A 115,343-nucleotide genomic window follows, 5' to 3' on the forward strand; every position below is an offset into this window, starting at 1 on the left:
GCCGTTTACTATGTGGCTGTTATCGGTTGGTCGATTTCTTACTTTGGGTTGTCGTTCACTCAAGGTTGGGGAACCGATACCAACGCATTTTTCTTTAATGAATACCTAAAGCTAGGTGACAACTCACCAACAGACTTAGGCAGTATTCAATGGAAGATTGCTTTATCCATGGTGATTGCTTGGGCAATTACTTACACCGCTATTGCCAAAGGCGTGAAATCAGGAATTGAACGAGCATCTAAAATTATGATGCCAATCCTATTCTTGATGGTGATTTTCTTAATCGGACGTATGATTTTCTTGCCAGGAGCTCTAGATGGCGTGAACTACATGTTCGAACCCGATTTCAGCAAAATTTGGGATGTGAAAGTATGGGCAGCGGCATATGGTCAGATCTTCTTTACGCTAAGTATCGGCTTCGCCATCATGCTAGCTTACTCTAGCTACCTACCAGAAAAGTCAGACATAACGAATAACGCGTTTATGACCGTGTTGATCAACTGTGGCTTCTCGATCCTAGCCGGCATCATGATCTTCTCAGTATTGGGTTACATGGCTCAAGAGCAAGGTAAGCCGTTAACAGAGGTGGTATCTGCAGGCGTTGGCTTGGCTTTTGTTACTTTACCTGCGGCAATTAACCTACTACCTGCCCCATATATTCTTGGTCCACTGTTCTTCTTTGCACTGGTGGTTGCTGGTCTAAGTTCGCATATTTCAATTATGGAAGCCGTAACTTCAGCCATTATCGACAAGCTGAAGTGGAGCCGTAAAAAAGCTGCAAATGTTGTGATTGGTATTGGCTTCGTTGTCTCTATGGCGTTTGCTACCAATGGCGGTCTGCTGCTACTCGATCTAGTAGACCACTTTGCAAACAACGTTGGCATCATGGTTGGTGGTCTGGTTGAGATTGTCTTGATGGCGTGGCTATTGAAGCGCGTGCCAGAAGTACGTAATTACGTTAACGAGCGCTCTGATTTCTCTGTTGGTCAATGGTTCGAGATCTGCTTACGCTTCGTTACACCAATCATGCTCGCCATTATCTTAGCGACCAAGCTATACGCCCTAATTACTGAAGGCTACGGTGGCTATGATCTAACTTTAGGCTGGGCACTTATCGCCGCACTCTTTATCTTTGGTCTAGTGATCAACGCAGTGAACCGCAAGGAGACAGCAAAATGACAATCAGCGCAATTATTATGATGGTTATTGGTTTAGGTATCACTTGGGGCGGCGCTGCCGTTTGCATCAAGCGAGCCATGGATAAACAATAGAACGTTAAGTTCCACATAAAAAACGCCGGTAGTTACCGGCGTTTTTTTATACATACATTAGTTCAATTCTAGAAACTGTACTTGATGCCAACGGCGCCGCCAAGTAGCAAGTCAGCACCTTTGTAAAGATCTAGCTCTGGGTGTATTTGACCATAAAGGTCCCAGCCGCGTGATAAATCCCAGTTCACACCAAGTGGTACTCTCACACCAAACTCGTCATCCCATTCATACCAGCCACCAACGCCGACATACCAAGTCACAGGCATGTTTTGATCGAATGTTCCACGCTTAGCGATGTAATCAAACGCCATACCATCGTTTCCGATAATGCCACGATATTTGTTATCTAACTCTACAACAACACTTAATTGTTGATCGACAGCCATACCAACTGATAGATCCGTTGGTTCGCTTGCCGCCATTGCCGTACTAGAAACTAGTCCCAAAACTAAAATGAATTTGTTCTTCATACACGTTATCAATTATTCAAAAAAACATTATTCGCTATTCAAACATAATGGCATATCAATATGTCAACGATGGGTAAGCTCGATGTATGAAAAAGCTGACAAAAGTAAAGATGAGTTTAGGATCACACTAAAAAGGAACTGTCAGTTAATAAAATAGGAACTAAAAAAGGAGGCCGAAGCCTCCTTTTATGCATTACTATGAATGACTGCGATTAACCGTGGTTACGAATCCACTCATCCATTTCAGTTTTTAGGTTATCTGACTTAGTACCGAAGATAGCCTGTACACCACCAGCTACAACTACAACACCAGCAGCGCCTAGTTGTTTTAGCTTGTCTTGGTCAACAGCTGCTGTATCTGCAACTGCTACACGTAGACGTGTGATACATGCATCTAGACCAGTAATGTTAGCTTTACCGCCAAACGCTGCAACCAGTTCACCGCCCATATCAGAGCCAGAAGCTACAGCTGCACTTTCCGTTTCATCTTCACGGCCAGGTGTTTTTAGGTCAAGCGCTGTGATTACACCACGGAACACTACGTAGTAAATTACTGCGTAAACTAGACCAACGGCAATCATTAGCACCATCTTCTGAGCGTTACCAGATAGAACTAGGAAGTCGATCAGACCGTGAGAGAAAGAAGTACCGTGTACAAAGCCTAGAGTGTTCGAAACGATGTATGCAGAACCAGCTAGTAGAGCGTGGATACCGTATAGTAGTGGAGCAACGAATAGGAATGAGAATTCGATTGGCTCAGTAATACCAGTTAGGAATGAAGTCAGTGCAGCTGACGCCATGATACCCATTACTTTTGCACGGTTTTCTGGTTTAGCACAATGAGCAATTGCGATTGCTGCAGCTGGTAGACCGAACATCTTGAACATGTAACCACCCGCTAGCTGACCGAAGCCATTACCAGCAGCACGAGATGCTTCATCAGCAACTAGGTAACAAGTTAGTACACCATTTTGAGCTTCACCGGCAGCGTTAACACAAGAACCTGCTTCGAAGAAGAACGGTACGTTCCATACGTGGTGTAGACCGAATGGGATTAGAGAACGCTCAACAACACCGTAGATACCGAATGCTAGCTGTGGGTTTTGGTGTGCAGCCCAATCAGAGAATGCAGAAATTGCACCGCCAATTGGTGGCCAGATAACAGAAAGGATAACACCTAGGATGATCGCAGCAAAACCAGTGATGATTGGCACTGCGCGCTTACCAGCGAAGAAGCCAAGGTACTCTGGAAGTTGGATTTTGAAGAAACGGTTGAATGCCCAAGCAGCCACACCACCGACAAGGATACCACCTAGTACACCTGTATCGATTTTCTCAACACCCATAACGCCCGCCATTACACCTAGCGTTGCCGTCATGATGCCGTAACCAACGATAGCTGCAAGACCTGCAACACCGTCGTTGTTAGTGAAGCCTAGAGCTACACCTACTGCAAATAGAAGTGCCATTTGGCCGAATACTGAACCACCAGCTTGTTCCATAAGATTAGAAACGATCTCTGGAATAAAGCTTAGATGGGCAGCACCCACACCTAATAAAATACCTGCAACTGGTAAAACTGATACTGGAAGCATCAGAGCCTTACCAACTTTTTGCAGGTTAGCAAAAAGGTTCTTAAACATGTTTATGCTCCTGATAAATTTATAAGTATTATTTGGGCACTAACGGCACACCCCCGTAGCCTAAAGGTTAGCACCCAATGAAAATGTAACCACAACTGCATTATATTTTCCGGCTCTAAATATATATTGATGACCCTCAAACTTTCCACACAGTTACGAAATTTAGTTTCAAAACAAGTCTTGGATCACACCCAAAAACAGCCGATGAAAAGGTTTGCATTGCACTTATATTACTGTTTTATAAAGAATTAATTATTTATATAATTAATTTTAAGGCGTAAATAAAATACGCCCCAATGTTATTTTTAGTAACAAAATTACATTTGTGATTTTTGAATGTTATTAAATCAACATTTTTAGTAAACATTAAACTCGTGAGCGTATCTGTTGTTTTTATCAACAAAAAAGGAGCCTAAGCTCCTTTTTTATGCTCTTATTATTTTTTCATCGCAAAAAAAGATTTCGGAAGTTTTCGGTGGTTTTTTGTGCCACTTCAGAAAGAGAGCACGATTTGAGTTGCGCAATATAAGAAGCGACTTCGACAACGTAAGCGGGTTGATTCTCTTTGCCACGATGAGGGACAGGAGCCAAGTAAGGAGAATCTGTCTCAATAAGAAGCTTCTCTAAAGGTAGAGTCTTCACCACTTCTTTTAGCTCTGTAGCTTGACGGAAAGTAACAATCCCCGAGATAGAAATATAAAACCCCAGCTCCAGTGCAGCTTCAGCAAATGGAAGATCTTCTGTAAAACAGTGGATAACACCACCACATTTCTCTGCCCCACCCTTACGCAAAATATCTAGAGTATCCGCACGTGCGTTTCTGGTATGGATAATTAAAGGTTTGTTGAGCTCCACTGCAAGATCAACGTGTTGCTCAAAGCGCTCTTTCTGTAACGCGGCCGTTTCGGGCTTGTAATGATAATCTAAACCCGTTTCGCCAATAGCGACGACTTTTGCATTCGACGCATGGTGGCGCAATACGTCCATCGAAAAGTCGCTTTCAACATCAAGTGGGTGCACACCGCACGAAGCATAAACATTGTCATAAGGCTCGATCATTTCCATCATTTTCGGGAAAGAATCCAGCGTTACTCCAACAGAAAGTAGTTCAGTTACGTTTGCTTGTTTAGCTTTGTTAATAACGTCTTCCACATTGATGTGGAGATCGTCGTAATTCAATTTGTCTAAATGACAATGAGAATCTACGAACATAATGCCTCTCGTGATTCAATTAACCAATTCATTGATAGTAGCTCAAGGTTCAGGCCAGGAAAGGCTTGCACCTGAGCTTTCAGGTTCATCAGCGCCTTCGCTGATGAGTACAAACCGTTATAGTTGTCCGATTGAAACTTTGTCGCGCCCGGAAGCATTTGAGCTTCTGATACACCAAACTGCGCTTTCTGAGCATCTGTCAGTAAATACCATGCCCAGTCTAGTGATTGCTCTGAGTGTTTAGCGATTAAAGAAGCACACTCAGAAACGTCTGAAACAGGCGAAGACATTGCCTTAATAAAACTGCGTTCAAAAGCCAAGTAAGCTTCGAGCTCACCATTATTTAACGCATCCAATGTTTTTATTGGAGAGCCCATATTCAGTTTTAAGGCATAAGCAGGAACTTGCTTCGCCCCTTGTTCGTGCATCCATTGCATCGCTTGTTCCGCTGACGGAGGCGCAACAACCCAGTGTTGGCAACGGCTACGAATCGTTGGGAGCAGACGCTCCTGATTGTGGGTAACGAGCAAAAACAAGCACTTTGCCCCAGGCTCTTCTAGCGTCTTTAACAGCGCATTCGATGCCGACTCGTTCATAGAGTCCGCCGGTTCTATTACAAATAGGCGGTAACCATTAAGCTGAGATGATTCCTGAGCAAGACGGTTACAAGCGCGAATTTGGTCCACCGTTATCGCCTTTCCTTCTTTCTCTGGCTTGATCCAGTGTAAATCAGGGTGGTTTTGAGATTGATTTAGCTGGCAGCTATGACAAAAACCGCATGCTTCACTCGCGTAATTTTGGCAAAGAAGTGCTTGGCTAAAAAACTCGATAAGTTTTTCGATGCCCAAGCCCTGCTCGCTTTGTAATAAAAGCGCACCTGGTATTCTGTCCGACTCTAACCCTACTTTGAGGTTATCCCATATTGGCTGTAGCCATGGATAATCATTTAACATGAGTCACCTAAATTTACGTTTCACTTATTGACGAGCTAGCCACTCGTTTAGAGCGTCCCGAATATCACGCGACACGCCTTCAATCGTCTGTTCTGCGTTAATGATAACGATGGAAGGATCGGCATGAGCAATCTCCAAATAACGCTCACGTGTACGCTCGAAGAAACTAATATCCATCTTCTCTATACGATCTAACTCACCACGCCCACGTGCACGCTCAAGCCCAACACGAGGGTCAATATCCATATAGAGAGTGAGAGCAGGTTTAAAATCACCAAGCGTTGTATCCCGGAGATTTTTCATTAACGATGCGTCAATCTGACGGCCACCACCTTGATAAGCTTGCGACGACATATCATGTCGGTCACCAACCACCCACTGACCGTTTTCCAAAGCTGGTTTGATCACGTTCTCAACCAACTGAACACGTGCAGCGTACAGAAGCAGCAACTCCGTCATGTCCTTAAGTTCTTCGCCTTCGTGCTCTTCTTTCACCAGAGCGCGCATTTTTTCTGCTAGCGGTGTGCCTCCTGGCTCACGGGTATTTACGATATCCTCAATACTGGCCGCTTTTAGCGTATCTAAAACGGTTTTAATCGCAGTGCTTTTACCCGCGCCTTCTAGGCCTTCAACGACAATAAAGTTTGCTTTCATCATTTGTTCTTTCTTAGTTCTCTTAAATAGGCACGAACAGCACGGTTGTGCTCAGCAAGGGATTTCGAAAATACATGTCCGCCCTTTCCACTTGCTACAAAATATAAATAGTTGCTGCTTTCTGGGTTCAAAGCCGCTTCAATGGAAGCTTCACCAGCCATCGCAATCGGTGTTGGTGGCAAACCATTGATGGTATAGGTGTTATATGGTGTTGGCGTACGCAAATCTTTCTTACGAATGTTGCCATCGTAGGCATCACCCATACCATAAATAACTGTCGGATCAGTTTGTAACCGCATGCGTTTGTTCAATCGGTTGATAAACACAGAAGCGACGCGCTCACGCTCAGAATCAATAGCCGTCTCTTTCTCGATGATAGACGCGAGAATCAAGGCTTCATATTTGTCCTGTAATGGCAGCTTTTCTTGACGAGCTTCCCAGCTAGCGTCCAGTATTTTATTGAGTTTTCGATGCGCTCGCTTTAATAACTGGCTTTCACTCGCACCCGCTGTGTAATGGTAGGTTTCTGCTAAAAACAACCCTTCTAGCTTTTCTCTCTCAATTCCAAGCTTCGCAGCCATTTCTTTTTCTGACAGTTCGGTTAAATCATGCTTTAAATAAGGAGCACTTTTTAGTTGATCTACCCATTCAGAAAAGCGGCTGCCTTCAACAAAAGTGATCGCAAACTGGTATTCTTTTCCATTATTCAGATGCTCCAATGTTTGCGAAAGCGACATACCAGGCTCAAGTTGGTAAGTACCCGCTCGCACTTGCAACAATTCTGGATATAAGTGAGGAATTAAACGGATGTACTCCGATGTTTCAATCACCTCATCTTCAACTAAGGCGCGCATGACATGATGAAAGCTTGTACCACTTTCTACAGTAAACAGCTGAGGTTGTTCCAATAGAATAGGCTTTTCAACGTATTGTTTAGCCTGTGAAATTATATAAAAAACAGCTGCTGCGCCTATCACTGCGATCAGCACAACAAAAGCCAACAGTTTTTTAATCACGTAGTTAAATTCCCTTGCAGTCGTTGAGTCAATTTTCCTATCGGAAATATAGTCTTAGAGTTCGATGTCACTATGCTGCGAATAGGTGCGACACCTAATATTGAGTTACACATGAAAGCCTCGTCAGCACTCAGCAAATCTGGAAGTATAAAACGCCCCTCGATGACTTCAATATGACTTACTTTAAGTAACTCAAGCACCTTACGACGCATTACGCCCGTAACGCCTGATAAGGTCAGCTCCGGCGTAAATACTTTATTACCTTTAACCCAAAAAAGGTTGGCCATTGTAGTTTCAATGACATGGTTTTGCACATTTAACGTTATTGCATCTGCAAACTCTGTATTGTCGATTTCAGCCTTGGCGAGAATCTGCTCTAAACGGTTGTTGTGCTTATGTCCCGCAAGTAAAGGTTGAATCCCTAGACGAGTATTACAAACGCCCAAGTCCACACCTTGTTCTTGCCAAGATGAATAATGAGAAGGAAACACAAAATTGGAAATCGTCACGATAGGGCTTTCAATCCCATTAGGGCTATACCCTCGCCCGCCAATACCGCGGCTAACGTGAATCTTCACCCCCGCTCGTGCGTCAGATAAAACCGCTTTGCTTGCCCAATCATGCACAACTTTCCAGTCAGGTGAAGAGATCTTCAAAGCGTCAAGGCAAGCACTCATGCGCTCAGTATGTTCCTGCCAGTAAACCAACTCTCCATTTTGGGTCAGGATGGTGGTAAAGCCTCCATCACCGTATTGGAATGAGCGATCACCTAGCTCTACATGCGTTTGCGGAACTCCATTTACCCAAAACATTCACGTACCTTCAAATTAGCAGACAACAAATAAAACAAAACGGCTCAATGCTAAGCATCGAGCCGTTAGAATACAAGTTTCGCTTATCTAAATTAGGTTAGATAGTGTTACTCAGCGAACTTCTTGAAGATCAAAGAACCGTTTGTACCACCAAAGCCAAACGAGTTACAGATAGCGTACTCCATACCTTCAACTTTGCGCGCTGTATGCGGCACAAGGTCGATGTCTAGACCTTCTTCTGGATCATCAAGGTTAATGGTTGGCGGAACAATTTGGTCAACCAAAGACATAACCGTGATAATTGCTTCAACAGAGCCTGCAGCACCTAATAGGTGACCCGTCATAGACTTAGTTGAAGACACAAGAACTTGCTTCGCACCTTCTTCACCAAGAGCACGTTTCACGCCCTTGATTTCTGCAACATCACCAGCAGGAGTAGAAGTACCGTGAGCATTCACATAACCTACTTGAGTACCTGTGATGTTAGCGTCACGCATCGCCGCTTCCATCGCAAGTGCACCACCAGAGCCGTCTTCGCTTGGAGATGTCATGTGGTAAGCATCACCAGACATACCAAAACCAACCAGTTCTGCGTAAATCTTCGCGCCACGTGCTTTTGCGTGTTCGTACTCTTCAAGCACCATCATGCCAGCACCATCACCTAGAACAAAACCATCACGGCCTTTATCCCATGGGCGAGACGCTTTTTGAGGCTCTTCATTACGAGTAGATAGTGCTTTAGCTGCACCGAAGCCAGCCATGCCAAGAGGCGTAGAAGCTTTTTCTGCACCACCAGCAACCATCGCATCTGCATCGCCGTAGGCAATCATACGTGCTGCATGGCCGATATTATGCAGGCCAGTAGTACATGCGGTAGAAATCGCGATATTTGGACCACGAAGACCACGCATGATAGATAGGTTACCTGCAACCATGTTTACAATGGTCGAAGGAACAAAAAATGGGCTAACTTTGCGAGGGCCTTTGTCTACTAATGCAGTATGGCCAGTTTCGATAAGGTCAAGACCGCCAATGCCTGAGCCGATAGCAACACCAACTCGAGCCGCATTTTCTTCGGTAATTTGTAAGCCAGAGTTATCAAGAGCTTGAATACCCGCTGCAATGCCGTACTGGATGAAAAGGTCCATCTTACGAGCATCTTTTTTAGACATGTACTCTGTGCAATCGAAATCTTTAACAAGACCTGCAAAACGAGTTGAGAAGTTCGTAGTATCAAAGTGCTCGATATTTACGATACCACTTTGACCTTCTAGCAGGGCTTTCCAAGATGATTCTACTGTGTTGCCTACCGGTGACAACATACCCATGCCAGTGACAACTACACGACGCTTGGACACGATATAATTCTCCGGGAATTGAATATTTCTATGAGAGGATAGAAGAAGTTAGAAAGAACACAGGCGGTCTAGGAGACCGCCTGGGAAAGCTAATTACTGAGCGCTGTTTACGTAGTCGATTGCAGCTTGAACAGTAGTGATCTTCTCAGCTTCTTCGTCAGGAATCTCAGTGTCGAATTCCTCTTCTAGAGCCATAACTAGTTCTACAGTGTCTAGAGAATCAGCACCTAGATCGTCAACGAAAGAAGCTTCGTTTTTAACTTCTGCTTCGTCTACACCTAGCTGTTCAACAATGATTTTCTTTACGCGTTCTTCGATGTTGCTCATTTTTCTTTTCCTTTACAGATTTCGCCTAATGCGATGATTCCGTAGTTTATTCGAACTATTGAAAGTTGCAAGGGGGTCCTTGCTGGTCAAACCACAAAATTAGCGAATTTAACCGAATTTCAATACATTTTTGACTTAAATCATGCACAAATCTTGCGCATAAGCATGACAAGTTCATGACAGTTAACTGCAACTATAGGCTATTTTTCACAATGTAAAATAGCTTATTTTGCATAAACTGTCGCATTAAACCATGTACATGCCACCATTTACATGCAAAGTTTCACCAGTAATGTACGCTGCTTCAGGAGAAGCAAGGAAAACTACTGCTGATGCAATTTCACGTGGGTCACCTAAACGACCTGCTGGCACGTTCGACAAAGTTGCCGCACGTTGGTCATCATTTAGTGCCTTAGTCATGTCAGTTTCGATGAAACCAGGAGCAACAGTGTTCACTGTTACACCACGAGACGCAACTTCACGAGCCATTGATTTAGTAAAACCAATCACGCCCGCTTTCGCTGCTGCGTAGTTAGTTTGACCTGCGTTACCCATGGTACCAACAACAGAGCCTACGTTGATGATACGACCCGCACGTTTTTTCATCATGCCGCGTAAAACCGCTTTAGACATGCGGTAGATTGGCGTTAGGTTGGTATCGATGATGTCGTTCCACTCATCATCTTTCATGCGCATCAATAGGTTGTCACGAGTAATACCAGCGTTATTCACCAGAATATCGATCACACCAAATTCTTCGTTGATCGTTTTTAATGTCGCTTCGATAGACTCGACATCAGTCACGTTAAGCGCTAAGCCTTTACCGTTATCACCAAGATACTCGCTGATAGCAGCCGCACCACTTTCAGAAGTAGCAGTACCGATAACCGTAGCACCTCGCTCGACAAGAAGTTCCGCGATCGCGCGGCCAATACCACGGCTTGCGCCGGTAACTAGCGCGATCTTACCTTCTAGATTCATCATGTTGTGTTTCCTTTTCTTATCGCAAATTTATCGCTTGATGGATTACTTCGCAGCGTCTAGCGATGCGATATCATTCACTGCTGCTGCAGTTAGCGTTTTCACGATACGTTTTGTTAGACCTGTTAAAACTTTACCAGGACCAAGCTCAAGAAGATTTTCTACGCCTTGTTCGTGCATCAGTTCAACTGTTTCAGTCCAACGAACTGGGCTATGTAGCTGACGAACAAGCGCATCTTTGATTTTTGCAGGATCTGTCTCAGCAACCACATCAACGTTGTTGATAACTGGCAGCTGTGGTGAGTTAAATTCGATAGACTCAAGAGCTACAGCAAGTTTTTCCGCTGCTGGCTTCATAAGTGCACAGTGTGAAGGTACTGAAACAGGAAGAGGAAGCGCACGCTTCGCACCGGCTTCTTTACATAGCGCACCAGCTCGCTCTACTGCGTCTTTGCTACCAGCGATAACGACTTGACCAGGCGAGTTAAAGTTTACTGGAGAGACCACTTCGCCTTGCGCTGCGTCTTCACACGCTTTTGCAATCGCATCATCAGCCAAACCGATAATCGCGTACATTGCGCCAGTACCAGCTGGTACTGCTTCTTGCATAAGTTGACCACGTAATTCAACCAGCTTGATGGCTTCTTTAAAGTCAATAACACCCGCACATACAAGTGCTGAGTACTCACCTAGGCTGTGACCGGCTAGGTTTGCTGGTTGCTCTAAGCCAAGTTCCTGCCATACACGCCAGATTGCAACAGATGAAGCTAGCAAAGCTGGTTGAGTACGGAAAGTCTCGTTTAAATCTTCTGCAGGTCCATTTTGAACAAGCGCCCATAGATCGTAACCTAGTGCGTCAGATGCTTCTGCAAATGTTTGTTTTACTACGTCATATTGTTCGCCTAGTTCTGCAAGCATACCTACAGCTTGAGAACCTTGACCTGGAAATACGATAGCAAACTTGCTCATGTTGTTTTCCTTTAAGCAAAGTAAAAAGAAATAAGATGCACCAAGTGCACCTTAAATTTTGAATTCTTGTGAAACTTAGAACTTCACAAGGGCCGAGCCCCAAGTGAATCCGCCGCCAAACGCTTCAAGAAGCAGAGTTTGACCGCGTTTAATACGACCATCACGTACCGCTTCATCTAGTGCTGTTGGCACAGTTGCAGCTGATGTGTTGCCGTGTTTATCAAGTGTAATCACGACTTGGTCTAGTGACATCGAAAGTTTCTTCGCTGTTGCTGAAATAATGCGGTAGTTCGCTTGGTGCGGCACTAGCCAGTCTAGTTCAGACTTATGCATGTTGTTGGCTTCAAGCGTATCTTTTACTAGTTTCGATAGCTGAGTTACAGCGACTTTGAATACTTCGTTCCCAGCCATATGAAGCCATTTATCCGCATCTTGCCCCCGCACAGGTACAGGTAGGCTTAGAAGCTCTCCGAATTGACCATCCGAGTATATGTGGGTAGAGATAATGCCAGGCTCTTGGCTAGCGCCTACGACAACGGCTCCGGCACCATCACCAAATAGGATGATGGTTGAACGGTCTGTCGGATCACACGTTTTAGACAAAGCATCTGAACCAATCACAAGTACGTTTTTGCACATACCAGATTTGATATGTTGGTCTGCAACAGATAATGCGTACACAAAACCAGAACAAGCAGCGGCTAAGTCAAAAGCTGGACAACCTTTAATGCCAAGCTTTGCCTGCACCTGACACGCAGATGAAGGGAAAGTATGGCTACTGCTCGTTGTGGCTACGATAATCAGGTCGATATCGTTTTTATCAATACCCGCCATATCGATAGCGTTTTCAGCTGCGTAGAATGCCATGTCTGCTACAGTTTCGTTTTCTGCAGCAATTCGACGCTCTTTAATACCCGTGCGAGCAACGATCCACTCATCACTTGTATCTACCATTTTCTCTAGATCTGCGTTTGTACGCACCTGAGATGGCAGGTAGCTGCCAGTACCTAAAATTTTGCTATACATGAAGACTAATAATGCCTCTCGAGTAAAACCGCTTCCAAACGATCGCTAATACGGCTTGGTACTTGTCGTTTGACCTCGTGTACTGCCTCGCCAAGTGCATTGACAATCGCAGATACATCCGCACTTCCATGGCTTTTTATGACAATGCCGCGCAATCCTAGCAAACTTGCGCCGTTATACTGGTCGGGGTTCAGTGTTTTTAGTTCATTAAACAGCCTAGAAAACAACTTTCTAGCTATCCAACCCTTTATCGTTGATGCCATTATGCTGGTTTTAATTTTTTCGATAAAAAGTTGAGCTGTTCCCTCACTGGCTTTTAAGCATACGTTGCCGACAAATCCATCACAAACAATGACGTCAGCAACATCATGCAAAATTTGATTACCTTCAATATAACCGACAAAGTTAATCGCATCGGTCTGAGAAAGCATTTCTGCGCAACGTTTGACTAAATCGTTACCTTTAATCTCTTCTGCGCCAATATTGAGTACAGCAACGCGAGGAGGACGACCCAAGTGTTCTTCAGCTAATGCACTGCCCATTACAGCAAATTGGAACAAGCTATCAGCATCGCACGATACATTCGCCCCCAGATCCAGCATCCAAGTACGCTTTCCGGTAATCGTCGGTAAAGCGGAAACTAAAGCAGGACGTTCAATGCCAGGAAGTAACTTAAGAATGAAACGCGATAGTGCCATTAATGCACCGGTGTTGCCACCACTAACACAAGCATCCGCTTTCTGCTCAGAAACCAAATCGATAGCCATACGCATAGAACTATTTTGGCTATTACGTAACGCCAATGAAGGTTTTTCTGAGTTCGAGATAACTTTCTCGCTGTGAAGAATAGTCAAGCGGGAACTGGTCGAGGTACCGAGTTGAGATAATTGAGACGTGATCAGAGATTGATCACCAATAAGAATCACTTTTAGCTCTGGGAAATGAGACAGTGCCTGCACGGCGGCAGGCACTGTTACGCGTGGACCGAAATCCCCGCCCATTGCATCAAGTGCAACGGTAATACTTTGCAAAGGTTCAACCTTACTTGTTGATAACCTTTTGACCACGGTAGTAACCTTCAGCAGTTACGTTGTGGCGTAGGTGAGTTTCACCAGAAGTCGCGTCTACAGATAGAGCAGCTGTAGTTAGCGCATCGTGTGAACGACGCATACCGCGCTTAGAACGAGTTTTACGGTTTTTCTGTACGGCCATTGACCCTACTCCTATACTATTGGGTTAAAAACCTGAAGAAGAATCGGCTACCACACCTATTACTTTTTCAGACTTTTCAAAACGTCGAATGGATTCGGTTTTTCTTCCTCAATTTCTTCAGGAATCTCACCAAAAACCATGTTATTTGAATCAACGCTACAATCCGCTTCATCGTGCATCGCAATTTGAGGTAATGCTAAGATGAACTCGTCTTCAACAAGTTGTATGAGGTCTAATTCACCATATTCATTTAGATCTACCAAATCATAAATTTCTGGTGCTTCCTGTTCTGTTTTCTCACCGTAGTAAGGAGTAGAAAGGAATTCAACTTCGCACTCATGTGCGAATACCTCATTACAACGCTGACACTCTAAATCGACTTCGATGTTAGCTTTACCAGAGATAACAACGAGTCGCTGTTCATCCATCCCAAATGACAATGAGACTTCTGCGTCGCGTTTTACGCCTTCAGTTGTTTCCACTAAGCGCTTGAAAAGACTAGCTTGGATGATGCCATCGTAATCCAATCGTTTCTGTGCAGCTTTAGCTGGGTCAACCGTTCGCGGTATTTTTACCTTTTGCATAGGGCGCGAATATTATCTTCCAAATCAAAATTAGTCAAAGAAAAAGGCAAAAAAGTTGTACTTTTTTGCGCTTAACATACAGAGCATTAGCCAGAATCATTTTTGATCGATTATCCTATTGGAAATGCTCCCACGAATTGTAATTCAAAATGAAAAATTACCAACTGGTTTTAGCCTCAACTTCCCCTTTTCGTAAACAACTGCTTGAAAAGCTCTCACTACCATTCGTTTGTTTATCACCTGATTGCGATGAAACACCTTTTGACCAAGAAACGCCAACTGAACTTGTGCAGAGACTGGCCCAAGAGAAAGCAATATCTTGCCAGACGGATAAAGCAAGTTTAGTTATCGGCAGTGACCAAGTTTGTGTCATTAATGGTGAAATCGTTGGCAAGCCTTTAAATAGAGATAACGCGATAAATCAACTTTTGGCTCAAAGTGGAAAAGTCATCACTTTCTATACTGGTCTTGCGGTACATAACACCGTCACAAACCATACAGAAGTCGGCTTTGATTCTTTCGAGGTGCACTTTAGAGATTTAACGCTTGAACAAATCAAACGCTACGTCGACAGGGAAGAACCTTTTTACTGCGCAGGCAGCTTTAAAAGCGAAGGCATGGGAATTTGCTTGTTTACGAAATTAGTTGGTAAAGACCCGAACACACTTGTCGGACTACCATTGATTGATTTGATTGATATGTTGCATGTTCAAGGACTCGATGTCCTTTAACCCAAATACGATAAAAGGGAGCCACAGGCTCCCTTTTGCATCCTCGAGGAAAACATGGTTACGCGTTTCTTAAACCCGCCAACACTTTTTCTAGTTTCGGTTCCATCGGTGCGTTGATTTCCATCCACTCATCATTTGATGGGTGTTGGAACTTAATGTTTGCCGCGTGTAGGAACAAACGATCTAAACCAACTTGACCTGTATAAGCATCAAAGCGGCGATCACCGTAGCGATCATCCCAAGCGATTGGGTGACCAGTGTATTGCGTATGAACTCGGATTTGGTGAGTTCGACCAGTAATCGGACTCGCCTGAATCAATGTAGCTTGTTCGAACTTTTCCAAAATCTTAAAACGCGTTTCTGACTGCTTACCATTAGGGTTAACACGAACAATACTGTTCACTTCGTTTTTGAGCAGTGGCGCGTTCACAACCTTACAACTACTTTTCCATTGCCCCATGACAAGAGCTAAGTAAAACTTCTTTACTGTCTTTTCACGAAACTGGGCTTGCAAGTGACGAAGTGCAGAACGCTTCTTAGCAACCAGCAAAATCCCTGAAGTATCACGGTCAATACGATGCACAAGTTCAAGAAAGCGAGCTTGAGGTCGCAGAGCCCTAAGCGCTTCAATCGCACCAAACTTTAAACCACTGCCACCATGCACAGCGGTGCCAGATGGTTTGTTTAGAATCAACATATGATCATCTTCGAAGATAATCATATTTTCCAACTCAGCGACTTTGTTAAGTTTCGTACTTGGTGCGACATCGTCATCTTTTTTCTCGACGGTCACCGGTGGAATACGAACGAGATCGCCTGCTTTTAACTTGTACTCTGCTTTTATACGCTTTTTATTTACGCGCACTTCGCCCTTACGCACAATTCGATAAATCATGCTTTTAGGAATGTCTTTTAATTGGTTGCGCAAAAAATTATCAATGCGCTGACCCGCCATATCTTCGTCGATGTCGACGAACTGGACTTTTGTTCTTATTTCGTTCATGGGCGGTATTGTAAACTCAATTTCGTGCGACTTCACATTATTCTTGTCGTAAAAGAAACTCTCGGTGGCACATACTGGTCTAAATTTCGCCAAGCTTTTGTTTAAATTATTAAAACTCTCAATCAAGTTCTCAATTTGTTTTCTGTCTTGAACAGTTTGCACATCTCAATTGCTTATGAAACAGCCAGTTATAAAATAGAAATTTTGAGTTTAGCGGCAAATTTTCTATCGTTTGCGTGAAAGCAGATTGCTGATAGCCACGCGCACTGCTATAGTTCACAGCTGCTAAGGAAGGTTTGGTTACATTTTATTCATTACCAATCATTTATCCTCAAGCAATGTGAGTAGATCGTTGAAGGTCGAGTGCAGCATTGGCGTGAGACACATCGAATTCAACACTCTTGCCACCCTACTCCTCGCATATTCACGTTGAGTACCTACCGCCCAAATAGCGGGTCACAAGTCTACGTTTCCAACAGAAACCACAAGAGGCTTGTGATGACTGAAGTGCCCGAGAGCATCCCCTTCCAGCCGGGAGGCTGCAAAATACAAGCCATGGGATCAGGCACCGTGAAAGAGCGAAAAAACAGTGGCAAGTCGACAAGAAAGATATAAAAGAAAAGACAACGAGAATTTTCAATGAAAAGAATGTTAATTAACGCAACTCAAAAAGAAGAGTTGCGTGTCGCTCTGGTTGATGGCCAGCGACTTTTCGATCTTGATATCGAGAGTCCAGGTCATGAATCTAAAAAAGCGAATATCTACAAAGGACGTATCACACGTATCGAACCAAGCTTAGAAGCCGCATTTGTTGATTACGGCGCCGAGCGTCACGGTTTCCTCCCTCTCAAAGAAATTGCCCGCGAATATTTCCCTGAAGGTTACACCTACCAAGGTCGTCCAAGCATCAAAGAAGTGCTAACGGAAGGCCAAGAAGTTATCGTTCAAGTGGAAAAAGAAGAACGTGGAAGCAAGGGCGCAGCTCTTACTACTTTCATTTCTCTTGCTGGTAGTTACCTTGTTCTGATGCCTAACAACCCTCGTGCTGGCGGTATTTCTCGTCGAATAGAAGGTGACGAGCGTACTCAACTAAAAGCCGCATTAAGTACTTTGGAACTGCCTCAGGGCATGGGCCTAATCGTACGTACTGCTGGCGTTGGCAAGAGTGCTGAAGAGCTTGAGTGGGATTTGAATGTACTACTTAACCACTGGGGTGCAATCAAAGGTGCAGCGGACTCTAACCCTGCTCCATTCTTAATCCACCAAGAAAGTAACGTTATCGTTCGTGCAATCCGTGACTATTTGCGTCGTGATATTGGCGAAATCTTAATTGATAGCAACACCATCTACGAACGTGCAAAAGAGCACATTCAATTGGTGCGCCCTGATTTCCTTAACCGCGTTAAGAAATATGAAGGCGAAGTTCCACTATTCAGCCACTACCAAATCGAAAGCCAAATTGAATCGGCTTTCCAACGTGAAGTGCGTCTGCCATCTGGTGGTTCTATTGTTATTGACCCGACTGAAGCACTAACGTCTATCGATATCAACTCTGCTCGTGCAACTAAGGGCGGCGATATTGAAGAAACAGCTCTAAACACGAACCTAGAAGCAGCCGACGAAATTGCTCGCCAATTGCGTCTACGTGACTTAGGTGGCTTAGTGGTTATCGACTTTATTGATATGACCCCAGTTCGTCACCAACGAGAAGTAGAAAACCGTCTACGTGAAGCCGTTCGCCTTGACCGCGCTCGTGTACAAATCGGTCGTATTTCTCGCTTTGGTTTGTTGGAGATGTCACGCCAGCGCTTGAGCCCTTCTCTTGCAGAAGCAAGCCATCACATCTGTCCTCGCTGTAGCGGAACTGGTGTCGTTCGCGACAACGAATCTCTAGCACTTTCTGTACTTCGTTTAATTGAAGAGGAAGCGCTAAAAGACAACACAGCACAAGTACTTGCAGTCGTACCTGTGCCAATCGCCTCTTACTTATTGAACGAAAAACGTCGTTCAGTAAACCATATCGAACGCATTCAAGAAGTGAAAATTACGGTTGTTCCTAACTCTGATATGGAAACACCGCACTTTGAAGTTATCCGTGTTCGTGAAGGCGAAGAGTTCGATCTGATTTCTTACTTACTTCCTAAGAAACTGGAAGCAATGAAAGAAGCAGAAGGTAAAGAGCCAGCGGAAGTTGACGTAAAACCAAAACGAATTGAAGAGCCAGTTCTTAAAGGCTTTGCGGCTCCGTCTCAAACCGCACCTGCACCAGCAGCTAAACCAGCTCCTGAGGCGAAGAAGAAAGAACAAAACGTTGAACAAGAAGAGAAACCTGGATTGTTCAGCCGTCTGTTTAAAGCACTTGGTAGCTTCCTATTCGGTGGTTCTGAAGAAACAAAAGAAGAACAGAAACCTCAGGAAGAGAAAAAACCAAATCGCGATAATCGACGTAACAAACGTGATCGTAACGATCGTCGTCGCAATAGCAACCAGCGCGATAATCGTGATAACCGCGACAATCGCGATAACCGACGTCGTCGTAAGCCTCGTGATGAGCAGGCTAATGAGCAAAACGAAGCTCAACAACAAACAAATAAACCGCAAAACCGTAACCAAAAGCGTAAACCTAAAGCTCAACAGGCAGATAAAGCCCAAGAGCAGAAAGCAAACGCAAAAGTAGCGGAAAAAGGTCTGCAGCTAGCAGCGGAAGCTCGTACTGAAACAAAACCAGAAGAGAGCAAACCGAAGCAGCAAAATGCGAAAGCAGAAAAAGTGAAAGAGCGCCGCCAACGTCGCAAATTGAACAAGTCTGTACGCGTTAAGGACCAAGAAGCTATTGAGAAGAAAGCCGCAGAAACAGCGGTTAAGACTCAAGAAACGGTTGAAGCTAAAGTTGAAAAGCCAACAGAAGCAGCGGTAGAGGCACAGCAAGACAACAAGCAAGCAGAGTCTAAGCAACGTCGTAATCGTCGTTCGCCACGTCACCTGCGTGCAAGCGGCCAGCGTCGTCGCCGTGGCCGTGATCGCCGCCCTAACCCGTTCCGCCTACGTAAGGGAGGTGTCGCTTCTCCTGAAATGGCTATGGGTAAAGTAATGCCACGTTACATTCCGAAACCAGCACCTAAGAAGGAAGAGCGAGTTAAGGAAGAAGCTGTAGCAGCAGTACCTACAATCCAAGGTGGCTTTGCGTGTCCAGAAATGGCAATGGGTAAAGTGATTATTCGTCGCGAGCAACCTGTCGTAACAGATGCTCCAGTTGTTGAACACAAGGTTCAAGAAACCGTTGAAGCGAAAGTTGAATCTCCAGCAGTAGAAGCACCTGTTGTGGAAGCAGTAATCGCAGAAAAAACTGAATCGGCAGTAGTAGAAACAGCCTCTGTAGAGCCTATCGTTGAAACTCCTGCAACTGAACATGCTGAACCGGTTGATGCCATTGTAGAAACGGCACCAGCTGAAGAGCCTGTGGTTGAAGCAGCAAAAGAGATTGCAGCCGAAGCGCCAGTAGCTAAACCAGAGCCTAAAGTCGAAGCCATCAAAGTTGCTGCTAAGCTAAACGCTAGCGCACCGATGACAAAAGCACCTGGCCCTCAAGAGCTACGCGAAATCACGGTTGCAGCAGCACCGTTCAAAACCGAACGTTACCAAGCTAAAGGTGCGGGTAGCCAAGTGGCTAAAAACCGCGCATCGGCAGAGATGACAAAGCCTAACTTTAACTAGGCTAAATCATTACGTTCAACTGCTTAACGGCATAAATAAATTAAAGGCTACCATCTGGTAGCCTTTTTTATCTTCATATCTGCCCAATAAATTGTTCATATAAATACCAATTCGCGATCACATTTGTACGCCATTATTCGTATCATTCTTGAACTTAATCACACTTTTCGGTAGCATGCGCCGACTCAAGTTTTCGACACCATTCTGATGCTGCTCTTTTAATACTACGGTTTACACTGCAATGTTTGATTAGAAATCAACCACTCAGTGGCTTGTGCAAATACGAATATGTGTCGGGTTTAACTCATTGCAAAGAGAACTTAAAAACAAACATGTTCGAATTTCCCCAATTTTCTAAGCACTCCGTAAAAAATGATGTGCTATCAGGCTTAACCGTTGCGCTAGCATTGGTTCCTGAAGCTGTCGCATTTGCGTTCGTCGCAGGCGTAGATCCGATGGTCGGTCTTTACGCTGCATTCATCGTTGGTCTTATTACGTCCATTTTCGGTGGTCGTCCCGGCATGATCTCTGGTGCAACAGGTGCCATGGCAGTCGTAATGGTTTCGCTTGTCGCGACTCACGGTGTCCAGTACCTATTCGCAGCCATCATGCTCGCTGGTATTCTTCAAATTGCCGCTGGTATGTTTAAATTGGGTAAGTTCATCCGTATCGTACCTCACCCTGTGATGATCGGTTTTGTGAACGGTCTGGCTATTGTTATCTTCCTAGCTCAGTTGGGTCAGTTTAAAGCGCCTGACATCAACGGCATGCTTACTTGGCTACCACAAGACCAGATGCTGCTAATGCTTGGTTTGGTTGCGCTGACTATGGCAATCATTCACTTTCTACCAAAAATCACAACAGCTGTACCCTCTTCACTTGTTGCGATCGTAACGGTGACGGCTTTAGTGGTTGGCTTGGATCTGGAAACTCGCACTGTTGTTGACTTCCTGCGTACAATGTCTGGAGATGAAGCTGCAACACTCGCAGGTTCACTACCAACCTTCTCTATTCCTGCGGTACCATTTACACTAGAGACACTACAAATCATTCTTCCATACGCGATCATTCTCGCGGCCATTGGTCTAATTGAATCTCTACTAACACTGACAGTTTTAGATGAGATGACGAATACTCGTGGTCAATCTAACCGCGAATGTATCGGTCAAGGTATGGCAAACATGACGTGTTCTGTGTTTGGCGCAATGGGTGGTTGTGCGATGATTGGTCAGTCGATGATCAACGTAAACTCAGGTGGTCGCGGCCGTCTATCTGGTATCGTTGCGGCTATCGCTCTATTGATGTTTATCTTATTCGCTTCTTCGCTAATTGAAATGATCCCACTCGCTGCTCTGGTTGGTGTGATGTTCATGGTTGTCATTGGTACATTCGAATGGGCAACATTTAAGCTAGCACGCCGCGTACCGAAGCAAGACTTCTTCGTTATTGTTCTTGTGACCGTTGTTACTGTTCTTACTGACCTTGCTGTTGCCGTAGCGGTTGGTGTTATCGTTTCTGCATTAATGTTTGCATGGCAACACGCTAAGCACATCTATGCCGACACGTGCTTAAACGAGGAAGGTTCAAAAGAGTACAAGATTCACGGCCCTATTTTCTTTGGCTCTGCGGCTAACTTCCTGGAGTTGTTTAACGCGCCTGAAGATCCAAAAGATGTGATTGTCGATTTTGCAGACTCTCGCGTGACAGATCACTCTGCAATTGAAGCCATTGAAACACTGGCTGAGCGTTACAATGCTCAAGGTAAAACGCTGCACCTTCGTCACCTAAGCCCAGATTGTCGTAAACTTTTGGACAAAGCTGGCAGCTTGGTTGAAATTAACGTGAAGGAAGACCCAAGCTACAAAGTCGCAACCGACATACTAGCGGGTTAACACGAATAAAAAGGGATGAGCTGAGCTCATCCCTTTTTCTATTGTCTTCAAGCCCGGCGATTATAGCTTCTTCAAAATAGCATCTGATGCCTCTTCGATTAAATCAAGCACCAGTTCAAAGCCATCTTCCCCACCATAATATGGGTCCGGGACTTCGTCGTAAACTGACTCAGAATGACTTAAAAATAACGATACTTTGTGTCGATACTTCAACGGACAAATATCCAATAAATCGGCCAAATTTGCTTTATCTGCGGCTAATATAAGGTCAAACTTTTCAAAGTCATCAATGGTGACTTGGCGCGCTTGCATTCCTTTAAAAGAATAGCCTCGCTGCTTTCCTGCTGCCATCGCTCTTGAATCCGGTCGGTTTCCTGCGTGGTAGCCAATTGTACCTGCCGAATCAACCTCTACTTCAACGCCTAGCTTTTGAGCTTTCGCTCTTAACACTGCCTCTCCAGTTGGTGACCGACAAATGTTTCCCATACAAACAACAAGTATTTTCTTCATTTTATTCCCTGAATTATCGGTGGTTTTTCTTCACGATATGTTGGTCTATCATAGCGAGATAAATCAATGAACCCAAATTAGCTTGGGCACAGCACGAAAAGGAATTGAGGAAGTATTATGTCTATCGAAGAAAATAAAGAAGCACGCCATAAAGCTCGCCAACAAAAAGTCAAAGAACAGGTAGACGCAAAAATCGCTGCTGCTCAAGAGGAAAAAGGTCTGCTACTGATCATTACCGGAAATGGTAAAGGTAAATCGACATCAGGATTCGGTACGATCGCACGCGCAGTGGGTCATGGTTTGAATTGTGCTGTCGCGCAGTTTATTAAAGGTACTTGGGACAACGGTGAGCGCAACCTACTTGAGAAACTCGGCGTTGAATTCCAAGTAATGGCAACCGGCTTTACGTGGGAAACTCAAAACAAAGCCGCTGATACCGAAGCGGCGCAAGGCGTATGGCAAGAATGTAAGCGCATGCTGCAAGACGACTCTATCGATGTCATCTTGTTTGACGAGCTAACTTATATGGTGAGCTACGGCTACATCGACTTAGACGAAGTGGTCGAAGCACTGAGCAACAGACCTAAAATGCAGTCGGTTATTATTACTGGGCGTGGCGCACATCGAACCCTGATTGAAATGGCCGATACCGTTTCTGAAGTGAAAAATGTAAAGCACGCATTTGAATCTGGCGTAAAAGCCCTCAAAGGCGTCGATTGGTAACACTCGCAGAGTAATTTAAAAAGGGTTGGCAAAATGCCAACCCTTTTGATTTTCACGCACGGTTAGTTGAAAAGATTCTTCAATAAACCATCGACCGCATCTTTGGTTTTCTCGTCTTTGATTTTGTCCGTTAGCTTCTCTACGCCACGATCGATTTCTTTCTGAGCTTTCTGCTTCAGAACATCATCGAATACGAGCTTGAATTTAGGTTCTGCCCACTTACCAGACACATTGATTGGAATCGTGATGTCTTTCAGCTCATCTATATCTTTACCGCCCTGGCCTTCTAGGCTACCTACAACTGACGTGCTGATAGTAAAGTCGACTGTTTCATTGATGTAGTTTGCGGTACCTTTACCACGAACACGTAACAATGGAGACTGAGCTTGCATATTATCCGTTGATACAACACCTTTGTTGAGTTTCAATGTCGCCGTCATCGCACTGAAGTCTGTTTTCTTAGCTTCATTGGTGCCTTCAACTTTTTGCCCTTTAAATTTCGCATAGTTTTCACGAATCAACTGAGCAACGTTGATGCCATTCACCGCACCGTCAGCAAAATTGATAACAACCGTACCAGATAGATTCTTCTTGATACCGGTAGGCGTGAGACTCTTACCTGTAACATTCACATCAATGTTACCTGTCCCTTCAAGTTTGTCGTTTTCAGCAACGTCTATAAGTAGCGGTTGAACTTTCACGCCTTTGATTGACTTTTTAACACTGTAAGTCGCTGGTGATTGGCGTGCATCTAACTTCGCTGTCGCTGAGATTGAGCCTTGGTACAACTTCGAACTAAAAGATGTAAGCTCAAACACGCCACGATTTACAGTGAAGCTCGTTTTTACCGCTTCCATCTTCGCATTTGCCGCTTTGAATTTGTCGATGGTAATGTCACCCTTTACATCTAACGTTTTCAACGCAGACAAATCAGGCTCAACCTCAGGTCCGGCAGGAGCACTCTCGCCACCAGAAGCAGGCTTATTACCTTCGGCAGCTTGCTTATCTAACCCTAAAAACTCATCAAGATCGATATTGGGGCTATGGAGAGCAAAGCGTACTTTAGGAATATCACCGAGTGTCACATCTGCCTTACCATCTAGGGCGATAGCATTCGCTGTTAACTTCTCTAGAACAAAACTCAGATGGTTTTTCGTTAGGTCGAAAGACAGATCAGACACCATGTCGACTTTCATCGGGGACTGAGGTAAAGCATCACCCTCAAAAGTCGATTTAAGAGTTAACTTATCCAACTGTACTTTGCTGATAGCCTTGTCCACGCTAAGTTGACCAGCACCCTGCATATCTAACTTCATACCACCAGCGACACCCTTAATGGCATAAGTCAGGTTATTTACTTTATCGAATTCAAACGTGTCTAAACCGATCGTTGCCGATTCAATTTTATTGGCAGGGTCAGAGTATGTCGCATCAAAGTTGATGTTCTTTAGCGCGTAGTTTGCCAAACCTTTTTCTAGCTTAAAGTCTGCCTGACCTTTCGCGGTGAACTTTTGGTCGTTCATTTCGCCCTTCACGCCAAAATCAGCCGTTGTCCAGTTGTCAAAAGCGAATTCGGAAAGGTTTAATGAAATATCATAAAGTTTGGTGTAACTACCGGCTTGCTTATCCTGCATTTCTAATGAACCGTTAGAAACCGTAACGCCAGCAAGATTAATACTCCAATCAGAACCAGAAGTTTGCGTTTCACCATTTTGCGTAGGCGCAGCATTGCTCTCTTGTTCTGCTTGTTGTGTTTGGGCTTTCGTCAATGCATCAATATTCTTGCTGCCATCTTTCTTGGTTTCAATGTAGAACTCAGCACCATCAAGCGTGACGTTTCCAATTTCAAGCTGTTGACTAAAAAGTGGCATAACAGAGATGTCTACACCAACGGTATCAACTTTGAATAAATTGGGTTTACTAAAGCCTTGTGGGTTTCGCAATTCTGTATGTCCCAACTCAAAGCCAATTGATGGGAAAAATTGCCAACTGATATCCCCTTCAATCACCAACTCTAATCCCGTTTGCTTTTGCGCTTGCTCAACAATAAGGGGTTTAAACTGATTCGGATTGACGAAGATGGTTAACGCTAAAATTGCGACCAAAATGACCACAATCGGTATTGCTAGAATTAAGAGCAGTTTCTTCATTTGTTTTTCCTTGCTCGAGTGTTTTTACAATTATAAGCGCAGACTCCATTTGCCGCTGACAGTTCCACAAAAGCGTGAAAAGTGTCTGGTTTTAACCTGCAACTGACTAATTTAAAAACAAAAAAAAAGAAGTGGCACTTAAGGTGCCACTTCTTCTCCTAAAAATAAAGCGATATAGCCGTCTATAGGCTTAAGCTTTCAAAAGTCTTGCAATGTGAGCTTTTAATACATCAATTGCGATACGGTTTTTACCACCGCGAGGAACAATAATGTCCGCATATTGCTTAGAAGGTTCGATAAACTGCATGAACATCGGACGTACTGTTTGTTGGTATTGCTTAAGAACAGACTCCATAGTTCGGCCTCGTTCTTCCACATCACGCTTAACACGGCGAAGCAAGCAAATATCTAACGGTGTGTCCATAAATACTGTCGCATGCATCAAATCACGAAGACGAGGGTCTGTAAGAAGAAGGATACCTTCTAGAATGATCACCTTTTTAGGTGTCATTGTGGTGGTGTTAATTGTTCTTGTGTGCTCAGTGTAGCTGTACTCAGGCACTTCTACTGCTTCACCACGTACCAATTTTTCTAGGTGCTCACACAGTAGGTCGTGGTCCAACGCACTCGGGTGATCGTAGTTCGTCTTTACTCGCTCTTCCATGCTTAGGTGGCTTTGGTCGTTGTAGTAGCAATCTTCCGTGATGACACCGATTTGATGATCGCCTACTTTCGCGCGAAGCTCATTATAAATAGTGCTCGCGATCAGACTTTTTCCAGAAGCAGAAGCGCCAGCAATACCTACGATGACGCATTGATTATTATCAGACATTAGTTTGCACCCGATGATGATTTCTAGTCACATAAAAAGATAAACTGCCTGATTATAGGGAGTTCACCCCATAGTTACTAGTTGGAATTAGGGTTTAGTCATAAGTTTCTGCCTGCTCAGAGGATTAACCTCCGAGCAAACGTTAAAATGTGCAATTATCAACCAACAGGCATAGTAAACTTAGTTCATCATTGTAAAGCTAATCGCATCTGGTTTTGCTTTGCCTTGCCAAAACATCGTGCTACATACGCGATCGGCAAGTTGCTTATAATACCCTGCATGCTCACTTTCTGGGCGTCTTGCTACTGTTGGCACGCCAGCGTCAATATCTTCTCGCATAGAGATATGAAGCGGAACTTGTCCTAACAATGCTAAGCCAAATTCTTGCGACATTTTTTCAGCTCCGCCCATACCAAAAATATGCTCTTTCGCGCCACATTGACTACAAATGTGATAACTCATGTTTTCCACAACACCAATAACCGGGACATGGACTTTGTTAAACATTGCCGCTCCCTTCCTTGCATCGGCAAGGGCTAAATCTTGCGGCGTTGTGACTAGCACGCTACCTGTTACCGGAATTTGTTGTGACAGAGTCAATTGAATATCCCCCGTACCTGGCGGCATATCAATCACCAAATAATCCAAATCTGGCCAATCTGTTTCAGTTAATAACTGCGACAATGCTTTTGAAGCCATTGGACCGCGCCATATCGCCGCTTCTGATTTATCCACCAAATAACCGATAGAATGAGTATAGATGCCGTGAGCAAAAATGGGTTCCATCCACTTGCCATCACGAACTTCTGGTTTAGCATCTTCTTGCCCCAACATCATAGGTACAGACGGACCATAGATATCTGCATCCAACAATCCCACTTTCGCCCCAGATTGAGCAATCGCCAACGCTAAGTTAACTGCGGTAGTAGATTTACCAACGCCACCTTTCGCAGAACTGACGGCAATGATGTTCTTAACACCCTTAACCGAGTTAGCCACTTGAGTTTCTAAAGCTTTAACTCCAAGGCGAATATTAAATGGGAATTCAGCCACTTTACCCGAGGCTTGCTGCTGTTTGATCCAGTCATGCAGTACGGTTTGAAGCTCATTACTTGCGAATGGCAACGTTATATCAATAGAACCCTGTGTCGTAATCGAAATTGCGCCATGAATATCTGCCCAGTTTTCCACCAACTGTGGATGTTGGAATTGGTTAAACCAGTGACAAAAATCTTGTTTTGAAGTGAACTGATGCATAAGCCCTCCTTTTAGATGTCATGCTACCACCGTCCAGGCTCAACCAGAACCCCAAAAAAACTAAGGCATTCCGCAGTTTGACACCTTGGAGTTAGTCAGTTCATGGGGTAGTATTATCCATCAAAATTTATTTATACCTATCAAGAAAAGCGAATATTAAGTATGGCAAACGATCCAAAAAACTTTCCGTCAAGGAAAATGCTGGTAACTTGTGCCCTTCCGTACGCTAACGGTTCGATCCACCTTGGTCATATGCTTGAGCATATCCAAGCGGACATTTGGGTTCGTTACCAACGCCTACGCGGCAACACTGTAAACTTCATCTGTGCTGACGATGCTCACGGCACGCCAATCATGCTTAAAGCGCAACAGATGGGTATTACTCCTGAAGAAATGATTGCCGCAGTTAGCGAAGAGCACCAAAAAGACTTCGCTGGATTTGATATCAGCTTTGATAACTACCACAGCACACACTCAGATGAGAACCGTGAGCTAGCGTCACACATTTATCTTGAGTTGAAGAAAAATGGCTTTATCTCTAGCCGCACTATCTCTCAGCTGTTCGATCCAGAAAAAGAGATGTTCTTACCGGACCGTTTCGTAAAAGGTACCTGTCCAAAATGTAAGTCTGAAGACCAGTACGGTGACAACTGTGACAACTGTGGTGAGACTTACAGCCCAACAGAACTGATCAATCCTAAATCTGCGGTTTCTGGTGCGACGCCAGTAATGAAAGATTCAGAGCACTTCTTCTTCGACCTACCTCAGTTTGAAAGCATGCTAAAAGAGTGGACTCGCTCTGGCTCGCTACAAGCTGAAACAGCGAACAAAATGCAAGAATGGTTCGAATCTGGTTTGCAGCAATGGGATATCTCACGTGACGCACCATACTTTGGCTTCGAGATCCCTGGTGAGAAAAACAAATTCTTCTACGTGTGGCTAGACGCGCCTATCGGCTACATGGGCTCTTTCAAAAATCTATGTGACAAGCGCGACGACCTAGATTTCGACGAGTATTGGAAAAAAGACAGCTCAGCAGAGCTGTACCACTTCATCGGTAAAGACATCGTTTACTTCCACAGCCTATTTTGGCCAGCAATGCTAGAAGGTTCTGGCTTCCGCAAACCTAACAACGTATTCGTCCACGGTTACGTAACGGTGAATGGCGCGAAAATGTCGAAGTCTAAAGGTACGTTCGTAAAAGCAAGCACTTACCTAGAGCACCTAGACCCGGAATGCCTACGTTACTACTACGCTGCGAAACTAAACAGCCGTATCGACGACCTAGACCTTAACCTTGAAGACTTCACTCAGCGTGTAAACGCTGACGTAGTAAACAAGATTGTTAACCTAGCTTCGCGTAACGCTGGCTTCATAGCAAAACGCTTTGACGGCAAACTGTCTGACAACTTTGCAGAGCCTGAACTTTACAACGAATTTGTTGCTGCGGCTGACCGTATCGCTGAGCTTTACGAAACGCGTGAGTTTGGTCGTGCAATCCGTGAAATCACGGCATTGGCAGACAAAGCTAACCAATACGTTGATGAAAAAGCACCGTGGGTTGTAGCAAAAGAAGAAGGCAAAGATCAGGAACTACAAGACATCTGTTCTGTCGGTATCAACCTGTTCCGCGTACTGATGACTTACCTGAAACCAGTAATGCCATCGCTAGCTGCGCGTACTGAAGCGTTCCTAAACCAAGAGCTAACTTGGGAAAACATCGCTGCTCCACTAACAGGCCACGAGATCACTAAGTTCAAAGCACTGTTCAACCGTATCGATCCGAAGAATGTTGAAGCGATGATCGAAGCGTCTAAAGAAGATGCGGCGGCAGAAATGGCGGCGAAAGAGAAAGCTGAAGCGGAAAAGAACAAGGCTAGCCAAACCGAGCTAGACAAAGAACCAATCGCTGAAGAGATTGAGTTCGATGCTTTTGCTGCAGTAGATATGCGTATCGCTCGTATCATCTCTTGTGAAGAAGTACCAAAAGCCAACAAACTGCTTAAGTTCCAATTAGACATCGGTGGTGAAACTCGTCAGGTATTCTCTGGCATCAAGTCAGCTTACAAACCTGAAGAGCTAGAAGGCAAGCTAACGGTAATGGTAGCAAACCTAAAACCTCGTAAGATGAAGTTTGGTATGTCTGAAGGTATGATCCTAGCGGCAGGCCCTGGTGGTAGCGACCTGTGGATCCTTGAGCCACACGAAGGCGCTCAACCTGGCATGCGCGTAATGTAAGTTGTAGCTTTACGATCAAATTTAAAAAGTCCTCGCCAGTTCAGCGGGGACTTTTTTTGACTGAATTCACACTTTTGGGGAATTTGTGCACCAAACTTGTACAGCATCTTTCCCGTCACAAGCCTAACTCACTGTTTTAATAGAATTTAATTAGTGGCATCAAAACTGCAATCTTTCTTGTTAGGTCCAAACACTAACAAGGAGTTGGTTATGTTTGTTTTGATTTCCACACTATTGTCCATCGCTATTTTAGCCGGAATATATCACTTATCTTCTAAACGAGAGCAGCAACATGCGCGCAAATATCAGCTGTTAACATTGTTACGAGATGTTGTTCACCTTCTGAGACACCACCGAGCTGCTACTCACTACTCGCTTCAATTCCAACAAAACGATCAACAAAAATTGGACGCTCTTCATGATGCTCTGACTAACAAGCTGCATCTTTTAGTCGAAACATCACGGTTTGAAAACAAACCCATGTATCGCGTATTACAGATTAAAGTAGGGAAACTACTTGAACAATGGAATGACCATAGTGTTGCAAGAAACCAGATGGAGCATGGTAAGTTAATTCGTCATTGCTTGTTTTTGATGGATGAAGTAACCATCGCATGGCTAGCGGTTGAGCAAAGAGATGACTTGCATAATGAGTATCACATGAACTGGCAAAACATTATGGATAGCTTGGAGACCCTGACTCAGTTACGAATCAGCATTCAAGATTTAGGAGAGCAAGGCGGAAATGAGCGTTTCAAAAATTATGCATCGGTCATGATGCGTAAGCTAAACCAACTAGCGGTTATCGCTCCACTTAGCATTACCTCTCCTGCTTCCACGCGCTCAATACAGACGCTAAATGAATACGTGACAGGGAGTCATGTCGACTTAACAGAAGCAGAGCTTTATGGCATCACATCGGACTTGTCATTGACCATCTTCAATACTTACGACCATGTCCTTTCAGATGTCGTAGAGTCATTATATCTACCGTTACCCAGACTCTCACTAGCAGGATAAACGTTCCATACCTTATTATTGGTGCTTGGTTCGTCGCCGACTTATAAATAAAAACAAAAAAACCGCAGGCCTAAGGCACTGCGGTTTTCGTTTATTCAACTTGTCAGCGCTTAGCTGTCGTCTTCCGTGAAGTTCGTTGGTAATTGCTTTTTCATTTCGTTCCAGATCAACGCACTTTCCATACCATAATGACGAATCACTACTGGTAGTTGCTCACGCTGGCCACTTTCACAAGTTTCGAGCAATTGATGGTAAAACTTCAGAGCTAGCTCACGAGAAGCTGGATTTGAGAAGTAGTAGCTACCGACACGATCGTAGAGCTTCTTCAAACCATTAAAGATCAAACCGTAAATTTGATTTCCTGAATGGAATGCTAGGCGCTGGAAAAGCATATAATCGTAAAAGTTGAACGTTTTAGCAATCAAGATTTCTTGACGCTTCGCTTCATCTTTCTCGTTATCTTCTTTCACATTCTGCAGAACTTTTTCAGCATACGGCGAAGAAGCGATGAATTCGTCCCAGGAAGCCGCATTCATTAAAGCTTCACAAGATTCGATTACGTTCTTAATTGTACGCTCAGAGCTCTCTTTGTTCGCTTTAAATGCATAGCGCATAAAGATAGGACTGATGTTGGTACGTGCCGCAAGCAGATCTTCTACAATGTTTGTCGCATTATCAACGTCTAGCGTCATTAAAGTATCCAAAATATGCAGGCCAGAGGTCTCCATAAATTGGTTAACTTTCGTAGGTTTGCCGTGCTGGATAGTCAGCCATCCATCACGGGCTAGTCGTTGAAGAACCTCTCTTAAAGTCGTTCGAGTAACACCAATCAGTTCGGACAGCTCGCGCTCAGCAGGTAAAATTGAGCCTGGAGGAAAACGGCCGTTCCAAATGCTCTCGATAATATATTTTTCTGCGAATCCCGCAGGGCTTTTCGCCTTTATGACCATTCTACTTTTTATCCAATATTGATTTCTGAGGGTCGATACTACTCATCATACCACTACTTAGCGGTTTGAGAAAATTTACGATCAATAGTGGAAATGACTCCATAACATAGAGTTAATACTCTATATGTTGTGTCAATTTAAGAGGCTCTAACATGCGAGCGAAAGCAGTAAAATATGAATTTTCATTTAATTAAACAGCTCACAAATCTCGGAGAAATAAAGACAACCGTGTCACATTTTTATATTCAAAATATGAAAAATTACTTTGTATATCACAGTTAATATTCTTTCTTAATTTGCCTTTTCTCGTCACTGACCGTCATTTAAAATCCAAGAGGATTTTTTTAAGACTTTCATGGTATAGTAACGCCGTTTTGATCGCGTTATTACATTTAAAAAGTCATTTTAGTCGGTAGCATCACGTTTTGTTATTGACTAATAAATGCCTGAGTGTAGAGTTTGCGGTCGAAAGTGAGCGGTGCTTGAGTTCAGGGGAAGTAACTTGGCAAGACTACAATAAACAAAGGATTGTTGTTTTACTAAGTTATTGTTTTTAAAGACTAGTTAATAAGTCTAACAAACAGATACTTAAGCACTATTGTAGTGTCTATTCATAATTTTGTTATAAAGAGAATTATCATGCCGATATCGCTCGGAAACGCTTTTATCAAGAACTTCCTTGGTAAAGCGCCTGATTGGTACAAAGTTGCCATTATAGCCTTCTTAATAATTAACCCGATTGTATTCTTCCTAATAAACCCATTTGTAGCTGGATGGTTGTTGGTCGCTGAATTTATTTTCACGCTAGCAATGGCATTAAAATGCTACCCATTACAACCTGGCGGTTTACTTGCTATTGAAGCCATTGCTATCGGCATGACTAGCCCTGCGCAAGTTAAGCACGAATTAGTAGCAAATATCGAAGTACTGCTACTTCTGGTATTTATGGTTGCGGGCATCTACTTCATGAAGCAGCTATTGCTGTTCATTTTTACCAAAATTTTACTTGGCATTCGCTCTAAAACCCTACTATCACTCGCGTTCTGCTTTGCTGCGGCATTTTTGTCTGCATTTTTGGATGCCTTGACGGTTATCGCCGTTGTTATCAGCGTGGCGATCGGCTTTTACTCTATATATCACAAAGTAGCGTCTGGTAACCCTATCGGTGACCATGACCATACACAAGATGACACGATCACTGAACTAACGCGTGATGACCTAGAAAACTATCGTGCGTTTTTGCGCTCTTTGTTGATGCATGCTGGTGTAGGTACTGCCTTAGGTGGCGTAACCACGATGGTTGGTGAACCTCAAAACTTAATTATTGCAGACCAAGCGGGTTGGTTATTTGGTGAATTCCTAATCCGTATGTCTCCAGTGACACTACCTGTATTTTTCTGTGGTCTCATCACTTGTTCTTTAGTTGAAAAGCTTAAAGTGTTTGGCTACGGCGCGAAGCTTCCTAATAACGTTCGTCAGATCCTCGTCGATTTTGACCGTGAAGAGCGTAAAACGCGAACAAATCAAGATGTCGCAAAACTCTGGGTTCAAGGTCTTATTGCGGTTTGGTTGATCGTTGCACTCGCTTTGCACTTAGCGGCTGTCGGCTTAATTGGCCTTTCTGTGATCATATTAGCGACCGCATTTACTGGTGTCATTGAAGAGCACTCCATGGGGAAAGCGTTTGAAGAGGCCCTGCCCTTCACTGCACTGCTTGCAGTATTTTTCTCGATCGTTGCCGTAATCATTGACCAAGAGCTGTTTAAACCAGTCATCGATGCGGTGCTTGCCGTTGAAGATAAAGGTACTCAGCTAGCTCTGTTCTATGTGGCGAATGGCTTATTATCTATGGTGTCGGATAACGTGTTCGTTGGTACGGTTTACATCAATGAAGTAAAAACTGCACTCATTGAGGGTCTCATTACTCGTGATCAGTTCGACTTACTGGCGGTGGCAATCAATACTGGTACTAACCTGCCTTCTGTTGCAACGCCAAACGGTCAAGCGGCATTCCTATTCTTACTCACATCGGCTCTCGCTCCATTAATTCGTCTGTCTTACGGTCGAATGGTTATCATGGCGCTGCCTTACACCGTCGTTCTTGCGATTGTCGGTCTGATGGGAATCATGTTCTTCCTAGAGCCTGCAACAGCTTCTTTCTACGAAGCTGGTTGGATTTTACCTCATAGTGGTGATCTGACTCCCGTAGTATCCGGTGGTCACTAAAATTTGAGTTGATTAGGAAACTTATCCACGATAAAAAGCTCTGAGTATTCAGAGCTTTTTCTATTTCAGACAGGAACAAAAACGTGACTATTTTAAATTCACTTAACCAGTTTTCAAAGGGACGTTTATCGTGGCTACTGCTTCTGCTATTCGTCGTTTTCTTTGAAGCATGCGCCCTCTATTTTCAGCACGTCATGATGCTTGCACCATGTGTCATGTGTATTTATGAAAGAGTCGCGATGATGGGAGTGGGCGTCGCTGCAATGGTTGGTATATTGGCACCCAAGAACCCAATTTTCCGCTGGCTAGGTTTGATAGGCTGGGGATTAAGTGCTTACAAGGGTTTGTTACTTGCAATGCAGCACGTTGACTACCAGTTTAATCCATCACCATTCGCGACTTGCGATTTATTCGTCACATTCCCCAGCTGGGCTCCGCTCAATCAGTGGGTTCCTTGGATGTTTGAAGCATATGGTGATTGCTCTAAGGTTGTGTGGCAGCTCCTTGATTTATCAATGCCACAATGGTTAGTAGTAATTTTTGCAGGCAATTTAATCGCTTTGGCATTAATTGTAATTGCACAATTCTTCCCTGCAAAACGCGTTAATCCAATTCGTTAATCCTACTGACGCGTAAAAATTAACAAAAAGCCGACCATCTGGTCGGCTTTTTGTTAAGTGGATAGCGCGGCGATTCGCTTTAGCCGCGTGATTGACCACAGCACTGCTTGAATTTTTTTCCGCTCTCACAAGGACAGGGATCATTGCGCCCGATACCTTTGAATGGGTTTAGGCTTTGAGCTTTATTGCCTACCATCAACTCATCCGCGCCCAGCGCGACTTCACCGACCATTAAATCAAGCTGGTCGACTAAATCTGTCAGGGCCGGTGGCGTTTCAATACCTGCGTCACGCATCTGTTGCTGCGTTGCTGGCTCATCGATCGCCAGCATCAAAGTGGTCAGTAATGCTTGCAGCATACGCTGTAATCCATCATTGAGCTCAACGTCTTGCCACTGTTCTTCAATCATTGGCCAAACAGACATAAAGCCTTCGGCAAAATCAGCAAGTTGTTCAGGTTCTTTGCCTGTTAGCTCTAGCACGGAATATTCGTTTCGTTGAATTCGGTTATGCTGCTTGTGAATTTGCTCTTCCACAGCTGGTTGAATCGCTTTGAATCCCTCACCTAATAGCGGCTCTAACCACTTTTCAGGAGCGAGTGGTTTTGTCGTCAGATTCGCAGCTAACACTGCGCCTTCGATAAATAGGCAAGATTCATCGACGTGAACTTCACCTTTTTCAATCAATGTGTATTGCATGACATCTGGTTTCCCATAAATTTGGCGGCATTATACCTCAGAGCTCAAAAGCACGTAACCTAACGTTGTGTGTTTGACTGCATTGGGCGCTTCGACTCTTTTAATGACAAACTTAACTTACATCGCTACAATCGCCCTCCTTTTTACCACCAAACTGTATTAGGCAAGCTATGCGAGTTGTACTAGGCCCAATGGAAGGCGTTTTAGATCATTTGATGCGCCAAATCCTGACCGAGATAAACGACTATGACCTGTGTGTTACGGAGTTTGTTCGCGTAATCGACCAGCTATTACCCGATCATGTATTTCACCGTTTATGCCCGGAGCTGTTGCAAGGTTCTCAGACCGCATCTGGTGTGCCAGTACATGTGCAATTGTTGGGACAAGAACCGAACTGGATGGCTGAGAACGCAATTAAAGCGGCAAACCTTGGCGCCAGAGGTATTGATATAAACTTTGGTTGCCCAGCCAAAATGGTCAACAAAAGTAAAGGTGGAGCAGCGCTACTCCAGCATCCAGAGCTCATTCACCGTGTGGTTAAAGCTTGTCGAGAAGCCGTTCCAGAAGCCATTCCCGTAACTGCAAAAATTCGTCTTGGCTGGGAGAACCCTGAAGATTGCTTTGAAATTGTCGATGCCATTCAGTCTGCTGGCGCAAATGAACTGACCGTACACGCACGTACTAAACAAGGTGGTTATAAAGCTTCTGAGATAAAATGGGATTACATCAACCAAATTCGCGAACGTTTCGATATCCCACTGATAGCGAATGGTGAAATTTGGAATTATGAAGACGGTCAACGTTGCATTGAAACGACTGGCGTTAGCTCTTTAATGGTGTGCCGAGGCGCTTTCAATATCCCTAACTTAGGCAATATGGTAAAACATAACCACCAGCCAATGTCATGGCCCGAGGTGGTTGAGTTGCTCATCTATTACTCCAAGTTCGAGATGAAAGGCGATAAAGGCTTGTATTACCCAAACCGCGTAAAACAATGGTTCTCTTACTTACGTCAAGCTTATCCTGAAGCAAAAGACCTATTTAGAGAAATCAGAACGTTCAACAAAGCCGCACCAATTGTTGAGCATATTCAACGCTACCGCGATGACTTAAACTCTCAGGTTGCATAACTCCCGAACACAAAAAAGGACGAATATCTCGTCCTTTTTTGTATCTAAATCCTAGTAACAGATCTTATTTTTGCCGGTACTTTTGGCTTGATATAACTTTTCATCCGCCGCTTTAAACAATTCATCAAAGTTTTCTACTCGGCTCTCTTTACTAAACACCACACCGCCAGAGATCGTAAAGCCTTCTTTCGTTACGCGTGTCGAGCGCTCATCTATGGCCTTTTTTACTCTGTCTAAAATGAGTTTAATGCCCTCTGAATCTTCGTCATAAATCGCTAAAACGAACTCTTCGCCACCAAACCTTGAGGCAACATCGGTATGGCGAATATTTTCACGTATACATTTTGCAACAAGCTGAATTGCAGAATCACCGACATCATGACCATAGGTGTCGTTGATCTTCTTGAAGTTATCAATATCGAACACTGCTAAAGCAACCTGTTTTTTTGTCATCTTATTACGCCACACGGTTTGCATACCTCGACGATTCAATAAGCTGGTCATTGGGTCTCTTGCTGCCAGTTCTTTAAAGTAGCGTCGCTCGCTATGCATATTCACATAGAACAAGACGACGGTACTCAGCACGTAAATAAATAGTGCGACAATAAGGCTGTATTTTTCAAAAACCGCTAGGTTCTTAGCTTCATCCCAAAGGTTGTACTCGTAGTACATGCTGTGATTCGCACTCAATCGCTCTAATTCGACTGGTTTGATTCGTGTACTGTTTGAAGGAATGGATTGTAAATTGGAAACCAAATGAAACTGACCAACAAGACCTAGCGACGAAGCCATGAGCGTATTGATGTCAAAATCAATAGACAAAACACCTTGGTGTTCTCCTTTCTCATAGACGGGTACCGTCATACTAATGACTTGACCTTCCATCGAGTCCAACACTGGCCCTGGTCCAGCCAAGGTAATATTCACTTTATCTTGCGCGGTTTTTTGCCAAAAAGGTCGGGCTTTTAGCGTTGACAAAAGTTCTCTCGTGAAATTTTTTGCGTAGGTATCGGGTGAGGAGATAACGTAACCGCGCTTGTCAATGTAATGAATTCCAACAATGTGCGATTCAATATCGTGCAGAAATGACAATGACGGCGCAAAACCCGCCTTTTGTTCAGCTAACTGGTTAATCGTTGAACCTTGCTGACATAAGCTTTCGTCCCCTACGATCATATAATCAAGGTCAACCGCAGGTAACCCTTCACTATAAACACTTTCGAGTAATAACACATCTATAGGCCAAAGATAACAAAGCCCTTCTTTGACTAAAGAATTATGTTCTTCAAACAGTGGGTTAGCGTAATTGGTATAGTTGGTGAAGCTGTAATCTAAAGCCGTGAGTACTTTAATACCGCGAGACATTGCACGCTCGATACGCGAATACTCAGAATCGATATAGCGGTTAACCGCATCATAGTAATTTTTCGTTGTCACGAGTAAAACCACTACAAATAACGCCAGAGGAAAAAAGATGACAAATGAGAGGCTAAATCGCCTTTGGTTTACCATTGAGTACCATGCATATGAAAGGTCAATAGTCTCTTATGACTGCTATTAAATTGATACTCGTTATCTGGTGACGCATGCAATGCAGCACCAGATAACAAGAGACCAAACAAATGTGTGCGCGCTGTTTGAGACCGTTTATATATTAAAGGAGTTTAATCAATATAGAGTGTGGTGTCACTTTAGTCGCCATAATTTGCAGCTCTGTGCCGACATATTGACAGAGATATGACCTTTATAATCAACCTGTTCTGTGTCATCTAACAACGATATAACTTGGCTAACCTCCAAGCCCAGTTGCCACATAGGTAAATCGATTGAACATTCATTACCACTGAGATTAATCATAACAACGACTGCTTCACGACCCAGTACACGTGCGTACGCCAACTGGTTGTTAGTGCAATGCAGCCATTGAATACAGCCCGACTGTAAAGGCTTACATTGTTTACGTATCTTGATCCATTGTTGGTAAAGCGATAGCCATTGTGAACTTTCGATTTCATTCCAAGGAAAACAACGACGATTATCCGGGTCTAGCCCTCCTTCTAGACCGACTTCACTCCCGTAGTAAATACAAGGCGTGCCAACGTAAGTCATAAGCATTGCTAGCGCGATGTTCATTTTACGCTTATCACCATCAACCAATGTGATAAACCGAGCAGTATCGTGACTATCGAGTTGATTTAGCTGCGATAGCTGATTAGAAAATGGGATTTTTGCTCTGGCTTCGTCCAACCATGCTTTAAACTCCAAACCATCAATGTTGATTGGATCGTACATAATATCTTGTCGTGCGATAAAAGCTCGGACTGGATGAGCAAAACCGTAGTAGTTCATCGCCCCATCCTCTTGATCACCTTGCAACCACTGCGTTGCTTCAAAAAAGTGCTCACCTAACACATAAGCATTCGGGTTTACTGACTTAGTCGCATTACGAAACGCTGCCACATAATGAGCATTGTTTTTCGCGCCGTCCCCTTCGCCAAGCATATGGATTACATCAAACCGCCAGCCATCAACCAAGTACGGTGGCTTCAGCCAATACTTGATGACAGAATCTTCACTTTGGTAGATGTAGTCGCGCACCTGTTCATTTTCAAAGTTCAGAACCGGTAAGTTACCAATGCCTTTCCAACCAATGTAGTGATTGGTTTCACCTTCGAAAAAGTAGTAATCACGGAACTTTGACTGCGGATTGCCATACGCTCCTTCTCCTTTTTGTTGGATATCAAACCAAGGATGATGCACTGACGTGTGGTTAAACACCGCGTCTAAGACAATCTTCATATTCTTACCACGGATTTTCTCACACAGTTCAGCAAACTGATCGTTGGTGCCGAGCATAGGGTCAACAGTGAAGTAATCGGTGGTGTCGTATTTATGATTACTTGGTGAAGAAAAGATCGGGTTGAAATAAAGCGCAGTAACGCCGAGCTGTTCAAGATAGTCCAACTTTTGTTCTACACCTTTGAGGTCGCCGCCAAAGAATTCACGTGCCCCGGTATTTTGGTGAGAGCCTACCGCGTCTCCCCACGCCTTGACGACCGATGCAGAATCATACTGAGCATAAGCGTGGCGAATATCAGACTCACTTTTACTAGCAGAAAAACGGTCAGGAAAGATTTGATAGAAAACTTGCTCTTGGACCCAGCTTGGTGGTTGATGCTCTACATTCAACTTAAAGTGGAACTCTTTGGGTGGAATACGCTTTTGTACGCCTCGTGCATCGAGCCAGTATTGCTGTCCGTCTTTGAGGAGCTTAAACACATAATGTGTGACATCTCGATCTTGATTTGGTCGAAACGATGCCTCCCATAGTAATAATTCACCAGCCGTTCCTACTTGAGCCATGTCGACCAGATATTCTTCGTTGTCCGGCTCAATACGCACATAGACGGAATCAAAATCCAATGTCTCGGTTTTCAGTCTGACTGTAACTTGCTCGTCATTAAAAGCTAAACCATCAATAGTTTGACTATGAAAAATAAATGGCAGGTTCATTATGGGCACTCCTCGTCATCGGATATGCCACTATGTTATTGAAGAATTAGAGACAAGAAATCCTCCCTGCGAGTTGACATATCAGCCAATTTTCCCAAGGAGGATCACACTTAGTAGGCGTAGTGACTTGTCGGATACCGCTTAGTTCAACAAGAGACTGTCATCTGCAAGCTCTTCACCACGCACTTTAGAGAACATATCCAACAAGTCTGGTACTTGCATGTTAGCGCGCTGCTCTCCAGCCACATCAAGCACAATTTCACCTTGGTGAAGCATTACGGTCCTATCGCCACATGCTAATGCGTCTTTCATCGAATGCGTCACCATCATCACGGTTAAATCGAACTCATCGACAATACGTTTAGTTAAGTCGATAACAAACGCCGCCATACGAGGATCAAGCGCAGCCGTGTGTTCATCAAGCAATAACAGCTTACTCTCCGATAACGTCGCCATCACAAGGCTAACGGCTTGTCGTTGCCCACCAGACAGCAACCCAATGCTATCGCCCAAGCGGTCTTCTAAACCAAGACCGAGGATGCTAATTCGCTCTTGGAACAGCTTGCGACGTTTAGTAGAGAGCGCCAACCCCCAGCTGCGTTTTTTACCACGCATGTGCGCTAGAGCCATGTTCTCTTCTATCGTCAGTTCGCCACAAGTCCCGGCCAATGGATCTTGAAACACTCGGGCACATTGCGTCGCACGTTGGGCTACCGTCTGCTTGGTGACGTCTTTGCCGTCAATGATAACCTGACCACCTATCATCGGCGTCTCACCTGTCACCGCACCAAGCAACGTCGATTTTCCTGCGCCATTAGAACCAATCACGGTAAGAAATTGATGCTCTGGAACCTCTAAAGAGACGCCTTTCAATGCACGATTTTCCAAAATCGTCCCAGGGTTGAACGTGACCTGAATATTATTTAGTTCGATCATAATGCCTCCCCAGAACCATTTTTTGATGCCGCTTGTTTAGCATCAGTAACGCGTTGTTTCGCTCTTATGCTCTGTTTTAGCTTTGGAGCAATAAGCGCCACAGCCACCAATACTGCGGTAACCAGGTTGAGGTCTGAAGCTTGTAAACCAAACATGCCAGAGCTCAAAGCGAAAGCCACTGCAAGGCGATAAAGTACCGAACCGATGATGACCGCAAATACCGCAACCCAAATCTTGCGCCCGGGAATAAGGGTCTGCCCCAAAATCACAGCTGCCAAACCAACGACAATGGTGCCCACGCCAGAGGTCACATCCGCAAAGCTGTTCGTTTGTGCAAACAACGCGCCTGCGAATCCCACAAACCCGTTGGATAAAGCCAAGCCAAAGTAGGTATAAAAGCCAGTGCTCGCCCCTTGCGCAGAAACCATACGCGCATTCACACCCGTGGCTCGTAAACCAAGACCAAAGTCGCTGTTCAGCAGGCGAATGACAAAGAAAGCGGACAGAAGAACTAAGACCCCAACAACCAGAGGGCGAATAAACATCGCATCGCCCAATGCTTCAAACGGAGTGAGAATCGTATCCTCTCCAAGCAACGCCATATTAGGTTTGCCCATAATACGAATATTAATTGAAAATGCAGCGATCATGGTAAGAATGGAAGCTAACAGGTGTAAAATACCACACCGAACAGCCAGAAAAGCGGTTACCCACCCCGTCATACTACCAGCTATCATCGCCATTATTGTCGCAAGCCAAGGATTAATACCTGCGACAATCGCCGTTGCAGCCACCGCCGCTCCCATTGGAAAGCTACCATCCACACTCAAATCGGGGAAATCGAGAACACGGAACGTAAGATACACACCCAGAGCGACTAGGCCATAAATCAAGCCAATTTCGAGTGCACCAAAAAAAGCAAATGCAGACATAACTGCTCCTTTCTGCATGCTCAGGCTGGCTAATACCAACCTGAACTTAAGACTTCTAACGTATACTCCCCTTCTTCTCTAGCAGAATGCTCTACACGAGAAATCCGGCGAGTATCAATTTTGGGGCAAGCGTCTACCAACCAACGTGACAGGCTTAACCCCCAAAAAGCGTTACTTATTGCATGCTTGTCGCACGTTCAACCACAGAATTTGGCAGCTTGATACCGAGCTTAGATGCTGCGCTTTCATTAATTACAAGGTCAGAGCCCGTCGCGACTTTTACATCCAGCTTGCCTGGTTCTTGACCATCAAGAATCGCCGCCACGTAATCCGCGGTTTGTACACCAACCTGGTAGTAGTCAAAACCTAAGCCTGCAATTGCACCTTTTTCGACATACGACGTCGCGCCACCAAATACAGGTTTCTTCGCTTGATTCGCTGCCACAATCATTCCTTCAATCGCACTTGCAACTGTATTGTCTGTTGGGGCGTAAAGAATGTCTGATTTCGCTGCAATCGCTTGAGTCGCAGACTGAACATCAGCACTTTTTAGTGCGGTCGCTTCAACCACTTGTATGCCTTTTGCTTTTGCGCTTTCTTTTAGTAATTCAACTAAAGTCACGGCATTAGCTTCACCGGGATTAAATACAACCCCGATGCTTTTCACCTGAGGAAGAATTTCTTGGATGAGATCGACATGCTGAGCAACGGGTGAAAGATCAGACAGGCCAGTTACGTTTTTGCCTGGTTGTTCCATCGACTTAACCAATTTCGCACCAACCGGATCTGTTACCGCAGTAAAGACAACAGGAATAGAGCGAGTAGCCGACACCAAGGCTTGTGCCGAAGGTGTCGCGATGCCAACTAACACATCAGGATTTTCACCGACGTACTGACGGGCAATTTGCACCGCAATCGCTGGATTACCCTGTGCGGTCTTATAATCAAATTCTAGATTTTTGCCTTCTTCGTAGCCTTTCGCTTTCAAACCATCAAGTAACCCTTGGCGCGTCGCGTCTAACGCCGGGTGTTCGACAATCTGTGAAACTGCGACAGTTGCAGTGGCGGCCAGTACATTGGTAGAAGAGAAAATAGCAGTAGCTGATAGAACGGCAGTGGCTAATAAACGTTTCGTTTTCATCATAACTCCTTGATGTGACTTCGTCCTTGTTTCACGAGCTTTCAATATGTGTATCGACTCGTGAATTCAAATGTTTGAAGGCGGTATTGTTGTGTTCATATAACTGTGCACTTCTTGCGCATCTTGTTTTTATTATTACTACTAAGTCTTAGTAAAGAAAAGAAAGATTTAACACTAAAGTAACATTTGTGATCGGGGGGACTTCTTCATCCGGAAAGAATCTTTGGTAAACAAAGCTTCGCTCGCTTCATCAACGACCGTCAAAGTAGGTAATAGAGGCAGGATCAAAAATGGAGCGGCCAGTGCACACTCCATTTCAAACAATTTAAATTAGAACCAACGCTCTAATGACGATTTATCGAGCTGGCGAAACGCTCGGTTCAGTATTATCGCAAGCTCTTTGTAACGAGGGCGAGCTTTGACAGGCTCTAATGCAAAACCTGTTTCCACAATTTTTTGATGCAACTCCCGATACCAAGAGGCCAAAGAAGGCGGCAATTTCGTGTTGGATCGAGCCCCAAGCCACCAAATGCCTTGAAGTGGCAAGCTAATCGCAAACAAGGCGACAACAATGGATTGAGGTAAAGCGTGGTAATTGTTGAATGCCATTTGAGTGAGTACGCTGATCGCAGCAACAGCTGGCATGACTTTAATGCCAAAGCGAGTCGCCTTAATGATACGCTGTTCCGGAAATATGGCGCTTAGCTCTTTACGAACCGGCCAGATCTCCATGTAATTCTGGCCATCTTTCAGGCTATGGATCAATCCGACTTTATTACTCATACCGTTCTCTCACTAAAAAATAGTTGAACATTTCAACTGAAGGTACAAAAAATTGATGAAAGTTAATATTCTTTCAAATTTTTTTTGTTATCATTGCTTATTATCGCTATCCTTTGCAGACCCTCAATCTCATTGTTGCTGTTATTTACAATTTAAGCAACTCCGAGATATCTATCTGCACGGATCGCATCATAGTGATGGAAGGGTTCATCACTATTTCTTTATATGGAATTAGAACAATTTTTGACCAGGATTAGTACGCAGCCTTCTGGGTATCGGCTATTCTTGTGATTAATTTTTCATTCTTTAACTGATTTTTTATCAGACGAATAACAGGTAGTCATACATGTCTAAGCTAGTTTTAGTTTTAAACTGCGGTAGTTCTTCTCTTAAATTTGCCGTTGTTGATGCCGAGAACGGCGACGAGCACTTGTCAGGTCTTGCTGAGTGTCTTCACCTTCCTGAAGCTCGCATCAAGTGGAAACTTGATGGCAAGCACGAAGCTCAACTAGGCAATGGTGCAGCTCACGAAGAAGCACTAGCGTTTATGGTAGAAACTATTCTTGCTTCTAAGCCAGAGCTTAAAGCTAACCTAGGCGCAATCGGTCACCGTATCGTTCACGGCGGCGAGCAGTTCACTCAATCTGCACTAATTACTGATGAAGTTCTAAAAGGTATTCAAGACGCTGCAACATTTGCACCTCTTCATAACCCTGCTCACATCATCGGTATCGAAGCGGCTAAGAAAAACTTCCCAGAGCTGAAAAACGTTGCTGTATTTGACACTGCGTTCCACCAAACTATGCCTGAAGAGTCTTACCTATACGCTCTTCCATACAACCTATACAAAGAACACGGTATCCGTCGTTACGGCATGCACGGTACTTCTCACTTGTTCATCACTCGTGAAGTTGCAGGCCTACTAAACAAACCAGTTGAAGAAGTAAACATCATCAACTGTCACCTAGGTAACGGCGCATCTGTATGTGCGATCAAGAACGGTCAATCTGTAGACACTTCTATGGGTCTTACTCCACTTGAAGGTCTGGTAATGGGTACTCGCTGTGGCGACATCGACCCTGCTATCGTCTTCCACCTACACGACGCTCTAGGTTACTCTGTTGATCAAATCAACACGATGCTAACTAAAGAGTCTGGTCTTCAAGGTCTAACTGAAGTGACTTCTGACTGTCGTTTCGTTGAAGACAACTACGGTCAAAAAGAAGAAGCAACACGCGCAATGGACGTGTTCTGCCACCGTCTAGCTAAATACGTTGCTGGCTACACTGCTTCAATGGAAGGCCGTCTAGACGCAATCACTTTCACTGGCGGTATCGGCGAGAACTCTGGCCCTATCCGTGAAATGGTTCTAAACCGTCTTGGCATCTTCGGTATCGAAGTAGATAGCGAAGCTAACCTTAAAGCTCGCTTCGGCGGCGAAGGCGTTATCACGACTGAAAACAGCCGTATCCCTGCAATGGTTATCTCTACTAACGAAGAGCTAGTCATCGCTGAAGACACTGCTCGCCTGACAGGTCTTTAATTGAATTCCTGGCTAGCCACTCGGCTAGCCAGATTTTCATTCAAACGAATTTCTTAGGGGCTCAACTCCTATTCTTCGAGCTTCATGGAATAAGAGTTGAGCTTTTATCCCCCAAATAGCTAAAGGTACTCTACGAATGTCTCGTACTATTATGCTTATCCCTACTAGCGCAGGCGTTGGCCTAACAAGCGTTAGCATGGGTGTTCTTCGCGCTATGGAGCGTAAAGGCGTTAAAGTTTCTTTCTACAAGCCAATCTGTCAGCCACGTTCAGGTGGTGATCAGCCAGATCTGACTTCAACTATCGTTGGTCGTAACAGCGATATGAAGATCGGTGAACCAATGGCGATGTCTGTTGCTGAAAGCCTAATCGGTAACGACAACATGGACGAGCTGCTAGAAACCGTTGTTGAACGTTACAACCAAATCAACAAAGACGCAGACGTTACGCTAATCGAAGGTCTTGTACCTACTCGTAAGCACCCATTTGCAAACCAAGTAAACGCGGAAATCGCGGCAACACTTGGTGCAGAAATCGTGCTAGTTGCGACTCCAGGTACAGATAACCCTGCGCAACTGAAAGAGCGTATCGAAGTAGCATGTTCTAACTTCGGCGGCACTAAAAACAAAAACATCTCTGGTGTTATCATCAACAAGCTAAACGCTCCTGTTGACGAAGCTGGCCGTACTCGCCCTGACCTATCTGAAATCTTTGACGATGCAGACAGCGCGAAACAAAACGAATTGAAAGTGATGGAAATTTTCAACACTTCTCCAATTCGTGTACTAGGTTGTGTGCCATGGAGCATTGATCTGATTGCGACTCGTGCAATCGACATGGCTAAACACCTGAAAGCAGATATCATCAACGAAGGTGACATCAACACTCGTCGCATCAAGAGCATCACTTTCTGTGCACGTTCTCTGCCAAACATGATTGAGCACTTCAAACCGGGTTCTCTACTTGTTACTTCTGCAGACCGTCCTGATGTTATCGTTGCTGCTTCTCTTGCTGCAATGAACGGTGTGGATATTGGTGCAGTACTGCTAACTGGCGGTTACGATATCCCTAGCGAAATCGAAGGCCTATGTAAACCAGCATTCGACACTGGTCTACCTATCTTCAAAGCACAAGGTAACACTTGGCAAACGTCTCTAAACCTACAGAGCTTCAGCATCGAAGTACCTGCAGACGATAAAGAGCGTATCGAGTTCATCAACGAACACGTTGCTGGCCACATCGACGGTAACTGGATCGAGTCTATGACTGAAGGCACTCAGAAGTCTCGTCGTCTAAGCCCACCAGCGTTCCGTTACCAGCTAACTGAACTTGCTCGTAAAGCAGGTAAGCGTATCGTTCTTCCAGAAGGTGACGAACCACGCACAGTTAAAGCAGCGGCAATCTGTGCTGAACGCGGCATTGCAGACTGTGTACTTCTAGGTAACCCAGATGAAATCCGTCGCGTAGCGGCTCAACAAGGCGTTGAGCTAGGTACTGGTGTAACCATCATCGATGCAGATGCTGTTCGTGAAAACTACGTTGCTCGCCTAGTTGAGTTGCGCGGTGCGAAAGGCATGACTGAAGTTGTGGCTCGTGAGAAGCTACAAGATTCAGTATTCCTAGGCACAATGATGCTTGAGAACGACGAAGTTGACGGCCTAGTTTCTGGTGCTGTTCACACTACGGCGAACACTATCGTTCCTCCGTTCCAAATCATCAAGACGGCACCAAATGCGTCTATCGTATCTTCAGTATTCTTCATGCTTCTGCCTGATCAAGTACTGGTTTACGGTGACTGTGCAATCAACCCAGATCCAACTGCTGAACAGCTTGCTGAAATCGCTATCCAATCTGCCGACTCTGCAGCAGCATTCGGTATCGAACCACGCGTTGCAATGATCTCTTACTCTACTGGTGAATCTGGTAAGGGTGCAGACGTTGATAAAGTACGTGAAGCAACAAAACTGGCTCAAGAGAAACGTCCTGATCTTATCATTGACGGTCCTCTACAGTACGACGCTGCTATTATGGAAAACGTTGCTGCTTCTAAAGCACCAAACTCTCCAGTTGCAGGTAAAGCGACAGTATTTGTATTCCCAGACCTAAACACGGGTAACACAACTTACAAAGCGGTACAACGTTCAGCTGACCTAGTATCTATCGGTCCAATGCTGCAAGGTATGCGTAAGCCTGTAAACGACTTGTCTCGTGGCGCGCTAGTAGACGACATCGTGTACACCATCGCTCTAACAGCTATCCAAGCAGACCAAGAAGCTAAATAATAGCTTCTTACATCTAGTTGGATATAGATACAAAGCCCTCGATTCGTCGAGGGCTTTTTCTATTGCTGGCCAGAACACTTATTTATTTTTTATACCAATCACTGCACAACCTATAATTACTGGTGCACAAAGCTTTTCTCCCTATCGCCCTCCATACCTAATCGACATTGCTCGTGCTTGTTCTTACACCGATTGACCCACTCCCCAAAATGCATTGGCTCCAAAGCAGCACGGTCCCTGTTCAATTTATCGACATTATTTACGTTTTAGCTAAACTTTTTTGCTAGGAAATACGTAAAAGCTACTGCAATGCACAAACTCATTGACTGCTAAGGAATATATATGAAGGATTTCATCAATACATCACTGATAAAGTTTGGTTTAGCTGCGTTTCTGATTAGTTTTTCTTCATTCAGCTTTTCCGCCCCGAGTATTAAAGGCGTCGATCAAGATATGTCCGGAGGAACGGTGACCGCTGAAATGGCTCATGCTGATGACAATGGGTGGATGGTTGTCCACCGAACAGACGAATCAATGAAGCCTGGTCCTGTTATCGGCTACGCTCCGTTAAAAATGGGAAAGAATGAAAACGTAAATGCAATTTTGATGGAACCAGTAGAATCAGGCGATATGCTGATGTTAATGGTCCACGGAGAGAAAGGTGGCATGAAGACTGGTGTGTTTGAGTATACGCTCGGCGCTAAAGAGGACGGTCCTGTAAAAGTGGACGGAAAGCTAGTGATGGACATCGTACGCGCTAAGTAAGGTGGCGATGAATGAAAAAGTAAACTTCCTACTCCCGGTATTTAGATGACACAAAAGTACTTAACGGCATTGCTAACCGTTAAGTACTTTTTCATTTGCGATGGAAGCAGCAAACTAGCCAATCCTTTCTCTTCCATGAGGAGTATTTAGGTCTAAATCAGGCCCTTTTGGTACAACTTGCGTCGGATTAATCCCAGTGTGGCTGAAGTAGTAGTGGCGTTTAATGTGATAGAAATCCGTCGTGTCTTCAACGCCTTCAACTTGATACAACTCTTTTAAGTAGCCTTGTATATTTTCGTAGTCTGCGATGCGCTGCTTGTTACACTTGAAATGCCCCACATACACCGCATCAAAACGAATAAGAGTCGTAAACAAACGCCAATCAGCCTCAGTAATTGTGTTCCCTGCTAAGTAACGATGCGTCGCTAAGTGAGCATCGATTTTATCTAACGCATTAAACAAAGAATCAAACGCTTCTTCATACGCCTCTTGTGTAGTCGCGAAGCCACAACGATACACTCCGTTGTTGACATTCGGATAAACAAAATCGTTCCACTCATCAATAACGTGTTTTAGATGATCTGGATAGTAGTCGTCGTGATTCCCTGTTAACGCATTGAATTCCGAATTGAACATGCGAATGATCTCTGACGACTCGTTTGACACAATAGTATTGGTCTTTTTATCCCAAAGTACAGGCACGGTTACGCGGCCCGTGTAATCGGGTTTGGCCTGCGTGTAAATTTGATACATGCGCGTGTGACCAAACAATGGCTCAGGAAGCCCCATTTGCCAACCTTGGCTGAGCATATCAGGGCAAACGACCGTGACATCAATATGTGGTTCTAAACCTTTCAGCTTGCGGAAAATGAGGGTTCGATGTGCCCACGGACAAGCAAGAGAGACATACAAATGGTATCGACCGGACTCTGGTGTAAACTCCGCATCAGGGTCGTTTTTAACCCAGTTACGGAATCCGGCATCTTCGCGCACAAATTTGCCACCATTTGATTTTGTGTCATACCAGACATCTTGCCAAACACCTTCAACCAACTTACCCATGATTGCTCTCCTCTCGTTCTGTTTGTGTCTATATTAGCGTTTCCTATCAAACAGAGAATCATCGAACTTAGGACATCATGTTCAAGAAATTCGAATGTATAAATCAGACACATAAAAAAAAGCGCGACCCGATGAAGGTGTCGCGCTTAAGCCCGTCACAGGCTGAATTTATACACTAACGTGTAAACAAGATACCGCGTGAACGTCATTACCTAAAATGGTTGGCTTTGTCTTCGCACACTCTTCGGTTGCTTGTGGGCAACGAGTGCGGAATACACAACCCGACGGTGGGTTGATAGGTGAAGGAAGATCACCCTCTAGCATTTGGATTTTCTTATTGCGCTCAATATCCGGGTCCGGGATCGGAACCGCAGACATCAGCGCACGCGTATATGGGTGCTTAGGATCAGCAAACAGAGCCTCGGCCTCGCCAAGTTCCACGGCATTACCTAAATACATAACTAAAACGCGATCTGAAATGTGTTTAACGACAGACAAGTCATGCGCAATGAATACCAGAGAAAGCCCTAACTCTTTTTGAATCTCTTTAAGTAGGTTAACCACCTGAGCTTGAATAGATACATCAAGCGCCGATACTGGCTCGTCACAAATGATCATCTTAGGCTTAAGGATAAGCGCACGCGCTATCCCGATACGCTGACACTGACCACCCGAGAACTCGTGTGGGTAACGGTTAATCACGTTAGGTAATAGGCCAACTTTCGCCATCATCTCTTTAACGCGATCTTTCACTTCCTGCTTAGACAGTTCTGGATAGAATGTCTCAAGAGGTTCAGCAATGATATCACCAACAGTCATACGCGGATTCAGCGATGCCAATGGGTCTTGGAAAATCATCTGAATTTCTTTACGCGTCTCACGGCGCTGAACGCTTTTCATTTTAGTAAGGTCTTGACCCAACCACACTACTTGGCCGTCAGTAGCTTCAACCAGACCAATGATGGCACGAGCAAACGTCGATTTACCACAACCTGATTCACCTACTACACCAAGCGTTTCCCCTTCGTATAGTCGAACATTCACGCCATCTACCGCTTTCAGGCTCGAAGGCTTTGACCACGGCCATGCCGACTTTGAGGCAATGCTGAAGTGAACTTTCAGCTCAGAAATGTTCAGAATTAGTTTTTTGTCTACTGCGTTCATTTGTTCCAAGCCTCCCATTCAGAAAAACATGCACGCTGACGACCATCACCAAATGGTGTCAGAATTGGCGCCTCGCGCTTACAACGATCCATCACACGGTGACAGCGCTCTTGATAAGGGCAGCCCGGCGGTAGACGAAGCAAGTTTGGTGGATTACCAGGAATGGTCGGCAGAATTTCACCCTCAGTATCGAGGCGAGGAATCGCCTTCAGCAGCCCCTCCGCATAAGGATGGCTTGGATTGTAGAAAATTTCGTTTACGTTACCGTACTCCATAGTACGGCCTGCATACATCACCAGCACCTTGTCACACGAACCTGCAACCACACCAAGGTCGTGCGTGATCATGATGATCGCTGTGTTGAACTCAGATTTCAGCTCATTCAACAAGTCCATGATCTGTGCTTGTACCGTCACATCAAGTGCTGTTGTTGGCTCATCGGCAATAAGCAGTTTAGGACGACATAACAACGCCATCGCGATCATTACACGCTGACGCATACCGCCTGAAAACTCATGCGGGTACATCGTGATACGCTTACGCGCTTCAGGGATTTTTACCGCTTCCAGCATGCGTACTGATTCTTCAAATGCTTCCGCTTTGCCCATGCCTTTGTGCAGCATAAGCACTTCCATCAACTGATCACTCACTTTCATGTAAGGGTTCAGTGATGTCATTGGGTCTTGGAAGATCATTGCGATCTGTTCCGCACGCACTTTGTTCAGTTCTTTTTCTGGTAAGTTTAGGATTTCTTTGCCTTCAAACTTTGCGCTACCAGAAATAATACCGTTCTTAGCCAAAAGGCCCATGATTGCGAATACGGTTTGAGATTTACCTGATCCCGACTCTCCAACGATACCTAAGGTTTCGCCTTGGTTGAGAGAGAAGTTCAAATCGTTTACTGCGGTTACGATACCATCTTGCGTGGTGAATTCGACGCGCAGATCTTTGACATCTAATAAGCTCATCATTGCTTCCTTAATCTTATCTTTTAATTATCTGTCTTTTGGATCCAGCGCATCGCGCAGGCCGTCACCAACGTAGTTGAAGCAGAATAGCGTCACAACCATGAACACTGCTGGGAATGCCAGCTGCCAGATTGCTACTTCCATTGTCTGTGCACCTTCTTGTAGAAGAGCGCCCCAACTTGTCATTGGTTCCTGAACACCAAGACCAAGGAATGATAGGAATGATTCCGTTAGAATCATACTTGGGATAAGCAGCGTAGAGTATACCGCTACAATACCCAGTACGTTAGGTACGATATGACGAGTAATGATTTTCCAGTTGCTTACACCACACACATGTGCCGCTTCGATAAACTCCTTGCTACGTAGACTAAGAGTCTGACCACGTACGATACGCGCCATATCTAGCCATGCGATAGCACCAATCGCAACGAAGATCAGCATGATGTTACGACCGAAGAATGTTACCAGTACAATCACCAGGAACATAAACGGTACCGCGTATAAAATTTCTAGAATACGCATCATTACGCGGTCAACTTTACCGCCGATGAAACCAGATGCTGCGCCGTAGAGCGTACCAATCAGTACCGCTACAAATGCACCCATAACACCTACCATCAACGAAATACGACCTCCAATTAGCGTACGCACGTATAAATCACGGCCTAAGCTGTCAGTACCAAACCAATGGTCAGCATTCGGTGCAACGTGCATCGCGTACCAGTCAGTATCATCAAATGTGTACGGTGCGATCATTGGCAGGATAATAACGGCCAACGTCATTAGAACAAGAAGGAATAAGCTCACCATCGCCGCTTTGTTGCGCATGAAACGGATACGAGCATCTTGCCAAAGACTGCGACCTTCAATCTCCAAGTTTTCGGAGAATTTCTCAATCGCTTCTAGGTTTTCTTTTTTCGTTAACATAACCAAACGTCCCTGTTAGTAGCGAATTTTCGGGTCAATCATTGCAAGTAAAATATCTACAATCGCGTTGAATAGAATGAATAGGAAACCAATCAGAATGGTTACCCCCATTACTAGCGAGTAGTCACGGTTAAACGCAGCGTTAACGAATAGTTTACCAATACCAGGCAGACCAAAAATGGTTTCGATAACAACGGAACCGGTGATGATACCTACGAAAGCTGGACCCATGTAAGAAACAACAGGGAGAAGTGCCGGCTTAAGAGCGTGTTTGATAATGATATAACGGTAACTTAGACCTTTAGCACGTGCCGTACGAATAAAGTTACTGTTTAGGGTTTCGATCATCGAACCACGCGTAATACGAGCAAAGGTAGCAACATACAGTAGCGACATACCAATAACAGGAAGCACTAAATACTGCCAGCTACCATCTTGCCAACCGCCCGCAGGGAAGATATTCCAGTGAAGCGAGAATATGTAGATAAGCGCAGGCGCTAATACGAAGGATGGCATTACGACACCAAGCATCGCAGTCGACATAATGGTGTAATCAATCCAAGTATTTTGCTTGAGCGCAGCAATGGTACCGACGGTAACCCCCATTATCAAAGTAAAGATAAAGGCGATGAAGCCCACTTTAGCCGAAACAGGTAAGGCAACCGCGATCAGCTCGTTTACTGAGTAATCAAGGTATTTAAATGACGGTCCGAAATCGCCTTGGATAACATTGGTCAAATACGTGGTGTATTGTTCAAATACAGGTTTATCCAAGCCATATTTAGCTTCGATATTTGCCATTACTTCGGGTGGCAATGGACGCTCTGTCGAGAAAGGGTTTCCCGGTGCAAAGCGCATAAGAAAGAAAGATACGGTGATCAAAACCAACATTGTTGGGATCGCCTCAAATATCCTTTTTGCGATGAATTTAAGCATAAACTCACTCTTTCAGTCTGTGACAGTTAAATTAAAGAAGTCGTCCAATTCTTTTGGACTAAAGATAGGCGCTACATGCAATTTCTCACATGTAGGGCCTCATTTTTATAGTTCTATCGAGTTACGAATTACTCTGTGATGTAGAGATCTTTAGAGTAAATCTTGTCTTCCGCGTTATTTACTGGGAAGCCACCAACTTTCGGTGATAGTAGACGTGATTTCACGTACTGGTAGATAGGTGCGATTGGCATATCTTTTGCCATCAACTTCTCTGCTTCTAGGTAAAGTGCTTGGCGCTCTTCGTCAGAAGTTGAAGCAAATGCTTTGTTCATGATCGCATCGTACTCTTTGCTGTCGTAGTGAATACCACCAGTAGTGTTATTACTCATCATCAGCGTTAGGAAAGATGAAGCTTCGTTGTAGTCGCCACACCAACCTGCACGAGCAACCTCAAAGTTGCCAGAATCTTTGGTAGATAGGTAAGTTTTCCACTCTTGGTTTTCTAGCGTAACGTCTAGACCAAGTGTCTTCTTCCACATTGAACCCAGTGCAACCGCAAGTTTCTTGTGGTTCTCTGATGTATTGTATAGAAGGTTAAATTCAAGAGGGTTGTCTGCGCCGTAACCCGCTTCTTCCAATAGACGCGCAGCTTCTGCGTTACGCTCTTCTTGCGTCATTTTGCCGTATGCAGGAATTTCTGGGTTGAAACCTGCCGTAATTTCAGGTGTTAGGAAGTAAGCTGGCTTTTGACCTTGACCTAAAATCGCATCGGTCACAATGTTACGGTCAATCGCATAAGAAATCGCTTTACGCACACGAACATCATCAAACGGCTTTTTCTTCGTATTGAAGATGTAGTAGTAAGTACATAAGTTACCGGTTACCGACACTTCTTGTGGGTGCTCTTTCTTCAGACGCTTGAAGTGCTCTGTAGGCAGCTCGTTCGTGAAGTCGATTTCACCCGCTAGGAAGCGGTTCATTTCCGCTACTTGGTTCTCGATTGGTAGGAAAGTAACCTGGTCAAGCGTCGTGTTTTCGTTGTCCCAGTACTGTTCGTTACGTTTTAGAACCAAACGCTCGTTTACAACCCAGTTGTCAACAACATAAGCACCGTTACCTACAAAGTTCTCTGGCTTCGTCCATTGATCGCCGAACTTTTCAACAGTTGCTTGATGAACAGGTTTCACTGTCGTGTGGCCCATCATCATTACAAAATATGGTACTGCAGTATCTAACTCAACCACTAACGTGTGATCGTCAACCGCTTTAACACCTAACTCGCTCTTATCTTTTTTACCCGCAACAATGTCTTTTGCGTTCTTCATCTTGGTGTATTCCATGTACCAAGCATATGGAGAGGCGGTTGCTGGATCGACTGCGCGTTGGAAGCTGTAAACGAAATCACCTGCAGTGACAGGATCACCGTTTGACCATTTTGCGTCTTCACGTAAGTGGAAAGTGTATGTTTTGTTGTCTTCAGTTTCCCAAGATTCTGCAACACCAGGGATAGTGTTACCGTCCGCATCTTGGTTTACAAGGCCTTCAAGAAGATCGCGAATCACGTGGGATTCTGGAACACCTTGAGATTTATGAGGGTCTATTGTCGCAACTTCTGTACCGTTACCACGCACCAATTCTTGAACAGCAGCAAGTTTTGGCTCTTTAGAATCAGATTTAGCTTCAGGGGCTGGAGCCGGAGCAGGCTCAGCAGCTTGTTTCTCCGCAGGCTTTTCACCACAACCAGCTAGAGCGAGAGAAAGACCAGCACCAATAAATAAAGCGCGCGTGATTTTATTCTTATACATGCGTAAAACTCCAAATTTTTTCGTTAGCATCCATGACTTCTTTGTAAGGGCCTGGAACGGTCAGAGTTTTAGATTTTTTTAGTGCACTTTCTGAGCACAAAAGTCTAAAACCTTACAAAGACTGCGGCACACATTAGCAATCATTGAAGTAATTTGCCATAAAAATGTAGCAAAAAAACCAATAATGCTGACTAAACCACACATATCTAGCAGTAAACTCTAACCCCAAAGCATTCACCAGCCAAATAAAGACCAGAAGCGACATTTAACAGGCGAAACTTTCGATTAATCTGAGTTTAAACCATTTACTAGCATCTTATGCTAGATATTTACACATCATTTAACATTTATGACAAATCAAGTCTAACAAATAATTGTTTATATATTGGGCAAAAAACTTTTATTGTGAAGAATATCACCAGACAAAAGATAGGAAATATTGAAACAAAGTGAGCAATACAATGAAGATAAATACAAAAAAAGCTAAGTACCATTAGCACTTAGCTTTTTTCACTAGAATGCGGGTTAGTTCTATTTTTCCCAACGCTGTGCAGCTTGATGATCGGTGTCGCGCGACTCAACCCAACGATCTTCATTCGTCGTACGCTCTTTTTTCCAAAATGGAGCTTGGGTTTTCAGATAATCCATGATGAACTCGCACGCATCAAATGCCGCGCCGCGGTGCGCACTGGAAACGCCCACAAATACAATTTGATCACCGCTATCCATGTCTCCGACGCGATGAATCACGCGTACACCTAATAGTGGCCAGCGAGACTCAGCTTGATCACAAATGTCGCTCAAGCTCTTCTCTGTCATCCCCGGATAGTGCTCTAGATGTAAACCAATGACATTATCCCCAAGGTTCATATCTCGAACTTTACCAACGAATGTAACGACAGCGCCGGCAGCCGTCCCTTCAGATAGACGTTGATATTCTTGCTCAACCGAAAAGTCTTCAATTTGCACAGATACACGAGAATCCATCTTAACCCCCAGTTACCGGCGGGAAAAACGCAACTTCGTCACCTGCTTTTACTTGTGTATCCAAAGGGACGATGGATTGGTTCACTGCAGCAAGTAGCTTTCCTGGCTCGAGCGCTAAATCCCACTTGCCATCTTTCTTAGTGCCTTCTTCCACTAGATGTGCACGAATTGATTCAACCGTTTCAAACGGCCCGTCTAACTCGACACTGTCGATGCCAATCAGCTCGCGAGTTTGAGCAAAGAAAAGTACTTTAATCATGATTCCACCTTAAAGTGACCAGATTTACCACCCGTTTTCTCTAGTAGACGAACTTGACCAATGACCATGTCTTTTTGTACTGCTTTACACATATCGTAAATCGTTAGAGCAGCAACGGAAGCTGCCGTGAGCGCTTCCATTTCCACACCAGTTTTACCCGCAAGTTTACATACTGATTCGATGCGAACTTTGTTTTCTGTTTCGATAGCTTCCAGTTGAACTTCAACTTTAGAGAGTAGTAGCGGATGACAAAGTGGAATCAAATCCCAGGTTTTCTTCGCAGCTTGAATACCAGCAATACGAGCCGTCGCAAATACATCACCTTTATGGTGCTGGCCAGAGACAATCAGTTGAAGTGTTTCTGGGGCCATGTGAACAAATGCTTCAGCACGAGCTTCACGAACCGTCTCCGTTTTTGCTGACACGTCAACCATGTTTGCTTCGCCAGAAGCATTGATATGTGTAAATTGGGTCATTGTTTTTCCTTCGCTTTTAGGAAAGGTTATACAGATAGGTGTGGCATGAAGTTACAAGGGCGATGACTTGCATCCAACTGCTGTTTAATAATTTTTGTCCAGCCTGTGCGGCACGCACCAGTTGAACCTGGCATTGCGAAGATCACGGTGTGGTTAGCAAAACCAGCAATCGCACGAGACTGAATCGTAGACGTACCGATCTCTTCGTACGACACCATACGGAACAACTCACCAAAACCTTCAACTTCTTTATCAAATAGAGGCTTAAGTGCTTCTGGCGTGCTATCACGTGAGGTGAAACCTGTACCGCCAGTAATCATGATCGCTTGTACGCTTTCATCAGCAATCCATTGAGAAACAATCGCGCGGATCTTGTACATGTCATCAATAACAATTTGCTTGTCTACTACGTTGTGACCCGCTTCTTGAGCATGTTCAGCAAGGTAACGACCAGAGGTATCGTTTTCTTCAGTACGAGTGTCAGATACCGTTAGAACGGCAATATTTGCAGGTTGGAATTTGCTTTCAGCGTGACCCATTTGTTCACCTATTCTCTTAATTAGCTTTGATACGCTTGGTATCGATTCGGAAAAAGTTAGAGCCAGCTTATCAGTGAACTCGCTCTAAAAATTGAATGAAGTTAGCCGCCGATAGACGCGAGGTGTGGCGTCATACCAGTATTGCCATCATGCAAGAAATGGCTTACCGACTTGGTTTGTAACTGCGCCTGGATACGTTCAATAAGCTCACTCTCTTGCTCATCACGTTCCAAAAGATCACGCAATTCTACACCGTGGTCTCCAAACAGACATAGGTGCAGCTTACCCATCGCCGAAACGCGCAGTCGGTTGCAGCTTTCACAAAAGTCTTTTTCATAAGGCATGATAAGACCTATTTCACCCTTGTAATCAGGATGAACAAATACTTGCGCAGGACCATCATTATGCGAGCGCACTTTCAGCAACCAACCATTTGCAATTAGCTGGTTACGAATTGCCACTCCGGATACATGGTGCTTATTAAATAGCTCATCCATCTCACCCGTTTGCATCAACTCAATGAAACGCAGTTGGATTGGACGATCTTTTATCCAGTTAAGAAACGCTGGCAGCTCGTGATGGTTCAGATCTTTCATCAACACCACATTAACTTTTACTTGCTCATAACCGACCTCGAACGCACGTTCGATACCATTCATGACTTCAGTAAACTTATTTTCACCTGTGATTTGATGAAACATACGCGGGTCAAGGCTATCCACACTGACATTAATGTGGGTTAAACCCGCTTCACGCCAATCTGCGACTTGTTTTGCCATGCGATAGCCATTGGTTGTCGTTGCAACTTTTTGAATGCCAGGCGTCGCCGCTACTGAATGGATAATGTCGGTAAAATCTTTGCGTAAGCTAGGCTCACCACCAGTGATGCGCACTTTTGACGTGCCACAATCAGCGAATGCTTTTACGACCCGTTTGATTTCAGGGAGAGATAAAAAAGACGAGTTTTTATTGCCCGAAGGCTTATAGCCATCAGGAAGGCAATAGGTACATTTGAAATTACATACGTCGGTCACAGACAGACGCAAGTAATAAAACTTACGATGAAATTTGTCTTCGAATTGTTGCGCCACGGAACACCTTTCCAAACACGGGAGGCATGGCCATTTCCAATCATGCCCTTGTGACAGTATGCCACTGGCTCAAAACGCTTATCCAAGGACTTAGCAATAGTGAGCTCGGAGTTATGGCAACCAGAGATATGAAATCTCTGATAGCTTTGCGGTGTAAAATACTTAATATTTGTAATGGAATCCAGACTTGAGTGATAAAAAACTCTCTAGAGACACAATTTACCGCTAAGTGAGTACCTTTAAGACACTCCTTAAGATAAATTGTAGCCGTTTTTTATTAGATTATTAGAAGAACATAATGAATATCTACACAGATAAAAAAGTGGTCGCTGTTGGCGGTGGTCATGGCTTAGGTCGAATGCTGGCCGCATTACGAGATTTTGGCAGCAATGCAACTGGGATTGTTGCCACGACTGACAATGGTGGTTCAACAGGAAGAATTCGTCACTGCCAAGGAGGAATCGCTTGGGGAGACACACGTAACTGTATTAATCAGCTCATTACAGAGCCTTCGATCAGTTCTATGATGTTTGAATATCGCTTCAAAGGCACTGGCGAACTTGATGGTCATAATCTTGGTAATTTGATGCTTACTGCACTCGATAACTTATCGGTCAGACCTTTAGATGCCATTAATCTGATTCGCAATATGTTAAAAGTCGACGTTAACATCCTTCCTATGTCCGAACACCCTTCGGATCTTTCCGCGTTATCCGTAGATGGGAAGTGGGTTACGGGAGAAACAAATGTCGACGAAATGAAAGCAGACTTGCGACGTTTGGATCTTTCACCAGAAGTGCCTGCTACCAAAGAAGCCATCACAGCTTTGGCGGAAGCGGACGCGATTATTCTTGGCCCTGGCAGTTTTTTAACTAGTATCATGCCTCCTTTATTGCTGCCTGAACTCGGCAAAGCGATTGCAGCAAACACAAAAGCAAAAGTCATTTTTGTTGCTAACCTGAGTCCAGAATACGGCCCAGCGGGACGAATGACGATGGCTCAAAAATTAGAATGGTGTGAACGTGCCTGTCAAGGAAGAAAAATAGACGTGGTTCTAGCAGAGAAAACCGAGCAAGACGTCTTAAGTCAATGGAATGTAGTGACGGAGTCACTCGCCTCCTCTAACCGAGACTGGCGTCACGATAGAAACAAGCTCAAACTAGCGATTGAAAATCAGCTACAACTTTCTATTTAAGAGCACGTTACCTGGCTAGCGCCCTCTTTTAAGGTGTTTATTGATAATGAAAACCCTTCTGTCATCGAAGGGTTTTAGTTCAGGCATCCAGTAAGAACAGATGTTTACTAAGAAAAAATGGTTAATAGGAATAAATAGTTACTGTCGCCAAGAGCGATAAGCATCTCGAGTTTCGTGCAAAAGATCGAACATAACCTCTAACTCCTCAGACTCCGCACTCAACTCACCGGCTTTCGCTTTTTTGTCTATGGACATCGCCAGTTCACAAAGGCGATCTGCCCCAAAGCTCGCAGCACTACTTTTCAACGCGTGGCTGATTTCTTTTGAGTAAGCTAATCGCTCTGCCCCCTGCAGTTGGGATAAGTTCTCGATATAGGTATCCATTTCTCCTAGGAAGATATCGAACAGTACAGGTACGTTGTCACTGCCAATTTCCATCGACAGTTCATCTATTTTTTGCTGATTTAATACATTTACACTCATACTTTTTGCCGCTCTTCCTTGCCGTTCCATGCCTGTAACTTGCGGTAAATCGTCGACGGACTGACATCAAGGTATCCCGCCGCTCGAGGAATATTGCCATCACATGCTTCAATCGCTTGCTCGATTGCCATTTTTTCCGTCATCCATAATGGCATAATCTCAGATGCGGTCATCGCTTTCGGCTCAATTAATTTAGCCACAGACGACGGACGGTCAAGCGGTTGATTCAACGGTGGCGGTAACATGTCCAACGTAATCTCTTTACCGTTGTTTAGAACAACGATATTGCGTAGCACGTTTTGTAACTGACGAACGTTACCCGGCCACTCATAGCTGTTGAATCGCTCGATGACATCAGGCGCAAAACGTATGAAGCTTTTTCCTTCTTCGTGTGACATGTAACCTAGCAGTGAGTATGCAATTTCAATAACATCTTCGCCTCGTTCGCGTAAAGGCGGTAAATGCAAAGGAATGACATACAAACGATAGTACAAATCTTCACGGAATCGACCTTCTTGTACCTCTTTCCAGGGATCACGGTTAGTGGCACAAACAAAGCGCACATCCACGCTCTTCATTTTTGAGGAACCCACTTTTTGGAATGTGCCCGTTTGAATAAATCGTAGCAACTTGGTTTGTAAATCCAAGTCCATCTCACAAAGCTCATCTAGAAAAAGTGTGCCGCCATCCGCTAACTCAGCTGCCCCTTGACGATCATTCGCAGCGCCAGTAAAGGCCCCTTTTACGTGACCAAACAGTTCACTCTCAATCAAATCTTTTGGAATTGCAGCACAGTTAATTGCAATAAAAGGTTTGTCACCACGTTTACTTGCTGCGTGAATAGCCTCGGCACATACCTCTTTACCAGTACCACTTTCACCTGTGATAAAAATACTCGCTTTACTGCTCGCCGCTGAATCTATCGTACGGTAAACCTGCTGCATGGTTTGGCTACTGCCGATAAACCCCTGATAGCTCTGATTGCCTGGATTATCGGCTTCATTTTTTAGCTTGGTCGCTTTACGAATTGCATTGTTAACCGTGACACGTAAACGGTCCGCTTCACACGGTTTAATTAGAAAGTCTTGTGAGCCATGACGCATGGCCTCGACAGCGGTATCGATAGAACCGTGAGCGGTCATAAAAATTATAGGTACGTCGGGATGACTCTTTTTAACGGCATGTAAAACGTCCATCCCCGTCATATCTGGCAGACGGAGATCGAGTAAAATAAGATCTGGAATTCGATGATTTAGGCTCTCAATGGCATCCCTACCTGTGCCGACAATATTGATATCTATGCCAAGCGGTGTCAGGTATGAGCGGTACAGAGCCGCAACAGATGCGGTGTCCTCGACCATTAAAAGGTAACGAGACTTTGGGCCTTCGGGTTTTTGTTGCATAACCTAGCTATTATTTTGTTGTGTTTTAAACAATAATCGCATTACGCTTTGCATTTTGCAAATAACATTAGCTAAATTATGGGCAAAGGAAAAAATTCAAAAATAATATCAATTATTTAAAAAGTGGCACAAACCATGCTGTAACGATAGTGACCCCTCGGGTCACCTAGCCAACTGACGTTGTTAGTGAACGATATGTTCACAAAACAAGCCAATAGACCCGACTGCCTATTGGCTTCTTTTTTTTTACAAGCGACCTAAAATGCTTGGATAGTTAAATCGGTAAGTTTGTTCAACTATTTGCGATGAACTGCGCTCGTAGTTTTTCAATCTCGTCACGCTTTTGTGCCGCTAACTCAAATTCTAAATCTTGCGCATGCTGATACATCGCTGCCTCCAGTCGACTGATTTCTTTTTCTAGCTGCTGAGGGGACAGTGCCTCGTAAGTTTGCGAAGGCTCCGCCACTTTCGATAATGGTACCTGTTTAGTGTTACGCTGGCGTTTAGACTTAGTGATATCGCCAAGTTCCATGATGTCTTTGATATTTCGTTTGAGCGCTTGTGGCGAAATACCCATTTCTTCGTTGTACGCTTCCTGCTTCTCGCGACGACGGTTAGTTTCATCCATCGCCTTTTTCATTGAGTTGGTGATTCGGTCAGCGTATAAAATCGCCTTACCTTCGATGTTTCGTGCAGCACGACCAATGGTCTGAATGAGTGAGCGTTCAGACCGCAAGAAGCCCTCTTTATCCGCATCCAAAATTGCAACTAACGAGACCTCTGGCATATCCAGGCCCTCTCTCAATAAGTTTATTCCCACCAGCACGTCAAATTCCCCAAGACGAAGGTCACGGATAATTTCCACACGCTCAACAGTATCAATGTCTGAGTGTAAATAACGTACCTTAACATCATGTTCGTGAAGGTATTCGGTGAGATCTTCAGCCATTCGTTTGGTCAGTGTTGTAACCAGAACTCGTTCATCTTTAGCAGCGCGAATACGGATCTCAGACAATAGGTCGTCGACTTGGGTCGCTACTGGGCGAACTTCCAACTCAGGGTCAAGCAAGCCTGTAGGACGAACGACTTGATCCGCCACATCACCCGCCGATTTTTCTAGTTCGTAATTTCCGGGCGTAGCAGAGACGAAAATCGTTTGTGGCGCTAGTGCTTCAAACTCCTCAAACTTCAGTGGACGATTATCCAAAGCTGAAGGTAACCGGAAACCAAACTCCACCAGCGTTTCTTTACGCGAACGGTCGCCTTTATACATGGCACCTATCTGCGGTACTGTCACGTGAGATTCATCGATGATCAACAAGCCATCATGAGGTAAGTAGTCAAACAGGGTTGGTGGCGGCTCACCTTCCGAGCGTCCACTGAGATAACGAGAATAGTTTTCGATACCGGAGCAAAAGCCCAACTCATTCATCATTTCGATATCGAATTGAGTGCGCTGGCTAATTCGCTGCTCTTCCAGTAGCTTGTTGTTATCTAGAAGCTGCTTTTTGCGCACTTCTAGTTCGACTTTAATATTTTCAATCGCTTCAAGAATGCGATCTCTTGGCGTGACATAGTGCGTCTTGGGATAGATGGTATAGCGCGGCAAGTCTCGTTGTTTCACCACGCCTGTCAATGGATCGAACACACTGATGCAATCCACCTCATCGTCAAACATCTCAACGCGCACAGCGTCTTGGTCTGATTCGGCTGGGAAGATGTCAATCACTTCACCTCGAACACGGAATTGGCCACGCTCAAATGCAACGTCATTGCGTGAGTATTGCAGCTCTGCAAGACGGCGTAGCATATCGCGCTGGTCAATCACATCACCGCGACGTAGGTGCAGCATCATTTGTAGATACGATTCAGGATCACCCAAGCCATAGATAGCCGATACCGATGCAACAATAATGGCATCTTTACGTTCTAGTAGTGCTTTTGTAGCAGACAAACGCATTTGTTCTATATGCGCGTTAACTGAAGCGTCTTTCTCTATAAAGGTATCCGTGGTCGGAACGTACGCTTCAGGTTGGTAGTAATCGTAGTAAGAAACAAAATACTCAACCGCATTATTAGGAAAGAATGACTTCATCTCACCATATAACTGAGCAGCAAGCGTTTTGTTTGGCGCAAGTAATATTGCAGGTCGTTGGGCTTGAGCAATCACATTCGCTAGTGTGAAGGTTTTACCTGAGCCTGTGACCCCCAACAAGGTTTGATGTGCTAGCCCAGCATCGAGCCCCTCAAGCAACTGATTGATCGCTCCTGGTTGATCGCCCGACGGCTGATAATCGGAGACCAATTCATAGACTTTACTCATACCCTTCCTCAATTTTACTGCGCTTTGGCTGTATATATATACACCTTAGCTAATGAAATCTACGTCTATCGAGAATTTAACCATCATTGTTAATAAATTTTCTTGTTTGTCTAGAATGCTATAGCCATACAAAAGTGACTCTGATATAGTACTTCGCCCTAGTTGAAGAGCTACACACATTCTTCACATTATAGTTTCCACAACTTTTCCCCAAAAATTAGCTTAAAACTTTCTTATCCCCAAAAGATTGATTTTTATCCACTTTGAATACCTTTTGATTAACATCGATAAACCTCTGTTTTATTTGGTTATTTTACGCATAACTCTGACTAAAGATTCATTAAGTAAAAACTTAGTTGCATATCAATTTTCTTTACCCAGATCTCATCAACATACTTATCCACAAATTTAGTGGATAACTAACCTCGAGCCTTTACTGGCAAGCCATACAGAAAAGTAAAGCCCTTAACTCAATATTTTTTTCTAAAAATGTATTTTTTTACTGTTGACAGTAGTTTGAGTGCTCGGTAAGATTCTTCCCGCTTTCAAGCAAAGCAATTCCTCCTTAGCTCAGTTGGTAGAGCGACGGACTGTTAATCCGCAGGTCGCTGGTTCGAGCCCAGCAGGAGGAGCCAGATTATAGAAAAGCCGTGTCGCAAGACACGGCTTTTTTGTATCTTAATCGCCATGAAATCTAAGCCAATCTAGGCGTCATAAAATCACACCGAAATAAGTTCAAATTACAGAACTCATAACATTGTCATAGATAGTGTTCTCACAGTACCACACATTTAATTCTGTCTCTTTTCTAGCAAAAAACAATCATAACCAATTGAATCTATTATTAATGCAATTTAATCATTGAAAAAATGAAAAGCATTCATTTTACTCATACCAAATAAATCCATACGATTAAAAGGGTTAAGAATGGTTCCGTCCTACTCGTCGCCTCCATTCTAATTATCAATAACTTAGGGATTTACTTATGACTATTCCGACAACTGACATGCTAGATGCATGGGCTGGATTTACTGCTGGTGAATGGCAAAACTCTGTCAACACTCGTGACTTCATCCAAAAAAACTATACACCCTATGAGGGAGACGAGTCTTTCTTAGCCGAGGTTAGCAAATCCACTTCAGCATTATGGAACCAAGTGCTTGAAGGCATAAAACAAGAAAGCCGCACACACGCCCCTATTGATTTTGACACAGACTTGCCCTCAACAATCACTTCCCACGATGCAGGCTACATCAACAAAGATCTGGAAAAGATCGTTGGCTTACAAACTGATCAACCGCTAAAACGTGCAATCATCGCCAATGGCGGGATTCGCATGGTAAAAAACTCGTGCGAAGTTTATGGCCGCGAATTGGATCCAACGGTTGAAAAAATCTTCACTGAATACCGTAAAACTCACAACAAAGCGTGTTTCGACCTTTACACCAAAGAAATTCTAGCCTGTCGTAAATCCGGCATCATCACGGGCCTTCCTGATGCTTATGGCCGTGGTCGTATCATTGGTGACTATCGCCGTCTCGCCCTATACGGTATCGACTTCTTAAAAGCAGACAAAAAAGAACAATACAATTCAACACAAACGTTCTTAGAACAAGGCAACGATCTTGAGAAAACACTTCGTCTTCGCGAAGAAATAGCCGATCAAGTTCAAGCACTTGAAGACATTCGTCAAATGGGTCTGAAATACGGCATTGATATGTCGCTACCTGCAAAAACAGCACAAGAAGCGATCCAATTTACCTACTTTGGCTACCTAGCGGCGGTTAAATCGCAAAACGGCGCAGCAATGTCACTGGGCCGTACTTCGACTTTCCTAGACGTCTATCTAGAGCGCGATATCGCAAACGATTTGATTGATGAATCACAAGCGCAAGAAATGATTGACCACTTCATCATGAAGCTACGCATGGTTCGCTTCCTACGCACACCAGAATACGATTCATTGTTTTCTGGCGACCCAATCTGGGCAACCGAAGCCATGGCAGGTATGGGTGTTGATGGCCGTACACTAGTATCTAAAACGACATTCCGATACTTACATACGCTACATACTATGGGCCCTGCTCCTGAACCAAATATGACGATTCTTTGGTCAGAGCAATTGCCTGAAGCGTTCAAACAATATGCTGCAAAAGTGTCGATTGATACCTCTTCGGTTCAATACGAAAACGACGATCTAATGCGTCCTGATTTCGACAATGACGACTACGCGATTGCCTGTTGTGTGAGCCCGCAGGTTGTTGGTCAGCACATGCAATTCTTTGGTGCACGTGCCAACCTTGCAAAAGCACTGCTTTACACCATCAATGGTGGTATCGATGAAAAATCGAAAGCGCAAGTGGGTCCGGTAGTGGACAAAGTTCAAGATGAAATTCTCGACTTTGACGCTTTGATGCCTCGTTTCGACAATATGTTGGAGTGGCTAGCAACGCAATACGTCACAGCGTTGAACATCATCCATTATTCGCATGACCGTTACAGCTACGAAGCATCACTGATGGCATTGATGGATCGCGACGTGCACCGCACGATGGCGTGTGGTATTGCAGGTCTGTCTGTTGTTGCAGACTCTTTAGCAGCAATTAAATACGCAACCGTGAAACCCGTTCGTGATGAAGATGGCATCGCCGTTGATTTTAAAATCGAAGGTGATTATCCAAAATTTGGTAACAACGATGCCCGTGTTGATGACATCGCTTGTGATCTAGTTGAGCGCTTCATGAAGAAAATTCAGAAGATGCACACCTACCGCGAAGCAGTGCCAACTCAATCGATTTTAACAATCACATCTAACGTGGTTTACGGTAAAAAAACGGGTAATACACCAGATGGCCGTCGCGCAGGTATGCCTTTTGGACCGGGTGCAAACCCAATGCACGGTCGTGATGAAAAAGGGGCGGTTGCGTCTCTGGCATCGGTTTCTAAATTACCGTTCGCTTACGCTAAAGATGGTATTTCTTACACTTTCTCAATTGTGCCTAACGCATTGGGTAAAGATGACTTGAGTCAGAAGAAGAACCTAGCTGCGCTAATGGATGGTTACTTCCATCACGAAGCAAGCAACGAGGGCATTGCGATTGAAGGTGGTCAACACCTTAACGTCAACGTTCTAGACCGAGAGATGTTATTGGATGCGGTTGAACATCCAGAGAAATACCCTCAGTTGACGATTCGAGTGTCTGGTTATGCGGTACGTTTTAACTCTCTAACGACAGAGCAACAGCAAGACGTCATCACTCGTACCTTCACGAGTAAGATATAAACACAGTCCATCAAGCACTCAGAAAGTTTAAATAATTAGCTTGTAAATATACATTGCCCGCCTCTCTTTTCTACCTGGGAGAGGCGGGCTTTTTTTAAAATCACACATTAGATGAAAATTAATAGGTAGTATCCTCTCGCTAACAATACATTCAGCAAACGATTCAATTTCTTATTGATTCATCAAAATAGATCAAATAGACGACTATTTTTCCATCGTGTATGTAAAACCACATCGTTCACTGGTTGTTATTGGTGTCACAAAACACGATAATATCAAGATCGGATTTTAAGAACGTAATAACTATGACCGAATATGTTTTGTTGTTGGTCGGCACTGTGCTGGTGAACAACTTTGTACTGGTGAAGTTTTTGGGCCTATGTCCTTTCATGGGTGTGTCCAAAAAACTGGAAACAGCAATAGGTATGGGCTTAGCGACAACTTTTGTGCTAACGCTCGCGTCAGTGTGTGCGTATTTAGTGGAAAGCTACATCCTTCGTCCACTAGGTATTGAGTACCTTCGAACCATGAGTTTTATTTTGGTGATAGCCGTTGTGGTGCAGTTCACCGAAATGGTTGTGCACAAAACCAGCCCGACGCTTTATCGCTTGCTTGGCATTTTCTTACCGCTGATCACAACAAACTGCGCAGTATTGGGCGTGGCACTTCTTAACATTAATGAAAACCATAACTTTATTGAATCGATCATCTACGGCTTCGGCGCCGCTGTTGGTTTCTCATTGGTGTTGATACTTTTTGCATCCATGCGAGAGCGCATAGCCGCCGCCGACGTTCCTGTACCTTTTAAAGGTGCATCAATAGCAATGATTACAGCAGGTTTAATGTCACTCGCCTTTATGGGCTTTACAGGTTTGGTGAAGTAAGCGATGAGTACGATTTTAATTGCGATTATCGCGTTAGCGGTTCTGGCTGCGATTTTCGGCGCGATACTTGGTTTTGCTTCTATTCGCTTTAAAGTTGAAGCGGACCCTATTGTGGATCAAATCGACGCCATTTTACCGCAAACTCAATGCGGTCAATGTGGCTACCCTGGTTGCCGTCCTTATGCTGAAGCAATTGCAAATGGCGACCACATCAACAAATGTCCCCCTGGAGGCCAGGCAACAATCGAAAAGCTCGCCGACTTAATGGGTGTTGAGCCAGAAGAATCTGCGCACGATCTCGACAGCAAAATTCCAACCGTTGCGTTTATTCATGAAGACATGTGTATTGGCTGCACTAAGTGTATTCAGGCGTGTCCGGTGGATGCAATTGTAGGCGGAACAAAGGCGGTCCATACCGTAATCAAAGACGAATGTACGGGCTGTGACTTGTGTGTTGCCCCATGTCCGACTGATTGTATTGAAATGATTCCTGTGGCAACGACCACAGAAAGCTGGAAGTGGCAACTTCACTCCATTCCAGTACTTAACATTACGGATGCTGCCGACAATGCAGCGAACGTGAAAGATTCAATTAAGTAAGGTTTCACATGTTGTCTTTGATTGAACAAATTCGTACAGGCGCGCTTTGGGATTTCCCAGGTGGTGTGCATCCGGCAGAAAATAAAAAGCAGTCCAACAAAACTGAACTCGCTCATGCGGCTATCCCGTCAGAAATTGTATTGCCGCTAAAACAGCACATTGGTAAAGCGGGTAACCTACTGGTTGCCGAAGGTGACTACGTATTAAAAGGTCAGCCATTAACGCAATCGGAGACCGGCTTTACGGTTCCAGTGCATGCTCCAACATCAGGTACGCTCACCGCGATTGAGCCACGAACTGTCGCGCACCCTTCTGGGTTAAGTGAGTTGTGCGCAGTCATCACGCCTGATGGGAAAGATGCATGGTGTGAAAGAAACCCCGTCGCAGATTACCAACAAGAAACCCCTGACGCACTGATTGATATTATTCGTCTCGCTGGTATTTCTGGTATGGGTGGCGCAGGCTTCCCTACTGCAAAAAAAATCCAATCAGGTTTTGCTCGTACCGAGATTCTTATCGTTAATGCAGCAGAGTGCGAGCCATACATCACGTCTGATGACAAGCTCATGCAAGAACATGCCGAAGAGCTTATTCAAGGTATCGAAATTGTCGAACATATCCTGACACCAAAGCTCACGATTATTGGCATTGAAGACAACAAGCCAGAAGCAATCAAAGCGCTAGAAGCTGCGGCTATAAACAAAGATATCGTTATTCGCGTTATCCCGACTAAATACCCTTCTGGCGGTGAAAAACAGCTGATCAAAATTTTAACCAATAAAGAAGTACCAAGTGGCGCGATTCCAGCCGATATTGGTATTTTGGTTCAGAATGTTGGTTCTCTTTACGCTATAAAACGCGCAGTCATCGACGGTGAACCGATGATAAAGCGCATCGTGACTCTCACTGGTAAAACCTTCAAACAACCACGCAACGTTTGGGCATTGTTAGGGACACCAGTACAAGCACTGTTGGATGAGTTTGGCTATAAAGCAGATAAGAAGTTACAGCGTTTAATTATGGGTGGGCCAATGATGGGCTTTACCCTTCCTCACTCCCAAGTGCCGATTACCAAGACAGCAAACTGTATCCTTGCTCCGACTCGTCGTGAGATCTCTCCGCACCAGTATGAGATGGAATGTATTCGCTGTAGCCAATGTGCAGAAGCGTGCCCTGCTTCGCTGCTGCCTCAACAACTGCAATGGCATGCAAAAGCTGAAGAGTATGACAAACTCGAAGAATTAAACTTAAAGGATTGTATCGAGTGCGGCGCTTGTGCGTTTGTATGTCCAAGTGAAATTCCGCTCGTACAGTACTACCGCCAAGCGAAAGCAGAAATTAGAACTAGAACACAAGAAGCGGAAGCTGCAGAGCGAGCAAAAGTGCGTTTTGAAGAGAAAAAAGCGCGTATGGAACGCGAAAAAGCAGAACGTGAAAATCGCTTCAAGAAAGCTGCCGATCAGCGCCGTAAAGAGATGAAGTCTTCTGGCGGCGATGATGCGATAGCAGCAGCAATCGCACGAGTGAAAGCTCAAAAGACAGAAACCACAGAAAAAACAGAGCCAGCAGTAAAACCAGCCGTAGCGGCAGCCATTGCCAAAGCGAAGGCGAAACAAGCGGCAGCAGCTAAAGCAGGCTATAGTGAACCTGATAACTCAGAAATGGCAAAACTGCGCGAAGAGCGCAAACGTCTTGCTCGCGAACGGAAAGCGCAAAAAGAACAAGGCGAAACGCCAGACAATAACGCTGATGATAAAAAGTCGGCAGTTGCGGCCGCCATCGCCCGAGCTAAAGCGAAAAAAGCACAACAAGAAGATTCAACTGAATCTGTAGAATCGGAAACGTCTGCACTGCAAGACAGCGATCCGAAGAAAGCCGCGGTTGCTGCTGCCATTGCACGTGCCAAAGCACGTAAAGCGAAGCAAGCAGACTCAACTGAAGCGGAAGAAGCTGACGCACCTGATGAGCAAACCGACGATCCGAAAAAAGCCGCAGTTGCCGCTGCAATTGCTCGAGCCAAAGCGCGCAAAGCTAAGCAAGCAGACTCAACCGAAGCGGAAGAAGCTGACGCACCTGCCGAGCAAACCGAAGATCCGAAAAAAGCCGCCGTGGCTGCTGCGATTGCACGTGCCAAAGCACGTAAAGCGAAGCAAGCAGACTCAACTGAAGCGGAAGAAGCTGAAGCACCTACTGAGCAAACCGACGATCCGAAAAAAGCCGCCGTGGCTGCTGCGATTGCACGTGCCAAAGCGCGAAAAGCGAAGCAAGCAGACTCAACTGAAGCGGAAGAAGCTGACGCACCTGCCGAGCAAACCGACGATCCGAAAAAAGCCGCAGTTGCCGCTGCAATTGCTCGAGCCAAAGCGCGCAAAGCGAAGCAAGCAGACTCAGCTGAAGCGGAAGAAGCTGAAGCACCTGCCGAGCAAACCGACGATCCGAAAAAAGCCGCCGTGGCAGCTGCCATTGCACGTGCCAAAGCACGTAAAGCGAAGCAAGAAACGCAAACTGAGCCTGTTGAAGACGCAACTTCTGAAGAACCAGAAGTGGATCCGAAGAAAGCCGCGGTTGCCGCAGCAATTGCGCGCGCGAAGGCTCGTAAAGCGAAACAAGCAGACTCAACTGAAGCGGAAGCAGCTGAAGCACCTGCCGAGCAAACCGAAGATCCGAAAAAAGCCGCCGTGGCAGCTGCCATCGCTCGAGCCAAAGCGCGCAAAGCGAAGCAAGAAACGCAAACAGAGCCTGTTGAAGAAGCAACCTCCGAAGAACCAGAAGTGGATCCGAAGAAAGCCGCGGTTGCCGCAGCAATTGCGCGCGCGAAGGCACGCAAAGCGCAACAAGAAGCTAATAAAAATAATACTGAGGAGAACGAGTAGTGTCGTTTTTTATTGCCAGTTCACCGCATACCCACAGTCGTCGTAATACGCCAGACTTAATGAAATGGGTGGCACTTTGCGCACTTCCAGGTTTAGTAGCTCAAACCTACTTCTTTGGCTGGGGTACGCTGATTCAGCTGATTTTTGCCATTGCAGTCGCTGTATCCCTTGAAGCCTTAGTCATGATCTGTCGTAAACGCTCACCAATGAGAGCGCTACGTGATAACAGTGCAATAGTTACCGCTTGGTTGTTAGCCGTTGCTATACCACCATGGTCTCCGTGGTGGATTATGGTGATCGGGCTTATTTTTGCGATAGTAATCGCTAAACACCTCTATGGTGGCCTTGGACAAAACTTATTCAACCCTGCAATGGTCGCTTATGTGGTCTTGTTGATCTCTTTCCCAGTACAAATGACGAGTTGGAGTGCACCGACATCACTCATACCTGATCATGTAAATTTTGCAGATACACTCTCTTTAATTTTTACGGGCTATGATTACGACGGCTTATCACTTCAGCAAGTTCGCTCAGGTGTTGACGGTGTGACAATGGCGACACCACTTGATGCATTTAAGACTGGCATTCTTACAGGTGCCACTCCAAGCGAAGTAATGTCGCAGCCGATATTTGATGGCTTAGGTGGTATTGGTTGGCAATGGGTAAACCTTGCTTACCTTCTTGGCGGCATAGTCATGATCAAAAAGCGTATCATCCAATGGTATATTCCAGCAGGTTTCCTTGCGAGTCTGACTCTGTTTAGCCTAGTGTTCACGTTGCTGACGCCAGGGGAAACTGCGTCGCCAATTTTACACTTGTTATCTGGTGCAACCATGCTTGGCGCATTCTTTATTGCAACCGATCCCGTTTCGGCGTCTACCACCGTCAAAGGACGTTTAATCTTCGGTGCGCTTATTGGTGCTTTGGTTTTTATCATTCGCAGTTGGGGCGGTTTCCCAGATGGTGTTGCATTTGCAGTGTTGCTTGCAAATATGTGTGTGCCACTGATCGATTACTACACCAAACCTAGAACTTACGGTCACTGAGGTAAACATGTTAACCGCTATTAGAAAAAATGGTCTGACACTCGCGATATTTGCATGTGCAACAACCGGATTAGTCGCCCTTACTCAGTACCTAACAAAAGACCAAATCAAGGTACAAGAGCAAAAACAATTACTTTCTGTTTTGAATCAAGTCATTCCAGAAAACATGCATGACAACGCACTCACGCAAGCTTGTACAATGGTCACGTCTCCAGATCTGGGGACATTACGTGCGATGCCAGCCTACCTCGCCACGAAGAATGGTGAACCAACAGCAATCGCAATAGAATCTATCGCGCCAGATGGCTACAATGGTGAGATAAAAGTGATTACTGGGATTGATAATCAGGGCAATATTTTGGGGACACGCGTCCTAAACCACCAAGAAACCCCTGGTCTGGGCGATAAAATCGATCTTCGTGTCACCGACTGGATCCTGAGCTTTACAGGAAAACAAGTCACGGAAAACAATTGGAATTCGTGGAAAGTTCGTAAAGATGGCGGCGATTTCGATCAATTTACTGGTGCAACGATCACGCCAAGAGCCGTCGTAAAAGTGGTGCGAAATACCGTTAACTACGTAAACCAATCTCGTGAAGACATTCTTAACCAGCCGTTAGGCTGTGAAGGAGAGCAGTAATGAATGAGAATAAATTACTGATGAAAAACGGTATGTGGAGTAACAACCCCGCTCTCGTACAACTGCTGGGCTTATGTCCACTGCTAGCGGTTTCTTCCACGATAACCAATGCATTAGGTCTTGGTATTGCAACCTTACTCGTGCTAGTTGGATCCAACGTAACAGTTTCTCTTATTCGTAACTATGTGCCAAAAGAGATCCGTATACCTGTATTCGTTATGATCATTGCCTCACTCGTTACCTGCGTTCAGTTGTTAATGAATGCCTATGCGTATGGTTTATACCTATCTCTTGGTATCTTTATTCCTCTGATTGTAACCAACTGCATCATTATTGGTCGAGCTGAAGCATATGCTTCAAAAAATGATGTTGCGCCTGCAGCATTAGACGGTTTATGGATGGGGCTTGGTATGACAAGCGTTTTGGTCGTGCTAGGTGCCATGCGTGAGTTAATTGGTAATGGCACACTATTCGACGGGGCAGATCTGCTATTAGGAGACTGGGCATCCGCTCTCCGCATTCAAGTTTTCCAATTTGACAACAGCTTTCTGCTAGCGCTTCTTCCACCCGGTGCATTTATCGGCGTTGGTCTGTTGATAGCGCTTAAAAATGTCATCGATAATTCAGTCCAGGCACGTCAACCAAAAGAAGAAAAACCAACCATAGAACGTGCTCGCGTCACTAACGCATAACAAGATAAGGCTCTGTCATAGGAGCCTTTTTCATAAACCGCAGAGACGGTATTGGAAGTCAGCAATGAACAAAATAAAAAGAATCGAAATTCTTGAGCGATTACGAGAAAACAATCCGAATCCTCAAACTGAGCTTAACTGGAGCTCCCCTTTTGAGCTGCTAATCGCGGTATTATTATCAGCTCAAGCAACCGATGTAAGCGTCAATAAAGCCACCGACAAGCTTTTCCCTGTAGCGAATACACCTCAAAGCATTCTTGATTTGGGAGTCGATGGCTTAAAAGAATACATAAAGACCATCGGTTTGTTTAACTCAAAGGCAGAAAACACAATCAAGACTTGTAAGATCTTGTTGGAAAAACACAATGGTGAAGTTCCTGAAGATCGTGCCGCGTTAGAAGCGCTACCAGGCGTAGGTCGCAAGACCGCAAACGTCGTGCTCAACACCGCTTTTGGTTGGCCAACTATTGCCGTCGATACGCACATTTATCGCGTGTCGAATCGCACTAAATTTGCGATGGGAAAAACGGTTGATGATGTCGAGCAGAAGCTATTAAAAGTTGTGCCAAAAGAGTTCAAACTCGATGTGCACCACTGGCTCATTCTTCATGGTCGTTATACGTGCGTAGCAAGAAAGCCTCGCTGCGGTAGCTGCATTATCGAAGATTTGTGCGAATATAAAGAGAAAGTATACCCAGATAGCTAACGCTATTTGTAAATCAAAGCTAGGAGCAAAAAATGTCAAACGGTCGAATTCTCCACACTATGCTTCGCGTAGGTGATCTAGACAAATCCATCAAGTTTTACACTGAAGTTATGGGCATGCAGCTGCTTCGTACTAACGAAAATAAAGAGTACGAATACACGCTAGCGTTTCTTGGTTATGGTGACGAATCCCAAGGTGCAGTGATCGAACTGACTTACAACTGGGGTAAAACTGAGTATGACCTAGGTACTGCTTTTGGTCATATCGCCATTGGTGTTGATGATATCTACACAACTTGCGACGCTATCAAAGCGGCGGGCGGTAATGTGACTCGTGAGCCAGGTCCAGTAAAAGGCGGAAGCACGCACATTGCATTCGTAAAAGACCCAGATGGTTATATGATTGAGCTTATTCAAAACAAGCAAGCTTCAGCAGGTCTTGAAGGCTAAGCGGCACTTCTAATAATCACTTGTACTGCAAGTTGAACTCCGATTACAGGCAGGTCTGCGATCTGCCTGTCCTTTTATAAACAAAACTCTTTACTTGATAATAGTTATCGTTTAGATTTATCCGCAACTTCGATATGCGGGATTACGATAATGATCAGTGAATGGGAAAAACACACACTTCTAGCCGATACGGCACTTCAACTAGATGACCCTGTTCGCAGCATTCTTCATTACCAGCAAGCCCTAAGCCTGAGTGAAGATATCAGCGAATGTGTGGAAATTGAGGCGGACGAGCGATTATTAATTTCTGTGATTTCTTGTCATAACTTAGCTCAGTTCTGGCGTTGGGCTGGAGATACTGACTATGAACTCAAATACCTTCAACTGGCCTCTGAGAAAGTCTTAACACTTATCCCACAATGCCCAAATAAAGAGTGTGCAAGCTTTATCGACTCGATAGGATGCTGTACTAAGGCGTTGATAGACTTTATGAAGCGTCACCCTAATCCGGCTATTGCCAAACAGGTTGAAAAAATAGATACCGCAACCAATTGCGAAGTCATTGCCAAATTCCGCTTAAACTAACATTCAAATTATACAGCAAGAATCACCGAAAGGTGCTTGGCAAAATACCACTAAAATATTATTAACAACGTCAGTAAATCAAAAACGCCGAAGCTTTCAGCTTCGGCGTTTTTATATGCATCACACTTGGGTTCGCCCTAGAGATATCACGACTCGGCGGTTTTTGTCTTTTCCTATTGGCGAACCGTTATCTGCAATAGGACGACGCTTGCCGTACCCTTGCACTTGAATTCGATCTTCCGGTAGCCCTAGAGACTGAAAGTAATCACGAAGTGACTCTGCACGTCGCTCTGATAAACTTTGACTCGCACTTTTACCATCGGTTGAATCTGTGTACGTCGCCACCAGCACGAGATCGATATCTTGATTATGTCGGATATAATCTGCAATTTGTGATAAACGCTTTTTAGAAGCCTTGGTTAACTGATCACCTTGTCTTTCGTAGTGCAAAATCGTAAAAGCAATGTCCTCGAAACTGTATTTCAATAAGTTGGAAATACAGTCGCTAAACGCGTTGTACTTGTTTTGAAACAGTACTGATGACAATGCGACTTCAATTCTCTGATCTCGGCTCTGCCAATCTTGGTAACTAAAAGTCGGATAACGGCCTTTTTCCAGCTCAGACAACATGCCCCATGCTGTTTGCCCTCCGACATAACCATCAAACTGTTTAAAAAACTTTAGGTTTGTAATTCGATCGGCGTGTTCACCTGGTCGCCAAGGTGGCGGCATAGAAATGAGACTGACGTTACGTGTTTCTCCCATCGGACGACGCATTTTTAACTCAAAGTCTAAATTGATTTTTTTATTTGCACGAGATGAAAATACCGCATCTCCAAAGCTTGGAATGGGGTGTACAAGCTGACATTCTAGTGGTGTATTGACCACCATTTCCCATTGAGATTGCTGTGGAGTTGCAGCATAACGTTTGCCCATCAAAGCGAAGCTGCTTGTGCTAAACAACGAAAATACAACACCACTGGTAATCAGCCATTTCTTCATCTAATACTGTCTCTTAAACGGCAGTCTGTTGCCGTCAATTTGCATCAATAAAATTACTTCAACCGGCATGCAAAAATCTCGCCAATATAGGGTTGTCTGTCACACTGCCATTAATGTGAGCCACCGTGTTCCAATCACCTTAACCGCCACTTAGCGTTTTACTTCCTCATGTTTTATCGGTTTACATGATGCAAAGTATGGCGAATAAACGTCTACATAATATGCAATACAAACTTATTGATTGGATGCAAAATAGAATTCCGGTTTTCTCTTAAATTGCGGTTTTTCTCATCGGTATAATCTGCAATAATGCAGCCTTCGTCACACAAAAATAAGCCAACATGACACTAGAAAATGAAGCTCTAACCTTGAAAAAACGCTTTCGTGGTTATTTCCCTGTGGTAGTAGACGTTGAGACCGCTGGTTTCAATGCTCAAACTGATGCACTTTTAGAAATCTGTGCCGTTACGTTGAAAATGGACGAACATGGCGTGTTGCATCCGGCCTCCACCATTCATTTTCATGTGGAACCATTTGAAGGCGCTAACTTAGAAAAAGAAGCGCTTGAATTCAATGGTATTCGTGACCCTTTCAGCCCTCTTCGAGGTGCTGTTTCTGAGCAAGAGGCGCTAAAGGAAATTTATAAGCTTATTCGCAAAGAACAAAAAGCCGCAGATTGCTCACGTGCAATTATGGTTGCTCATAACGCAGCATTCGACTTGGGTTTTGTAAATGCGGCAAATGAACGCTGTAAACTAAAAAGAGTCCCTTTTCATCCCTTTGCTACTTTTGATACGGCTACATTAAGTGGCCTTGCTTATGGCCAAACAGTTCTCGCTAAAGCATGCAAAACAGCCGGGATGGAATTTGATAACCGTGAAGCACACTCTGCGCTTTACGATACACAAAAAACAGCAGAATTATTCTGCGGTATTGTCAACAAATGGAAGGCCCTCGGCGGTTGGCCGCTTGTCGACGAAGAATAATAAGTAAACACAACATATTAGGAAAAGTATGAATCCTGTCGTTATATCAGTGTGCGTCATGCTCGTGTTAGCATTGATGCGCGTAAACGTGGTGGTTGCCCTCACGTTTAGTGCCATCGTAGGCGGCCTAGTCGCAGGCATGAGCCTTGGGGATACGGTTGCCGCATTTGAAAGTGGTCTAGGTGGCGGTGCAACTATCGCGCTAAGCTACGCCATGTTAGGTACTTTCGCTGTTGCCATCTCAAAATCAGGCATCACGGATCTACTGGCCAAAAGTGTTATCAAGCGCTTAAATGGTAAAGAAAACTCGGCGTCAACTACCGGGTTAAAGTACGCGGTGTTAGTCGCGCTCGTTCTTGTCACTATGTCATCTCAGAACGTAATTCCGGTCCATATCGCCTTTATTCCAATTTTGATTCCACCTCTTTTGGGCGTATTTGCGAAACTTAAACTCGACCGACGTTTGGTCGCGTGTGTTCTTACCTTCGGTTTGATCACACCTTACATGATCTTACCTGTTGGTTTCGGCGGTATTTTCTTAAACAACATTCTATTAAAGAACCTACATGACAACGGTTTGGAAAACGTGGTTGCAAGCCAAGTCCCAACCGCCATGTTACTGCCAGGTGCAGGAATGCTGTTTGGTCTATTACTGGCTATCTTTGTGAGCTATCGTAAACCGCGTGTCTACAAAGAAACTGAGTTGACTGTCGTTGACGAAACCGATCACGTCATCAATAAAAAGCACATCTTAGTTGCGGCACTTGGTATTGTCGCTGCTTTGGGTGTTCAGCTTTACACGGGTTCAATGATTATCGGTGCTCTAGCTGGCTTTATGGTGTTCACTTTCGGCGGCGTTATCGCATGGAAAGAGACGCACGACGTGTTCACTAAAGGTGTACACATGATGGCAATGATTGGCTTCATCATGATTGCAGCGGCAGGTTTTGCAGCAGTAATGAAGCAAACTGGCGGTGTTGAAACACTAGTACAATCGCTATCAACCAGCATCGGTGACAATAAGCCTCTAGCTGCACTACTGATGCTGATCGTTGGTCTATTAGTAACAATGGGCATTGGTTCATCGTTCTCTACGATTCCAATCCTTGCAACTATCTATGTTCCTCTTGCGCTAGCATTCGGCTTCTCGCCGATGGCAACGATTGCACTGGTAGGTACTGCAGCTGCGTTAGGTGATGCAGGCTCTCCAGCTTCTGACTCTACATTAGGCCCTACATCTGGTCTAAATGCCGACGGTCAACATGAGCACATTTGGGAAACAGTCGTTCCAACCTTTATCCATTACAATATCCCTCTAATCATCTTTGGTTGGATTGCAGCAATGGTGCTTTAATACTATTGTTTGGATGGATATACATTTAGTTACGAAAAAGCCGCTCAATGAGCGGCTTTTTGTTATTCATAACTGAGGTTATTGCGCTGGCATATTGTCAATAATACGCTCACGAATCAGCTTCAAGGTTGGTTCTGTCGACAGGTAATCGATGGCAATCGGAAAATAAGCGTCGTTAATTTTAAGAACCAAGCTAGGGTAAGAGTTCACACCTAGGCTCTTTGCAAGGCTCAATTGATCTTCGAACACACCCTCTAAGAAAGAGCCGTCCATATCATTCTTGAATTGCTGAACATTCAAGCCAATTTCTCTCGCTAGTTGCAAGTGAGTGGCTTCTTCATGAGGAGGCATCGCACGTAAGTAATACGCATGCTGAATCGCTTCTAGCATCTGCTCATAAGAATCTTGAAAGCCCGCTGCAATAACCGCACGACAAGATTGGTAAGTGCTTCTAACTGGCGTACAAAGCTTCCAGAAATCGTAGTTAAACTTAGTGCCTAACTGGCGCTCAATCTGCTTCCAAATACCTTCGAGTTTTTGTTGCATCTCGGGCGGCATCGGTAAATTAGTATCTGGCGCAAGACCACCAACCACATACTCAAACTGAATCACACCTGGCAGTTGCTGTTTTAGTTTATCCAGCGTTGGTTTGTAACCCCAACACCAACTGCACATTGGGTCATGCACGTAGTAAAGCTTTATATCCACTTTAATTTTTTAACCTATAAAATCAATTAGTTAAATGAAACAAGAATAATAAATGGCGATAAAGTGGCGACACATTTAAATCTTATTGCTTGGTTTCTGCTTAAGAGTTAACGAGTTTTGCTTATAACCCTGATAACAATATAGGTCCAGCACTCACTCGCTCCCCTCTTCTTCATCAACACGTAAACAGCGGTTTTGTCCCGTTAACTGCACAGTGATTTTGACATCTGAGTTTAATTATACCGTCTCATAAATTGAAAAACTGCTTTATCTTAATAATTCGCTCTAAAGCCTTATCGAATAAGGCTCTATGCCCTATTAATCAGATCTTATCTTTGCTCACCTGAGCATCTATATTTCTCACAAAATTCCTAACAACCTTTATTTTTCACACATTTAAAGAAACCACCATGATCTTTTTAGATCATTAAAATTGGAATTTACTGAAAATCTTTTCAATCTTTGAAATTTTCAAAACACTCTCAGTCTAGGTTCTAAGTGGCTCTATTCTCACGCAAGCCCCGCTATATATATGGTTTCCCGCGAGATACTCTAGGAACTCTCCCCACTAAATTTCAGTACACAAAAACTGAAAAAAAACTGTTCGAAAAACCTCGCAGGCGGGTGAGGAGAGTGCGGATTTTGTCATCCGCTCAGTGTGTTTCGTAAGTCTATAGCTCTTCCTCGCGACGTATAGACTTCGTTCTGACTTAAACATAAAAAACGCAGCCATATGGCTGCGTCGATTGTGGCTCCTTTGTGGTTAGTTGGTTTGTGTTATCGGTTCGAGCCTGCCCTTCAACTTCTCACTATCCTCCCCATGACCAGTAATATCATTCGCTTGCACTGGTGTTTTGGTACTTGCTCGTCCTGGTGCTACACCGCTGTGTGTATGCGTTGCTAAAGTGTCGGCCAATTCTTTAACCACCTGCATTAGCTCCGATAAAAGAATCAACACATTCTCTTGCTTAGAGCCTATCCAAGTCTTAGGTGATTGCAGCCATTGGTGCTCAGCGGCAATACTTCGGCGAAATTTTCCGATGGTCTCAATCAGTTCGCCAGCGGTAGCCGTTTGCATGTTACCCAAGCTTCCTAACACCAGATCATCTCCTGACAACAAATTAATAGCGCCAAGCGCTTCAATAAGCTTCTTACCATTCACTTCTTCAGTACTGTGCTCATTTACAAAAAGCTGATGCTGGCCAAACTCACCTTTATACCGTTCAAATTGGTCTAACTTACCAAACGCTCTCTGATTTTGAGTTTGGTCAGTCTGCAGTGTTGTATTTCCTGCGGCATCGACTCGATAACTCACTTCTTCACGTTGCTGTTGTAGTTGTTCACCAGGCTCTATTGAGGGAAGCGCATATTCACGTCCATAAACGCCACGTATGATGGGTCTATCGCTTCGACCATAAGCGAAAGCAATTTCAACCAATGTCCCTTCTAATGGATACGCTAACAATCCGGACTCATGTCCGCTCATGTTAACTGGCAGTGGAATCGAGCGATAAACCGGTACGTTACTATCTGGTTGCAAATTCTCATCTAGAACTTGCACATCAACAGAGAGTCGAGGCCGAAATGGATCAGATACTTTACCCACCGTCGCACTGTCTCTGACCGTTTCGACTCGCCCGAACTTTGGCAAGTGAAAGCCCGCAGCTAATTCAGGAAAATGCTGTAGTGTTTCTCGCTTTTTAGGTATGACTTCAGACTGCTCAGCTTTCCAATACGCCGTCATATCATCCTGTATTAAGTCAACCCGATTGACTCGCTTACCATTCACAACACGACCTGGTCTAAGCATAGGAAACGGAACAAAGGTGACACTGTTACCATTTTGACGACTCGTAAACTCTTCAGGTAGTGGCATTGGTTTGTCGTTGAAATGGCTATCTTGATAGGAGCCAAAATAAACCACCTGGTCAGTATGTTGAAACCACACACAGTCAGGAATAGAAAAAGCCTTAGCGACCTGGTCTAAACATTGATAACCCGTTCCCTGGCAAACAAAGTTTGGGATCGCGGTCTTCATGTATTCTTTATTGGGTAGATTAAACTCGAGACCAGTAAGGTGAGAGAGCGCATCAATAACCTGCTCGGCATTTGGATGCTCTAAACTGAGAGACCAACGTTTACTCAAAATACCTGTCAGTTCTTTTACTGTGATTTTTTGGTAGCCATTGACTGTAGATTGGATTTTATCAACATAGCCCTCAAACCAAGGCGACGTTTTGTTTTCATATCCAATATCAAAACGCACCGGCTCGAATAACTTCAGGGGTTGTGTTGCTTCAATTTCAAAGATGGCCACACTACCCAAAGAAAGCTTTAAGCTCACCATGTTACTTGCCAATTTGACTTCTTCGCCGCTTATATACAAGCGCTTCTCTAACTTCATTGAGTCGCCTCCTCTGCGGTGATGAGAGCCTGTTTTAACCGAGTATTCTCTCGCTGCTCTGGCTTGCTTTGCGCTTTAATCCGCTGTTCTTTTTGCTCGGCAACACTGTTGTACTCCCTAAGCTCAAAGGAAACATTCCAAGCCTGTAGAGTTTCATGTTCTCTTGCTTGAATACGCCCAGTGAACTTCACATTGCGAATTTTAAGTGCGAGCGCAATGTCATTGCCGATTCGATAAATACGTCTAGCATTCGCCTCATCTTTGTCCGAAGCAAACGCATAAAGTTGGGTCAGTGTTTCTATACGAATGAATGGAACACGACCACTAAAGGTAAGCTTTTTGCCTTTGTCACCCTGCTCTGCCACATCAGTACCAGAAGACTGCCCACTCATGTCCTGGTCTTTAAACTCCATGGACATTTCAACGGTCATTGAGTCTAAGTTAATTGGCACACCATCTAGAGCTAGCATAATAGCTCCTCAAAAAACGTCATAGGTTCATAGCTAAGCAATAGGCTTGCTAATGTAAATTGATGATTGTTGGGCGTTCCCGCTTGATTCAATCGTGTCGCTATACTTTCCGCATTGCCCTCCACGGAGAATGCATAGATACTTCCTTTCAAGTTCTTCAGGGCGTTGAGCTGAGCCTTGATTTCTTCCATCTTTTTATTGCGTTTCGCTGCTAGTAACTGCAACTTGTCAATTACGTGATGGTCATCGTCTGCTAATGACTCTAGCGTAGCTACTTGGGCACCTTGCCAATGTAAAGCATCATGTAATGGGTTAGCGTTGAGTAAAGCCATCGGCTTAAAGCGTGGTAGAGCGATCGCTGCAGGTTGATGGAACTTATCAACGTCATTGGTATTTAAAGCATGACTTTGCCTAGCTACTTGGCACCACTCAGGCATTGGAAACAATGATGTAAGCTCAATGAGCTGCCGAGAGAATTGATTCAATTGAGAGGCCGTTACCATTATCGCAATGCCATGAAGATGGCCATTTGGTCGGTGCCTATCAGCGTAATCCCGCAGTTTATTAGATAACGTTTTAATTGCAGTACTAGGATTGAGATAACACCCCGAGTCCAAACGGGTCCCCACTTGAAACTGATATGGCGACACTGTAAGTACGGTTCCTGAGACAAGTAAGGATTGAAGTTCACTACGCAGCTTAAGCAAAGCGCTCGCCTCTTCACTTAAAGAGTGACGCCCGTAATTGGCGTCACTTGTATGGTTGGTTAACCGGTTAATCGCTTCATTCATTACGGCGCCGACTGCGTCTGTCACTGACTCAGTCTTGGTTTGAATGCTCTGCGAGTAACTTGGCCAATTTAATGGGGATAAGTGCCAAGTCATAAGCGGCCTTCAATTGTCATGGAGTTCTCTGTAGGGCGTTGTGGTCGAATGGCCATCGTTACTACACCATCCTTTACATAGTCGCGCAGCGCTCTCCGGTAACTTCTCCAAACTGAAGCAGTTAGCGTAGAACGAGGATCGGAGTCTTCATGTAATGTGACTTGTCTATCCACATATACCATTTCATGTGCCACCCACTGATTTTCTGCTTCAGCAAAAATGGCTGGCTCTTCTCTACCAGAAACTGCATCTGGATATGTCCATATGCCATTTGATTGTAAGACAGCGGGCAACTTTTCGGGTGGTGAAGGGATCTCTATCCATCCATGCGGAGGGGTACCTCCGACAACTTGAAAGCACCCTGTTCCCACTAATCCATATATTTGCTCTTTATCCATGCCTTACACCTTAACCCCCACAATCTTTCTCAAATAATGCTCACCTGAATAGGCGGTCACACCATCGTATTTTAGAGAAGTACCACCTCTAACCGATTGAACTTCCTTACATGTCAAGGTAAACCCGTACTTGCCATCACTCTGCAAGATTACATAAAACTGGCCCAGCTCCATTGCTAATTGCACATCAACAATCGCGCTAAGACTTAGCCCTGACGCCGCTGCATAACCACCTTCGGCTGTCACTATCAAGAAATCGAAGTTCGTAATAGGCTCTGACGTTTTTAGCTTCGTATCACCTGGCGCTCTTCCATTCCATAAAATTGACCGCTTTGTATTTGATTTACTACTGAGTGCTTCTTGTAAACCTCGAATAGTAGAAATAGCTTGAGTGCCCGTATGATTAGCTCGGTTCTTTAAGTATGCGTCTGTTTGATTTTTCGTAGCTTGAGTGGCAACTCCATCGAGCTTTTTCTTATCTGCTGCCGTCATTACCCCTGCATGAGATGTCGTCACCGCACTTAAAACCGCATCTTTACCCGTAGAACTCTTGATCGTTTGAGTTGTGGCGTTGCGAGATGCCGTCAAGTTAGTTGCGATATTCGCTTGCGCTCCAGCTTGTATGCCATCCAGCTTCTTCTTGTCTGCTGCGGTCATAACCCCGGCGCTCGATGTTGTTGCGGCACTTAAAGTGGCATCTTTACCCGTAGAACTATTAACCGTTTGAGAATTGGCGTTGCGAGACACGCTCAAGTTAGTTGCTACATTGACTTGAGCCCCACTCTGAATCCCGTCTAATTTTTTCTTATCGCTTGCACTCATCCAACCGGAGGCTGTTTTAGTGGCATTCTTAACATTCTTGTTGATGTATGACGCGACAGACTGAAAGACTCGCTTTGCACTCCATAGGCTACGGTATTCATCCTCACCAGCTTCAGCTTGTTGCTGAGTGATAACATCCCACACGCGCCAATCAGTAACATTGCCATGGGAGTCAATGCCAGCAAGTCGAGCGATGTAATGCTGTTGACCATTTTCATCAACGTAATTACTGAGTTCTGTTTTTGAGCTTCTTACTGTCGCTATGTTTTCCCAACGAGAGAGTGCGCTGCCTTGGCGTACCACATCTAAGTACAAGCCACATGGGATGCCATCACTGACCACCACCTCTTTTTTTGACAGCTCAACACGTAACCCTGAGACATAAACAACTCCGGGACTAACAACAAACGTGTTTGACTTTCCTTTAGCGACGACCGAGCAGCCACGAACAAAGGCCGAATGGCCATAATGGTCAAGATTCGCCAAACGTAAATCATCATCAATGCCCATTAAGCGCCCATGAAAATCTATCTGCCAAGTTCCTGGTTCAACATGAATATTTGCTATCGCTGCAGCGCCACTGTACTCCTGCGCGACGGACTTAATAGTGGTCATGTTTTCTTCTTTAGTTTCCGTGTTCTTATACACGATCAAGCCACAGGAGTTCTCAACATGCTTGTCATGGAGGTAAATCGCATTGAACTTAAAACTCGGTGTGGTTGACTGAAGAATGACGGAATACACCAACGTATTACTATTAAGTCGCGCAGCCTGGTCCACTTTTTGACGATGCACGATATACGCTTCACTAGGCAGACCTAGGGCTCGGTCAATCGGTGATTCAGCGTCTAAGTTAGGAATATGAGCAAACACAAACTCGTTCATGTCTGTCGTACTACCCGTTGTAATTTTATCCACTAAATAGCGCTCAAACTGAGCAGGGATAATGGTCTGGCTCATACTGTATTATTCCTCTAGTTTTGCACTAAATAGCTGCTGACTCTGGCTGAAACAGGCCGTACGAATGTGCACCTGAATGGGATAAACGACTTCAAATCGATATCGACGGCAAGTTCTCCCATATTGCTCTATGAGCACTTGAACCAACTTGCTGTTTTGCGAGATATCGCCATCACTTAGCTCAATAGTACAAACGTCCCACTGAACTTCGTTTTGACGCTCTTTGAACTTAACGATACCAATGCCTAACCTTTCAAAAATCCGCTTGAAGCCCGCTACGCTACCTGCGTCTTTGGCGTTCACTTCTGCGTATTTCACTCGCTTTCGAAACAGTGAAAGTGGCTCACTCTCAAACCTTTTGATATCTCTATCCCATGCCATTAATTCCAATGCTTTTTCGTTACAGGTCAACGCATCCATTTGGCGAAGCGGAAATAGTAGGCTGCTCCAAACTATCCGGAAGAATGAAAAAACGCCTTTAGATAAAAAGTGAGGTTCTTTGACTTCATCCGCCGTCGTTCTTCCGTCCTGCCACCATGGGATCACAATTTCGGGTAAGCGAGGGGAATGTCGGCTTTGGTCGTAATTTCGAGACTCAGACATCCACGAGTTCCTTAACTGTGAGTGATTTCAAGCGAGGCTGTTCTAGCTTGCTGATAATGTCTTTTTGGACTTTTCCGTCTACGGTAAACCTTACCGATTCAACTTCCGTCATGTTGGTATGTATCTCAGTACCAAGCAAAGATAAGCTAAAACGATGCTCAGGTTTCGCGCGTGTCATTTCTGGGTAAGCTGCTGTTTCTCGAAAAGCCGCTCTAATCCTCTCTTCCACTTCAAGAAGTTCATTCACTTTGGTGGCGCTGTCTAAGTTCTCAGCTAAGACGACATCCGCCGTGATCTCATGTTTCGTATCGGGAATGGCTTTACAGGTAAGTACATCACCGTGACCGTGATGCCATTTAGACATTATGTGCTCATTTAGCTGTTCAAGAACGGTTAGCGGGGTTGGTCCCACTTCCATCAAAATCAATGCTTCTGCTGAACCAGGGGTTATGTCCCCTGTATTTCTAAAATAGATGTTATCACTTCGGATCCCCGCTACGCTGGCGATGATAGAGCGATACACATCATCGATGTGCCATTCACCAGAGCTAGTAAAGGCATTTTGAATACGAAGCGCTAACTCTTCATCAGTCTCTGCGTCAGCACCGAGTACAGAGAGCCAGTCAGGTTCATTCACCGCATCAACAATGCCCGGTATCGCTTCAGGAATAATGTTGAAATACCCCGCCGGCAAGTTAAACGCGGAGCCCGCTTCAAGTGCTTCGACAAGCACGTTACCCTTTAGGTGACCAGCCTCGATGATTCCAGGCTCAATAACTTGAACTTTATACATAACGCCATCTATAGGTAGCGTTTGAATAACCGCCCCTTTCTCAATCGTCACCGCATCAGCAGCATTTGCTTTAGTTAGTGTGATGTAGCCTTGTGCTCTTTGAGCTACTTTCGGCGCGATATTGTGCTCCCATGCTTTTAGGTCCAGAGCCCAACGCTCAGCGGTTGCCACGAACATATTGGGCATAACGTGCTGAGCCAATAGATGTCTAGTCAGCCAAACACATGGCGTGACCACTGCAGCGCGAACCCAACGCCAAAACGGTGACATTTCGGAGTCATTCGAAACCTTACTACCAGCCCCCACGACTTCTTGTTTTAGTTTGGTTTCAAAGTCCTTTTCGGTAACTGGCACACCCGATTCACTTAGCACCTGAACAAAATCCGTACTTGGTCGTTTACTCATACTTTCACCTCAAGTTCCCCATATTCATAAGCCTTAGCGGTTAAGGTGATATCACCAGTTTCTGTTTCTCTTGCTGTCGCTGAACCCGGTACCACTCTTACATCTCTCTCAGCAAGTTGCTCAATTTGCACCATTACATCAGCGCGTAACGCTGGGTTTCTTTCTGCAACCAATTGGCGAGCCAATCCTGATTCCATGATCGCGTGCTTAATGTCCTGCGCGATGCTGTATAAATCACTGCACTCTTTAGGCTGTTGGCCTGCGTCCATATCCCAGCCACCCTCGACCACTTTGATATCGTTGTAGCGCTTGCGTTCTGTTAAGTCGTTACCCCACATTGAGCTCATCCCACTCGGCTAATTGGTCTGGTGTTATTCCGTTAGGGGCAGTGATATACACGTCGCCAAAAGAGCTAACTCGACTAGCATCACTGTGATTGGTTGTTTTCATATTGTTCACCACTTGAGGAGGCAATCGTGGCTCGTTGCGCTTCCCTTTGTATTCGATAAACGGTTGAGGTGATTGATTATCTAGATTTGGAGCTTCAACGTTGATGCTTGGCTGAGAAATAACCTGGCTTTCTGCAATTTTGAACGGCGCCATTTGCTCTGGCTTATATCCATAAACGTCTTGGTTCGTCGCTATCGCAGACTCGTAACTCATTTGAGGTTGAAGTAGTTCTAATTGCTTAACTTCTGATGCATCACCCGGAGTTAGGTTCTGTGATATAGGAGTACTGTGTTCAGCTTGGACGGCCGCTGTCATCTCTGGCGTTTCAATTTGGCTCCCCAGTTCAATATCAACACCTGGGATCATATTGAGTAAATCAACGAGCCCTTCGATAGCATGAGCAATAACATCAAACCAAGCCGTATCTTTAAACGCGGAGGTTAAGTCGTCCCACCAATAGATTGCCGCAGCAATACCACCTATAAGCAGCGCTATACCAGCGACAACCCAAGTTAACGGGTTGGCCCAAAGCGCGGCGTTAAATAGCCATGCAGCAGCAGTACTCGCCAGCGTACTAATACGCAGTAGTCTCATGATGCTATTTAAACTCGTCATGGTAACCGTCCAACCAGCAGACATCATTTGCCCGATCCCCATGGCAAGCGACAATGTTGCAATCACCCCGCCAAGAGACAGGCCTGCGATAGCGACATAACCAAGAATTTCAGCAAGCCAAGGAAATTGGTCCGTCCAACCAACAAGCACCATTAAGCCGTCAGCCATGCTGCCTACAACCGAATTGATTGAAGGAAGAATCGCACCAAATACCGCTGCACGAACCGCAAACCATGCCGCTTCTAACCGTTCCCACTGATCTGTCATAGTGCTGGCCATTTGCTCGGCCTTCGACATTCCCTCGATTTGACCAAGTTGGTCAATACTGCCTGCGAGTCCTTCGGTATCAGCCATTAATAACTTAATCATGCTAACGGCTTCTTCTGAGCCGAATGCCTTTTTCAAATCAGCCGCTTCAGCAACACTTAAGGTGTCACCATATTTACCTTTCAATTGTTCAAGAATATCTAGCATAGGCAGCATCTGACCTTGGCTATCGGTAAACGACAAATTGAGCTTATCTTGAGCGTTGGCCACACCCGCCAAGAATACTTTGTATTTGGTACCCGCTTCGCTGCCACTCATGGTTGATTGAAGGGTGCCTAAAATCGCCATCTGCTCTTCGATAGCAACTCCTGCACTGGTCGCATTCGCTCCGATGCTAGTGAAAGCACTACTCATGCCTGCGCCTGTAGTCTTAAACATTTCAACAGACTGAGCAGTCATGCCGGCAATTTGTTTGGACCAAATTCCAACCCCAATTTCATCAGCTTGATTTTTGAAAACACCATACATGGTGCCCATATAATCCGTAATGGTTGCTGTATCAGCCTTAGTCGCAGCAGCTAAAACGGCAGAGCTTTTGGTGATGTCAGAAAGGTTGTCTCCATCAATATCACCAAATGCTGACTTGATATCATATGAGGCGCCGACAATATCTGTGGCGGATTTCCCGTACTGTGCCGATGTCCAAAGTGCGGTCTTTGAAAGCTTAGTGAGATCCTCATCCAGAACCCCTAACGACTTCACTTCGCCTAGCTTTCTATCCATTTCAATCGCTGGCATCAGCGCATTTTGAATAGCAAAGCCCGTGGCGACTAAACCAGCACCACCTGCCGCCATGTTTTGCATGCCTTGCTTACCAGCATCCATCGAAGCTTGTACTTCTTTAGTAATCCCCTGCAACGGCTTGGTGACTTGATCAACCAACGCTATGTGCATCAACAGTTTTTCCATGCTCATCGCGTAATACTCACTCGCTCTTTATGTCTGTTAATGACTAAACAGTCGGCTGATAGCACTCATTACCGCTCTTTCTTCGCGTTCGAACTGGTGTTTGTCCAGCCAGATAGCGCGACTTAAACTTCTTTCGTCGTCTGGCTCACTCGGCAAAAAATGACGACGAAGGGCAAAGGCTTGTTCCAAAGGATTATCTTCAATCCGCTTTGCCCTATCTGTTATTTTTTTAGTGTGATTTCGATACCACCTTTAGAAGCGTTACTGACCGTGGCATAAAGCTCGATAGTTAAGCCAGGAACGCTATCAAGTAACTCAGTGAGCTCATCTTTTTGCTCTGGGTTCACGGTACGCGTTAAGTACGTATAGGCAGGCGCGACTTTGTTGTTAGGCATCATGTCATTGGTATAGTTATTTGCATCCTGTACCGTTGGCGTAAATACGAAGTCAGTGCCACCGATAGCGACTACGACAGGTTTTGATGTAAAGGTAGGTTTAGTCATTTTTACTTCTCTTCTTGTTTTCGTGCCTAGCACGCCATTGCAAATAATCTTCAATCTGGTTATCACACTCAGTCAGTGCGTTTTTCAGCTTGGGAATGTCGTCGGTAACCACTTCTGGCCATGTCCCTTGAACTTGTGGTTTTGAACAGGGCACCAACATTCCAGCAGGTGGCAATTTCATGAACACCTGCGTTGCGACGGTTTCAGTAGGGTTCGCGCAGGCGGTCAGTAACAGTGGCAGGGATATGGCACTGAACGTTTGCCAGCTCTGTTTTAAGTGCTGCCAGGTCTGCATTGAGTTTTTCCTCTGCTGCTATGTGTTGCCGTTGCCGCTGAACTAACATGTTGTTAGCTTGCTCACTTTCACCCTTCAAAAATTCAATGGTGGTTAAGTTGATTTGGTTGTCTGCTTCTGCCTTGGTGAGCTTTTCACTTAATGTGGTTTTCTCTGCTTTGACGGTATGAAGCTGCAGCTTCAGCACCGCGATGGTCGTCACCAACACCGCAAGACCAATCCACTTAATCCATTTCCATGCAGCGATCACGTTCTAATCCTCTTCGAGTGACGAGTCCTTTAAGTACAACGCCCTGACTCTTTACCCACTCCGTAATGTGACCGCAGGCTTTGGGATAATTGCCATGTTTGATTGCTGCGTAAATCCGAGTGTCAGAGCCGTCCTTATTTTGGCGAAACTTGGTACACCCGAAGTTGAAAACAAAGCTGGTAAATGCGTCAAATTGACCCGTGCTCATTTGCGCTCCTGAAATCCTTTCTGCATTGGTCACACATCGTTCGGCCGATTGAATATTTTTCACCCAGTCGATCGCGACTTGCTCCAATGTGATTGGCGTATCTGGCACACCATGAGTATTCCCAATTCCATTCGTAGGAATACCTCCCGGACAAACGTAAGGGTTCTGCCGGCATCCCTCTGCATCACCAATCAACTTCAGTCCTTTAGGGGTGATGCGCAGCGCTCCTAAGTCTCGTTCCGATACCACAACTTGCCCAATGGGCTGCGTCAATTCAGGTCCATAAACAGCCGTACCACCTGTTACCAAGCCGATCACAGCGACGACAGAACAAATGATGCGCTTAGTCAGTTTCACTCAGTGCTACTCCTTTTTCGCTAGCAATACGTTGCATTGCTCGCTTGTGCCAATAGTTCAATCCCAGCGCTGCAAGGCCAATCACTAGTGATAAAATGAAATACCACTGTTCAAATGTCAGCTTGCTGAAAGTCATTCCTGCCAATGACACAAGGTAAGCAACTCCACTGGTTAATTTGTCGAACCAATCTTTCATATCGTTACTCCAAATTAGCCTGGCAAGGGGAGCAAAACTGGCACCCCGCTATAGCTATCTGACGCCCTTCAGGGATAGGGTCACCACACTCAAGACATTCTTTTGCACTCTCTCGTTCGCTTGTCTTCACAGACTGTTTAAGCTGGTTTGCGATTGCCATTTCAGTAAACTTGGTTTCGTTACTACTAGCATGGTCGATAAAGTCAGGCATTCGTTCTCTCTCTGATAGGCTTAAAGCAAACCGCGGGTATCATCATTACTTAGGTATGAGATGCCATTAATGCGAACAAAGTGAGGGCTCGTCACAAAGCCTTTAAGCTTGCGCTTGGTTTTATCACTGCTGTTTGGATCAACACTAAGTAAATCTGAGATTTGAAGCTTCACACCAAACAGCTCTACTTTGTCTTCATCATCGCCAGTATTTGCATAGAACATACAGTCGTGTGGCTTAATACCGCGCCAACTGCCAGCTTCGCGAGCTTTTTGTTGAAGCTTACGGAAGTTGTTCAAGTCCAGCTCATACTCAACATCACAACTCACAGCTCCATGAGTAAATCCAGTGGGAATGCCGCGCTCTTTATCAACAGCAGACTCATCATTGATGGTTGCTGTAGCCGACTCCACATGAACCAAAATCCCCAGCATGTTTATGTCGAAGCTTCGCCCTGTATAACGAGAATTCATTGTTTACTCCCCTAGTCGTTGATTGAGCATGATGCCGATGGTGATTTTCACTGGGCACTCGTAAGGTCTAACTGCGAGTAGAATTTCAACTTCTTCACTATTAACCCATGTAATGGTGATGTCATCGTCTTGAGGTGGTTTGATTTCACCAGGGAACTCGTAATCACCAATTTTTTTCACTACCGCCATTTCACGGAGGTCTTGAGTAAAATACAGCTTTGCGCTGGCTTCACTGCCTGGTGTGGAATTGAATTCTCGATCAGCAATTCGTGCAATTGCTCGTACCCGCACTTTACGTGCTGCTTTCATGGCGACACGAATGTGACGAATATCTTGATAATCACCACCAGGGACATCTAGCGTACGTCCAGTTGTCCAATATTGCCCCGGATAGTCCGGATACCACATCGGTACAGCGATTCGAGCAGCTTCTAGTGCTTTAAGTGTTGCTAGCTCTAATGGCTTTCCATCCTTATCTTTTGCTAATGCCATACTGCCGAGAATGCTGCCTGTTTTTACTCGTGCCGGTGAGTCAGCAATAGATACTTCTTGATTGGCCAACCGACCTGCATAAATGCCAACTGTAGAGTTTCCTTCGTGTACTTGTGGCACTACGGTGATGTATTCACTTGCAATGTTCTTTGGCAAATTCACCGTTTGAGCTAACCACTCGGCCCATGTTTCACCGTCCTCGGAATCATTAATTCCTGGTAAGGAACAGATCATGAAAACTTCTCGTCCAAGCTTGGCTTTAAGTTCATGGCGAAATGCGACTGCATCTTCAAGAATGGACGCTCCAGTATTTGGCTTATCCAACACAACAGCTTCAAAGCTTGATGTCTCATTGGCTTTAAAAACCGCAGCCTGCCAACTATCTGATGGGTTTAAAACGATCACACCGGCAGTCCAGTTCTGTTTCCCATTTAACTGAGCAGCTTTTAGCGTGAGCATGTGTACAGGGTCGATGTTATCGAACGCGCTGTCTGAAAAATCCGTGGTGTTATCCACCATAATTAGGTTGCGCTCTGTTCCTGCAACTGTGCCGTACACAACAAACAGAAAGTGAAATTCAACGCCCGGGATCGGTCCGCGCATCATGTTCAGAATGTTAATAATGACGGTAGGCCATGCCATGTTTAGTTGCTCCTATTTCGATTCATTTCCCGCTTGATAATCATTGCTGCCCGTTTCGGACTAATGCCTATCAATCGGCGTTCTGGGCGATCTACTTCCCACTTACGTGATGGCGTTTTATTTTCCAGATCACTAATCAGTTTTGCGGCTTCAGCGACGGTCATATTCTGAGTAATGAATTTGAGCGTTGGCTTTTTGCCTCTCTTCTGCCTGCCTTGGGGCGGAAGTCTGTAACCTAAATCGCGTAACTCTTTTGCTTGCTCTCTCGTTGCCGGGTCGGTTTTCTTTGGTTCTTTCGCTTTCTTGGCTTGCTTGAATCGCTGCTGCAATCCGCTTTCCTCTGCTTCACCTGTATGGTGGGCCAGTGCAACGGTTCCTCGTCTTGATGGCCAACCAACAACCAAAACCCGGTTATTGTCTTTTTGAAAATGCTTTAGCTTCTTAGTGAAACCTCTAAGCATTTTTCGCCTGCCGTTTTTGCGCTTTGACCACGCTTTACCGTCTGGGTCACGCTGTGCTCGAATGTTTTTTTTGGTCGTTTTGGTGATGTATTTACCAAGCTCTTTCAGCACTCGGGCTCTGGCTTTTTTCTCAAGCTTTAGCAGCTCGAATTGCTCTTTAACTCGCAAATAACTGCGCTTATCGGCCCGTATCTCATACATTGCGGAGAACTACATGTGATAGCCTTTCCGCCTGCCAAATCTCGTACTCTTCAATCTTCCAGCGTTGACCATTCCAATAGATTGGCCCGTCGGGGTCTGCAGCCACTTTGACGGGTTCTTCAAACATGACTGAGACCAACACTTCGGCGTTTTTCTCATCTTCCAGTACTACGTCTACGTATGGGTCGTCTAAGTCTTCGATGCGGAAACGGTCAGAATCGTTGTCCATCAACCACGCTCCAACATTAGCGAACAGCACCGCTGGGTCGTATTCTTTGAAAGGGAATTTGTCGAAGTAGAAGTCAGCAACATAACGCTGATACAGCAGGTCAAAACCATGACCCATGTGCTTGGTTTCTAGTTTCAGCTCAACCTTGCCCATTTCACATTCCATGCGCTTGGCTATCTTGTCGCCCACAACGCTGATTAAAAATGCGTTTAGGTCACGCAGCTTGTAACCTGCTTGGTATTGCGTTCTCATAGCAAATCCACCGATGAACGGTTCAGCCCTTTCATATTTCTAATAATGCGCTGGCTTTCTGAAAGTAATTCAGTGCGCACCTCTACGCTTCTGTCTGCGATGTGATCGCCCTTGTCCTTGGTATGAACAGTTGCAATGTCCGGCAGCAAATCAGCTTTGGCTCTCGCAAATACTGCTGATTCGTATTGATATACAACACGGTTTTTATCATTCATTTTCGGAAATGTAGGAACATCGCCAGCAGTTGCATGCCCCTCTTCCTGATACTTAACTTTTAAGTCTTCGAGTTGCTGATTAACTTCCGAAACAGCATTAACTAGAGCGATAGCAATACGTTCTGAGTCTTGAGCAGCAGGAATACCGCGACGCTTTTCAAAATCACCGGCATTGATGTTCGGCCAAAAACCGTCATTAGTGATTTCTGTGGCTTGATAATCCGAACCGGAAGATCCCGTAAACATCGTTATTCCTCTTTTAATAAGTGAGCCTCTAGCCACTGGGTCGACGGTATTGAGTTAGCCTATTGGCACTCTTACCTCACCAGCCGAGGCTCGGCGGCGTAGGAGCTGTTACAAGTTTTTGTTGTCTTTAATCGCTCGAATACGTTGTTCTACCTGACCAATTTTGGTTTTCACCCCAATTTTGGCGTACTTCTCATGAGCACACTGCAGTAGCAACAAGGCCTTTTCCAAGGTATCTAAACAACCGATAGACGTCGGTTGCGGTTGTCCTTCGTCATTTCGAAGTAAGTGCAACCCAGCAAATCGATACCACTTAGCATGCACTTCTTCGTGTAGTCGCCATTCGCTCTCAACCTTTTCAAAAACCGCGCTGAAATAAGGCTCAATAGAATGTCCTCTGCCAGACTCTTTTTCCGCCCAAGCTAAAACTTCATCGGCGCACACGGTTGGCCAGTCACGTCGGAAGTTATCTGGTGTAGGTAAATCAAGCGCTATGGCTTTCAAGCACCAATCAATCGCGGTTTCCATGTCGTTGACATCGAACAACCAGATAACCATATTGGTGAAAATTGGGTTCTCGAATACTTCGCCTTTTGCTAGGTAAGCTTCCACGTACGGTTTGTACTTGGGCACCAAAACATCACGCTTATGTTTCACCTTGTCTTCGATAGCATTGAGCTGTTTTAGATACTTGCGGTCTTCTTCAAAATCGATCAGCTTGATGTGCAGGCTTTCGGTATTTGCACTAGCACTCAACTTCGATGCAGAATGACTGACTTGATTTTCTAGAAGGTGACGACGCTGCCTTGCTAAAGGACTAGCCATTAATCACCCCTTCAACGGCTGATTCGACGACTGAAACAGATTCGATAGCCGCGAACTTTTTAAGATTTCCCACAGCGTAACCTTCCATACGGATATGGTTTTGCTTGAAACGAGGCTCATCTTCATCGTTTTTCTGCTTACGCCACTGAGTGCCTTCTTGCGTCAGAATCTGTAGGTTCTTGGTATTGGTAACCCAAAGTTGATCAGCTGGGAAAAATGGTGGTGTGTAAGCCTTTTTGCCAGCAATTGTCTTGGCTAGGCTTTGGGCCGCTTTATGCTCTGTTGGACTATCGGCAGCCTCAAGTAAGCGGTGCTGCTCAGCCGCGACTAGATTCGACCCAACTAAAACAACGAGATCTGGGTCTTGACGATGTTCGGGAGCAATCGTCGTGTTGATTAGATCTTGCGTAAGTGAATCAAGATTCTTGTATGAATCAGTCGCAGTACCTGTTGGGTCAAGCTTTGCTGATGCGAGTGCCTGGCTAGATCTCTTCTCTTTAACAATCGTGAGCCAGCCTTTATTTACATCCTGGCCTAATGGATTTTTAATCGGGTCCGTATTAGTTGCGATAGACGTACCGTTAAAACCGACACGCAACATATCCAATGCAAAACGACGAGAAATCGCGCTTTTCATCATGCTCAACCAGTGACCTTTAGAGCCAGAGTTTGCCCATTGCGTCATAGTTTCCCAAAGGATATGTGCTCCTGAATCTGTCTTTGTAAGCTCGTAGGTATTACCACTTTGGCCCACTTCCACGCTAAAACGTCCCGAACCAGATCGACCGGTCGAAAGGCCATCATCACCAACATCAACAACCTGACCTTTGATTTGCTGAACTGGCAGCAATGAAACCATGCCTAGGAAAGCATCCGATTCCATAATTGCTTGACGTAGCTTAGTTTCCATTGGGGGCGTCAAGTTAAACGACTGTGTACCTTGCGGAGCATTTGCGGCGGATAACGTCGCTGTACAAAACTCTTGTAAATAACTGGTAGATAGTGCGTTCAGCATTAAAACATCTCCTTAGATGAGAAAGATTCACTAGCACCTGATGGATCTGGTTCCTGGTCAGGGACTTCTTGTGATAGTTCAGCAAACTTAGTTTCTAGTCCGTTCACTTTCTCAAACAACGGATTTAGCTTTTCTTCCAGCGCAGCGGAAAACTGCTCGACCGTCGCATCTTTGGTTGCTACTTCTGGTGTTTCTGGTTGATCGGGTGTGTTTTGCAAATTGAACTCTTCTTTTAGTTCTTGCTTAAACTCACCTTTGAAAGCAGAAAACTGCTCTTTTAGTGCGACTTTTAATTGTTCTTCGGTCACGTTGGTGCCCTCTGCTGTTGATAGCGTTTCTGGCTCTTCATCGTCAGAAGAGAAAAATTCATTGAATGCCGCAAAAAAGCGGTCTTTGCGAGTAAAGCAATCTGAAAAGTCCACCTCTTCTAAATGGCTTGCTTTGATCTCGGTGGTTTCCCCATGAACACGAGAGAATTGAAGGAGCGATGTTCCTGTGGAGGCTGGGGAGTCAGTCGCAGCTAGGCCCATTAGATAGCAACGCCCTTCCCCCTTGTAGTCGGGATTTGGCTCAATAGATGTGAATAGTTTTTGTTTTTTACGGTTGGCTTCAAGCAGATAGTCATTCGGCTCTAGCTTGGCGAACAAACGTAATTTCCCGCTTTGTTCCTCCGCTTTTACTTCAACCACTCGGCCCCAGTTTTCACCGTAACCGTAAAATCGACGATGCTCAGGCCAAATTAGTGCGGTGTACTCATCCATCGAATAACTAGCGGCCATTTGCTCAATCCAATCACGGGTTATTTTACGCCCGTCGACGGTCGGTCCTTCTGTCGCGATGATTTTCCACTCACTAATCTTTGGCATTTTTGTACTCAAACTTGTCAATCACATACGGTTCGAGCAAACAATACGCCTTTGAATGTGTCGTTTCAGCTACTTCAATTCCTTGTAATTCGGATACATTTACTATCCGAATTCATCCGAACTTTGCTTAGTCATCTGCAAGTTTTCGGCGCGTATGATGCGCTTATGGCATATTCTCCCGAAATACGACAAGCCGCCCGAGCACTCTATTTGAAAGCTTGGACGCCACGTGAAATCGCTACCGAACTGAACCTGAATAATGAGCGCATCATTTATTACTGGGCAGACAAATTCGGTTGGCGCGATATGTTGCGTGAACAAACCATTGATGAAGCGATAGCAAATCGAATTCAAACACTGCTTGAACTTGTTGACCCCACTAAAAACCAACTAGACATGCTCGATCGGCTTATCAAGCATCACGCTGCATTAAAGAAACAAAGGGCACAAGAAAAGCAGCAAGGTGAGCAACCTTTAAATACAGGGGATAAAAAGCACGACGGTACAAATAGCCGTAACAGCCAGAAATCTAGCAGTAATTCAAAATCGACCAAGAAACGTAAAAGTAAAAAGAATGACATCAGCGAACTGAGTGAAGATGACTTTGTCACATGGCATGACTCCCTGTTTGCCTATCAGCATGTAATGCGCAACAACATAAAACAGCGTATTCGAAACATTCTGAAATCCCGCCAAATTGGTGCAACTTACTACTTCAGTGGCGAAGCGTTAGAAGATGCGATTCTGACCGGCGATAACCAGATCTTTTTGTCAGCATCACGAGCTCAAGCAGAAGTATTCCGCAGCTACATCATTGCTATTGCAAAAGAGTTCTTAGACATAGAGCTGACTGGAAACCCGATTATTCTTTCCAATGGTGCTGAACTTCGCTTTTTATCTACCAATAGCAAAACCGCGCAGAGTTACCACGGTCATGTTTATGTTGATGAGTATTTCTGGATACCGAAGTTTGACGAACTAAACAAACTCGCGTCGGCAATGGCTACCCATAAAAAATGGCGTAAAACCTACTTTTCGACACCATCATCGAAAATGCACCAGGCATATCCGTTTTGGACGGGCGACCAATGGCGAAAAGGCAGAGACTCACGCGCCAAAATTGAGTTTCCAACGTTCGATGAATATCGCGATGGTGGTGTACTTTGCCCTGATAAGCAGTGGCGATATGTCGTCACGATTGAAGACGCTGCAGCAGGCGGCTGTGAACTATTTGATATTGAAGAACTGAAGGACGAATACAGTAAAGACGATTTCGATAACCTGTTTATGTGTATCTTCGTCGACGGCTCTTTGTCTGTATTCAAATTCTCTGACCTCGAAAAAGGCATGATTGACTCTGCCCACTGGCAGGACTTCAAGCCGAAAACAAAATCACCGTTTGCCGGGCGTGAAGTATGGCTGGGCTATGACCCTAGCCGAACGCGAGACAATGCTTGCTTAGTAGTAATAGCTCCGCCGGCAGTTGCAGGTGAAAAGTTTCGTGTCTTAGAGAAGCACTACTGGAAAGGGCTTAACTTCCAGTACCACGTGAGTGAAATTGAAAAGGTATTTCAACGCTACAAAGTCACTTACATAGGCGTTGATACTACAGGCATTGGTGGCGGTGTTTGGGACTTAATTAAGAAAAAGCACCCTCGTGAGGCCCACGCCATACATTACAGCAACGAAAACAAGAATCGCCTAGTAATGAAGATGATCGATATCGTAGAAGCAAAACGACTGCAGTTTGATGCCGAACACAAAGACATTGCTATGGCATTTATGGCGATTAAACGAGTGCCGACCAATAGCGGTAACGCGATGACCTTTAAAGCAGAGCGAAGTGAAACAACAGGCCACGCTGATGCGTTTTGGGCTATTTCACACGCCATTATCAATGAGCCGCTAGACCACAACACACCAACGAAATCAACCTGGGCGACTGCAGCATGAACAATCAAAAAGACAAACTAGTACAACAGGAGCAACATGCGGAATCTGTTTATCACCTTGACTCCACACCTGAGGCAATTGACTCAACCAGTTGGATGACTTCATATTCTGAGCTTTTCTATAACGACACTGATGGTTACTGGGAGCCTCCAATTTCACGCCAAGGCTTAGCAGAAACTTCACGTGCAAACGCCTATCACGGGTCTTTACTTAAAGCTCGAGCAAATTATGTTGCTGCCCGTTTTATTTCAGGTGGCGGTTCAAGACGTCGGCAGATTCAATCTTTTTGTAATAACTACTTCACGTTTGGTGATGCCGCATTCTTAAAAATCCGCGACCACTTCAAACGTGTTGTGCGCTTGTTTCCTCTACCGACCATGTATCTACGTAGACGTAAAAATGGGGACTTCGTTTTGCTAGAGCGAGACAACAAGCAACGAGTATACAAAGAGAATGACATCATTTTTTTGCCTCAAGAAGATCTGCAGCAGCAAGTTTATGGACTACCTGACTATCTAGGTAGTTTACAAAGTAGCTTACTAAACCGTGATGCAACGCTATTTCGTCGTCGCTATTACAAGAACGGTGCACACATGGGATTCATTTTTTACGCCACGGATCCAAACCTTAGTGATGACGACGAACAAATGCTGAAGGAAAAAATCGCGAGCTCCAAAGGGGTGGGTAACTTTAGAAGTATGTTTGTTAATATTCCAGGCGGTGCAGAAAAAGGGATTCAGCTAATCCCGGTGGGCGATATAGCGACAAAAGATGAATTTGAGCGAATCAAAAACATCACTGCGCAAGATATTCTCGTAGGCCATCGCTTCCCTATAGGAAAAGCAGGAATAATTCCCCAGGGAACGACTAATCTGGGTGACCCCGTCAAAATTGGCAGTGAGTATGCCAAAGACGAAATCATACCTGTATGCGAATTAATTATGGATGAAGTTAACAACGATCCAGAGATAAGAAATATCAAAAATCTACATTTAAAATTTGATACTACGTTTGGAGAACGCTCATAAACCTGTACAAAAACACAGCCCTTTGACGTATCATTATTTGGTCAGTCAATAAGTTAGGTGCTTGTATGAGAGTATTGTGTCCGGAGTGTGGTTGTAAAAGCCGAATTCAAAAATCCAATCGACTATCCAATAGTCATGCCGATTTATATTGCAGTTGTAGTGACCCAGAATGCGGGCATAGTTTTGTGATGAACTTGTCTTATAGTCATACTTTAAGCCCATCGGCAAAAACAACTAGTCAAATGGCTTTTGATTTATGTAAGGCGTTGCCGCCAGAGGCACGACAACAGCTCAAACATCAACTCTCGATACTATAGTGAATCTTGTATAAACGCCGTGCTATCTACTTCAGAAGCCATCTCGACAATGCTCAAGATGGCTTTTTGTTTTTCGGAGTCCAACTGCCCTTTTGTATCAGCCAGTATTAAGCCAGCAATATATGCACCTGCCGCTCTAGTCCTCTCTGTTGCCTCACTATTAGCCACACCATCAATGACGATTTCTAAAGCAGACAACAAGATATCGTTTTGATTTTTATTCGACATATCAACACCCTTACCAATCATCAGTGAAATATACTGTATATCCATACAGTTTTCCACAGTGGTTTTTTTGACACTCCTTTGTCTTCAAAAGTTTTCTTTCGTTTCTGTGAAGTAGGAATAACCTAACCACTTCTCTACTTGAACCACCTATAACTGCGCTCCATACTCAAAACGACAGTGACCGAGTGAGGCTTATAAATGACGATATACGTTGTATCAACAACTCGTATTATTTGACGAAACAGCCAAAATGATGGAGACTTAGTACGTGTAAAGTAGTTTTACTAAGTTCCTCGAAATATTTAGATTGTTTTACAAAAACTAAAACTTGAACCTACATAAACAGGCTCAAGCATCAAACACACATTTTAGGTAAACCAACGACACAGCAAAGGAAACGAGTATGCTTAGCTTTTTCTGTAAGAACAAAGATGAGAAACCCGATCGCTTGCTGAAGCTAATGCTTAAAAACCACGATCGAGTAACCATCAGCCACAATGGCGTTGTACGCGTAAATCTCGACAACGAAGATGTGAAGAAAGAGATTCAAAAACACATCGACAAGCTTCAAGAGCTTGAAGAATTAGATAAATACGCCGTATAACATGGGGGTTACATTAGTAGTGGTAGTCCTCATCTCGGGCTACCTTTTTTCTTACTTACATTTATCCTCACACTACAAACTGACCAGAACTGACGGTTGGCACTCATATTTCTTCGTCGCTGCCAGAGGCATTTTTTTTGCCGTGATCAGCATGATTCTGTGCTTCTTTATCGATTACTTTGATTGTATTGCCGCTCTCATGCAGCACTTTGGCTTCGAGCTGAAGAACTTCATGGATCTTTCTATCTCCACAGAAATGCTAAAGCAAGGCGCTTGGGGGATACTGACTATACTCTTAGCATTCATTTTTGGTTTAATTACTCTTATTTGGTACTGGTTCTTCCCAGAAAGGAAAGCCTTAAAAATCGAAAAAATAGTCAGCGAAAACCACATTGAAAACTTCATTGTTGAAGCTTCTTTCACACAATTTCCTATCGCCCTTACACTTAAATCTCGAAAAACCTATATAGGCATTTGTCTTGGTGATGAGCTTATCAATAGCAAAATCGAACATATAGCTATCATCCCGCTTCTGAGTGGGTATAGGGATAAAGATGATTTATCTATCGATATTACCAACAATTACCAGAGTCACTACATTGAAGAGGGGATTGAAGAAGGTAAGCATGAAGCGCTAACTAAAGAGCATTTTAGAATTATTGTCCCAACTGACGAAGTTGAGACTTTTTCTTTTTTTGATTTGAGCACTTACATTGCGTTCAAGAAAAAAGAAATGGCGAAAAAACGTAAAGCACTTAGTACACCTTACCCCGACACATACAAGTCGCATATTAGATACCATAATACACCTAATGAAGACTAAACCAACGGCCACTCATCCTCCATCTCAGGGAAGAACGACAGGTCTGGTTGTTGATACTCTTGCTTTTCTGGTTGAGCTAATGTCTGGCCCTAACCTTTAAAATTCATCCAACTATTGTTTTCTGCAAATCTGCGGGTAACTTCAACCAGCTAAGCTGGACGAACGTTGCCGCACTCATCGACCTCCGCTGCGCGGATTTGAATACTAGTCTCATCATCAATGCGTAAACTGCTGCCTTGCCAGTGCCGTTTCATCAATATTTGGTGATGAAGTCGCCCTATCCTTCATTGGTTCAAGTATTCGGGATAGCTGATCGCTGACCTGTGGCTCGCGATACTCCGTACAGTTATTGACAGAACTCCGAGAATTAAACCCTAGGTTTCTGATATTGAATATAAGCAGAGCTCTCGCTCTGCTTTCTTTGCGGACGGGTTGTTTAAAATCAAGTTATTCGTTAACTGAATGGATCTGTCAGATTAGAAGAAAATACGAGTCCATTAAGCTGATTTTGTTCACACATAGCTTTGAACCTCTCTGTACAGTATAAGTTGCTGACCCCTTCTAATCTTGATTTAAAGATCACTTTATCTTTCACATCATCATCAATGAATTCAAGAACCTCTAACCCATCAGGGCTTCCATATGAGATCTTCTCTACACACTTTTGTCTATCTTCTCTTCCAAAAGTCAGCGATGTATATAAATACCATTGTTCACCTTGATAGTTGACAGGTAAAAAATCCCCGCCTTCAGATAAGCAACTATTTAGAGCTTCATATGCCCTCGGAGATAAAACAAGATATGTTCGTAACCATAAGCTAATATCAGGCAATACAGAGTTATCGGTTAATACATCTTCAAACTCGACCTCCGCAGGCTTCCAAATATCTTTCAGAGATTTATTTTCAACAGCCTGCAATAAGATTCTCTCAAAATAGTCGAAATCCCCCAACTGGGTGGCGATTTCATCTGGGCCAGAACATACCGACTGAAACTTAGTTAAATCATCTGTAATTTTATAAACCGTCATCATCCTTTCCAAACTTCATTCTTAGCTTCCAAGACCTCTTTAGGGTAGGTGCCACTCTTTAACTCCATTTTGACCCGAAGTAAGTTAGCCTCAAAGTGCTGTTTACTCGGAACACCCTTCGAAAATTTGGAACTAATCCAAGTTTCATAATTAAATGTATGGATCGAACGGTGAGCCGGAGACTTAGGTGCTTCCCAGTTAAAGTCCGTATGTTTCGCATAATTTGTTAACCAAACACCATTTACGGGCGCATTAATGCCAATTTTATGCATGTGCAAATTTAATCTTGCGGCTCTCATTTCTGCTTTTCTAAACCTTCCCGAGCCAGGAATGATATGGTGAGGCTCATGGTTTTTGGTTGGTTTAGGCTCTCCTGCAGCGGTTAGGTTATTAGCTAATTTCGTCGTCGGATGATGCTTTTCAACGAACAACTCTTTCGCATTTTTTTTTAAGTTGTCTGCAGAGTACGATTGCAACTTAGCTTGCATATCTTCAACTCGAGCATGAGCAATGAGTTCAATCCTCATTTTTTTCAAAAACCTCAAGTCTTGTGCTTCAAACTGCAATCGTTTTGCTCTTTGCTGTTCAGTTTCACCCACAGGTGGAGCCACACGATACTTGCTATAGAAATCGTCGACTAACGCATCAAAACGATCTAAGGCCAACTCAGCTGCAGTTGGATTACTAGGACGATTCGTTTTTCGTCCAACTATACTCAAATTATGCTTCATACTCGTATCCCTCGAACAAACAAAGCCGTTGGATAACATTCACATAACTGCCGAGCAAATAATCAATAGCCTTTATGTGGCCTACAGCTCAGATTTTTATGCAAGCAATAGCACTTTAAATCAACTTTAAGAAATAACGGTTCACTACTCTAACCTTTTAGTTCTTATGACGACACAAACCGAACTAACTCAATATTGGAAAAAGCCGCCCCTCGAGATAATCTGCCGTAATGCTATACCAATAAGAAAGCTCACTTTCATCAACTTCCATGTGTGGTATAGATTCATGTAATAGTGATTGCCAATAGGACTGATTCTCCTTAAATCGCTGATATTCAGATTGATAGAAGTGGCTCGCGTCTTGTTTTATATCGCTCAGGTCCAAACCCCTGCAGTTCAATGACCACCCTCTTGCACCAGCAGCCCAAACCATAAACTTGTCTACTTTATCCTTAGCCAGCTCTCCCTCAAACGTAATGCAGAAGCGATTGCTCGTATTCACGTGTACTCCCCTGCTATGCAAGTTCTGACTCAGCTTTTCGGCCTGCTTTTCCAAACGGATGATTCTCTGATAAAGCTTGTTCTGATACTCCTCAGATTTCTGCTGCTTTTTGGAGATCGCTTTGGCCTTGATGGTTTGCTCTTTGGCATTTCGTAGCTTGCGGATTTGCCGCTTAATTGGCTTTTTCCACTGCTCAAGTTTGTAGCCCAACTCCTTAATTATTGCGGTCATATTGCCAGCTTCAAACGAAGCAAGAGTTTCCCAGGCAGGAGCTCTTGAGCACTTCGCGATATTGTATCTATTTCCCTTGATTAGCCCTTGATCAGCATTTTCACCTTTCGCGGCATAACCAACAGCCTTGATAATGTAGGAACCGGCGGCTTTTGGCTTTTTGATTCGCTCTAGTTTCGCAAATCCGTGCCCCCATATCTTTTCAAGTCGCTTAGCCCAAGGACTAAAGAGATGCTCCGGTACTGTCCAACGTAGCAAAATATGAACGTGTGGATTAGGCTCTCCATCTTCATTGGCTGGACACTCGGCTACCCATATGTAATGGAAATCAGCAGGCAAGTTAGTCGGGCCAATATCGCTGGGTTGAGCATGTTTAGCAACTTTCTCCTGGGATAAGCTGCAATACTTTCGTCCACTATCTTTGTCAACTTGGATGGTATGATCCGCAACCCAGCCGCGTTGATACATTTTCTTTGCGCCATCAAGAAAACGAGAGACTTCTTTACCTATCGTTGTCTCTAAGGTTTTTTCCATCGAGAACTCTTGCTTGGGCTTTTGTTTAAGATCGCAATACGGCCCGGCTATGACACTGCCCTGGTTCATAGCTTTAACACGCTTACTATCTAAGGTTGGAAACAGCCAGTATTCTCCACCAATATCCGTGATTGGTTGGTCAACTTTCTTTTCACCACGCTTAGGATGTACTGTCACCATGTTGCGCTTATAGATTATTGGATGATGCGACCCCATGCTGACACACTCACTTCCATCCAACATTCCACCGAATATGGCCATTCGTTGTGCCTTGGTGAAAGTCAGTGTGAGAAAAGTAGAGAAACCACCATGGCAAGCTGCGGTGTAAGCCCCTGCCTCAAAGATTCTAGAAACTGAACGGGACGTCAGCTTTTCCGAGAACCTCTCACCACTATTCTCCGAAGGCGCAGCACTAGATGGCGTTTCGGTTACCGCCTGAAACTTATAAGTTTCATTCCAAGACCGGTGCATTAGCTGCATTGAAATAGGAATCTTTTTAGGTTCGCCTTGTCCTCGTTTTCCATTCTGATTGAGAATGGCAGGTTTGGAGCGCTCGTTCGTTTCATACAAAGCATCATGGCTAAAGTTGGCGTCGGCATTGCTGATGATACTTTTAGGGCGTAGAGACTTGCTCAGACTCATCAATTGCTTAATTTTCTTGTCTTTTCTGTGGCGAAATTTCTCTGTCGGACTTTTGCGCCCTTTGACTAGCCTATACTCTTCGGCGATTCTCGCCGCCGCTTCGCGGTCGTGTTCCGAGAGATAATTTACAGATTTATAGAAGTCAGTTCGCTCTTGAAGATCTCGCTCACGCTTAGACTTTCGATTGGGAACGCGGTCATATATCGCTATTTTTTTGACCATTCCGCTATCCAGTAGCGCTTGTTCTTGGTCTGAGTAAATTTTGGAACCTAAAAAACCAGCATTATAGCTGGCGTCGTTATTTTTGATTCGGTCCAGGGGCATCACTGCCCCGCCGATATAGAGAAGGTCAGACTGGTTCATACTCTATCCCTAATTTTTCTTTCGAAAACTTAACGAATAGTCTCTGTGTATCAGGAGACTTCAGAAAACCTTCGACCTCTTCGAGTCGAATAGTCATGGTTATGCCCCATCCTTCCGGCCCAGCAAAATATGCAATAGCACACTTTTCATATGTCTTTGTTCGTCCTTCCAAAATTTGAATGACATCATCACCGACACTAACTGAAGTGATCCTTTTATTTTTCATACCGCCTCCAGTTCTTGGGTCGTTACCAACATAAAGCCGCCTTTCCCATTGCCTTTGCTCAAAACGCCTTTGGTTAAATGAGTGCAACTGAGGGATACACACGCTTGTTCGATCGCTTGGTCTAGCGAGTCGAAGTCGCCAACCATTACATTGGCAACTTCTTGAGTGTCTTCATGGCGGATAACACCGCCAGCTGGACAAAGCATTATTGCGGCATATTGCATAAATCAGGCTCCAGTTCTTTCTTATCGCGACGAATAGCAATGCGTTCAATCAGGTAATCTTCAATATTTAGTAGTTCTTCTAGCGCACGCTCTTTATCAATCAATACAACGTTGTGAGCGTTATTCATTGTGCTCTCATCAAACACAATCACGTTGATAAGACTCATTTTTGATGAGTACTCGATACGAATACTGATGACATCTGAGCTATCCAACGCCAAAGCGAACAGACTATTAATAGTTGTTTGGATCGCGAGTTTGTTTGCGACTTCATTTAGATTCATCTTTTATGCTCCTACGCTAAGACGAAAAAAGCCTCCTGTTACAGGGGCAAAGGCTTGGAGAATCAATGCGTACTACTGAATTGGTAATGCTTGAGGCGTCGAACGTCACCAAGATTGCGATCGAACAACGTCGCGATTTCTTTAATCTGCTGCATACCGTTACGGATTTTTTGGAGTTCCAAATCGTTGAAGCTTTCAAACTCTCGCACGTGCTCTGAGGCTTTCAGATCACCGGCTATCAATACCAAGCCGCGAAAGCGTGGTGGCATACCGTTCCACAACTGCTTCAACTTGCCGCGTGTAGCGGAACCATTGAACAACGCTTTACAGGCAGCAATGCTCTCGCTGGCGTTGGGGATTTGCTTTTGTTGTTCTTGTTGAATAGCTAACTGACTCATAGGTTCTCCTTAGGCTAAGCCTGGAAGTGGCGCACCGTTGGCTAGGAAATCTGTGCCCATTTGCATGAGTGGCTGAAAGCCGGTGGTGCGGTTTTCTAAATCATTGACGAACAAAACCAAGTTGCCGATGGCCGCTTGAACCTTGGCTATGGTTTTGCGTTTTTGACTGCGAGGTAAACGGTCTGCACTGCACATGTGCATTGCATCGCTAGACAGCTCACCTGAATATTGGCTGTTAAGTAGTGTGCGCTCTAAAAGGTTCTTCTCTTCGCCGTCTTGAGGTAACTGAACCGTCACCACACCTAGGTCAGCAAAGAGTGTGTTCACAATGGTGTAATCGCCGGATTCCTTGCTCAGCAATGCCAAATCCACTGGGTCCAGCTTGTGCGGCTGTTCTGGGTTGAGCTTGTTACGCAACATTCTCCCAGTCAGGCCAATGCGTGGAGCCAGCTTTTCCATATTATGATTGATGGCGAAGTCGCAGCATGCAGCGTTAAAAGAACGCTGTTTGCGTTCGCGGAATCCGCACATAGCGATATTTGCGTCCATGATCCACACTCTTACATGAAAGGCGGTACGAGAATGACAACCAACGCGAACACATCTAGCCACATTGGACAGTGCGTTTGAGTTGGAACATGAGAGGTAAAAACCATGACTTACCCTAGCGCAGCAATGGCTTCACGTGCCGCCATTTCGTGCATGGCAACCATGTTAATCAGAGGCTTATCGCGGCGTTTATCTTTGGGCTTGATGATGACGCGACCTTCAGTCACGTATTGTTTGATGGTGCCCATAGGTAAACCAGTAAGGCGAGAGTATTCTTCGTAAGTCACATATGGACTTAGTGGAGGTATCTTGTACGTTAACATGGTGATATCCTTGTATTTATATCTATCTTCTTCGGTTGTCTCTTGCTTTGGTCGGCGTAAGCATCCGAAAACAAGTCTAGTATTGATCCGATTTTTCGTACGGTCAACGCATTTTCGTACAAGATTGAAATCAATCACATAATGGTGAACGATTATGAGTGCAGAATTGGCTATTTTTGATTACATCAAAGGCGAGGCATTCACTGATAAACTAAAAGAAATCAATGGCGTAAATTCTCTTGGAGAACTGGCGCAGATATATGGTGTACCTAAAACCACTTTTAGTACTTGGAACTCACACAACAGAAACTCACACGAACTGGTTGTTAGGACTCATTTACGTACGGGCATCCCAGTTAAAGATCTGATTCTTCCCAATGACTATCCTGAGACCGATCTACACCACTCTTTTGGGAGCAATAAAAAAGCGCCTGAAGCAGAGGTGACTTCATCTAGTCCAGAGTTACAGAACCCTCAGTTAGCCATCGTCGCGATTAAGAGTTTCTGCCTCACGAACGGTCAACTTGTGCCAACTGGAGAAATCCCATATGCACAACGTATGTTTAACTCTTGGGATTTAGAAGCCAGCAACACCATTGAAATCGAGACGAATGACGGCCGCTTTCTGGTAGATAAAAAGCAGAACGATGCAGTGAGTGGCGAGTATTTGATTGATATGAATGGGCGTCTGTCCATCAACCACATTCAACGATTACCAAACAAACTAGCAGTTGTGTTTGGCAACTCGACGGTTGAAGTATCAGAAGAAGATATAAAAGTAATTGGCCGCGTAGCGGTGACATTGAGAAAAGAATAATTATTAAACGGTTGTCTAGGAAACAAAAATGGATATTACAAGTGACTTAATCTGTACCTATTTGAGTCAGTGTCACGTGCTACCTGTTCAGCAGATAGTTAACGCTAAATTAATCGTGAATTCAAAAGATGAACCAACACATGTACAAGGTTGGTGCTCCATCACCTCTTCCCCTCGAACTCTTCGCGTAGACCACATTCTCGACATTTACGAACCTCTTAGTGAAGTAAAAACCTTCTTCAAAGAGGCTAAAGCTAAGCTCGAAGAAAGCGGTTTTGAATTCGATGCTCCAAAATCAAATCGTCTATCTAGCTCAAACACTATGGATGTGTGTTTTACTGGTTTCGCCAAAGATGAAAAATCAGAACTTATGTCCAAGGCCGAGTCAAAAGAGAGCATGGTTCGACAAAGTGTAACGAGACACCTAGACATGCTTTGCTACGGTTGTATCACGAGTCCAAAGAAACTCGAAAAAGCATTAGCTCAGAGAGTAATGTTCCTAAACCGCCATCAATTTGAAAACCTATTGGAAACAGATGAAGTGCCGGAGGAAGTGTGATTAAAAATATAAAAATTGAAGATTACAAAATCGTCTCAATATCCCAAAGTGATTACTTCAGGATTCAAAAGCATTTGTCGAATCTTAGACAAATACCTATCGAAAATTACCCCGCTGCATTAAAAAAAGGGTTATCCGATCTACTGAGCTCTCTTTCATTACTTGATGGTTTTGAAGATAAAAAACCATTTATGCTTGATGGTTCTGATGAGCACAACCAATTTTATACGATTCCTCAAGTGAATTTCGATCGATTTGCTCAAAAAACCACCTCTCTCATTCATGACCTAAAAAAATATAATTTTAATGGTGAGCTCTTAAGTGAACTGGATAGTATCTACAACATTTGGGAGGAAATCGAACATAAGAACAACAGGAAATGGAACTCAATATTCAACCATTTGACAGGGCTTTTAGACCAACTAGATTCTCGACAATATGAGGTAAACTCGCAGTCTAAATCTATACTTGATGACATTAAAGAACACTCAAACTCAGCAACCTCAAACATATCTAGGCATACTCAAAAACAGTATAACCAACTAAGTAATAAGGCTAGTGAGTTACAGTCAGAGCTGCTAAGTCAAATAGAAACAGCAGCAAGCAATGCAATAATTGACCTTAAAAGTGAAAGCTCTAAACTCGGTAGAGAATTAACTGAAGAAATAACCCTTATCATTGACAGTTCTTTAGAAAAAAAGCAAAAAGAAATCCACGACCGAAACGAACGTCAAGCAAAGTTGCTACTAGAAAAAGTCGAATCCAATGTGTCGGGTCTATCAAACAAGGTTAATGAGCAAATAAACGAATTCTGTGCGCTAAATGATGCACTGAGAAAAACGTTGAACTTTGTAGCATCTGACGCTCTTGCTGACACTTCAATCAAACAAGCTAAAGAAGAGAAAGCTACGGCAGATTCACTCCGCGGATGGGGTATTTTATGGCTTATTGCATCTATAGGTCTGTTCCTACTAACTTTTGATTATGACAAACTCGTTGATGAGAATAACGTTCCTCAATACACATTGATCCTACTTCGCTCATTCTTCTTGATTGTGGGTATCACTCCAGGATTCTATTTACTACGAGAATCTGCACGCCACCGAACCGATGAACGTCGTTATCGCCAAAAAGGCATTCAATTAGCAACTATCGATGGATATTTCGCTGAGTTCGAAGACTCTGAACGCAATAAAGTGAAGAAAGACTTATCTAAACACTACTTCCATGGGGCAGAGCACTTTGTCGACTCATCATCAGTCGATCATATTCAGAGTAAATATGACAAAATTTTCGATAAAATAGCCTCGTCGAAAAAGTTCAATTAGCCCTCCCAGTTACATAGCAATTACGTTGCTGGGAACAATTGCATCTAATAGATTGATTTTCAAGGAACTCTTAAAGTAAAAGCTGTAGACTACCTAGAGAGTCAGGCAAAACATGCCAGAGTAACAGACCACACTTACAAACTAATATCAGATGAAACTAACTAATCATATAAACAAAGTTGCATTTGAAGATGGCAAACGTCGCCCTTCAACTTGGGACCTTAAATCGTTGAAACAAATAAACTTTTTTATCGGCCCAAACAACTCTGGAAAAAGCCGAAAGTTACGGACGTTCTTCGAGATACAAAAGGCATACCTGATATTCGATTCAGATTTAATGTTGCTTGAAGATTATATTGCTTGTATGCAAGATATTGATAACCACAAAAAAGGACTGTTGGAGCGACACTGCTATAGAAATATAGATGTATTTATTAAGATAATTAGAGACATAATCGACAACGACAAGGCAATTGGTCTACTAAAAATTCGTCATCACGTATCAAAAAGAGTGTTTGGTGAACATCCTAGCCAACATGAAATCGACATGGTTGATAAATATTTATGGAATCCTTTGTTCAGAGAAAATGAATCAAAGTTCAATTTAATTGAAAAAATATCCCAACTACAACACTGGGAATCTAGATATATTCCAACACTTAGAAGTCTAAGAAATATAGATAAAACAGATTTACTCCATCAAAGAACTTCCGCAGATTACTTTCGAAACTCAACTACTCAAGGAGCTATTTTTACAGGACATACCTTATATGAAGATGTTAAAGCCCATCTCCTAGGCACATATGTTCAACGGGAAAAAGTCCGTAATTATGAACGGTATCTTTCTGAAAATTTCTTCTTTGGCCAAGATATCTCACTCGTACCACGCATAGATGCTAATGTTATTTTCTTTAAGGAAGGTGAAAAAGAAGAGCGCCCTATCTACGATTTAGGCGATGGCATTCAATCCATCATAATGCTGACTTATCCTATTTTTATGGCGAACAAGAACACAATGTTCTTTATTGAAGAGCCAGAGCTCTTTTTACACGCAGGTTTACAAAGAACTTTAATAGAAACTTATGCTAATCATGAAGAACATATGTTCTTCATTACAACACACTCAAATCACTTCTTAGATATTGCGCAAGAACGTGACGATATATCTATCCAAAAGGTGTGCCAGAACGACGATGGAAATACTGAAGTTACTCCCGCAGAAGAATTTGGAGAGCTTCTTACCGAATTAGGAGTTCGTGCATCCTCTGTATTGCTTGCTAACTGTTCTATTTGGGTAGAAGGAATCACTGACAAGTTATATCTCCGAACCTACCTTAATAAATATATACAAGAGCTTCGAGAAAATGGAGATGACGAGACAGCCAGTCAGCTATCTAGTTATCACGAAAACTTGCACTTTGTATTTACAGAATATCAAGGTAGTAATATTACGCACTGGTATTTTGGTGACTCCAATTCTCAAGATAGCAGCAACGCAACACCTGCCAAAAAACTAAATCATAAAATCTTATTGATTGCTGATGCTGATATTGATGGTAAAGGTGACCGAGTAGAGCAATTAGAACAGGACCTTGGTGACGCATTGATTCTCCTAAAGTGGAAAGAAATCGAAAACTACATCCCTCAAGAAATCATAATAAAGACCGCTGAAGCTCGTTGGGACACCTTTTATGGAAAAAAGGATTGTACGTTCAACTCCGCTAACATAACTAAACCAAATCTGTTTGAAAAAGCAAATGAAGGTATTGGTAGAATCCTAGAACGATATGTGAAAAAGCCAAGTAATATAGATCGCAATTTTTACTCTGACACCTCAGGAACGATTAAAGACAAAGTAAAGTTCTGTCATAAAACCATTGAGATTATGAACTCTGAAGATACAGACTGGCAGCTAACACCAGATCTAACCAAATTATGTGAGAGAATTTGGGGTCATGTAATTGACAGCAATAAGTAGAACTATAATGATTAAAGCCCCTGCTACGGGGCTGATTTATTAATAACGAAGCGATATTTGATTTACGAATCGACGCATCATACAAATGGTAGCAACATTCTTGTTCTGAAGAAATTCCTCGGTCATCAACACATCGACCACATAACCGCCTACATCTAGCCGAATCATTTGAATGACGTGGTGAAGTTTAATTTTCTTACAGCATTAAGCATTTAGTGTTGGGAGCCTAGACGTTTTTCATGCAACTCTGCCGCCCGACCTAATCCAGTGAATATTTAACATAAAGCCAAACTTCCTACAAAAATGACAAGCGCTGATAATTATTCTTTAATGTTTTTTAGCTGTTTGCTTCCAACTTACTTAAAGTATCTATTGAAGGCTGTATATCATCTTCGATCATGCTCGTAATTCTGTAGCCACTGAGTTTGTTGGATAACTTAACCTGCTCTGTTTTAAGGGCTTTAAGTAAATCAACTAACCACGGCAACTCTGACTTAAGAGTATGATTAAAAGTATCAGTTGAATAACGTTCTTTAAACATAGAACCTGTCATTCTAAATTCTCTAGCATTTAAACTAAGTAATTTCGTAACAAACTCATCTATGTCTATATGAATTAAAATTGGCGTTTTATAAAAACTATTCTCTCCATTGTTGCTGTAAATTAACTTCTTAAAGAACTCCATATTATCATCTTTCATTAGTCTCAATAATTCACTCGCAACTTCTGGCATTTTTTCACTCTTAGAATCTTCAATTGCCTCATCAATATATCTAGAAAATTCTTTAAAATCAGCGGCCTCATGCTCATGAAACCCTAACCCCCCCCAACTGGATTGTCTCATAAATTTAGGTTCTAAACTTTCATTTTTCACAAGTAGGTCTGATTTTTTTAGAAAATCAACATATTTTATACCACTAAATATAATTTCCTCTCTCGATTCAGAAATAATACCAATGTCAGATAAGCTCAAAAACGTCCCAATGATATGTTTAAGTATATTTACATCATCAATTTTTTGATTTTCGATTGATGAACGAACGTCATTATAGACAGTATCGAAGTCGTCGTCATTCATATCAAAAAATCGCCATAACTTCACCCATGATTGCGTATTCTCATCTTGATAGTAACGAGATCTAAATATTGATTTCTCTATTTTATCCTGTTCTATATTTCCATGAAAAATCAATTCAGCCCATGACTCTAACTCTAGGATAGTTTCGCCAAAATTAACCGAGGGGTATTTGTCTGATATAAGTTTGAACTGTGATTTTTTTTGATTATTTTCTTTTTGAAATAGCCGATTAGAGTTTAAAGATGTTAATGATTGGAATGACAATCTTCCCCCTTTTGACTCAAAAGAAAAACATAGAAACAAACCGAATAATTGCTCGATTAGGCCTTGTTTCATAAAACAGGAGCTCGGAAAATATGAATATAGACGTTCAAAATCCCATAATGAATGTTTTAAATGACGTAGATTATCAAACTTTGCCTTTTCAAATATACTTACGATGTAGTCAAAATTTTCATAATAGAAATTCCTAACATCTTCTGTCTTTATATCTGAAATAAAGAAATTTAAAGCAGAATTAATGTCAGCTTTAATTTTAAAAGTCTTACCAATAAGTTTTTCTTTTACTTTTTCATATTTTTCTTCTTTGCTAAAGATCTCATCTTCATTCGCTAAAACAATGACTTTATAACCTTGATGCTCTACAAAGTGGTTAATATAACCCATAACATCAGAAATAATCATTGAACATCTTTCAAGATCATCAAATACTAAAATATAATTATCTGTATTTGTTAGATATTCAGGAATGTTTAGTTCTGGAACTGTAGAACTAACATTTAAATCTGGTTTTCTGTCTGAATCAAGATCAACTTTAATAGTTGCCTTTAGGACACCCTTCGCAATTTTGGAAGTTAATTTCATGCCCTTTGACGACAGTATTGGGTGTAGTTGCTCGAAGAATGAGTTTTCAATTTCTTCAAAGCTTGTTATTCCATACAAGCTAACATACAAAAATTTTTTCTCAGATAACTTTAAGCTATCTTTTATGAACCAAGTTTTCCCAGCACCCCATTTCCCATTTATCATTATCGAATATTCAGGAGAATATGGAAGGTTGTAATAATATGATAGATAACTCGATACATTCTTGTTCATTTCTTCCAAATTAG

General features: G+C 44.1%; 115 protein-coding genes, 1 tRNA gene and 1 riboswitch (1 of these 117 only partly in view). Of the genes, 37 read left to right on the plus strand and 79 right to left on the minus strand.

The genetic code is table 11. The features are described 5' to 3' along the window. Both R7F67_RS10670 and R7F67_RS10675 read left to right on the plus strand, forming a co-directional pair. Positions 1-1,179: the 3' portion of a sodium-dependent transporter gene (locus tag R7F67_RS10670; protein ID WP_318057176.1), read on the plus strand. 288 nt of this gene lie to the left of the window's left edge; the window shows 1,179 of its 1,467 coding nt (coding positions 289-1,467); the start codon falls outside the window, past its left edge; it ends in the stop codon at positions 1,177-1,179. Then, a complete protein-coding gene (locus tag R7F67_RS10675) occupies positions 1,176-1,271 on the plus strand; it encodes a MetS family NSS transporter small subunit (protein WP_005372963.1) in 96 nt (31 codons plus the stop codon). The genes R7F67_RS10670 and R7F67_RS10675 overlap by 4 nt, the downstream gene beginning before the upstream one ends. A 68-nt stretch (positions 1,272-1,339) precedes the next feature. On the opposite strand, the gene R7F67_RS10680 is transcribed toward R7F67_RS10675, so the two are convergent. The 15 genes from R7F67_RS10680 to yceD all read right to left on the minus strand — a co-directional run bounded on the left by R7F67_RS10680 (position 1,340) and on the right by yceD (position 14,488). Next, positions 1,340-1,741 carry a hypothetical protein gene (locus R7F67_RS10680; protein WP_318057177.1) on the minus strand — a complete coding sequence of 134 codons (402 nt, stop codon included), beginning with the start codon at positions 1,739-1,741 and terminating at the stop codon, positions 1,340-1,342. A 212-nt stretch (positions 1,742-1,953) separates the two neighbouring features. After that, positions 1,954-3,384 carry a PTS glucose transporter subunit IIBC gene (gene ptsG / locus R7F67_RS10685; RefSeq protein WP_176311091.1) on the minus strand — a complete coding sequence of 477 codons (1,431 nt, stop codon included), beginning with the start codon at positions 3,382-3,384 and terminating at the stop codon, positions 1,954-1,956. Positions 3,385-3,828: 444 nt separating this feature from the next. Beyond that, entirely contained in the window at positions 3,829-4,596 is a 768-nt protein-coding gene (locus tag R7F67_RS10690) for a TatD family hydrolase (protein WP_005372957.1), read from the minus strand. Beyond that, a complete protein-coding gene (locus R7F67_RS10695; protein ID WP_158174065.1) occupies positions 4,587-5,549 on the minus strand; it encodes a DNA polymerase III subunit delta' in 963 nt (320 codons plus the stop codon). Before R7F67_RS10695 ends, R7F67_RS10690 begins: the two co-directional genes overlap by 10 nt. Positions 5,550-5,573: 24 nt before the next feature. Continuing rightward, complete coding sequence (tmk, locus tag R7F67_RS10700) at positions 5,574-6,206, minus strand: dTMP kinase (protein WP_167415350.1); 633 nt, start codon at positions 6,204-6,206, stop codon at positions 5,574-5,576. Beyond that, entirely contained in the window at positions 6,203-7,219 is a 1,017-nt protein-coding gene (gene mltG, locus R7F67_RS10705) for an endolytic transglycosylase MltG (RefSeq protein WP_171345879.1), read from the minus strand. Before mltG ends, tmk begins: the two co-directional genes overlap by 4 nt. Then, positions 7,216-8,031: an aminodeoxychorismate lyase gene (gene pabC, locus R7F67_RS10710; protein WP_033905744.1), complete on the minus strand. Its 816-nt coding sequence runs from the start codon at positions 8,029-8,031 to the stop codon at positions 7,216-7,218. Before pabC ends, mltG begins: the two co-directional genes overlap by 4 nt. 107 nt (positions 8,032-8,138) lie before the next feature. After that, positions 8,139-9,389 carry a beta-ketoacyl-ACP synthase II gene (gene fabF / locus R7F67_RS10715; protein WP_005372948.1) on the minus strand — a complete coding sequence of 417 codons (1,251 nt, stop codon included), beginning with the start codon at positions 9,387-9,389 and terminating at the stop codon, positions 8,139-8,141. A 93-nt stretch (positions 9,390-9,482) separates the two neighbouring features. Next, on the minus strand, positions 9,483-9,716 hold the full coding sequence (gene acpP, locus R7F67_RS10720; protein WP_004406112.1) for an acyl carrier protein: 234 nt from the start codon (positions 9,714-9,716) through the stop codon (positions 9,483-9,485). A 246-nt stretch (positions 9,717-9,962) separates the two neighbouring features. After that, positions 9,963-10,697, minus strand: coding sequence for a 3-oxoacyl-ACP reductase FabG (fabG, locus tag R7F67_RS10725; RefSeq protein ID WP_031781117.1), 735 nt, complete (start codon positions 10,695-10,697; stop codon positions 9,963-9,965). Between the two features lie 45 nt (positions 10,698-10,742). Beyond that, positions 10,743-11,666, minus strand: coding sequence for an ACP S-malonyltransferase (gene fabD / locus R7F67_RS10730; RefSeq protein ID WP_005387313.1), 924 nt, complete (start codon positions 11,664-11,666; stop codon positions 10,743-10,745). A 75-nt stretch (positions 11,667-11,741) separates the two neighbouring features. Continuing rightward, positions 11,742-12,692, minus strand: a complete 951-nt coding sequence (locus R7F67_RS10735; protein WP_017821385.1) for a beta-ketoacyl-ACP synthase III — start codon at positions 12,690-12,692, stop codon at positions 11,742-11,744. 5 nt (positions 12,693-12,697) lie between these two features. After that, positions 12,698-13,723 (minus strand): phosphate acyltransferase PlsX, encoded by a 1,026-nt coding sequence (plsX, locus tag R7F67_RS10740; RefSeq protein ID WP_017633846.1) that lies wholly within the window; start codon positions 13,721-13,723, stop codon positions 12,698-12,700. A 10-nt stretch (positions 13,724-13,733) separates the two neighbouring features. Continuing rightward, entirely contained in the window at positions 13,734-13,904 is a 171-nt protein-coding gene (rpmF, locus tag R7F67_RS10745) for a 50S ribosomal protein L32 (RefSeq protein WP_005396978.1), read from the minus strand. A gap of 59 nt (positions 13,905-13,963) precedes the next feature. Then, entirely contained in the window at positions 13,964-14,488 is a 525-nt protein-coding gene (yceD, locus tag R7F67_RS10750) for a 23S rRNA accumulation protein YceD (protein WP_005387307.1), read from the minus strand. Between the two features lie 149 nt (positions 14,489-14,637). Between yceD and R7F67_RS10755 the strand changes: the two genes are divergently transcribed. Continuing rightward, on the plus strand, positions 14,638-15,219 hold the full coding sequence (locus R7F67_RS10755; protein WP_054577644.1) for a Maf family protein: 582 nt from the start codon (positions 14,638-14,640) through the stop codon (positions 15,217-15,219). Between the two features lie 58 nt (positions 15,220-15,277). On the opposite strand, the gene rluC is transcribed toward R7F67_RS10755, so the two are convergent. After that, positions 15,278-16,222, minus strand: a complete 945-nt coding sequence (rluC, locus tag R7F67_RS10760; protein ID WP_054576337.1) for a 23S rRNA pseudouridine(955/2504/2580) synthase RluC — start codon at positions 16,220-16,222, stop codon at positions 15,278-15,280. 639 nt (positions 16,223-16,861) lie between these two features. Here rluC and rne point away from each other — a divergent pair. Continuing rightward, a complete protein-coding gene (gene rne, locus R7F67_RS10765; RefSeq protein ID WP_170893529.1) occupies positions 16,862-19,936 on the plus strand; it encodes a ribonuclease E in 3,075 nt (1,024 codons plus the stop codon). A gap of 332 nt (positions 19,937-20,268) precedes the next feature. After that, positions 20,269-21,828 (plus strand): SulP family inorganic anion transporter, encoded by a 1,560-nt coding sequence (locus tag R7F67_RS10770; RefSeq protein WP_005380840.1) that lies wholly within the window; start codon positions 20,269-20,271, stop codon positions 21,826-21,828. Positions 21,829-21,888: 60 nt separating this feature from the next. Here the strand turns inward: R7F67_RS10770 and R7F67_RS10775 are convergent, their stop codons facing one another. Further along, complete coding sequence (locus R7F67_RS10775; protein ID WP_053304232.1) at positions 21,889-22,338, minus strand: low molecular weight protein-tyrosine-phosphatase; 450 nt, start codon at positions 22,336-22,338, stop codon at positions 21,889-21,891. 117 nt (positions 22,339-22,455) lie between these two features. Between R7F67_RS10775 and cobO the strand changes: the two genes are divergently transcribed. Continuing rightward, positions 22,456-23,061: a cob(I)yrinic acid a,c-diamide adenosyltransferase gene (cobO, locus tag R7F67_RS10780; RefSeq protein WP_005380837.1), complete on the plus strand. Its 606-nt coding sequence runs from the start codon at positions 22,456-22,458 to the stop codon at positions 23,059-23,061. 62 nt (positions 23,062-23,123) lie between these two features. On the opposite strand, the gene R7F67_RS10785 is transcribed toward cobO, so the two are convergent. The 3 genes from R7F67_RS10785 to apbC all read right to left on the minus strand — a co-directional run bounded on the left by R7F67_RS10785 (position 23,124) and on the right by apbC (position 27,300). Then, positions 23,124-25,211 (minus strand): AsmA family protein, encoded by a 2,088-nt coding sequence (locus R7F67_RS10785; RefSeq protein WP_025767218.1) that lies wholly within the window; start codon positions 25,209-25,211, stop codon positions 23,124-23,126. Positions 25,212-25,401: 190 nt separating this feature from the next. Then, the gene (udk, locus tag R7F67_RS10790) at positions 25,402-26,043 is read right to left on the minus strand and encodes a uridine kinase (protein ID WP_005380833.1); all 642 of its coding nucleotides are present in this window, start codon (positions 26,041-26,043) and stop codon (positions 25,402-25,404) included. Positions 26,044-26,223: 180 nt separating this feature from the next. After that, positions 26,224-27,300: an iron-sulfur cluster carrier protein ApbC gene (gene apbC, locus R7F67_RS10795; protein ID WP_318057178.1), complete on the minus strand. Its 1,077-nt coding sequence runs from the start codon at positions 27,298-27,300 to the stop codon at positions 26,224-26,226. 162 nt (positions 27,301-27,462) lie between these two features. Here apbC and metG point away from each other — a divergent pair, with 162 nt between their 5' ends. Continuing rightward, entirely contained in the window at positions 27,463-29,538 is a 2,076-nt protein-coding gene (metG, locus tag R7F67_RS10800) for a methionine--tRNA ligase (protein ID WP_170893533.1), read from the plus strand. 210 nt (positions 29,539-29,748) lie between these two features. After that, a complete protein-coding gene (locus R7F67_RS10805; RefSeq protein ID WP_005380827.1) occupies positions 29,749-30,558 on the plus strand; it encodes a hypothetical protein in 810 nt (269 codons plus the stop codon). Positions 30,559-30,668: 110 nt separating this feature from the next. Here the strand turns inward: R7F67_RS10805 and fadR are convergent, their stop codons facing one another. Beyond that, entirely contained in the window at positions 30,669-31,508 is an 840-nt protein-coding gene (gene fadR / locus R7F67_RS10810) for a fatty acid metabolism transcriptional regulator FadR (RefSeq protein WP_005380824.1), read from the minus strand. A 639-nt stretch (positions 31,509-32,147) separates the two neighbouring features. Between fadR and nhaB the strand changes: the two genes are divergently transcribed. Together nhaB and dsbB are read left to right on the plus strand one after the other, a co-directional pair. After that, on the plus strand, positions 32,148-33,734 hold the full coding sequence (gene nhaB, locus R7F67_RS10815) for a Na(+)/H(+) antiporter NhaB (protein ID WP_170893534.1): 1,587 nt from the start codon (positions 32,148-32,150) through the stop codon (positions 33,732-33,734). 83 nt (positions 33,735-33,817) lie between these two features. Further along, positions 33,818-34,354, plus strand: coding sequence for a disulfide bond formation protein DsbB (gene dsbB, locus R7F67_RS10820; RefSeq protein WP_031779052.1), 537 nt, complete (start codon positions 33,818-33,820; stop codon positions 34,352-34,354). A 79-nt stretch (positions 34,355-34,433) separates the two neighbouring features. Here dsbB and R7F67_RS10825 read toward each other — a convergent pair whose 3' ends face one another. Further along, positions 34,434-35,051, minus strand: a complete 618-nt coding sequence (locus R7F67_RS10825) for a YecA family protein (protein WP_005380818.1) — start codon at positions 35,049-35,051, stop codon at positions 34,434-34,436. A 170-nt stretch (positions 35,052-35,221) separates the two neighbouring features. Here R7F67_RS10825 and dusC point away from each other — a divergent pair, with 170 nt between their 5' ends. Then, positions 35,222-36,181, plus strand: coding sequence for a tRNA dihydrouridine(16) synthase DusC (gene dusC / locus R7F67_RS10830; protein ID WP_005380816.1), 960 nt, complete (start codon positions 35,222-35,224; stop codon positions 36,179-36,181). A 51-nt stretch (positions 36,182-36,232) separates the two neighbouring features. On the opposite strand, the gene R7F67_RS10835 is transcribed toward dusC, so the two are convergent. The 6 genes from R7F67_RS10835 to yfbV form a co-directional block, all read right to left on the minus strand. Then, positions 36,233-37,693: a sensor domain-containing diguanylate cyclase gene (locus R7F67_RS10835; protein WP_005380815.1), complete on the minus strand. Its 1,461-nt coding sequence runs from the start codon at positions 37,691-37,693 to the stop codon at positions 36,233-36,235. 174 nt (positions 37,694-37,867) lie between these two features. Further along, positions 37,868-39,694 (minus strand): maltodextrin glucosidase, encoded by a 1,827-nt coding sequence (gene malZ / locus R7F67_RS10840; protein ID WP_064354186.1) that lies wholly within the window; start codon positions 39,692-39,694, stop codon positions 37,868-37,870. A 141-nt stretch (positions 39,695-39,835) separates the two neighbouring features. Continuing rightward, positions 39,836-40,630: an ABC transporter ATP-binding protein gene (locus R7F67_RS10845; protein ID WP_005387275.1), complete on the minus strand. Its 795-nt coding sequence runs from the start codon at positions 40,628-40,630 to the stop codon at positions 39,836-39,838. Next, entirely contained in the window at positions 40,627-41,562 is a 936-nt protein-coding gene (locus R7F67_RS10850; RefSeq protein WP_149192470.1) for an ABC transporter permease, read from the minus strand. The genes R7F67_RS10845 and R7F67_RS10850 overlap by 4 nt, the downstream gene beginning before the upstream one ends. 175 nt (positions 41,563-41,737) lie before the next feature. Further along, positions 41,738-42,703 carry an ABC transporter substrate-binding protein gene (locus R7F67_RS10855; RefSeq protein WP_053349612.1) on the minus strand — a complete coding sequence of 322 codons (966 nt, stop codon included), beginning with the start codon at positions 42,701-42,703 and terminating at the stop codon, positions 41,738-41,740. A 330-nt stretch (positions 42,704-43,033) separates the two neighbouring features. After that, a complete protein-coding gene (gene yfbV / locus R7F67_RS10860) occupies positions 43,034-43,486 on the minus strand; it encodes a terminus macrodomain insulation protein YfbV (RefSeq protein WP_005380809.1) in 453 nt (150 codons plus the stop codon). Between the two features lie 346 nt (positions 43,487-43,832). On the opposite strand from yfbV, the gene R7F67_RS10865 reads away from it, so the two are divergent. The 3 genes from R7F67_RS10865 to R7F67_RS10875 all read left to right on the plus strand — a co-directional run bounded on the left by R7F67_RS10865 (position 43,833) and on the right by R7F67_RS10875 (position 48,075). After that, a complete protein-coding gene (locus tag R7F67_RS10865) occupies positions 43,833-45,029 on the plus strand; it encodes an acetate kinase (protein ID WP_005380807.1) in 1,197 nt (398 codons plus the stop codon). A gap of 136 nt (positions 45,030-45,165) precedes the next feature. Then, positions 45,166-47,310 carry a phosphate acetyltransferase gene (gene pta / locus R7F67_RS10870; RefSeq protein ID WP_005380805.1) on the plus strand — a complete coding sequence of 715 codons (2,145 nt, stop codon included), beginning with the start codon at positions 45,166-45,168 and terminating at the stop codon, positions 47,308-47,310. Between the two features lie 342 nt (positions 47,311-47,652). Then, positions 47,653-48,075 carry a hypothetical protein gene (locus R7F67_RS10875; RefSeq protein ID WP_005380804.1) on the plus strand — a complete coding sequence of 141 codons (423 nt, stop codon included), beginning with the start codon at positions 47,653-47,655 and terminating at the stop codon, positions 48,073-48,075. Between the two features lie 114 nt (positions 48,076-48,189). Here R7F67_RS10875 and R7F67_RS10880 read toward each other — a convergent pair whose 3' ends face one another. The 11 genes from R7F67_RS10880 to moaA form a co-directional block, all read right to left on the minus strand. Then, a complete protein-coding gene (locus R7F67_RS10880) occupies positions 48,190-49,137 on the minus strand; it encodes a glutathione S-transferase family protein (protein WP_005380796.1) in 948 nt (315 codons plus the stop codon). A 168-nt stretch (positions 49,138-49,305) separates the two neighbouring features. Then, a complete protein-coding gene (gene oppF / locus R7F67_RS10885) occupies positions 49,306-50,319 on the minus strand; it encodes a murein tripeptide/oligopeptide ABC transporter ATP binding protein OppF (RefSeq protein WP_315956455.1) in 1,014 nt (337 codons plus the stop codon). Continuing rightward, entirely contained in the window at positions 50,298-51,269 is a 972-nt protein-coding gene (locus tag R7F67_RS10890; RefSeq protein WP_005380792.1) for an ABC transporter ATP-binding protein, read from the minus strand. Before R7F67_RS10890 ends, oppF begins: the two co-directional genes overlap by 22 nt. A gap of 27 nt (positions 51,270-51,296) precedes the next feature. After that, positions 51,297-52,199: an oligopeptide ABC transporter permease OppC gene (oppC, locus tag R7F67_RS10895; protein WP_017633861.1), complete on the minus strand. Its 903-nt coding sequence runs from the start codon at positions 52,197-52,199 to the stop codon at positions 51,297-51,299. Between the two features lie 15 nt (positions 52,200-52,214). Then, the gene (gene oppB, locus R7F67_RS10900) at positions 52,215-53,135 is read right to left on the minus strand and encodes an oligopeptide ABC transporter permease OppB (RefSeq protein WP_005380786.1); all 921 of its coding nucleotides are present in this window, start codon (positions 53,133-53,135) and stop codon (positions 52,215-52,217) included. Positions 53,136-53,263: 128 nt separating this feature from the next. Further along, a complete protein-coding gene (locus R7F67_RS10905; protein WP_017633862.1) occupies positions 53,264-54,940 on the minus strand; it encodes an ABC transporter substrate-binding protein in 1,677 nt (558 codons plus the stop codon). A 531-nt stretch (positions 54,941-55,471) separates the two neighbouring features. Further along, on the minus strand, positions 55,472-55,927 hold the full coding sequence (moaE, locus tag R7F67_RS10910) for a molybdopterin synthase catalytic subunit MoaE (RefSeq protein WP_017821374.1): 456 nt from the start codon (positions 55,925-55,927) through the stop codon (positions 55,472-55,474). Position 55,928: 1 nt separating this feature from the next. Further along, a complete protein-coding gene (gene moaD, locus R7F67_RS10915; protein ID WP_005388938.1) occupies positions 55,929-56,186 on the minus strand; it encodes a molybdopterin synthase sulfur carrier subunit in 258 nt (85 codons plus the stop codon). Further along, a complete protein-coding gene (moaC, locus tag R7F67_RS10920; protein ID WP_005388936.1) occupies positions 56,183-56,662 on the minus strand; it encodes a cyclic pyranopterin monophosphate synthase MoaC in 480 nt (159 codons plus the stop codon). The genes moaD and moaC overlap by 4 nt, the downstream gene beginning before the upstream one ends. A gap of 26 nt (positions 56,663-56,688) precedes the next feature. After that, the gene (moaB, locus tag R7F67_RS10925; RefSeq protein WP_005388935.1) at positions 56,689-57,201 is read right to left on the minus strand and encodes a molybdenum cofactor biosynthesis protein B; all 513 of its coding nucleotides are present in this window, start codon (positions 57,199-57,201) and stop codon (positions 56,689-56,691) included. A gap of 101 nt (positions 57,202-57,302) precedes the next feature. Continuing rightward, positions 57,303-58,292, minus strand: a complete 990-nt coding sequence (gene moaA, locus R7F67_RS10930) for a GTP 3',8-cyclase MoaA (protein ID WP_017636052.1) — start codon at positions 58,290-58,292, stop codon at positions 57,303-57,305. Continuing rightward, positions 58,281-58,415, minus strand: a riboswitch (molybdenum cofactor riboswitch). Its footprint overlaps the gene before it by 12 nt. A gap of 175 nt (positions 58,416-58,590) precedes the next feature. Here moaA and R7F67_RS10935 point away from each other — a divergent pair. Then, positions 58,591-59,487, plus strand: coding sequence for a YvcK family protein (locus R7F67_RS10935; RefSeq protein ID WP_005388931.1), 897 nt, complete (start codon positions 58,591-58,593; stop codon positions 59,485-59,487). A gap of 138 nt (positions 59,488-59,625) precedes the next feature. Here the strand turns inward: R7F67_RS10935 and luxU are convergent, their stop codons facing one another. The 3 genes from luxU to uvrB all read right to left on the minus strand — a co-directional run bounded on the left by luxU (position 59,626) and on the right by uvrB (position 63,696). Then, a complete protein-coding gene (gene luxU / locus R7F67_RS10940) occupies positions 59,626-59,970 on the minus strand; it encodes a quorum-sensing phosphorelay protein LuxU (RefSeq protein WP_213961894.1) in 345 nt (114 codons plus the stop codon). Further along, entirely contained in the window at positions 59,967-61,373 is a 1,407-nt protein-coding gene (luxO, locus tag R7F67_RS10945) for a quorum-sensing sigma-54 dependent transcriptional regulator LuxO (protein WP_005380768.1), read from the minus strand. The genes luxU and luxO overlap by 4 nt, the downstream gene beginning before the upstream one ends. A 292-nt stretch (positions 61,374-61,665) precedes the next feature. Then, a complete protein-coding gene (gene uvrB / locus R7F67_RS10950) occupies positions 61,666-63,696 on the minus strand; it encodes an excinuclease ABC subunit UvrB (RefSeq protein WP_017636056.1) in 2,031 nt (676 codons plus the stop codon). Between the two features lie 559 nt (positions 63,697-64,255). Here uvrB and R7F67_RS10955 point away from each other — a divergent pair. The 11 genes from R7F67_RS10955 to R7F67_RS11005 all read left to right on the plus strand — a co-directional run bounded on the left by R7F67_RS10955 (position 64,256) and on the right by R7F67_RS11005 (position 75,454). Further along, positions 64,256-64,331 (plus strand) — tRNA-Asn (locus tag R7F67_RS10955). A 350-nt stretch (positions 64,332-64,681) separates the two neighbouring features. Then, entirely contained in the window at positions 64,682-66,979 is a 2,298-nt protein-coding gene (gene pflB / locus R7F67_RS10960; protein ID WP_065274718.1) for a formate C-acetyltransferase, read from the plus strand. A gap of 305 nt (positions 66,980-67,284) precedes the next feature. Continuing rightward, positions 67,285-67,863, plus strand: a complete 579-nt coding sequence (gene rsxA / locus R7F67_RS10965) for an electron transport complex subunit RsxA (RefSeq protein ID WP_005380762.1) — start codon at positions 67,285-67,287, stop codon at positions 67,861-67,863. A 3-nt stretch (positions 67,864-67,866) separates the two neighbouring features. Continuing rightward, entirely contained in the window at positions 67,867-68,463 is a 597-nt protein-coding gene (gene rsxB / locus R7F67_RS10970) for an electron transport complex subunit RsxB (protein WP_005380760.1), read from the plus strand. An 8-nt stretch (positions 68,464-68,471) separates the two neighbouring features. After that, entirely contained in the window at positions 68,472-71,336 is a 2,865-nt protein-coding gene (gene rsxC, locus R7F67_RS10975) for an electron transport complex subunit RsxC (protein ID WP_213917063.1), read from the plus strand. Next, on the plus strand, positions 71,336-72,382 hold the full coding sequence (gene rsxD, locus R7F67_RS10980; protein ID WP_033907336.1) for an electron transport complex subunit RsxD: 1,047 nt from the start codon (positions 71,336-71,338) through the stop codon (positions 72,380-72,382). Before rsxC ends, rsxD begins: the two co-directional genes overlap by 1 nt. A 7-nt stretch (positions 72,383-72,389) precedes the next feature. Next, positions 72,390-73,022 carry an electron transport complex subunit RsxG gene (rsxG, locus tag R7F67_RS10985; RefSeq protein ID WP_047103464.1) on the plus strand — a complete coding sequence of 211 codons (633 nt, stop codon included), beginning with the start codon at positions 72,390-72,392 and terminating at the stop codon, positions 73,020-73,022. Further along, positions 73,022-73,714 (plus strand): electron transport complex subunit E, encoded by a 693-nt coding sequence (locus tag R7F67_RS10990; protein WP_054867993.1) that lies wholly within the window; start codon positions 73,022-73,024, stop codon positions 73,712-73,714. Before rsxG ends, R7F67_RS10990 begins: the two co-directional genes overlap by 1 nt. A 64-nt stretch (positions 73,715-73,778) precedes the next feature. Next, positions 73,779-74,420 carry an endonuclease III gene (gene nth, locus R7F67_RS10995; protein WP_005380743.1) on the plus strand — a complete coding sequence of 214 codons (642 nt, stop codon included), beginning with the start codon at positions 73,779-73,781 and terminating at the stop codon, positions 74,418-74,420. Between the two features lie 32 nt (positions 74,421-74,452). Continuing rightward, positions 74,453-74,869, plus strand: a complete 417-nt coding sequence (gloA, locus tag R7F67_RS11000; RefSeq protein WP_005380739.1) for a lactoylglutathione lyase — start codon at positions 74,453-74,455, stop codon at positions 74,867-74,869. A gap of 150 nt (positions 74,870-75,019) precedes the next feature. Continuing rightward, positions 75,020-75,454, plus strand: a complete 435-nt coding sequence (locus tag R7F67_RS11005; protein WP_005384886.1) for a DUF2753 domain-containing protein — start codon at positions 75,020-75,022, stop codon at positions 75,452-75,454. Between the two features lie 120 nt (positions 75,455-75,574). On the opposite strand, the gene motY is transcribed toward R7F67_RS11005, so the two are convergent. Next, positions 75,575-76,456, minus strand: a complete 882-nt coding sequence (gene motY, locus R7F67_RS11010; protein WP_104975503.1) for a flagellar protein MotY — start codon at positions 76,454-76,456, stop codon at positions 75,575-75,577. A 341-nt stretch (positions 76,457-76,797) separates the two neighbouring features. On the opposite strand from motY, the gene rnt reads away from it, so the two are divergent. Both rnt and R7F67_RS11020 read left to right on the plus strand, forming a co-directional pair. After that, positions 76,798-77,442 (plus strand): ribonuclease T, encoded by a 645-nt coding sequence (gene rnt / locus R7F67_RS11015; RefSeq protein ID WP_005384888.1) that lies wholly within the window; start codon positions 76,798-76,800, stop codon positions 77,440-77,442. A gap of 28 nt (positions 77,443-77,470) precedes the next feature. Then, on the plus strand, positions 77,471-78,796 hold the full coding sequence (locus tag R7F67_RS11020) for a Na+/H+ antiporter family protein (RefSeq protein WP_017821192.1): 1,326 nt from the start codon (positions 77,471-77,473) through the stop codon (positions 78,794-78,796). Positions 78,797-78,874: 78 nt separating this feature from the next. Here the strand turns inward: R7F67_RS11020 and R7F67_RS11025 are convergent, their stop codons facing one another. The 25 genes from R7F67_RS11025 to R7F67_RS11145 form a co-directional block, all read right to left on the minus strand. Beyond that, a complete protein-coding gene (locus tag R7F67_RS11025) occupies positions 78,875-79,504 on the minus strand; it encodes a DsbA family protein (RefSeq protein ID WP_053304219.1) in 630 nt (209 codons plus the stop codon). 763 nt (positions 79,505-80,267) lie between these two features. Next, positions 80,268-81,908, minus strand: coding sequence for a hypothetical protein (locus R7F67_RS11030; RefSeq protein WP_318057179.1), 1,641 nt, complete (start codon positions 81,906-81,908; stop codon positions 80,268-80,270). Then, the gene (locus R7F67_RS11035) at positions 81,905-82,378 is read right to left on the minus strand and encodes a DNA-binding protein (RefSeq protein WP_225495440.1); all 474 of its coding nucleotides are present in this window, start codon (positions 82,376-82,378) and stop codon (positions 81,905-81,907) included. The genes R7F67_RS11030 and R7F67_RS11035 overlap by 4 nt, the downstream gene beginning before the upstream one ends. Further along, positions 82,372-83,262: a hypothetical protein gene (locus tag R7F67_RS11040; RefSeq protein ID WP_053306644.1), complete on the minus strand. Its 891-nt coding sequence runs from the start codon at positions 83,260-83,262 to the stop codon at positions 82,372-82,374. Before R7F67_RS11040 ends, R7F67_RS11035 begins: the two co-directional genes overlap by 7 nt. Next, positions 83,259-83,660 carry a hypothetical protein gene (locus R7F67_RS11045; protein ID WP_258458509.1) on the minus strand — a complete coding sequence of 134 codons (402 nt, stop codon included), beginning with the start codon at positions 83,658-83,660 and terminating at the stop codon, positions 83,259-83,261. Before R7F67_RS11045 ends, R7F67_RS11040 begins: the two co-directional genes overlap by 4 nt. Positions 83,661-83,663: 3 nt before the next feature. Further along, the gene (locus R7F67_RS11050) at positions 83,664-85,442 is read right to left on the minus strand and encodes a phage tail protein (protein ID WP_318057180.1); all 1,779 of its coding nucleotides are present in this window, start codon (positions 85,440-85,442) and stop codon (positions 83,664-83,666) included. 6 nt (positions 85,443-85,448) lie between these two features. Then, positions 85,449-86,045 (minus strand): phage tail protein, encoded by a 597-nt coding sequence (locus R7F67_RS11055; RefSeq protein WP_042522470.1) that lies wholly within the window; start codon positions 86,043-86,045, stop codon positions 85,449-85,451. After that, the gene (locus tag R7F67_RS11060; protein ID WP_318057181.1) at positions 86,038-87,243 is read right to left on the minus strand and encodes a baseplate J/gp47 family protein; all 1,206 of its coding nucleotides are present in this window, start codon (positions 87,241-87,243) and stop codon (positions 86,038-86,040) included. The genes R7F67_RS11055 and R7F67_RS11060 overlap by 8 nt, the downstream gene beginning before the upstream one ends. Further along, a complete protein-coding gene (locus R7F67_RS11065; RefSeq protein ID WP_017635436.1) occupies positions 87,240-87,581 on the minus strand; it encodes a DUF2590 family protein in 342 nt (113 codons plus the stop codon). The genes R7F67_RS11060 and R7F67_RS11065 overlap by 4 nt, the downstream gene beginning before the upstream one ends. Next, positions 87,571-89,550: a phage tail tape measure protein gene (locus R7F67_RS11070; protein WP_318057182.1), complete on the minus strand. Its 1,980-nt coding sequence runs from the start codon at positions 89,548-89,550 to the stop codon at positions 87,571-87,573. The genes R7F67_RS11065 and R7F67_RS11070 overlap by 11 nt, the downstream gene beginning before the upstream one ends. Before the next feature lie 30 nt (positions 89,551-89,580). Continuing rightward, complete coding sequence (locus R7F67_RS11075) at positions 89,581-89,733, minus strand: DUF6890 family protein (protein ID WP_017821181.1); 153 nt, start codon at positions 89,731-89,733, stop codon at positions 89,581-89,583. A 32-nt stretch (positions 89,734-89,765) separates the two neighbouring features. Continuing rightward, complete coding sequence (locus tag R7F67_RS11080) at positions 89,766-90,047, minus strand: putative phage tail assembly chaperone (protein WP_017821180.1); 282 nt, start codon at positions 90,045-90,047, stop codon at positions 89,766-89,768. Then, positions 90,040-90,228 carry a hypothetical protein gene (locus R7F67_RS11085; RefSeq protein WP_140337432.1) on the minus strand — a complete coding sequence of 63 codons (189 nt, stop codon included), beginning with the start codon at positions 90,226-90,228 and terminating at the stop codon, positions 90,040-90,042. The genes R7F67_RS11080 and R7F67_RS11085 overlap by 8 nt, the downstream gene beginning before the upstream one ends. A gap of 22 nt (positions 90,229-90,250) precedes the next feature. Then, positions 90,251-90,592: a hypothetical protein gene (locus R7F67_RS11090; RefSeq protein WP_052764199.1), complete on the minus strand. Its 342-nt coding sequence runs from the start codon at positions 90,590-90,592 to the stop codon at positions 90,251-90,253. Beyond that, the gene (locus R7F67_RS11095) at positions 90,567-91,157 is read right to left on the minus strand and encodes a lysozyme (RefSeq protein WP_140337434.1); all 591 of its coding nucleotides are present in this window, start codon (positions 91,155-91,157) and stop codon (positions 90,567-90,569) included. The genes R7F67_RS11090 and R7F67_RS11095 overlap by 26 nt, the downstream gene beginning before the upstream one ends. After that, entirely contained in the window at positions 91,144-91,353 is a 210-nt protein-coding gene (locus tag R7F67_RS11100) for an HP1 family phage holin (protein ID WP_017635442.1), read from the minus strand. The genes R7F67_RS11095 and R7F67_RS11100 overlap by 14 nt, the downstream gene beginning before the upstream one ends. Positions 91,354-91,357: 4 nt before the next feature. After that, positions 91,358-91,564 (minus strand): TraR/DksA C4-type zinc finger protein, encoded by a 207-nt coding sequence (locus R7F67_RS11105; RefSeq protein ID WP_140337435.1) that lies wholly within the window; start codon positions 91,562-91,564, stop codon positions 91,358-91,360. Positions 91,565-91,584: 20 nt separating this feature from the next. Beyond that, positions 91,585-92,037, minus strand: a complete 453-nt coding sequence (locus R7F67_RS11110) for a phage protein (RefSeq protein WP_017821175.1) — start codon at positions 92,035-92,037, stop codon at positions 91,585-91,587. A gap of 3 nt (positions 92,038-92,040) precedes the next feature. Further along, positions 92,041-93,171 (minus strand): DUF2586 domain-containing protein, encoded by a 1,131-nt coding sequence (locus R7F67_RS11115; protein ID WP_258458513.1) that lies wholly within the window; start codon positions 93,169-93,171, stop codon positions 92,041-92,043. Between the two features lie 2 nt (positions 93,172-93,173). After that, positions 93,174-93,833, minus strand: coding sequence for a phage virion morphogenesis protein (locus R7F67_RS11120; RefSeq protein WP_042522476.1), 660 nt, complete (start codon positions 93,831-93,833; stop codon positions 93,174-93,176). Next, positions 93,826-94,314, minus strand: coding sequence for a phage tail protein (locus tag R7F67_RS11125; protein WP_042522477.1), 489 nt, complete (start codon positions 94,312-94,314; stop codon positions 93,826-93,828). The genes R7F67_RS11120 and R7F67_RS11125 overlap by 8 nt, the downstream gene beginning before the upstream one ends. Next, complete coding sequence (locus tag R7F67_RS11130) at positions 94,311-94,775, minus strand: head completion/stabilization protein (RefSeq protein ID WP_243328287.1); 465 nt, start codon at positions 94,773-94,775, stop codon at positions 94,311-94,313. Before R7F67_RS11130 ends, R7F67_RS11125 begins: the two co-directional genes overlap by 4 nt. A 108-nt stretch (positions 94,776-94,883) precedes the next feature. Next, positions 94,884-95,600, minus strand: coding sequence for a phage terminase small subunit (gene gpM / locus R7F67_RS11135; RefSeq protein ID WP_318057183.1), 717 nt, complete (start codon positions 95,598-95,600; stop codon positions 94,884-94,886). Next, the gene (locus tag R7F67_RS11140) at positions 95,593-96,615 is read right to left on the minus strand and encodes a phage major capsid protein, P2 family (RefSeq protein WP_318057184.1); all 1,023 of its coding nucleotides are present in this window, start codon (positions 96,613-96,615) and stop codon (positions 95,593-95,595) included. The genes gpM and R7F67_RS11140 overlap by 8 nt, the downstream gene beginning before the upstream one ends. Continuing rightward, on the minus strand, positions 96,615-97,481 hold the full coding sequence (locus R7F67_RS11145) for a GPO family capsid scaffolding protein (RefSeq protein WP_064368665.1): 867 nt from the start codon (positions 97,479-97,481) through the stop codon (positions 96,615-96,617). The genes R7F67_RS11140 and R7F67_RS11145 overlap by 1 nt, the downstream gene beginning before the upstream one ends. Positions 97,482-97,646: 165 nt before the next feature. On the opposite strand from R7F67_RS11145, the gene R7F67_RS11150 reads away from it, so the two are divergent. From R7F67_RS11150 to R7F67_RS11160, 3 genes are all read left to right on the plus strand, one after another. After that, positions 97,647-99,434, plus strand: coding sequence for a terminase large subunit domain-containing protein (locus R7F67_RS11150; protein WP_258479774.1), 1,788 nt, complete (start codon positions 97,647-97,649; stop codon positions 99,432-99,434). Continuing rightward, positions 99,431-100,462, plus strand: a complete 1,032-nt coding sequence (locus R7F67_RS11155; RefSeq protein WP_064368667.1) for a phage portal protein — start codon at positions 99,431-99,433, stop codon at positions 100,460-100,462. Before R7F67_RS11150 ends, R7F67_RS11155 begins: the two co-directional genes overlap by 4 nt. Positions 100,463-100,527: 65 nt before the next feature. Beyond that, the gene (locus R7F67_RS11160) at positions 100,528-100,779 is read left to right on the plus strand and encodes an ogr/Delta-like zinc finger family protein (RefSeq protein ID WP_080773762.1); all 252 of its coding nucleotides are present in this window, start codon (positions 100,528-100,530) and stop codon (positions 100,777-100,779) included. On the opposite strand, the gene R7F67_RS11165 is transcribed toward R7F67_RS11160, so the two are convergent. Beyond that, complete coding sequence (locus R7F67_RS11165; protein ID WP_017821166.1) at positions 100,774-101,052, minus strand: hypothetical protein; 279 nt, start codon at positions 101,050-101,052, stop codon at positions 100,774-100,776. The two genes, R7F67_RS11160 and R7F67_RS11165, sit on opposite strands and share 6 nt — an antisense overlap. 358 nt (positions 101,053-101,410) lie before the next feature. Between R7F67_RS11165 and R7F67_RS11170 the strand changes: the two genes are divergently transcribed. Both R7F67_RS11170 and R7F67_RS11175 read left to right on the plus strand, forming a co-directional pair. Next, positions 101,411-101,611, plus strand: a complete 201-nt coding sequence (locus tag R7F67_RS11170) for a hypothetical protein (RefSeq protein ID WP_086458842.1) — start codon at positions 101,411-101,413, stop codon at positions 101,609-101,611. Positions 101,612-101,843: 232 nt separating this feature from the next. Next, complete coding sequence (locus tag R7F67_RS11175) at positions 101,844-102,434, plus strand: hypothetical protein (RefSeq protein WP_318057185.1); 591 nt, start codon at positions 101,844-101,846, stop codon at positions 102,432-102,434. Positions 102,435-102,888: 454 nt separating this feature from the next. On the opposite strand, the gene R7F67_RS11180 is transcribed toward R7F67_RS11175, so the two are convergent. From R7F67_RS11180 to R7F67_RS11220, 9 genes are all read right to left on the minus strand, one after another. Beyond that, the gene (locus tag R7F67_RS11180; protein ID WP_238854932.1) at positions 102,889-103,464 is read right to left on the minus strand and encodes a hypothetical protein; all 576 of its coding nucleotides are present in this window, start codon (positions 103,462-103,464) and stop codon (positions 102,889-102,891) included. Beyond that, positions 103,464-104,195, minus strand: a complete 732-nt coding sequence (locus R7F67_RS11185; protein WP_238854933.1) for an AHH domain-containing protein — start codon at positions 104,193-104,195, stop codon at positions 103,464-103,466. Before R7F67_RS11185 ends, R7F67_RS11180 begins: the two co-directional genes overlap by 1 nt. Before the next feature lie 184 nt (positions 104,196-104,379). Then, positions 104,380-106,467: a hypothetical protein gene (locus R7F67_RS11190; protein ID WP_318057186.1), complete on the minus strand. Its 2,088-nt coding sequence runs from the start codon at positions 106,465-106,467 to the stop codon at positions 104,380-104,382. Further along, positions 106,454-106,693 carry a hypothetical protein gene (locus R7F67_RS11195; protein ID WP_054576242.1) on the minus strand — a complete coding sequence of 80 codons (240 nt, stop codon included), beginning with the start codon at positions 106,691-106,693 and terminating at the stop codon, positions 106,454-106,456. The genes R7F67_RS11190 and R7F67_RS11195 overlap by 14 nt, the downstream gene beginning before the upstream one ends. Beyond that, complete coding sequence (locus R7F67_RS11200) at positions 106,690-106,917, minus strand: hypothetical protein (protein ID WP_104974954.1); 228 nt, start codon at positions 106,915-106,917, stop codon at positions 106,690-106,692. Before R7F67_RS11200 ends, R7F67_RS11195 begins: the two co-directional genes overlap by 4 nt. Beyond that, a complete protein-coding gene (locus tag R7F67_RS11205) occupies positions 106,899-107,201 on the minus strand; it encodes a hypothetical protein (protein WP_262656424.1) in 303 nt (100 codons plus the stop codon). Before R7F67_RS11205 ends, R7F67_RS11200 begins: the two co-directional genes overlap by 19 nt. A gap of 62 nt (positions 107,202-107,263) precedes the next feature. Beyond that, positions 107,264-107,599, minus strand: coding sequence for a hypothetical protein (locus R7F67_RS11210; RefSeq protein WP_069515557.1), 336 nt, complete (start codon positions 107,597-107,599; stop codon positions 107,264-107,266). A gap of 9 nt (positions 107,600-107,608) precedes the next feature. After that, complete coding sequence (locus R7F67_RS11215) at positions 107,609-108,148, minus strand: phage regulatory CII family protein (protein ID WP_140091999.1); 540 nt, start codon at positions 108,146-108,148, stop codon at positions 107,609-107,611. Between the two features lie 110 nt (positions 108,149-108,258). After that, positions 108,259-108,471 (minus strand): hypothetical protein, encoded by a 213-nt coding sequence (locus R7F67_RS11220; RefSeq protein WP_017821157.1) that lies wholly within the window; start codon positions 108,469-108,471, stop codon positions 108,259-108,261. A gap of 154 nt (positions 108,472-108,625) precedes the next feature. Between R7F67_RS11220 and R7F67_RS11225 the strand changes: the two genes are divergently transcribed. From R7F67_RS11225 to R7F67_RS11240, 4 genes are all read left to right on the plus strand, one after another. Further along, positions 108,626-109,288 (plus strand): helix-turn-helix domain-containing protein, encoded by a 663-nt coding sequence (locus R7F67_RS11225; RefSeq protein WP_262656426.1) that lies wholly within the window; start codon positions 108,626-108,628, stop codon positions 109,286-109,288. A gap of 28 nt (positions 109,289-109,316) precedes the next feature. After that, on the plus strand, positions 109,317-109,847 hold the full coding sequence (locus R7F67_RS11230; protein ID WP_140092001.1) for a hypothetical protein: 531 nt from the start codon (positions 109,317-109,319) through the stop codon (positions 109,845-109,847). Continuing rightward, the gene (locus tag R7F67_RS11235) at positions 109,844-111,175 is read left to right on the plus strand and encodes a hypothetical protein (RefSeq protein WP_140092002.1); all 1,332 of its coding nucleotides are present in this window, start codon (positions 109,844-109,846) and stop codon (positions 111,173-111,175) included. Before R7F67_RS11230 ends, R7F67_RS11235 begins: the two co-directional genes overlap by 4 nt. Positions 111,176-111,326: 151 nt before the next feature. After that, positions 111,327-113,153: an AAA family ATPase gene (locus tag R7F67_RS11240; RefSeq protein ID WP_318057187.1), complete on the plus strand. Its 1,827-nt coding sequence runs from the start codon at positions 111,327-111,329 to the stop codon at positions 113,151-113,153. 337 nt (positions 113,154-113,490) lie between these two features. On the opposite strand, the gene R7F67_RS11245 is transcribed toward R7F67_RS11240, so the two are convergent. Next, on the minus strand, positions 113,491-115,329 hold the full coding sequence (locus tag R7F67_RS11245; RefSeq protein WP_262656440.1) for a KAP family NTPase: 1,839 nt from the start codon (positions 115,327-115,329) through the stop codon (positions 113,491-113,493). Between the last annotated feature and the right edge of the window lie 14 nt (positions 115,330-115,343).

The organism is Vibrio sp. YT-17 (genome assembly GCF_033337375.1).
GTDB lineage: Bacteria > Pseudomonadota > Gammaproteobacteria > Enterobacterales > Vibrionaceae > Vibrio > Vibrio alginolyticus.

Bases quoted from the DNA above. Each gene is read 5' to 3' on its own strand.
- R7F67_RS10675 (WP_005372963.1), top strand. From the start codon at position 1,176: ATGACAATCAGCGCAATTATTATGATGGTTATTGGTTTAGGTATCACT.
- R7F67_RS10680 (WP_318057177.1), bottom strand. From the start codon at position 1,741: ATGAAGAACAAATTCATTTTAGTTTTGGGACTAGTTTCTAGTACGGCA.
- ptsG (WP_176311091.1), bottom strand. From the start codon at position 3,384: ATGTTTAAGAACCTTTTTGCTAACCTGCAAAAAGTTGGTAAGGCTCTG.
- R7F67_RS10690 (WP_005372957.1), bottom strand. From the start codon at position 4,596: ATGTTCGTAGATTCTCATTGTCATTTAGACAAATTGAATTACGACGAT.
- R7F67_RS10695 (WP_158174065.1), bottom strand. From the start codon at position 5,549: ATGTTAAATGATTATCCATGGCTACAGCCAATATGGGATAACCTCAAA.
- tmk (WP_167415350.1), bottom strand. From the start codon at position 6,206: ATGATGAAAGCAAACTTTATTGTCGTTGAAGGCCTAGAAGGCGCGGGT.
- pabC (WP_033905744.1), bottom strand. From the start codon at position 8,031: ATGTTTTGGGTAAATGGAGTTCCGCAAACGCATGTAGAGCTAGGTGAT.
- acpP (WP_004406112.1), bottom strand. From the start codon at position 9,716: ATGAGCAACATCGAAGAACGCGTAAAGAAAATCATTGTTGAACAGCTA.
- fabG (WP_031781117.1), bottom strand. From the start codon at position 10,697: ATGAATCTAGAAGGTAAGATCGCGCTAGTTACCGGCGCAAGCCGTGGT.
- fabD (WP_005387313.1), bottom strand. From the start codon at position 11,666: ATGAGCAAGTTTGCTATCGTATTTCCAGGTCAAGGTTCTCAAGCTGTA.
- R7F67_RS10735 (WP_017821385.1), bottom strand. From the start codon at position 12,692: ATGTATAGCAAAATTTTAGGTACTGGCAGCTACCTGCCATCTCAGGTG.
- rpmF (WP_005396978.1), bottom strand. From the start codon at position 13,904: ATGGCCGTACAGAAAAACCGTAAAACTCGTTCTAAGCGCGGTATGCGT.
- yceD (WP_005387307.1), bottom strand. From the start codon at position 14,488: ATGCAAAAGGTAAAAATACCGCGAACGGTTGACCCAGCTAAAGCTGCA.
- R7F67_RS10755 (WP_054577644.1), top strand. From the start codon at position 14,638: ATGAAAAATTACCAACTGGTTTTAGCCTCAACTTCCCCTTTTCGTAAA.
- rluC (WP_054576337.1), bottom strand. From the start codon at position 16,222: ATGAACGAAATAAGAACAAAAGTCCAGTTCGTCGACATCGACGAAGAT.
- rne (WP_170893529.1), top strand. From the start codon at position 16,862: ATGAAAAGAATGTTAATTAACGCAACTCAAAAAGAAGAGTTGCGTGTC.
- R7F67_RS10770 (WP_005380840.1), top strand. From the start codon at position 20,269: ATGTTCGAATTTCCCCAATTTTCTAAGCACTCCGTAAAAAATGATGTG.
- R7F67_RS10775 (WP_053304232.1), bottom strand. From the start codon at position 22,338: ATGAAGAAAATACTTGTTGTTTGTATGGGAAACATTTGTCGGTCACCA.
- cobO (WP_005380837.1), top strand. From the start codon at position 22,456: ATGTCTATCGAAGAAAATAAAGAAGCACGCCATAAAGCTCGCCAACAA.
- R7F67_RS10785 (WP_025767218.1), bottom strand. From the start codon at position 25,211: ATGAAGAAACTGCTCTTAATTCTAGCAATACCGATTGTGGTCATTTTG.
- udk (WP_005380833.1), bottom strand. From the start codon at position 26,043: ATGTCTGATAATAATCAATGCGTCATCGTAGGTATTGCTGGCGCTTCT.
- apbC (WP_318057178.1), bottom strand. From the start codon at position 27,300: ATGCATCAGTTCACTTCAAAACAAGATTTTTGTCACTGGTTTAACCAA.
- metG (WP_170893533.1), top strand. From the start codon at position 27,463: ATGGCAAACGATCCAAAAAACTTTCCGTCAAGGAAAATGCTGGTAACT.
- R7F67_RS10805 (WP_005380827.1), top strand. From the start codon at position 29,749: ATGTTTGTTTTGATTTCCACACTATTGTCCATCGCTATTTTAGCCGGA.
- fadR (WP_005380824.1), bottom strand. From the start codon at position 31,508: ATGGTCATAAAGGCGAAAAGCCCTGCGGGATTCGCAGAAAAATATATT.
- nhaB (WP_170893534.1), top strand. From the start codon at position 32,148: ATGCCGATATCGCTCGGAAACGCTTTTATCAAGAACTTCCTTGGTAAA.
- R7F67_RS10825 (WP_005380818.1), bottom strand. From the start codon at position 35,051: ATGCAATACACATTGATTGAAAAAGGTGAAGTTCACGTCGATGAATCT.
- dusC (WP_005380816.1), top strand. From the start codon at position 35,222: ATGCGAGTTGTACTAGGCCCAATGGAAGGCGTTTTAGATCATTTGATG.
- R7F67_RS10835 (WP_005380815.1), bottom strand. From the start codon at position 37,693: ATGGTAAACCAAAGGCGATTTAGCCTCTCATTTGTCATCTTTTTTCCT.
- malZ (WP_064354186.1), bottom strand. From the start codon at position 39,694: ATGAACCTGCCATTTATTTTTCATAGTCAAACTATTGATGGTTTAGCT.
- R7F67_RS10845 (WP_005387275.1), bottom strand. From the start codon at position 40,630: ATGATCGAACTAAATAATATTCAGGTCACGTTCAACCCTGGGACGATT.
- R7F67_RS10850 (WP_149192470.1), bottom strand. From the start codon at position 41,562: ATGTCTGCATTTGCTTTTTTTGGTGCACTCGAAATTGGCTTGATTTAT.
- R7F67_RS10855 (WP_053349612.1), bottom strand. From the start codon at position 42,703: ATGAAAACGAAACGTTTATTAGCCACTGCCGTTCTATCAGCTACTGCT.
- yfbV (WP_005380809.1), bottom strand. From the start codon at position 43,486: ATGAGTAATAAAGTCGGATTGATCCATAGCCTGAAAGATGGCCAGAAT.
- R7F67_RS10865 (WP_005380807.1), top strand. From the start codon at position 43,833: ATGTCTAAGCTAGTTTTAGTTTTAAACTGCGGTAGTTCTTCTCTTAAA.
- pta (WP_005380805.1), top strand. From the start codon at position 45,166: ATGTCTCGTACTATTATGCTTATCCCTACTAGCGCAGGCGTTGGCCTA.
- R7F67_RS10875 (WP_005380804.1), top strand. From the start codon at position 47,653: ATGAAGGATTTCATCAATACATCACTGATAAAGTTTGGTTTAGCTGCG.
- R7F67_RS10880 (WP_005380796.1), bottom strand. From the start codon at position 49,137: ATGGGTAAGTTGGTTGAAGGTGTTTGGCAAGATGTCTGGTATGACACA.
- oppF (WP_315956455.1), bottom strand. From the start codon at position 50,319: ATGGGAGGCTTGGAACAAATGAACGCAGTAGACAAAAAACTAATTCTG.
- R7F67_RS10890 (WP_005380792.1), bottom strand. From the start codon at position 51,269: ATGAGCTTATTAGATGTCAAAGATCTGCGCGTCGAATTCACCACGCAA.
- oppC (WP_017633861.1), bottom strand. From the start codon at position 52,199: ATGTTAACGAAAAAAGAAAACCTAGAAGCGATTGAGAAATTCTCCGAA.
- oppB (WP_005380786.1), bottom strand. From the start codon at position 53,135: ATGCTTAAATTCATCGCAAAAAGGATATTTGAGGCGATCCCAACAATG.
- R7F67_RS10905 (WP_017633862.1), bottom strand. From the start codon at position 54,940: ATGTATAAGAATAAAATCACGCGCGCTTTATTTATTGGTGCTGGTCTT.
- moaE (WP_017821374.1), bottom strand. From the start codon at position 55,927: ATGGATTCTCGTGTATCTGTGCAAATTGAAGACTTTTCGGTTGAGCAA.
- moaD (WP_005388938.1), bottom strand. From the start codon at position 56,186: ATGATTAAAGTACTTTTCTTTGCTCAAACTCGCGAGCTGATTGGCATC.
- moaC (WP_005388936.1), bottom strand. From the start codon at position 56,662: ATGACCCAATTTACACATATCAATGCTTCTGGCGAAGCAAACATGGTT.
- moaB (WP_005388935.1), bottom strand. From the start codon at position 57,201: ATGGGTCACGCTGAAAGCAAATTCCAACCTGCAAATATTGCCGTTCTA.
- R7F67_RS10935 (WP_005388931.1), top strand. From the start codon at position 58,591: ATGAATATCTACACAGATAAAAAAGTGGTCGCTGTTGGCGGTGGTCAT.
- luxU (WP_213961894.1), bottom strand. From the start codon at position 59,970: ATGAGTGTAAATGTATTAAATCAGCAAAAAATAGATGAACTGTCGATG.
- luxO (WP_005380768.1), bottom strand. From the start codon at position 61,373: ATGCAACAAAAACCCGAAGGCCCAAAGTCTCGTTACCTTTTAATGGTC.
- uvrB (WP_017636056.1), bottom strand. From the start codon at position 63,696: ATGAGTAAAGTCTATGAATTGGTCTCCGATTATCAGCCGTCGGGCGAT.
- pflB (WP_065274718.1), top strand. From the start codon at position 64,682: ATGACTATTCCGACAACTGACATGCTAGATGCATGGGCTGGATTTACT.
- rsxA (WP_005380762.1), top strand. From the start codon at position 67,285: ATGACCGAATATGTTTTGTTGTTGGTCGGCACTGTGCTGGTGAACAAC.
- rsxB (WP_005380760.1), top strand. From the start codon at position 67,867: ATGAGTACGATTTTAATTGCGATTATCGCGTTAGCGGTTCTGGCTGCG.
- rsxC (WP_213917063.1), top strand. From the start codon at position 68,472: ATGTTGTCTTTGATTGAACAAATTCGTACAGGCGCGCTTTGGGATTTC.
- rsxG (WP_047103464.1), top strand. From the start codon at position 72,390: ATGTTAACCGCTATTAGAAAAAATGGTCTGACACTCGCGATATTTGCA.
- R7F67_RS10990 (WP_054867993.1), top strand. From the start codon at position 73,022: ATGAATGAGAATAAATTACTGATGAAAAACGGTATGTGGAGTAACAAC.
- nth (WP_005380743.1), top strand. From the start codon at position 73,779: ATGAACAAAATAAAAAGAATCGAAATTCTTGAGCGATTACGAGAAAAC.
- gloA (WP_005380739.1), top strand. From the start codon at position 74,453: ATGTCAAACGGTCGAATTCTCCACACTATGCTTCGCGTAGGTGATCTA.
- R7F67_RS11005 (WP_005384886.1), top strand. From the start codon at position 75,020: ATGATCAGTGAATGGGAAAAACACACACTTCTAGCCGATACGGCACTT.
- motY (WP_104975503.1), bottom strand. From the start codon at position 76,456: ATGAAGAAATGGCTGATTACCAGTGGTGTTGTATTTTCGTTGTTTAGC.
- rnt (WP_005384888.1), top strand. From the start codon at position 76,798: ATGACACTAGAAAATGAAGCTCTAACCTTGAAAAAACGCTTTCGTGGT.
- R7F67_RS11020 (WP_017821192.1), top strand. From the start codon at position 77,471: ATGAATCCTGTCGTTATATCAGTGTGCGTCATGCTCGTGTTAGCATTG.
- R7F67_RS11030 (WP_318057179.1), bottom strand. From the start codon at position 81,908: ATGAAGTTAGAGAAGCGCTTGTATATAAGCGGCGAAGAAGTCAAATTG.
- R7F67_RS11035 (WP_225495440.1), bottom strand. From the start codon at position 82,378: ATGCTAGCTCTAGATGGTGTGCCAATTAACTTAGACTCAATGACCGTT.
- R7F67_RS11040 (WP_053306644.1), bottom strand. From the start codon at position 83,262: ATGACTTGGCACTTATCCCCATTAAATTGGCCAAGTTACTCGCAGAGC.
- R7F67_RS11045 (WP_258458509.1), bottom strand. From the start codon at position 83,660: ATGGATAAAGAGCAAATATATGGATTAGTGGGAACAGGGTGCTTTCAA.
- R7F67_RS11050 (WP_318057180.1), bottom strand. From the start codon at position 85,442: ATGAGCCAGACCATTATCCCTGCTCAGTTTGAGCGCTATTTAGTGGAT.
- R7F67_RS11055 (WP_042522470.1), bottom strand. From the start codon at position 86,045: ATGTCTGAGTCTCGAAATTACGACCAAAGCCGACATTCCCCTCGCTTA.
- R7F67_RS11060 (WP_318057181.1), bottom strand. From the start codon at position 87,243: ATGAGTAAACGACCAAGTACGGATTTTGTTCAGGTGCTAAGTGAATCG.
- R7F67_RS11065 (WP_017635436.1), bottom strand. From the start codon at position 87,581: ATGTGGGGTAACGACTTAACAGAACGCAAGCGCTACAACGATATCAAA.
- R7F67_RS11070 (WP_318057182.1), bottom strand. From the start codon at position 89,550: ATGAGCATGGAAAAACTGTTGATGCACATAGCGTTGGTTGATCAAGTC.
- R7F67_RS11080 (WP_017821180.1), bottom strand. From the start codon at position 90,047: ATGACTAAACCTACCTTTACATCAAAACCTGTCGTAGTCGCTATCGGT.
- R7F67_RS11085 (WP_140337432.1), bottom strand. From the start codon at position 90,228: ATGAAATTGCCACCTGCTGGAATGTTGGTGCCCTGTTCAAAACCACAA.
- R7F67_RS11100 (WP_017635442.1), bottom strand. From the start codon at position 91,353: ATGAAAGATTGGTTCGACAAATTAACCAGTGGAGTTGCTTACCTTGTG.
- R7F67_RS11105 (WP_140337435.1), bottom strand. From the start codon at position 91,564: ATGCCTGACTTTATCGACCATGCTAGTAGTAACGAAACCAAGTTTACT.
- R7F67_RS11110 (WP_017821175.1), bottom strand. From the start codon at position 92,037: ATGAATTCTCGTTATACAGGGCGAAGCTTCGACATAAACATGCTGGGG.
- R7F67_RS11115 (WP_258458513.1), bottom strand. From the start codon at position 93,171: ATGGCATGGCCTACCGTCATTATTAACATTCTGAACATGATGCGCGGA.
- R7F67_RS11120 (WP_042522476.1), bottom strand. From the start codon at position 93,833: ATGTATGAGATACGGGCCGATAAGCGCAGTTATTTGCGAGTTAAAGAG.
- R7F67_RS11125 (WP_042522477.1), bottom strand. From the start codon at position 94,314: ATGAGAACGCAATACCAAGCAGGTTACAAGCTGCGTGACCTAAACGCA.
- R7F67_RS11130 (WP_243328287.1), bottom strand. From the start codon at position 94,775: ATGTTTACGGGATCTTCCGGTTCGGATTATCAAGCCACAGAAATCACT.
- gpM (WP_318057183.1), bottom strand. From the start codon at position 95,600: ATGGCTAGTCCTTTAGCAAGGCAGCGTCGTCACCTTCTAGAAAATCAA.
- R7F67_RS11140 (WP_318057184.1), bottom strand. From the start codon at position 96,615: ATGCTGAACGCACTATCTACCAGTTATTTACAAGAGTTTTGTACAGCG.
- R7F67_RS11145 (WP_064368665.1), bottom strand. From the start codon at position 97,481: ATGCCAAAGATTAGTGAGTGGAAAATCATCGCGACAGAAGGACCGACC.
- R7F67_RS11150 (WP_258479774.1), top strand. From the start codon at position 97,647: ATGGCATATTCTCCCGAAATACGACAAGCCGCCCGAGCACTCTATTTG.
- R7F67_RS11155 (WP_064368667.1), top strand. From the start codon at position 99,431: ATGAACAATCAAAAAGACAAACTAGTACAACAGGAGCAACATGCGGAA.
- R7F67_RS11160 (WP_080773762.1), top strand. From the start codon at position 100,528: ATGAGAGTATTGTGTCCGGAGTGTGGTTGTAAAAGCCGAATTCAAAAA.
- R7F67_RS11165 (WP_017821166.1), bottom strand. From the start codon at position 101,052: ATGGATATACAGTATATTTCACTGATGATTGGTAAGGGTGTTGATATG.
- R7F67_RS11170 (WP_086458842.1), top strand. From the start codon at position 101,411: ATGCTTAGCTTTTTCTGTAAGAACAAAGATGAGAAACCCGATCGCTTG.
- R7F67_RS11175 (WP_318057185.1), top strand. From the start codon at position 101,844: ATGGATCTTTCTATCTCCACAGAAATGCTAAAGCAAGGCGCTTGGGGG.
- R7F67_RS11180 (WP_238854932.1), bottom strand. From the start codon at position 103,464: ATGACGGTTTATAAAATTACAGATGATTTAACTAAGTTTCAGTCGGTA.
- R7F67_RS11185 (WP_238854933.1), bottom strand. From the start codon at position 104,195: ATGAAGCATAATTTGAGTATAGTTGGACGAAAAACGAATCGTCCTAGT.
- R7F67_RS11190 (WP_318057186.1), bottom strand. From the start codon at position 106,467: ATGAACCAGTCTGACCTTCTCTATATCGGCGGGGCAGTGATGCCCCTG.
- R7F67_RS11195 (WP_054576242.1), bottom strand. From the start codon at position 106,693: ATGAAAAATAAAAGGATCACTTCAGTTAGTGTCGGTGATGATGTCATT.
- R7F67_RS11200 (WP_104974954.1), bottom strand. From the start codon at position 106,917: ATGCAATATGCCGCAATAATGCTTTGTCCAGCTGGCGGTGTTATCCGC.
- R7F67_RS11205 (WP_262656424.1), bottom strand. From the start codon at position 107,201: ATGAATCTAAATGAAGTCGCAAACAAACTCGCGATCCAAACAACTATT.
- R7F67_RS11210 (WP_069515557.1), bottom strand. From the start codon at position 107,599: ATGAGTCAGTTAGCTATTCAACAAGAACAACAAAAGCAAATCCCCAAC.
- R7F67_RS11215 (WP_140091999.1), bottom strand. From the start codon at position 108,148: ATGGACGCAAATATCGCTATGTGCGGATTCCGCGAACGCAAACAGCGT.
- R7F67_RS11220 (WP_017821157.1), bottom strand. From the start codon at position 108,471: ATGTTAACGTACAAGATACCTCCACTAAGTCCATATGTGACTTACGAA.
- R7F67_RS11225 (WP_262656426.1), top strand. From the start codon at position 108,626: ATGAGTGCAGAATTGGCTATTTTTGATTACATCAAAGGCGAGGCATTC.
- R7F67_RS11230 (WP_140092001.1), top strand. From the start codon at position 109,317: ATGGATATTACAAGTGACTTAATCTGTACCTATTTGAGTCAGTGTCAC.
- R7F67_RS11240 (WP_318057187.1), top strand. From the start codon at position 111,327: ATGAAACTAACTAATCATATAAACAAAGTTGCATTTGAAGATGGCAAA.
- R7F67_RS11245 (WP_262656440.1), bottom strand. From the start codon at position 115,329: ATGAACAAGAATGTATCGAGTTATCTATCATATTATTACAACCTTCCA.